At 71.7% G+C, this 115343-nt stretch carries 97 protein-coding genes, 2 tRNA genes and 1 riboswitch (1 of these 100 running past the window's edge); of the genes, 42 read left to right on the plus strand and 57 right to left on the minus strand.

The window, feature by feature from the left end; translation table 11 throughout:
- The first annotated feature begins 349 nt into the window (after positions 1-349).
- Positions 350-1135: a glucosamine-6-phosphate deaminase gene (gene nagB / locus BLT97_RS27585; RefSeq protein ID WP_093614895.1), complete on the plus strand. Its 786-nt coding sequence runs from the start codon at positions 350-352 to the stop codon at positions 1133-1135.
- Between the two features lie 157 nt (positions 1136-1292).
- On the opposite strand, the gene BLT97_RS27590 is transcribed toward nagB, so the two are convergent.
- The 4 genes from BLT97_RS27590 to BLT97_RS27605 form a co-directional block, all read right to left on the minus strand.
- Positions 1293-2768, minus strand: a complete 1476-nt coding sequence (locus tag BLT97_RS27590) for a glycoside hydrolase family 3 protein (protein WP_093614897.1) — start codon at positions 2766-2768, stop codon at positions 1293-1295.
- A gap of 9 nt (positions 2769-2777) precedes the next feature.
- Positions 2778-3674 (minus strand): carbohydrate ABC transporter permease, encoded by an 897-nt coding sequence (locus BLT97_RS27595; protein ID WP_093614899.1) that lies wholly within the window; start codon positions 3672-3674, stop codon positions 2778-2780.
- Positions 3671-4699 (minus strand): carbohydrate ABC transporter permease, encoded by a 1029-nt coding sequence (locus BLT97_RS27600; protein WP_093614901.1) that lies wholly within the window; start codon positions 4697-4699, stop codon positions 3671-3673. The genes BLT97_RS27595 and BLT97_RS27600 overlap by 4 nt, the downstream gene beginning before the upstream one ends.
- Positions 4700-4854: 155 nt before the next feature.
- Positions 4855-6153, minus strand: coding sequence for a sugar ABC transporter substrate-binding protein (locus BLT97_RS27605; RefSeq protein ID WP_093614903.1), 1299 nt, complete (start codon positions 6151-6153; stop codon positions 4855-4857).
- A 313-nt stretch (positions 6154-6466) separates the two neighbouring features.
- Here BLT97_RS27605 and BLT97_RS27610 point away from each other — a divergent pair, with 313 nt between their 5' ends.
- The 7 genes from BLT97_RS27610 to BLT97_RS27640 all read left to right on the plus strand — a co-directional run bounded on the left by BLT97_RS27610 (position 6467) and on the right by BLT97_RS27640 (position 13779).
- Positions 6467-7249: a GntR family transcriptional regulator gene (locus tag BLT97_RS27610; protein ID WP_093614905.1), complete on the plus strand. Its 783-nt coding sequence runs from the start codon at positions 6467-6469 to the stop codon at positions 7247-7249.
- Positions 7250-7396: 147 nt separating this feature from the next.
- Positions 7397-7705 carry a hypothetical protein gene (locus BLT97_RS27615; protein WP_093614907.1) on the plus strand — a complete coding sequence of 103 codons (309 nt, stop codon included), beginning with the start codon at positions 7397-7399 and terminating at the stop codon, positions 7703-7705.
- Between the two features lie 227 nt (positions 7706-7932).
- Entirely contained in the window at positions 7933-10032 is a 2100-nt protein-coding gene (locus BLT97_RS27620) for a carbon starvation CstA family protein (RefSeq protein WP_093615225.1), read from the plus strand.
- On the plus strand, positions 10029-10226 hold the full coding sequence (locus BLT97_RS27625; RefSeq protein ID WP_093614909.1) for a YbdD/YjiX family protein: 198 nt from the start codon (positions 10029-10031) through the stop codon (positions 10224-10226). The genes BLT97_RS27620 and BLT97_RS27625 overlap by 4 nt, the downstream gene beginning before the upstream one ends.
- 191 nt (positions 10227-10417) lie before the next feature.
- Entirely contained in the window at positions 10418-12670 is a 2253-nt protein-coding gene (locus BLT97_RS27630; protein WP_425442770.1) for a carbon starvation CstA family protein, read from the plus strand.
- Positions 12670-12849, plus strand: coding sequence for a YbdD/YjiX family protein (locus BLT97_RS27635; RefSeq protein WP_093614913.1), 180 nt, complete (start codon positions 12670-12672; stop codon positions 12847-12849). The genes BLT97_RS27630 and BLT97_RS27635 overlap by 1 nt, the downstream gene beginning before the upstream one ends.
- A 177-nt stretch (positions 12850-13026) precedes the next feature.
- Positions 13027-13779: a class I SAM-dependent DNA methyltransferase gene (locus BLT97_RS27640; protein WP_093614915.1), complete on the plus strand. Its 753-nt coding sequence runs from the start codon at positions 13027-13029 to the stop codon at positions 13777-13779.
- Between the two features lie 22 nt (positions 13780-13801).
- Here BLT97_RS27640 and BLT97_RS27645 read toward each other — a convergent pair whose 3' ends face one another.
- The 4 genes from BLT97_RS27645 to BLT97_RS27660 all read right to left on the minus strand — a co-directional run bounded on the left by BLT97_RS27645 (position 13802) and on the right by BLT97_RS27660 (position 18373).
- The gene (locus BLT97_RS27645; protein ID WP_176953909.1) at positions 13802-14818 is read right to left on the minus strand and encodes a ribonucleotide-diphosphate reductase subunit beta; all 1017 of its coding nucleotides are present in this window, start codon (positions 14816-14818) and stop codon (positions 13802-13804) included.
- The gene (locus tag BLT97_RS27650) at positions 14818-17211 is read right to left on the minus strand and encodes a ribonucleoside-diphosphate reductase subunit alpha (protein ID WP_093614917.1); all 2394 of its coding nucleotides are present in this window, start codon (positions 17209-17211) and stop codon (positions 14818-14820) included. Before BLT97_RS27650 ends, BLT97_RS27645 begins: the two co-directional genes overlap by 1 nt.
- Positions 17212-17344: 133 nt before the next feature.
- Positions 17345-17507, minus strand: a riboswitch (cobalamin riboswitch).
- A 69-nt stretch (positions 17508-17576) separates the two neighbouring features.
- Positions 17577-18080, minus strand: coding sequence for a GNAT family N-acetyltransferase (locus tag BLT97_RS27655; protein WP_093614919.1), 504 nt, complete (start codon positions 18078-18080; stop codon positions 17577-17579).
- Between the two features lie 86 nt (positions 18081-18166).
- Positions 18167-18373 (minus strand): hypothetical protein, encoded by a 207-nt coding sequence (locus BLT97_RS27660; protein ID WP_093614921.1) that lies wholly within the window; start codon positions 18371-18373, stop codon positions 18167-18169.
- Between the two features lie 93 nt (positions 18374-18466).
- On the opposite strand from BLT97_RS27660, the gene BLT97_RS27665 reads away from it, so the two are divergent.
- On the plus strand, positions 18467-19432 hold the full coding sequence (locus tag BLT97_RS27665) for a helix-turn-helix domain-containing protein (RefSeq protein WP_093614923.1): 966 nt from the start codon (positions 18467-18469) through the stop codon (positions 19430-19432).
- A gap of 86 nt (positions 19433-19518) precedes the next feature.
- Here the strand turns inward: BLT97_RS27665 and def are convergent, their stop codons facing one another.
- The 8 genes from def to BLT97_RS27705 form a co-directional block, all read right to left on the minus strand.
- Positions 19519-20160, minus strand: coding sequence for a peptide deformylase (gene def, locus BLT97_RS27670; protein WP_093614925.1), 642 nt, complete (start codon positions 20158-20160; stop codon positions 19519-19521).
- A 97-nt stretch (positions 20161-20257) separates the two neighbouring features.
- Positions 20258-21238, minus strand: a complete 981-nt coding sequence (locus BLT97_RS27675) for a tetratricopeptide repeat protein (RefSeq protein ID WP_093614927.1) — start codon at positions 21236-21238, stop codon at positions 20258-20260.
- Positions 21239-21667: 429 nt separating this feature from the next.
- A complete protein-coding gene (locus tag BLT97_RS27680; protein WP_107407044.1) occupies positions 21668-22918 on the minus strand; it encodes an HD-GYP domain-containing protein in 1251 nt (416 codons plus the stop codon).
- Positions 22915-24285 carry an HD-GYP domain-containing protein gene (locus tag BLT97_RS27685; RefSeq protein WP_093614929.1) on the minus strand — a complete coding sequence of 457 codons (1371 nt, stop codon included), beginning with the start codon at positions 24283-24285 and terminating at the stop codon, positions 22915-22917. The genes BLT97_RS27680 and BLT97_RS27685 overlap by 4 nt, the downstream gene beginning before the upstream one ends.
- A gap of 340 nt (positions 24286-24625) precedes the next feature.
- Entirely contained in the window at positions 24626-24937 is a 312-nt protein-coding gene (gene rsrA, locus BLT97_RS27690) for a mycothiol system anti-sigma-R factor (RefSeq protein ID WP_093614931.1), read from the minus strand.
- Positions 24934-25605, minus strand: coding sequence for a sigma-70 family RNA polymerase sigma factor (locus BLT97_RS27695; RefSeq protein WP_176953910.1), 672 nt, complete (start codon positions 25603-25605; stop codon positions 24934-24936). Before BLT97_RS27695 ends, rsrA begins: the two co-directional genes overlap by 4 nt.
- A gap of 225 nt (positions 25606-25830) precedes the next feature.
- Positions 25831-26475: an alpha/beta hydrolase family protein gene (locus BLT97_RS27700; protein ID WP_093614935.1), complete on the minus strand. Its 645-nt coding sequence runs from the start codon at positions 26473-26475 to the stop codon at positions 25831-25833.
- Between the two features lie 65 nt (positions 26476-26540).
- Positions 26541-27281 (minus strand): M50 family metallopeptidase, encoded by a 741-nt coding sequence (locus tag BLT97_RS27705; RefSeq protein WP_093614937.1) that lies wholly within the window; start codon positions 27279-27281, stop codon positions 26541-26543.
- A 49-nt stretch (positions 27282-27330) separates the two neighbouring features.
- Here BLT97_RS27705 and BLT97_RS27710 point away from each other — a divergent pair, with 49 nt between their 5' ends.
- The 4 genes from BLT97_RS27710 (at position 27331) to BLT97_RS27725 (ending at position 31065) form a co-directional block, all read left to right on the plus strand.
- Complete coding sequence (locus tag BLT97_RS27710; RefSeq protein ID WP_093614939.1) at positions 27331-28146, plus strand: SOS response-associated peptidase; 816 nt, start codon at positions 27331-27333, stop codon at positions 28144-28146.
- 89 nt (positions 28147-28235) lie between these two features.
- Positions 28236-29552 (plus strand): 3-phosphoshikimate 1-carboxyvinyltransferase, encoded by a 1317-nt coding sequence (gene aroA, locus BLT97_RS27715; protein WP_093614941.1) that lies wholly within the window; start codon positions 28236-28238, stop codon positions 29550-29552.
- Between the two features lie 12 nt (positions 29553-29564).
- Complete coding sequence (rsgA, locus tag BLT97_RS27720; protein ID WP_093614943.1) at positions 29565-30575, plus strand: ribosome small subunit-dependent GTPase A; 1011 nt, start codon at positions 29565-29567, stop codon at positions 30573-30575.
- Between the two features lie 166 nt (positions 30576-30741).
- Positions 30742-31065 (plus strand): DMT family transporter, encoded by a 324-nt coding sequence (locus BLT97_RS27725; RefSeq protein ID WP_093615231.1) that lies wholly within the window; start codon positions 30742-30744, stop codon positions 31063-31065.
- An 80-nt stretch (positions 31066-31145) separates the two neighbouring features.
- Here the strand turns inward: BLT97_RS27725 and BLT97_RS27730 are convergent, their stop codons facing one another.
- Entirely contained in the window at positions 31146-31739 is a 594-nt protein-coding gene (locus BLT97_RS27730) for a TetR/AcrR family transcriptional regulator (RefSeq protein ID WP_093614945.1), read from the minus strand.
- A 128-nt stretch (positions 31740-31867) separates the two neighbouring features.
- Between BLT97_RS27730 and hisN the strand changes: the two genes are divergently transcribed.
- From hisN to BLT97_RS27760, 6 genes are all read left to right on the plus strand, one after another.
- The gene (gene hisN, locus BLT97_RS27735; RefSeq protein WP_093614947.1) at positions 31868-32668 is read left to right on the plus strand and encodes a histidinol-phosphatase; all 801 of its coding nucleotides are present in this window, start codon (positions 31868-31870) and stop codon (positions 32666-32668) included.
- 186 nt (positions 32669-32854) lie between these two features.
- Positions 32855-33259: a CBS domain-containing protein gene (locus BLT97_RS27740; RefSeq protein ID WP_093614949.1), complete on the plus strand. Its 405-nt coding sequence runs from the start codon at positions 32855-32857 to the stop codon at positions 33257-33259.
- A gap of 118 nt (positions 33260-33377) precedes the next feature.
- Positions 33378-33794 (plus strand): Fur family transcriptional regulator, encoded by a 417-nt coding sequence (locus BLT97_RS27745; protein WP_093614951.1) that lies wholly within the window; start codon positions 33378-33380, stop codon positions 33792-33794.
- 1109 nt (positions 33795-34903) lie between these two features.
- A complete protein-coding gene (locus tag BLT97_RS27750) occupies positions 34904-35614 on the plus strand; it encodes an ABC transporter ATP-binding protein (protein ID WP_245769586.1) in 711 nt (236 codons plus the stop codon).
- Positions 35611-36480 (plus strand): ABC transporter permease, encoded by an 870-nt coding sequence (locus BLT97_RS27755; protein WP_093614953.1) that lies wholly within the window; start codon positions 35611-35613, stop codon positions 36478-36480. The genes BLT97_RS27750 and BLT97_RS27755 overlap by 4 nt, the downstream gene beginning before the upstream one ends.
- 52 nt (positions 36481-36532) lie before the next feature.
- On the plus strand, positions 36533-37666 hold the full coding sequence (locus tag BLT97_RS27760) for an ABC transporter substrate-binding protein (protein WP_093614955.1): 1134 nt from the start codon (positions 36533-36535) through the stop codon (positions 37664-37666).
- Positions 37667-37751: 85 nt separating this feature from the next.
- Here the strand turns inward: BLT97_RS27760 and BLT97_RS27765 are convergent.
- The 4 genes from BLT97_RS27765 to BLT97_RS27780 all read right to left on the minus strand — a co-directional run bounded on the left by BLT97_RS27765 (position 37752) and on the right by BLT97_RS27780 (position 43364).
- A tRNA-Met gene (locus BLT97_RS27765) sits at positions 37752-37825 on the minus strand.
- 187 nt (positions 37826-38012) lie between these two features.
- Positions 38013-40016, minus strand: a complete 2004-nt coding sequence (locus BLT97_RS27770) for a tetratricopeptide repeat protein (protein ID WP_093614957.1) — start codon at positions 40014-40016, stop codon at positions 38013-38015.
- Positions 40017-40290: 274 nt separating this feature from the next.
- A tRNA-Met gene (locus tag BLT97_RS27775) sits at positions 40291-40364 on the minus strand.
- An 81-nt stretch (positions 40365-40445) separates the two neighbouring features.
- A complete protein-coding gene (locus BLT97_RS27780) occupies positions 40446-43364 on the minus strand; it encodes a UPF0182 family membrane protein (protein ID WP_093614959.1) in 2919 nt (972 codons plus the stop codon).
- 201 nt (positions 43365-43565) lie between these two features.
- Here BLT97_RS27780 and BLT97_RS27785 point away from each other — a divergent pair, with 201 nt between their 5' ends.
- On the plus strand, positions 43566-44120 hold the full coding sequence (locus BLT97_RS27785) for a PPA1309 family protein (RefSeq protein WP_093614961.1): 555 nt from the start codon (positions 43566-43568) through the stop codon (positions 44118-44120).
- Between the two features lie 90 nt (positions 44121-44210).
- Here the strand turns inward: BLT97_RS27785 and BLT97_RS27790 are convergent, their stop codons facing one another.
- The 4 genes from BLT97_RS27790 to BLT97_RS27805 form a co-directional block, all read right to left on the minus strand.
- Complete coding sequence (locus BLT97_RS27790; protein WP_093614963.1) at positions 44211-45299, minus strand: YlbL family protein; 1089 nt, start codon at positions 45297-45299, stop codon at positions 44211-44213.
- Between the two features lie 133 nt (positions 45300-45432).
- Positions 45433-45624: a hypothetical protein gene (locus BLT97_RS27795; protein WP_093614965.1), complete on the minus strand. Its 192-nt coding sequence runs from the start codon at positions 45622-45624 to the stop codon at positions 45433-45435.
- Positions 45625-45758: 134 nt separating this feature from the next.
- Positions 45759-46220 (minus strand): molybdenum cofactor biosynthesis protein MoaE, encoded by a 462-nt coding sequence (locus BLT97_RS27800; RefSeq protein ID WP_093614967.1) that lies wholly within the window; start codon positions 46218-46220, stop codon positions 45759-45761.
- A 171-nt stretch (positions 46221-46391) separates the two neighbouring features.
- Positions 46392-47498 (minus strand): SDR family oxidoreductase, encoded by a 1107-nt coding sequence (locus BLT97_RS27805; RefSeq protein ID WP_093614969.1) that lies wholly within the window; start codon positions 47496-47498, stop codon positions 46392-46394.
- 193 nt (positions 47499-47691) lie between these two features.
- Here BLT97_RS27805 and BLT97_RS27810 point away from each other — a divergent pair, with 193 nt between their 5' ends.
- Together BLT97_RS27810 and BLT97_RS27815 are read left to right on the plus strand one after the other, a co-directional pair.
- Positions 47692-49173, plus strand: a complete 1482-nt coding sequence (locus tag BLT97_RS27810; RefSeq protein WP_093614971.1) for a zinc-dependent metalloprotease — start codon at positions 47692-47694, stop codon at positions 49171-49173.
- On the plus strand, positions 49170-49691 hold the full coding sequence (locus tag BLT97_RS27815) for an NUDIX hydrolase (protein ID WP_093614973.1): 522 nt from the start codon (positions 49170-49172) through the stop codon (positions 49689-49691). The genes BLT97_RS27810 and BLT97_RS27815 overlap by 4 nt, the downstream gene beginning before the upstream one ends.
- A gap of 69 nt (positions 49692-49760) precedes the next feature.
- Here the strand turns inward: BLT97_RS27815 and BLT97_RS27820 are convergent, their stop codons facing one another.
- From BLT97_RS27820 to BLT97_RS27835, 4 genes are all read right to left on the minus strand, one after another.
- On the minus strand, positions 49761-50516 hold the full coding sequence (locus BLT97_RS27820; RefSeq protein WP_093614975.1) for an AIM24 family protein: 756 nt from the start codon (positions 50514-50516) through the stop codon (positions 49761-49763).
- A 17-nt stretch (positions 50517-50533) separates the two neighbouring features.
- A complete protein-coding gene (locus BLT97_RS27825; protein ID WP_093614977.1) occupies positions 50534-51214 on the minus strand; it encodes an AIM24 family protein in 681 nt (226 codons plus the stop codon).
- Positions 51215-51228: 14 nt separating this feature from the next.
- Complete coding sequence (locus BLT97_RS27830; protein ID WP_093614979.1) at positions 51229-52863, minus strand: TerD family protein; 1635 nt, start codon at positions 52861-52863, stop codon at positions 51229-51231.
- Positions 52864-52998: 135 nt separating this feature from the next.
- On the minus strand, positions 52999-53637 hold the full coding sequence (locus tag BLT97_RS27835) for a M48 metallopeptidase family protein (RefSeq protein ID WP_093614981.1): 639 nt from the start codon (positions 53635-53637) through the stop codon (positions 52999-53001).
- A 164-nt stretch (positions 53638-53801) separates the two neighbouring features.
- Between BLT97_RS27835 and BLT97_RS27840 the strand changes: the two genes are divergently transcribed.
- Positions 53802-54983 carry a ThiF family adenylyltransferase gene (locus tag BLT97_RS27840; RefSeq protein WP_093614983.1) on the plus strand — a complete coding sequence of 394 codons (1182 nt, stop codon included), beginning with the start codon at positions 53802-53804 and terminating at the stop codon, positions 54981-54983.
- Between the two features lie 86 nt (positions 54984-55069).
- Positions 55070-56464: an ABC1 kinase family protein gene (locus BLT97_RS27845; RefSeq protein ID WP_093614985.1), complete on the plus strand. Its 1395-nt coding sequence runs from the start codon at positions 55070-55072 to the stop codon at positions 56462-56464.
- A 136-nt stretch (positions 56465-56600) separates the two neighbouring features.
- Here BLT97_RS27845 and BLT97_RS27850 read toward each other — a convergent pair whose 3' ends face one another.
- The 5 genes from BLT97_RS27850 to BLT97_RS27870 form a co-directional block, all read right to left on the minus strand.
- Positions 56601-56801, minus strand: coding sequence for a hypothetical protein (locus BLT97_RS27850; protein ID WP_093614987.1), 201 nt, complete (start codon positions 56799-56801; stop codon positions 56601-56603).
- 144 nt (positions 56802-56945) lie between these two features.
- On the minus strand, positions 56946-57284 hold the full coding sequence (locus BLT97_RS27855) for a hypothetical protein (protein WP_093614989.1): 339 nt from the start codon (positions 57282-57284) through the stop codon (positions 56946-56948).
- Positions 57281-57646 carry a WhiB family transcriptional regulator gene (locus BLT97_RS27860; protein WP_093614991.1) on the minus strand — a complete coding sequence of 122 codons (366 nt, stop codon included), beginning with the start codon at positions 57644-57646 and terminating at the stop codon, positions 57281-57283. Before BLT97_RS27860 ends, BLT97_RS27855 begins: the two co-directional genes overlap by 4 nt.
- 173 nt (positions 57647-57819) lie before the next feature.
- The gene (locus BLT97_RS27865; RefSeq protein WP_093615235.1) at positions 57820-58152 is read right to left on the minus strand and encodes a hypothetical protein; all 333 of its coding nucleotides are present in this window, start codon (positions 58150-58152) and stop codon (positions 57820-57822) included.
- A 218-nt stretch (positions 58153-58370) separates the two neighbouring features.
- Positions 58371-60566 (minus strand): ATP-dependent DNA helicase UvrD2, encoded by a 2196-nt coding sequence (locus tag BLT97_RS27870; RefSeq protein WP_176953911.1) that lies wholly within the window; start codon positions 60564-60566, stop codon positions 58371-58373.
- A gap of 166 nt (positions 60567-60732) precedes the next feature.
- Between BLT97_RS27870 and BLT97_RS27875 the strand changes: the two genes are divergently transcribed.
- Positions 60733-60975, plus strand: coding sequence for a mycoredoxin (locus BLT97_RS27875; protein ID WP_093614993.1), 243 nt, complete (start codon positions 60733-60735; stop codon positions 60973-60975).
- A 68-nt stretch (positions 60976-61043) separates the two neighbouring features.
- On the opposite strand, the gene BLT97_RS27880 is transcribed toward BLT97_RS27875, so the two are convergent.
- Positions 61044-61349 carry a mycoredoxin gene (locus BLT97_RS27880; protein WP_093614995.1) on the minus strand — a complete coding sequence of 102 codons (306 nt, stop codon included), beginning with the start codon at positions 61347-61349 and terminating at the stop codon, positions 61044-61046.
- Positions 61350-61446: 97 nt separating this feature from the next.
- Here BLT97_RS27880 and BLT97_RS27885 point away from each other — a divergent pair, with 97 nt between their 5' ends.
- Complete coding sequence (locus tag BLT97_RS27885; protein WP_093614997.1) at positions 61447-62010, plus strand: hypothetical protein; 564 nt, start codon at positions 61447-61449, stop codon at positions 62008-62010.
- A 44-nt stretch (positions 62011-62054) separates the two neighbouring features.
- On the opposite strand, the gene BLT97_RS27890 is transcribed toward BLT97_RS27885, so the two are convergent.
- From BLT97_RS27890 to BLT97_RS27920, 7 genes are all read right to left on the minus strand, one after another.
- The gene (locus tag BLT97_RS27890; RefSeq protein WP_093614999.1) at positions 62055-62498 is read right to left on the minus strand and encodes an OsmC family protein; all 444 of its coding nucleotides are present in this window, start codon (positions 62496-62498) and stop codon (positions 62055-62057) included.
- A 74-nt stretch (positions 62499-62572) separates the two neighbouring features.
- Entirely contained in the window at positions 62573-63526 is a 954-nt protein-coding gene (nudC, locus tag BLT97_RS27895) for an NAD(+) diphosphatase (protein ID WP_093615001.1), read from the minus strand.
- Between the two features lie 135 nt (positions 63527-63661).
- Complete coding sequence (locus BLT97_RS27900; protein WP_093615003.1) at positions 63662-65068, minus strand: dipeptidase; 1407 nt, start codon at positions 65066-65068, stop codon at positions 63662-63664.
- 10 nt (positions 65069-65078) lie between these two features.
- Positions 65079-68738 carry a UvrD-helicase domain-containing protein gene (locus tag BLT97_RS27905; RefSeq protein WP_093615005.1) on the minus strand — a complete coding sequence of 1220 codons (3660 nt, stop codon included), beginning with the start codon at positions 68736-68738 and terminating at the stop codon, positions 65079-65081.
- A 95-nt stretch (positions 68739-68833) separates the two neighbouring features.
- Entirely contained in the window at positions 68834-69616 is a 783-nt protein-coding gene (locus tag BLT97_RS27910) for a hypothetical protein (protein ID WP_093615007.1), read from the minus strand.
- Positions 69617-69711: 95 nt separating this feature from the next.
- Entirely contained in the window at positions 69712-73137 is a 3426-nt protein-coding gene (locus BLT97_RS27915) for an ATP-dependent helicase (RefSeq protein ID WP_093615009.1), read from the minus strand.
- 254 nt (positions 73138-73391) lie between these two features.
- Positions 73392-73760, minus strand: coding sequence for an MGMT family protein (locus tag BLT97_RS27920; protein ID WP_093615239.1), 369 nt, complete (start codon positions 73758-73760; stop codon positions 73392-73394).
- 275 nt (positions 73761-74035) lie between these two features.
- Here BLT97_RS27920 and BLT97_RS27925 point away from each other — a divergent pair, with 275 nt between their 5' ends.
- Complete coding sequence (locus BLT97_RS27925) at positions 74036-76771, plus strand: lysylphosphatidylglycerol synthase transmembrane domain-containing protein (protein ID WP_093615011.1); 2736 nt, start codon at positions 74036-74038, stop codon at positions 76769-76771.
- A 764-nt stretch (positions 76772-77535) separates the two neighbouring features.
- On the opposite strand, the gene BLT97_RS27930 is transcribed toward BLT97_RS27925, so the two are convergent.
- Positions 77536-78270, minus strand: a complete 735-nt coding sequence (locus tag BLT97_RS27930; protein WP_093615013.1) for a YwiC-like family protein — start codon at positions 78268-78270, stop codon at positions 77536-77538.
- Positions 78271-78494: 224 nt separating this feature from the next.
- Here BLT97_RS27930 and BLT97_RS27935 point away from each other — a divergent pair, with 224 nt between their 5' ends.
- The 9 genes from BLT97_RS27935 to BLT97_RS27975 all read left to right on the plus strand — a co-directional run bounded on the left by BLT97_RS27935 (position 78495) and on the right by BLT97_RS27975 (position 93507).
- Positions 78495-82160 (plus strand): nitrate reductase subunit alpha, encoded by a 3666-nt coding sequence (locus tag BLT97_RS27935; protein ID WP_093615015.1) that lies wholly within the window; start codon positions 78495-78497, stop codon positions 82158-82160.
- Positions 82161-82163: 3 nt separating this feature from the next.
- Positions 82164-83690: a nitrate reductase subunit beta gene (narH, locus tag BLT97_RS27940; RefSeq protein WP_093615017.1), complete on the plus strand. Its 1527-nt coding sequence runs from the start codon at positions 82164-82166 to the stop codon at positions 83688-83690.
- On the plus strand, positions 83687-84337 hold the full coding sequence (narJ, locus tag BLT97_RS27945) for a nitrate reductase molybdenum cofactor assembly chaperone (protein ID WP_093615019.1): 651 nt from the start codon (positions 83687-83689) through the stop codon (positions 84335-84337). The genes narH and narJ overlap by 4 nt, the downstream gene beginning before the upstream one ends.
- Entirely contained in the window at positions 84337-85065 is a 729-nt protein-coding gene (narI, locus tag BLT97_RS27950) for a respiratory nitrate reductase subunit gamma (RefSeq protein ID WP_093615021.1), read from the plus strand. The genes narJ and narI overlap by 1 nt, the downstream gene beginning before the upstream one ends.
- On the plus strand, positions 85062-86249 hold the full coding sequence (locus BLT97_RS27955) for a TIGR04053 family radical SAM/SPASM domain-containing protein (protein WP_245769578.1): 1188 nt from the start codon (positions 85062-85064) through the stop codon (positions 86247-86249). Before narI ends, BLT97_RS27955 begins: the two co-directional genes overlap by 4 nt.
- Positions 86250-87036: 787 nt before the next feature.
- Positions 87037-88413, plus strand: coding sequence for a protoporphyrinogen oxidase (gene hemG, locus BLT97_RS27960; RefSeq protein ID WP_093615023.1), 1377 nt, complete (start codon positions 87037-87039; stop codon positions 88411-88413).
- A gap of 105 nt (positions 88414-88518) precedes the next feature.
- Positions 88519-90060, plus strand: coding sequence for an alpha/beta hydrolase (locus tag BLT97_RS27965; RefSeq protein WP_093615025.1), 1542 nt, complete (start codon positions 88519-88521; stop codon positions 90058-90060).
- Between the two features lie 211 nt (positions 90061-90271).
- Positions 90272-91876: an alpha/beta hydrolase gene (locus tag BLT97_RS27970; RefSeq protein ID WP_093615027.1), complete on the plus strand. Its 1605-nt coding sequence runs from the start codon at positions 90272-90274 to the stop codon at positions 91874-91876.
- A complete protein-coding gene (locus tag BLT97_RS27975; protein ID WP_093615029.1) occupies positions 91876-93507 on the plus strand; it encodes an alpha/beta hydrolase in 1632 nt (543 codons plus the stop codon). Before BLT97_RS27970 ends, BLT97_RS27975 begins: the two co-directional genes overlap by 1 nt.
- Positions 93508-93635: 128 nt before the next feature.
- On the opposite strand, the gene BLT97_RS27980 is transcribed toward BLT97_RS27975, so the two are convergent.
- From BLT97_RS27980 to BLT97_RS28015, 8 genes are all read right to left on the minus strand, one after another.
- Positions 93636-94286, minus strand: coding sequence for a DUF1707 SHOCT-like domain-containing protein (locus BLT97_RS27980; protein WP_093615031.1), 651 nt, complete (start codon positions 94284-94286; stop codon positions 93636-93638).
- A 153-nt stretch (positions 94287-94439) separates the two neighbouring features.
- Positions 94440-95618 carry an adenylyltransferase/sulfurtransferase MoeZ gene (moeZ, locus tag BLT97_RS27985; protein WP_093615033.1) on the minus strand — a complete coding sequence of 393 codons (1179 nt, stop codon included), beginning with the start codon at positions 95616-95618 and terminating at the stop codon, positions 94440-94442.
- Positions 95619-95679: 61 nt separating this feature from the next.
- On the minus strand, positions 95680-96456 hold the full coding sequence (locus tag BLT97_RS27990; RefSeq protein WP_093615035.1) for a spherulation-specific family 4 protein: 777 nt from the start codon (positions 96454-96456) through the stop codon (positions 95680-95682).
- Positions 96444-97397: an NAD-dependent epimerase/dehydratase family protein gene (locus tag BLT97_RS27995; protein ID WP_093615037.1), complete on the minus strand. Its 954-nt coding sequence runs from the start codon at positions 97395-97397 to the stop codon at positions 96444-96446. The genes BLT97_RS27990 and BLT97_RS27995 overlap by 13 nt, the downstream gene beginning before the upstream one ends.
- Positions 97398-97989: 592 nt before the next feature.
- Positions 97990-99402: a hypothetical protein gene (locus tag BLT97_RS28000; RefSeq protein ID WP_245769579.1), complete on the minus strand. Its 1413-nt coding sequence runs from the start codon at positions 99400-99402 to the stop codon at positions 97990-97992.
- A complete protein-coding gene (locus tag BLT97_RS28005; protein WP_093615039.1) occupies positions 99399-101174 on the minus strand; it encodes a DUF3492 domain-containing protein in 1776 nt (591 codons plus the stop codon). Before BLT97_RS28005 ends, BLT97_RS28000 begins: the two co-directional genes overlap by 4 nt.
- A gap of 234 nt (positions 101175-101408) precedes the next feature.
- A complete protein-coding gene (locus tag BLT97_RS28010; protein ID WP_425442771.1) occupies positions 101409-103049 on the minus strand; it encodes a DUF3152 domain-containing protein in 1641 nt (546 codons plus the stop codon).
- A gap of 8 nt (positions 103050-103057) precedes the next feature.
- The gene (locus tag BLT97_RS28015; protein WP_093615043.1) at positions 103058-104029 is read right to left on the minus strand and encodes an alpha/beta fold hydrolase; all 972 of its coding nucleotides are present in this window, start codon (positions 104027-104029) and stop codon (positions 103058-103060) included.
- Positions 104030-104206: 177 nt separating this feature from the next.
- Here BLT97_RS28015 and BLT97_RS28020 point away from each other — a divergent pair, with 177 nt between their 5' ends.
- The 4 genes from BLT97_RS28020 (at position 104207) to BLT97_RS28035 (ending at position 106135) form a co-directional block, all read left to right on the plus strand.
- Positions 104207-104425: a hypothetical protein gene (locus BLT97_RS28020; protein ID WP_093615045.1), complete on the plus strand. Its 219-nt coding sequence runs from the start codon at positions 104207-104209 to the stop codon at positions 104423-104425.
- A 147-nt stretch (positions 104426-104572) separates the two neighbouring features.
- Entirely contained in the window at positions 104573-105217 is a 645-nt protein-coding gene (locus BLT97_RS28025; RefSeq protein ID WP_093615047.1) for a TetR/AcrR family transcriptional regulator, read from the plus strand.
- A gap of 198 nt (positions 105218-105415) precedes the next feature.
- Positions 105416-105643: a DUF3107 domain-containing protein gene (locus BLT97_RS28030; RefSeq protein ID WP_218137328.1), complete on the plus strand. Its 228-nt coding sequence runs from the start codon at positions 105416-105418 to the stop codon at positions 105641-105643.
- 204 nt (positions 105644-105847) lie between these two features.
- Positions 105848-106135: a hypothetical protein gene (locus BLT97_RS28035; protein WP_093615051.1), complete on the plus strand. Its 288-nt coding sequence runs from the start codon at positions 105848-105850 to the stop codon at positions 106133-106135.
- Between the two features lie 61 nt (positions 106136-106196).
- Here the strand turns inward: BLT97_RS28035 and BLT97_RS28040 are convergent, their stop codons facing one another.
- A complete protein-coding gene (locus tag BLT97_RS28040; RefSeq protein WP_093615053.1) occupies positions 106197-106946 on the minus strand; it encodes a ferritin-like fold-containing protein in 750 nt (249 codons plus the stop codon).
- Positions 106947-107527: 581 nt separating this feature from the next.
- On the opposite strand from BLT97_RS28040, the gene BLT97_RS28045 reads away from it, so the two are divergent.
- Positions 107528-109240, plus strand: coding sequence for a DEAD/DEAH box helicase (locus BLT97_RS28045; protein WP_245769580.1), 1713 nt, complete (start codon positions 107528-107530; stop codon positions 109238-109240).
- Positions 109241-109369: 129 nt separating this feature from the next.
- Here the strand turns inward: BLT97_RS28045 and efeU are convergent, their stop codons facing one another.
- The 3 genes from efeU to efeO are packed head-to-tail and all read right to left on the minus strand — an operon-like array spanning position 109370 to position 112687.
- Complete coding sequence (gene efeU / locus BLT97_RS28050; RefSeq protein WP_093615055.1) at positions 109370-110239, minus strand: iron uptake transporter permease EfeU; 870 nt, start codon at positions 110237-110239, stop codon at positions 109370-109372.
- A 3-nt stretch (positions 110240-110242) separates the two neighbouring features.
- On the minus strand, positions 110243-111523 hold the full coding sequence (efeB, locus tag BLT97_RS28055; protein ID WP_093615057.1) for an iron uptake transporter deferrochelatase/peroxidase subunit: 1281 nt from the start codon (positions 111521-111523) through the stop codon (positions 110243-110245).
- Positions 111524-111532: 9 nt separating this feature from the next.
- A complete protein-coding gene (gene efeO, locus BLT97_RS28060; RefSeq protein ID WP_093615059.1) occupies positions 111533-112687 on the minus strand; it encodes an iron uptake system protein EfeO in 1155 nt (384 codons plus the stop codon).
- 247 nt (positions 112688-112934) lie between these two features.
- Between efeO and BLT97_RS28065 the strand changes: the two genes are divergently transcribed.
- On the plus strand, positions 112935-113780 hold the full coding sequence (locus tag BLT97_RS28065; RefSeq protein ID WP_093615061.1) for an alpha/beta fold hydrolase: 846 nt from the start codon (positions 112935-112937) through the stop codon (positions 113778-113780).
- A 105-nt stretch (positions 113781-113885) separates the two neighbouring features.
- On the opposite strand, the gene BLT97_RS28070 is transcribed toward BLT97_RS28065, so the two are convergent.
- Positions 113886-114554, minus strand: coding sequence for a PepSY domain-containing protein (locus BLT97_RS28070; RefSeq protein ID WP_093615063.1), 669 nt, complete (start codon positions 114552-114554; stop codon positions 113886-113888).
- 126 nt (positions 114555-114680) lie between these two features.
- On the minus strand, positions 114681-115343 hold the 3' portion of the coding sequence (locus tag BLT97_RS28075) for an NYN domain-containing protein (protein WP_093615065.1). 234 nt of this gene lie beyond the right edge of the window; only the last 663 of its 897 coding nucleotides appear in the window; its start codon lies off the right edge, out of view — the gene reads right to left on this strand; it ends in the stop codon at positions 114681-114683.

A 115343-nucleotide genomic window follows, 5' to 3' on the forward strand; every position in this document is an offset into this window, starting at 1 on the left:
GGGGCGACGGACGGGCGGGCCGGGGGCGGCGGATGCGGCTGGGTGGTGGCTGGGTGCGGCCTGGTGGCTGGGTGTGGCTGGGGCGGCCGAATGCAGCCAGGCGGCCCGGGTGGGCGGGTGCCGGGTGCGCCTGGGTGGGTGGGTGGACCGGGCGTGTGGAGGGGGGCCTGCCGGGGCGTTGGCTGGGGCGGGAGGGGTGGGTGGGGAGGGTGGGGGCCCCGGGGTGCAAGGGGGAGCCACTGGCGGAGCAGTTCCGGGCGCGGGGAAGGGCCCGCTCTGTTAGATTGGTCTATACCACGAGCTCTCGTGGTCCGCATTTCGCCCACCTATCCAGATCGGCAGGCCCAGCGTGGAAGTTGTCATCGTCAAGGACGCCAAGGCAGGCGGCGAGCTCATCGCGGGGGCCATCGTGGACCTGCTGGCCCGCAAGCCCGACGCGCTGCTCGGCGTGGCCACCGGCTCCACCCCGCTGCCCATCTACGACGCGCTCGTCGCCCAGGTGAACGCGGGCGCGGTGGACGCCTCGAAGGCCCGGATCTGCCAGCTCGACGAGTACGTCGGCCTGCCCGCCGGTCACCCCGAGTCGTACCGTGCGACCGTGCTGCGCCAGGTCGTCGAGCCGCTCGGGCTGCCCGAGTCGCAGTTCATGGGCCCCGACGGCAGCGCCGAGGACGTCCAGGCCGCGTGCGACGCGTATGACGAGGCGCTGGCCGCGGCCGGCGGTGTGGATCTGCAGATCCTCGGCATCGGCACCGACGGGCACATCGGGTTCAACGAGCCGTGCTCGTCGCTCGCTTCGCGTACCCGGATCAAGACGCTGATCGAGCAGACCCGGATCGACAATGCGCGGTTCTTCGACAACGACATCGACCAGGTCCCGCACCACGTGATCACCCAGGGCATCGGCACCATCCTCGACGCGCGGCACCTGGTGCTGCTCGCGACGGGTGAGGGCAAGGCCGAGGCCGTGGCGCAGACGGTCGAGGGGCCGGTCTCCTCCCTGGTGCCGGCCTCCGCGCTGCAGCTGCACCGGCATGCGACGGTCGTGGTGGACGAGGCCGCGGCGTCCAAGCTGAAGCTGGCGGACTACTTCCGGCACGCCTTCGACAACAAGCCTGCTTGGCAGGGGATTTAGGGGTCGGGCCGAGCCCGGGGGCTGCGCCCCCTGGACCCCGGTTTCGGGGCTCGCCCCTGACCTCGCGCCGCTCACAGCACGACGAAGCGGGCGCTCTCCCCCCGTGAGAGCGCCCGCTTCGTCGTGTTGCGGATCAGGGCCGAGCAGCCGGACCGGGTCACTCCCCGGTGAGGACCTCCGCCGCGGCCACTCCGCAGACCCGCGCCGCGCCGTACGTCGCCACGTGCAGGGCGCCGCGAGGGGCCGACTGCGGGACGCCCATTTCGACGACGACCGTGTCCGGGCGGGCGGCGATCAGGGCGTCCAGGGTCGAGGCCATCCACGCGTGGCGGTGGGCGTCGCGGACCACGGCCACGATGCGGCGCGATCCCGCGGCGGCGAGCACGGCGTCGGGCGTGACGTCCTGCCCGTACGAGCCGGTCTCCGTGCCCGGGAGGCGACGGGTCAGTTCAGCTGCCACGCCCCACGGTGTCTCGTCGCCGACGGCGATGTTGGCCATGGGCGTGAAGGCCGCCACGTACGCGGGAGAGGTGAGGGCCTCACGCGTGCCCGTCACCTTCAGGGCGCGGCGGGCCGCGACCAGGCCGATGTCCGACTGGGGCGCGCGTTCGGCCCGTACGGAAGCAGCCGTCCACTCCCCCAGCGCGCGGACGCGGGCGGCGGCGTCCGCGAGGCGTTCCTCGGGGAGTTCGCCGCTGCGGACCGCCGCGACGAGGGCGTCGCGCAGCGCCACCACCGTGTCGTCGTCCGCGAGTCCGCCGCCCACGCAGATCGCGTCGGCGCCGGCGGCGATCGCGAGCACGCTGCCGCGCTCGATGCCGTACGTCGCGGAGATGGCCTGCATCTCCATGCCGTCCGTGACGATCAGGCCGTCGAAGCCGAGCTCCTCGCGGAGCAGCCCGGTCAGGATGCGGTGCGAGAGGGTCGCGGGCCGGTCGGCGTCCAGGGCGGGCAGCAGGATGTGCGCGCTCATGACGGCCTTGGTGCCGGCCGCGATGGCGGCGCGGAACGGCGCCAACTCCCGTTCCCGCAGCACCTCGACGGACACGTCGATGCTGGGCAGCGCGTGGTGCGAGTCCACGCTGGTGTCGCCGTGGCCCGGGAAGTGCTTGGTGCAGGCCGCGACGCCCGAGGACTGAAGACCGCGGACGTACGCCGCGGTGTGCCGGGCCACGAGCGCCGGGTCGGCGCCGAAGGAGCGGACGCCGATGACCGGGTTGTCGGCGTTGGAGTTGACGTCGGCGGACGGCGCCCAGTTGAGGTTGACGCCGCAGGCCGCGAGGCGGCGGCCGAGTTCGGCGGCGACCTCGTGGGTCAGCTCGGCGTCGTCCACGGCGCCGAGCGCGTGGTTGCCGGGGAAGGAGGAGCCGCTGCGCACCTCCAAGCGGGTGACGTCGCCGCCCTCCTCGTCGATGGCGACGAGGACGTCCTCGCATTCGGCCCGCAACTGGGCGGTGAGGGCGGCGAGTTGCTCAGGGGTGTGGATGTTGCGGCCGAACAGGCCGACCGAGTGGAGTCCTTCGCCGATCCGGCGCAGGAGCCAGTCGGGTGCGCTGGTCCCGACGAAGCCGGGCTGGAGTACGGCGAGCGCGTCACGGGTCAAGGTGTCCACGCCGCGGGCGAGTGTCGTCATGTGTGGGTGTTATCCCTTCACGGCGCCTGAGGTGAGCCCCGTGGCCATCTTCTTCTGAATGATCATGAAGAAGACCACCACCGGCAGTGCGATCAAGGTGGAACCGGCCATGAGCGCCCCGTAGTCCGTGCCGCGTTCGGTGGTGAACGTCATCAGCCAGACATTGAGCGTGTACTTGTCGTTGTCGTTCATCAAGATGTACGCGAACAAGTACTCGTTCCACGCGTTGACCAGCGCGAAGATCGAGGCGGCGGCCAGGCCGGGGGCGAGCAGCGGGAAGACCACCCGCATGAAGGCGCCGAAGCGCGTGCAGCCGTCGACCATGGCGGACTCTTCCAGCTCCACCGGAATGTTGACCACGAAGCCGCGGATCATGACGACCGCGAAGGGCAGGGTGGTCACGAGGTAGAGGGCGATGAGGCCCCAGTACTCGTTGAGTCCGCCCATGGCGTTGAGCTGGGCGTAGATCGGGATGAGCATCGCCGTCGGCGGCAGCATCTGCACGAGGATCAGGACCACGAGCAGCGGCTTGCGGCCGAAGAACCGGAAGCGTCCGATGGCGAGGGCCGCGAGGGTCGCGATCACCATGCCGCCGATCACCGCGGTGAGCGAGACGATCAGCGTGGACTGGACGGCGGTGTCGAAGTTGGGCTGGTTCAGGGCCCGCTTGAAGTTGTCGAAGGTGATCGACGACGGCCACAGCGTCTGGTCGTAGGAGCGGATCTCCTGGTTGGGGCGCAGGGCGCTGACGATCAGCCAGTACACCGGGAACGCCATGACCACGGCGATCAGCAGGCCGAGGATGTTGTAGTGCAGGCGGGACTTCTTGCGGTCCGGCCGCAGCACCTGCGGCTCGGCGGCCGGGCCGGCCTTGGTCACCGGGGTCGTCGGAGTCGAGGCGCTCATTCGACCTCTCCCGTCTTGATCAGCTGACGCACGTAGTACACGGCCACGCCGGAGAGCAGCAGCACGGTGATGAGGGCGATGGCCGAGCCCTGGCTGAACGAGGTGGACTCGAAGGCCTTGGAGTAGGAGTAGAGGCCGAGGGTCTCGTACTCGGGTTCGGGCTTGTTGCCGCGCAGCAGCCAGATCTGCCCGAAGACGTTGAAGTCCCAGATGACCGAGAGGGTGCCCACCATGATGAACACCGGCTTGATCACCGGCCAGGTGACGAAGCGGTAGACGCCGAAGGCGTTGGCGCCGTCGAGCTGGGCGGCTTCCTCGAGTTCGGCGGGGACCTGGGTCAGGGCCGCGTAGAGCGTGATGGCCACGAAGGGGATCGCGCCCCAGACCACCAGGGCGATGATGACGGCGAAGCCCTGCCAGGGGTTGAGGAACCAGTTGTGGCCGAGGAAGTCCTCACCGGCGAACTTGGCGATCAGGGTGTTGATCAGGCCGTAGTCGGAGTCGGCCAGCCAGCGGAAGATGGACGCGGCCACCATGAGCGGCATCGACCAGGCGGCGATCAGGGCCACGGTGAGGACGAGCCGCACCCAGGTGGTGAGCCGCTGCATCAGGAGCGCGACCATGAGGCCGATGGCCATGGTGAGGACGACGCAGACCGCCATGAACAGCACAGTGCGGCCGGTGACGTACCAGAACTCGGAGTCGCCCAGGATGTTGGTGAACTGCTCGAAGCCGACCCACGGCGGGTCGTCCCCGGTCCACAGCTCGCGCCGCCCGAGGTCCTGGAAGGACAGGATGACCGTCTTGACCAGGGGGTACGCGTAGACAGCGGCGATGGCGACGATCGCCGGCAGGATCAGGAGGTAAGGGAGCAGGGCTCCCTTCTTGAAGGTGCGCCTGGGGCTGCCCTGCGCGGGACCACGGCGAGTGCCGTCCGGGGAGGACGGGCCGCGGTCGGTGACTGTCGTGGCCGTCTGTACGGGGATCTCGGCCCCCGCGGCCTTGGTGGTGTCGGCGGCACTCACGTGGCTGACCTTCCGTTTGTCTCTCTGCACCCGGGAGGACCTCCCGGAGGAACCGGGGCGGAACCTGGGAGGACCTCCGTGCGGGTGCACCGAAAGGGGCGGTCGGCGAGGCCCGCGAGAGCCTCGCCGCCGCCTGGGAGCCTTCCGGCTCGGGACTACTTGTTGATCAGCTCGTTGATCTTGTCGTCGGCCTTCTTCGTGGCCTCGTCGACCGAGGAGCCCTTGAGGATCTCGAGGAGCATGTTCTCCAGGACCTCCTCCTTCTCGATCGAGGTCCAGCCCGGGGCGATCGGGGTGAACCAGGCGTCCGGCACTGCGTTGGCGACCGGGGCCGTCTCGGGCTTGGCCTTCAGCGGCTCGAGCTGCTTGGTGTTGTTCGGCAGGATGTTCTTGCCGGCCAGCACCTCCATGGACTTCTCGCTGGTGAAGAGGGAGATCCACTCCTCACCGAGGTCCGCCACCTTGGACTTGCCGGTCACGGCGAGGTCCGAGCCGCCGATGAACGAGGGCAGCGCCTTGCCGTTCGGGCCGGGCATGCCCGCGACCTGGATCTTGCCTTCCAGCTTCGGGTTGCCGTTGTTCTTGCCGTCGATGACCGAGCCGGCCTCCCAGCCGTTGCCGTACAGGAGGGCGGCCTTCTCGTTGGCCATGACGTTGGCGTGGTCCTGCTCGTCCTTCGTCTGGTCGGCCTTGTTGTACTTCTTGACCAGGTCGATGAAGTGCTGGATGCCCTGCTTGGCCTCGGGGCTGGAGAGCGTGCCCTTCCACTCCTTGGAGCCCTCGTCGTACTCGGCGATCTTGCCGCCGTACGCGGCGACGTAGGACATCGCGGCGTACCAGTAACGGCCCGGCAGGTAGAGGGACGAGAAGCGCTTGTCCTTCTTGGTGTACTCCGCCTGGACCTTGTCGAGGGCCTTGAGCAGGTCGGCCTCGGTCTCCGGGAGCTTGTCGCTGCCGGTGCCCTTCTTGAACATGTCGGTGTTGTAGATCGCGACGCGCGCACCGGCGTAGTAGGGCACGCAGTACTGCTTGCCCTCGAACGAGCAGGTGTCCTTGAGACCCTGGATCCAGGTGTCGCTGTTGTCGTACTTCTTCGGGTCGATCTCGGCGAGCGCCCCGTTGAGGATGTACTGCATGGTCTCGGTGTTGCCGAGCTCCACCACGTCGGGGAACTTGTCGCCGCCGAGCGCGGTGTCCAGCTTCTTGGCCTTGTCGGCCCACTGCTGGTACTGAACGTTGACCTTGACCTTCGGGTACTTCTTCTTGAACTGGGCGTTGACGTCGTCGACCAGCTCCGGCCAGGTGCTCTGCGCGTCCACCATCAGCCAGACGGTCAACGTCTCGTTGCGGTCCTTCGGGTCCTTGGCCGCATTCTTGCCGTCGTCCGAACCACAGGCTGCGACACCGGACATCATCGCTGCGACGCCGACCGCCGCAATCAGCTTGCGCTTCACGCCACCCTCCTCAGGGATCTGCCCACCCCCCTGCCCTCTGCGGTGACATACGCCAAGTACTCCCGTGGGGCTGGGACCTGGTCTTTAATGGTGTAGACCAGTACGGGGAGCTTGGCCTAGACCTTTAGGGGTGTCAAGGGTGTATAAGAGGGGTCCCACATCCCGTTACCGGACCGACACCTGAGCGACAGCGACAGGCCGGGACAGGGCCGTGTCACGATGTGAGCCGCGACAGACGGAGGAGCCGGTGACGGCAGCAGCACAGGAGCCGCGCGAGAGCACCGCACTCGGCGGCCGGGAGACGGGCGGGCGTATGGGCACGGAGGCGGGGAGCACCGCGGGGAGCGGCACCGCGGCGGCCGAACCGACGGGTACGGGGCGTGCGGCCCGCGTCCCCAAGTACTACCGCCTGAAGCGGCACTTGCTGGACATGACGGAGACCCTGCCGCCCGGCACGCCCGTCCCGCCGGAGCGCACGCTCGCGGCCGAGTTCGACACCTCGCGCACCACCGTGCGCCAGGCGCTCCAGGAGCTGGTGGTCGAGGGCCGGCTCGAGCGGATCCAGGGCAAGGGCACCTTCGTCGCCAAGCCCAAGGTCTCGCAGTCGCTCCAACTCACCTCGTACACCGAGGACATGCGGGCCCAGGGCCTCGAACCCACCTCGCAGCTCCTCGACATCGGCTACATCACCGCCGACGACCGGCTGGCCGAGCTGCTCGACATCACCACCGGCGGCCGCGTCCTGCGCATCCAGCGCCTGCGCCTGGCGAACGCGGAGCCGATGGCCATCGAGACCACACACCTGTCGGCCAAGCGCTTCCCTGCGCTGCGCCGCTCACTGGTCAAGTACACCTCTCTGTACACGGCGCTCGCCGAGGTCTACGACGTGCACCTGGCCGAGGCCGAGGAGACCATCGAGACCTCCCTCGCCACCCCGACCGAGGCGGCCATGCTCGGCACGGACGTGGGCCTGCCGATGCTGATGCTCTCGCGCCACTCGCTGGACGCCGAGGGCAAGCCGGTGGAGTGGGTGCGCTCGGTGTACCGCGGCGACCGGTACAAGTTCGTGGCCCGCCTCAAGCGTCCGAACGACTGAGCCCTCCACCGCGACGCTCAACTCACCTACACAGCACGGGAGTTGGTCCGGACCAATCCCTTGCCGCGGCCGCCTGGATCCCCTTACGGTCCTGAACGATCACATCGACCGAAGATCGAAGAACGTTCGACCGTAGGGGGATCACTCATGCGCATCGGCAAGAAGCTGGCCACGGCAGGCCTGACCGGAGCACTGCTACTCGGCGGTGTCGCGCTGGCCGCGCCCGCCCAGGCCGCGGGCTGCACCACCGGCACCTCCGGCCACCTGGGCTGGGCCAAGTGCCCGGCGGGCGTGTCCAACAAGACCTTCCGCGCCCAGGTCGTCTGCACCAATGGCACGACGAAGAACACGGTGTACGGGCCCTGGCGGCGCGCCAACGCCGACTGGAACATGACCTCGACCGTCGACTGCGGTCCGACCCGCGGCGCGATCTCCGCCGTGATCGACTGGGCCTGAGGGCACTCGGGGCCCGCCCCGACTCCCTTGCACGCCCGGGCACTTGAGCCCGCACCGGTACCGCCCGCGGTGTAGCGCAGATCACATCCTTGCTCTACGGTCCTCCCGTCGCCGCATGAACGGGAGGACCACCCGTGTCAACCGCAGTCACCGGCCAGAGTCGCAACAAGACCCGCTCCATCGTCGTCTGGACCATCGTCGCGCTGGTCGGCGCGGCCGGATGGACCATGCTCGCCCTGTCGCGGGGCGAGGAAGTGTCGGCGGCCTGGATGGTGGCCGCCGCCGCGGGCTCGTATGCGATCGGCTACCGCTTCTACTCGAAGTTCATCGCGTACAAGGTCCTGAAGGCCGACAAGACGCGGGCCACACCCGCCGAACGGCTCGACAACGGGATCGACTTCCAGCCCACCGACCGCCGCGTGCTCTTCGGGCACCACTTTGCCGCGATCTCCGGCGCGGGCCCGCTGGTCGGCCCGGTGCTCGCCGCGCAGATGGGCTACCTGCCCGGGACCATCTGGATCATCGCCGGTGTCATCTTCGCCGGCGCCGTGCAGGACATGGTGGTGCTGTTCTTCTCCACCCGCCGCAACGGCCGTTCGCTCGGCCAGATGGCGCGTGAGGAGATCGGCCCGCTGGGCGGTGCGGCCGCGCTGCTCGCGGTGTTCGCCATCATGATCATCCTGCTCGCGGTGCTCGCGCTGGTCGTGGTCAACGCCCTGGCCGAGTCGCCGTGGGGCACCTTCTCCATCGGGATGACCATCCCCATCGCCCTGTTCATGGGCTTCTATCTGCGGGTGATCAGGCCCGGCAGGATCGCCGAGGTCTCGCTGATCGGTGTGGCGCTGCTGCTGCTCGCGCTGGTCGCGGGCCGCTGGGTGGCCAAGTCCTCCTGGGCCGAGGCCTTCACGCTCAGCAAGGAGTCCCTGGTCATCTGGCTGGTGGTGTACGCGTTCATCGCATCGGTGCTGCCGGTGTGGATGCTGCTCGCGCCGCGCGACTACCTCTCCACCTTCATGAAGCTGGGCACGATCGCGCTGCTGTTCATCGGCGTGGTGGTCGCCGCGCCCATGCTGAAGATGGACGCGGTCACGGACTTCGCGACGCAGGGCACGGGGCCGGTGTTCGCCGGGTCGCTGTTCCCCTTCGTCTTCATCACGATCGCGTGCGGAGCGCTCTCCGGCTTCCACTCGCTCATCTCCTCGGGCACCACGCCCAAGATGGTCGAGAAGGAGACGCAGGTCCGCATGATCGGCTACGGCTCCATGCTCCTGGAGTCGTCGGTGGCGATCATGGCGATGATCGCGGCCTGTGTGCTCGACCCGGGCCTGTACTTCGGCATGAACTCGGCGCCGGTGGTGCTCGGCGAGACGGTCCAGGACTGGGTGGGCACCATCCAGAGCTGGGGCTTCACCATCACCGAGGACCAGATGGTGGCGTACGCCAAGTCCGTCGAGGAGGCCTCGCTCTGGGGCCGTACGGGAGGCGCGCCCACCTTCGCGATCGGGGTCGCGGAGATCTTCTCGACCGTGACCAGCGACGGACTGAAGGCCTTCTGGTATCACTTCGCGATCATGTTCGAGGCGCTGTTCATCCTCACCGCCCTCGACGCCGGCACCCGCGTCGGCCGGTTCATGCTCCAGGACACCCTCGGCAACGTGTACAAGCCGCTCAAGCGCGTCAGCTGGTGGCCGGGCCTGATCGTGTCCAGCGCGATCGTGACCGGTCTGTGGGGCTACTTCCTGTGGGTGGGCGTGCGCGACCCGCTGGGCGGGATCAACCAGCTCTTCCCGCTGTTCGGCATCTCCAACCAGCTGCTCGGCGCCGTCGCCCTCACCGTCTGCACCACGCTGCTCATCAAGTCCGGGCGCCTCAAGTGGGCCTGGGTGACCGGAGTTCCGCTGGTCTGGGTGGCGACGGTGACGCTCACGGCGAGCTGGCAGAAGGTGTTCAGCGACGACCCGCGTGTGGGCTTCTTCGCGCAGGGCGACAAGGCGCAGGCCGCCATCGACAGCGGCACACTGGAGGGCAAGGCCCTCACGGACGCCGAGACCATCGTCACCAACACCACGGTGGACGGGGTGCTTTCGGCGCTCTTCGCGATCCTGGTGGTCGTGGTGATCGCGGATGCGGCCCGGGTGTGCATCAAGTCGGTCCGCAACCCGGCCTCGGTCGTCTCGCACGAGGAGCCGTACACGGAGTCCAAGTACATCGCTCCGGCCCAGCTCTTCGCGACCAAGGAGGAGAAGGCCGAGCTCCAGGCGGCCGGGCTCGGGTCGGGCGGCGGCCGGATCGACGGGGCGGGTGACCGCTCGGAGGTGGGTTCATGACGGCGGTGCGGACCGCGGCTTCCCGGATCTGGTGGTACGTACGGGAGTTGACGGGCGAGACGGCGTACGAGCGGTATGTCGCTCACGTACGCAAAGACCACCCGGACGCTCCCGTGCAGTCCCGCCGGGAGTTCGAGCGGGAGCGGACCGACCGGCAGGCGGCGGATCCCCGGCAGGGGTTCCGCTGCTGCTGAGGCAGGGGTCCGCTGCTGCTGAGGCCGGATGGGCCGCGCGGCCGCTCCTGCACATGGGACCGCGCGACCGTTCACATACGTGAGCAAAGCCCCTGTCCACAGACCGATATGCGGACAGGGGCTTCCGTATCCCGGTCCGGCACCCCTAGATTTCGGCCGAGTTACACGGTGATCTAGGGGACGGAGCCACCATGCCGGAGCCGGCGACGACGGACACAGCAAGACCGGAACGGAAGATGACCCCCAAATCGATCGTCATCTGGACGCTCGTCGCCCTCGTCGGCGCCACCGGCTGGGGTGTGCTCGCGCTCTCGCGCGGCGAGGAGATCTCGGCCGCGTGGCTGCTCGCCGCGGCGCTCGGCTCGTATGCGATCGCGTACCGCTTCTACTCGAAGTTCATCGCGAACCGCGTCCTCAAGGTCGACAAGAAGCGGGCCACCCCCGCCGAGCGCCTCGACAACGGTGTCGACTTCCACCCCACCGACCGCCGCGTGCTCTTCGGGCACCACTTCGCGGCCGTCGCGGGTGCGGGTCCGCTGGTCGGTCCGGTGCTCGCCGCGCAGATGGGCTATCTGCCGGGCACCATCTGGATCGTGGCCGGCGTGATCTTCGCCGGTGCCGTCCAGGACATGGTGGTGCTGTTCTTCTCCACCCGCCGTGACGGGCGCTCGCTCGGCCAGATGGCGCGGGACGAGATCGGCCCCTTCGGCGGTGCCGCCGCGCTGATCGCGGTTTTCGTCATCATGATCATCCTGCTCGCGGTGCTCGCGCTGGTGATCGTGAACGCCCTGGCGCACTCGCCGTGGGGTGTCTTCTCCATCGCGATGACCATCCCGATCGCCCTGTTCATGGGCGTCTACCTGCGCATCCTGCGGCCGGGACGGGTCACCGAGGTGTCCGTCATCGGTGTCGCGCTGCTGCTCTTCGCGATCGTCTCGGGCCGCTGGGTGGCCGAGTCCTCCTGGGCCGAGGCGTTCACGCTCGCGCCCTCGTCGCTGGTCATCTGGATGGTGGTGTACGGCTTCCTGGCCTCGGTGCTGCCGGTTTGGATGCTGCTCGCCCCGCGCGATTACCTGTCCACCTTCATGAAGGTCGGCACGATCGTGCTGCTCGCGCTCGGCGTGGTCGTCGCGCTGCCGACGCTGAAGATGGACTCGGTCACGGACTTCGCCACGAACGGCCAGGGCCCGGTCTTCTCCGGCTCGATGTTCCCGTTCGTCTTCATCACCATCGCGTGCGGCGCCCTGTCCGGCTTCCACGCCCTGGTCTCCTCCGGTACGACGCCGAAGATGGTGCAGAAGGAGACGCAGGTCAGGCTGATCGGCTACGGCTCGATGCTCACCGAGTCCTTCGTCGCGATCATGGCCGTGATCTGCGCGTGCATCCTGGAGCCCGGCCTCTACTTCGCGATCAACTCGCCCGCGGGCGCGCTCGGTCCGACGCTGGAGTCGGCCTCCGAGTTCGTGAAGGGCATCGGCTTCGCCATCACGCCGGAGCAGCTCGCCAAGGCCGCGGAAGAGGTCGGCGAGCAGACGGTCGTCGCCAAGACCGGCGGTGCGCCGACCTTCGCGTTCGGCATGTCGGAGATCTTCTCCGCGGTCGTGGGCGGCGCCGGGATGAAGGCCTTCTGGTACCACTTCGCGATCATGTTCGAGGCGCTGTTCATCCTCACCACCGTCGACGCCGGTACGCGCGTGGGCCGGTTCATGCTCCAGGACACCCTGGGCAACGTGTGGAAGCCGCTGCGGGACGTGTCCTGGAAGCCGGGTGTCTGGCTGGCGAGTGCCGTGGTCGTCGGCGGCTGGGGCTACTTCCTGTGGGTGGGTGTGCACGACCCGCTGGGCGGCATCAACCAGCTGTTCCCGCTCTTCGGCATCGCCAACCAGCTGCTCGCGGCCGTGGCGCTCGCCGTCTGCACGACGCTCCTGATCAAGTCCGGCCGCCTCAAGTGGGCCTGGGTGACCGGCATTCCGCTCCTGTGGGACGCCGCCGTGACCCTGACCGCCAGCTGGCAGAAGGTGTTCTCGGACGACCCGAAGGTGGGCTTCTTCGCCCAGCGCGACGTCTACCAGAAGGCCCTGGACTCAGGCGCCGAGTCCTTCGGCACGGCCAAGAACCGCGACGCCATGGAGACCATCGTCACCAACTCCACGGTGGACGGCGTCCTGTGCGCCATCTTCGCGATCCTCATCCTCGTCGTGCTCGCCGATGCCACGCGCGTCTGCGTCAAGGCGATCCGCAACCCCGGTTCCGCGGAGATCAAGGAGGCCCCGTACGTGGAGTCGAAGATCGTCGCACCGGCCGGTCTGTGGCCCACGGCCGAGGAGAAGGCCGAGCTGGCCGCGGCGGCAGCGGTCGCGGGCGGCGGCTCGTCCGGCGACGGCTCCTCCGGCGACGGTGACGGCACGTCCGGCGGTACGCCGGTGGCGGCCGGGAAGTCCTGATGGCACTCCTGCGGCAGGTGCGCCACTGGTGGCGTGAGCTCTCGGGCGAGGCGGTGTACGACCGGTACGCCGCCCACGCCCGGGCCCACGGCCAAGTGCCCAAGTCCCGGCGGGAGTTCGAGCGGGAGCGGATGGACGCCCGCGAGGCGGATCCCCGGGAGGGGTTCCGCTGCTGCTGAGCGGTACGGAGCAGCTGGTGCTCAGAAGTACGTGACGTGGGCGGCCCCGGTGCGAGAGGTCTTCGCACCGGGGCCACTGTCGTGTGCGGGAGGTCCTTCGCACCCGGGCCACCGTCGTGCGCGGCGGCCCGTAAATCCGTCGACAGCCGCCCCTCTCGCGCGGCAAGGTGGTCCGCCGTGACGAGCAGTGAGCTGTGGACCGCGGAGACCGCCGAGCGCTACGACGCCGAGGAGAGCGAGTCCGGGACCGGGATGGGCTCGGCCGCCGTGCTCGGCCCGACCCTCGACTTCCTCGCCGAACTCGCCGGAGACGGCCGGGCGTTGGAGTTCGCCATCGGCACCGGACGCGTGGGCGTCCCGCTGCGCGCACGCGGCGTGCCGGTGGCGGGCATCGAGCTGTCCGAGGCCATGGCCGCAGTGCTGCGCCGCAAGGCCGACGCGGACACGCTCCCGGTGACCATCGGCGACATGGCCACCACCCGCGTCCCCGGCGACTTCTCGCTGGTCTACCTCGTCTACAACACGATCTCGAACCTGCTCACGCAGGCGGAGCAGGTCGAGTGCTTCCGCAACGCGGCGCGCCACCTCTCCCCCGGCGGCCGCTTCGTCATCGAACTCGGCCTGCCGCCGCTGCGGCGGCTGCCGCCCGGCCAGACCGCGGTGCCCTTCGACGTCTCCGAGCGCCACCTCGGCTTCGACACCTTCGACCTGGTCGAGCAGATCCTCGTCTCGCACCACTTCACGCGGGACGGCGAGGACGGCCGCTACCGCCGCGAGAACTCACGGCACCGCTACGCCTGGCCGGCCGAGCTCGACCTGATGGCCGAGCTGGCCGGCCTGGAGCTCGAACAGCGGGTCGCCGACTGGGACGGCACCCCGTTCGGCCAGGACTCCGAGAAGCACATCTCGGTGTGGCGCAAGCCGGAGTGAGCCCGGCCCGGGGCCGCCTCGCTCAGAACTCGTCGTCGAACGACACCGAACCCTCGACCGCCACCTGGTAGGCCGAGGGCCGGCGCTCGAAGAAGTTCGTCAGCTCCTGGACGCCCTGGAGCTCCATGAACGAGAAGGGGTTCTCGGAGCCGTACACCGGGGCGAAGCCCAGGCGCTGGAGCCGCTGGTCGGCCACGCACTCCAGGTACTGGCGCATCGACTCGGTGTTCATGCCGGGCAGCCCGTCGCCGCACAGGTCGCGGCCGAACTGCAACTCGGCCTCGACGGCCTCCCTGAGCATGGCGGTGACCTGCTCCTGGAGCTTGTCGTCGAAGAGCTCGGGCTCCTCCTTGCGGACCGTGTCCACGACCTCGAAGGCGAAGCTCATGTGCATGCTCTCGTCCCGGAACACCCAGTTGGTGCCGGTCGCGAGCCCGTGCAGCAGCCCGCGTGAGCGGAACCAGTACACGTACGCGAAGGCCCCGTAGAAGAAGAGCCCTTCGATGCACGCGGCGAAGCAGATCAGGTTGAGCAGGAAGCGGCGGCGGTCGGCCTGCGTCTCCAGGCGGTCGATCTCCTCCACCGAGTCCATCCACTTGAAGCAGAACTGGGCCTTCTCGCGGATGGACGGGATGTTCTCGACGGCCGCGAAGGCGGCGGCGCGGTCCTCGGGGTCGGGCAGGTAGGTGTCCAGGAGGGTCAGATAGAACTGGACGTGCACGGCCTCCTCGAAGAGCTGGCGCGACAGATACAGGCGCGCCTCGGGGGAGTTGATGTGCTTGTAGAGCGTCAGGACCAGGTTGTTCGCCACGATCGAGTCGCCCGTCGCGAAGAACGCGACCAGGCGGCCGATCAGGTGCTGCTCGGCCGGCGTGAGCTTCGCGAGGTCGGCCACGTCGGAGTGGAGGTCGACCTCCTCGACGGTCCAGGTGTTCTTGATGGCGTCCCGGTAGCGCTCGTAGAAGTCGGGGTAGCGCATCGGGCGGAGCGTCAGCTCGAAGCCGGGGTCGAGCAGGTTCTTCTCGGTGGACGCGGTCATTACTGGCAGGCCTCGCAGGACTCGGGGTTTTCCAGGGAGCAGGCGATCGCTTCGGGGTCGGCCTGCTGGGCGGGTACGGGCGCGGCGGCTTCGGTGCGCACGCCGGACGCCGCGCGGGCGATGCGCGTCGCGGGGCGCGAGCGCAGGTAGTACGTGGTCTTCAGGCCCTGCTTCCAGGCGTACGCGTACATCGAGCTCAACTTGCCGATGGTGGGCGTCTCCAGGAACAGGTTCAGGGACTGCGACTGGTCGAGGAACGGGGTGCGGGCGGCCGCCATGTCGATCAGGCCGCGCTGCGGGATCTCCCAGGCGGTGCGGTAGAGGGCGCGGACCTCCTCGGGGATCCAACTCAGGCCCTGCACCGAGCCGTTGGACTCGCGCAGCGCCTCGCGGGTCTGTGCGTCCCAGACGCCGAGCTTCTTCAGGTCGTCGATGAGATAGGCGTTGACCTGGAGGAACTCACCGCTGAGCGTCTCGCGCTTGAAGAGGTTGGAGACCTGCGGCTCGATGCACTCGTACACGCCCGCGATCGAGGCGATGGTGGCGGTGGGCGCGATGGCGAGGAGCAGCGAGTTACGCATGCCGACCTCGGCGATCCGCTGCCGCAGCGCCGCCCACCGCTCAGGCCAGTGGAGCGTGACGTCGTAGTGGTCGGGGTGCAGGACGCCGCGGGCCGCACGGGTCTTGTCCCAGGCGGGCAGCGGTCCGTCCTTCTCGGCGAGGTCGCAGGAGGCCTCGTACGCCGCGAGCATGATGCGTTCGGCGATACGGGTGGACAGCTCGCGCGCCTCGGCCGAGTCGAAGGGCAGGCGCAGCTTGAAGAAGACGTCCTGGAGGCCCATCGCGCCCAGGCCCACCGGCCGCCAGCGGGCGTTGGAGCGGCCGGCCTGCTCGGTCGGGTAGAAGTTGATGTCGACCACGCGGTCCAGGAAAGTGACCGCGGTGCGGACGGCGGCGTCGAGCCGCTCCCAGTCGATGCCCGAACCGGTCACGAACGAGCCGAGGTTGACCGAGCCCAGGTTGCAGACGGCCGTCTCCCCGTCGTCCGTCACCTCCAGGATCTCGGTGCACAGGTTCGAGGAGTGGACGGTGTTGCCGGGTTCGGCGGTCTGGTTGGCGGTGCGGTTGGCGGCGTCCTTGAAGGTCATCCAGCCGTTGCCGGTCTGCGCGAGGGTGCGCATCATGCGCCCGTAGAGGTCGCGGGCCGGAATGGTCTTGAGCGCCTTGCCGTCCGCTTCCGCCTGCCGGTACGCGGCGTCGAACTCCGCGCCCCACAGGTCGACGAGCTCGGGCACGTCGGCCGGCGAGAACAGCGACCAGTCGGTGCCGGCCTCGACGCGGCGCATGAACTCGTCGGGGATCCAGTGCGCGAGGTTGAGGTTGTGGGTGCGCCGGGCGTCCTCGCCGGTGTTGTCGCGCAGCTCCAGGAACTCCTCGATGTCCGCGTGCCAGGTCTCCAGGTAGACGGCGGCGGCGCCCTTGCGCCGGCCGCCCTGGTTCACCGCGGCGACGGAGGCGTCGAGGGTCTTGAGGAACGGGACGATGCCGTTGGAGTGCCCGTTCGTGCCGCGGATCAGCGAACCGCGGGCGCGGATACGGGAGTACGCGAGGCCGATGCCGCCGGCGTGCTTGGAGAGCCGGGCGACCTGGTGGTAGCGGTCGTAGATCGAGTCGAGCTCGTCGAGGGGCGAGTCGAGGAGGTAGCAGGAGGACATCTGCGGGTGGCGCGTACCGGAGTTGAAGAGCGTCGGCGAGGACGGCAGATAGTCCAGGCGGCTCATCAGACCGTACAGGGCGGCCACTTCGGCCACCGAGCCCGCGGACTCGTCGGCGGCGAGACCGGAGGCGACGCGCAGCAGGAAGTGCTGCGGGGTCTCGATGACCTTGCGGGTGATCGGGTGGCGCAGGAGGTAGCGGGAGTAGACCGTGCGCAGGCCGAAGTAGCCGAAGCGGTCGTCGGCGCCCGCGTCCACGAGCGCGTCGAGCTGCTCGTGGTGCACCCACACGAACTCGGCGGTGCGGTCGGCGATCAGGCCCTCGCGGTGCCCGGTCGAGACGGACTGGGTGAAGGTCCGCACGCCCTGCGAGGCGGCCTCGTCGGCGATGGTGCGCGTGAGCAGGCGGGCGGCGAGCCGGGAGTACGCGGGGTCCTCGGCGATCAGTCCGGCGGCGGCCTCCGTGGCCAGCTCCCGCAGTTCGGCCTCGTCGGCGCGGGCGCTGCGGCCGCGCAGCGCGGCGGCGGCCACCCGGCCGGGGTCGGCGTCGGGCAGGTCGGCGGTCAGCTCCGTGAGGGTCCGCAGGAGGGCGGTGCCGGGCTGGTCCGCCGCTTCCGCGGCGCTCGCCTCTCCGGCCTGCGCGACTGCCGTCTGCGGATCCGCTGGCGCGATGGTCACGGGGTGCACTCCCTCGCTCGGCTCCGGGCCGTGCGGGAGGGGTGCGTGTACGGGAGCGCGCGGCGGGGCGTGACGCTCCACGTCCACCGGCCCATTCCGCGAGGCCCGGACGTCTTCGGCACCCGGGCCGGTCGGCGCGGGCGCACCGTCGGCAGGTCATCGGACTCGACGCGGCCCGGGAGAGGGCCATGTCATACCGTTGCGGGACAGTTCCGGATTCGCACCGGATTCCCCTGCGGCGACAGCGAGGTTGAGCATACATGTTGTGGGTGGCCGCCGACGCCAGGCCCACATGTTGTGTCCCGCGTCGGCGTGGCGCACGCCGGTGAGGCTCAGAATGTCGGCATGGTGCACGCCGGTGGGGCTCAGAACGTCAGCGTGTACGCCCACAGCATCAGGTCGTCGCGGTCCGCGAGCGGGTTCCAGTCCCGCTCCGGGGTCCGTACGAAACCCAGGCGCTCGTAGATGCGGTGGGCGCTGTGCATCATGTGCTGGGTGGAGAGGGCGACGCCCGTGCAGCCGGCTTCGCGGGCCCGGTCGACGCAGGCCCGCACCAGGGCCTCCCCCGCGCCGCGGCCGCGGCCCGCGTGGGCCACGGCGAGGGCGCGGAACTCGGCCTCGCCGGGCCGGGCGATCTGCGCCTGCGGCGTGCCGTACAGCGCGAACGTGACGCCGCCGAGCAGCTGGTCGCCGTCCACCGCCACCAGGACCTCGGAGGTGGCGGCGCGGCCTTCGACATCGCGCAGGACCGGGATGTACGGGTCCTCCTCGCCGTAGTCGAGCAGGCCGTCGGCCAGGTAGACCTGGACGGTGAGCTCGCCGAGCGGGGCGTACTCCTCGGGCAGTGCGGCTCTGATGCGGAAGTCCATGCCCGCATTCTGCCGCCGGGCTCCCCGCACGGATCAAACGGTTTACCTGGCTCAGGCGACGTAGGCGGTTGCCCGGCTCAGGCGGCTTACGCGGCCCGGGAGTGCGCCGAGCGGTCCGGGGCGCGGCGGCCGGCGAGCAGGTGGACCCGGGCGGATCCGGCCGGGCGCCGTGCGGCGCGCGCCAACTGGCGGTCGATACGGCGCTCTTGGCGGTGGCCGGCGAGCGCGGGCGCCGCGAGCAGGGCGAGGACGAGGAGGACGGTGAACCAGTCGAGGACGGTCTGTGTGTTCATGCCTCCACGGTCGCGCCTGCGGCCCGCCGGGAGCAGTGGCAGGACTGTCATGAACCCTCGATTTCCTGCCAGTTGCGCGGCAGACTGGAGAGCATGCTGAAGAACGTGGCCGCAGTGCTGCTCGACGGTGTGCACCCCTTCGAACTCGGCGTCGTCTGCGAGGTGTTCGGCCTCGACCGCAGCGACGAGGGGCTGCCGGTCTACGACTTCGCGGTGGCCTCCGCCGAGGGGTCCGAACTCTCCACGCACGCGGGCTTCTCGCTGCGTACGGAGCACGGGCTCGACCGGCTCGAGGAGGCCGACCTGATCGCCGTACCGGCCGGGCAGTCCTATGTGGACCGCAGCTACCCGCCGGAGCTGCTCGACGCGCTGCGCCGGGCGGTCGACCGCGGGGCACGGGTGCTCTCCGTCTGCTCCGGGGTGTTCGTCCTCGGGGCTGCGGGCCTGCTCGACGGGCGGGAGTGCGCGGTGCACTGGAAGCACGCCCGGGAGCTGGCGGTGCGGCATCCGCGGGCGAAGGTGCAGCCGGATGTGCTGTACGTGGACGACGGCCCGGTGATCACCTCGGCGGGCACGGCGGCCGGCATCGACGCATGCCTGCACATCGTGCGCCGGGAGCACGGCACGGAGGTGGCCAACGCGATAGCCCGGCGCATGGTTGTACCGCCCCATCGGGACGGTGGCCAGGCGCAGTTCGTGGAGCGTCCGCTGCCGCGCACGGCCTGCGACACGGTGGGCGGCGTGCTCGCGTGGATGGAGCGGCACCTCGACGAGGAGATCACCGTCGAGCGGCTGGCGGAGCGGGCGCTGATGTCGCCGCGGACGTTCGCGCGGCGCTTCAAGGAGGAGACCGGCACGACCCCGTACCGCTGGCTGCTCCGCCAACGGCTTTTGCTCGCCCAGGAGTTGCTGGAGGCGGGCGACGAGACGGTGGACGCGATCGCGGGCCGCGCGGGCTTCGGCAACGCGGCGGCGCTGCGGCACCAGTTCCTGCGGGCGCTGGGGACGACGCCGAACGCGTACCGGCGGACCTTCCAGGGGCCGGCGCGCGCGGCCTGAGCCCCGGGGTGTCCGGGTGACGGGCCCGGACAGGCGTGAGGCACCCGGACCTCGCGGCCGCGGGTGCCTCGACTCCCTTCGGGGACCTACTCGTTGGGGACGACCGGGTAGCGCGGCGTGCCCTCTTCCATCTGGCGCAGCGCGTCCTTGCGGTCGCGCTTGGAGAGCTTGTCGATGTACAGGAAGCCGTACAGGTGGTCCGTCTCGTGCTGGAGGCAGCGCGCGAAGTAGCCGGTGCCGCGGACCTTGATCGGGTTGCCCTTCTCGTCCTGGCCGGTGACCTCGGCGTAGTCGGGACGCGGCACGGAGATGTACGCGGTCGGCACGGACAGGCAGCCCTCGTTGGAGTCGTCGAGGACGCGGCTGGCGGCGGGGAGCTCGACGAGCTTCGGGTTGCACACCACGCCGACGTGGCGGACGCCCTGGTCGTCGGGGCAGTCGTAGACGAAGACCTTCTTGTCCACGCCGATCTGGTTCGCGGCCAGGCCCACACCCTCGGCGGTGCGCTGGCTGGCGAACATGTCGTCGACGAGCTTGGCGAGCTCGTCGTCGAACTCGGTGACGTCCTTGCACTCCCTGTGCAGGACGGGGTTGCCGACGACCGTGATCGGGCGGGACTCGCCGCGCTCGCGGTAGGCGGTCTCGCGCTCCTCGCAGTCCTCCGAGTCGATGACGTATCCCTCGTCGTCGACGGGGAGGACTCCAGCCGTCTGCTGCTGTTCGGTCATGGGGTCGTACGCCTTCCTCGACTCTCCACCTGGTGACCCGACAAGCCTACGGGCACCGCGGGCCGCCCGATGCGCCGGTGGCTTTTTGCACCGCGGCTCAGCAGACCTCTTCGAGGTCGCGCCAGTCGCGGGAGTCCGGGCTGTCCGCGACCCAGCCGTCCAGGAGGCCCCGGACGAGTCCGGGCGGGGCCGCGATCCCGCACTCGCGCTCGGGCACCCACAGGGCGCCGGCGGTGCGGTGGCCGAGGGGCCCGGGGTGGCCGGGCTCGCTGTGGTCGTGCGGGTCCAGGTGCTCGCCGTCGCCCTCGTCGGAGGGCATACGGGACTCCGAGCACATCCGGCACAGGAGCCGGACGGAGGAGGACCAGTCCTCGGCGGCGAAGCCGGCGTCCGAGGCCAGCTTCTCCAGGGCGTCGCGGTCGGCCTCGGTGGCGGCTTCGAGCAGCACGACCCAGGTGGGTACGGGGGAGGGCGCCCAGAGCTCGATCTCGTCGAACACGGGGTAGGACTGGCCGGCCGCGGTGGTGCGCTCGCCGTGCGGTACGCCGTCGTGCAGGACGACCTCGCCCCAGCGGCGGCCCGAGCTGGGCAGCGGGATGGAGAGCACCTCGATACGGGCCGGGTCGAGGCGGCGGCCCCACACGACCTCGGCCTCGCCCTCGGGCGAGAGCCGCACGGCCGCGCTGCCGAGCTCCATGCCGGCCGGCTCACCGGCGGCGACCGCGCCGCCCGGGACCTTCAGGCCGTACGCCTGCCAGGCGCGGCGGGCCAGGGGCCAGTCCTGAAGTGCGGTGGCGGCGATGCCGACGTTCCACCAGTCGGGCGCGCCCGTCTCGCGGTCGAGCAGGGCCACGGCGCGCAGGCCGGCGGCCCGTGCCTGCTCCCAGTCGTGCCGGAACTTGTGCAGCAGCGCCAGGTTGAACCAGGACTCGGAGAGCCAGGGCTCGAGGTCGGCGGCGCGTGTGAGCAGCGCGCCGGCGTCCTCGTACCGGCCGTCGCCGATGAGCGTGAACGCACGGTCGGTGGCCTGCCGCCATGAGGCGGAGGGCCGGTGCCGTCCCTTGCCGAAGATCCTCACGATTCCCGCCTGCGGTCGGTTCCTTTGGCCGCTGTTGCTGTGCCGTCTTGCGTACATTCGCATCCAACCATGCCGGGTTGGGGCCCCGCTCATTACCCATGGGTTACCCGGGCTTCGGTGCTCGCACCCTCTATGACGCGGCAGTCCTCCCGCAGGGTGCTCCACCGCTCCGCGGCGGTGGGCCGGTGTGCGGGGCTGACGCCCCACCGCCCGCCCTCCGCAGGGGCTCCGCCCCTGCACCGCGGGCGCTGCTCCGCCGCTCCGCGGCGGGGAGGGGTTGCGGAGCTGACGCCCCACACCCCCACGCGGGGGCTCCGCCCCCTGCACCCCCGAGGCGCTCCGCCGCTCCGCGGCGGAAGGGGTTTGTACCAGGACCCATCCCGTACCCCGGGCATCCCCCGGCACACATCCCCGCCCGCACACACCCCCTCACACCCCCCGCCCCACCACCCGGGACAAGGACTCCACCACCTCGGGGTGGTAGTCGTGGGCTGTGCCGAGGCGGAGGCGTTCCAGGGCGGTGAGCATGCCGCTCGGGCCCGCGGAGCGGGAGAGTTCGTCGTAGGCGTTGGCCGTGCGGACGATGCGGGCCGTCAGGGGCTGGTCGCGGTACGGGTCCGCCTGGCGTTCGACGACCACCGCCACGTCCGAAGGCACCCCGGTCTGGCGGACCACGGCCCCGCCAAGGAGCGCGATCCGCCGCTGGTCGGCCGGGGGCAGCAGCGCCGTCGCCCCGGCCGGTATCGGGTCCACCAGGGACAGCTGTCCGATGTCGTGCATCAGGGCCGCGTATTCGAGGACGGTCAGATCCGCCTCCGAGAGCCCGAGGTCGCGGCCGACCGCGCAGCTCAGGGCGGCCACCCGGCGGGCGTGCCCCGAGGGGGTGTACCCGGCGATCTCCGTGGCCCGCGCGAGCGAGGTGATCGTCTGGCGGTAGGTCGTGCGGACGGCCGCGTACCGGCGGAAGGCCAGCTGGGTGAGGAGCAGCGGCGCGCTGAACACCGGCAGCGCCCACAGCCCCGCGACCGCCACGGCGAGCGACATCACCGCGCCCGTCGCACCGACCGCCGAGCCGATGCCGACCAGCGCGCGCAGCTCGTCGCGCAGCAGCGGACCGTACGGCCAGTGCGTGCGGGCGCGGGTCAGGACCGCGGAGAGCACCGCGTCGCACAGGGCCGTGAAGACGAGGACCGCGACCAGCCACAGCGCGTACCAGGGCCCGAGGCCCACGAGCTCCTGCAACTCCCCCGAGTTGTACAGGGGTTGGAAGCAGACGGCGGCGAAGGAGACGGTGAGGATGCGCCGGATCAGATGGTCGAGCGAGGGGCCGCGGCCGAGCGCCACGTGCGGTACGGCGCCCGCGAGCGTGGCCGCCGCGACCACCGCGATGATCTGGAGCACGCCGTGGTGCGTGGGCGCGCCCCCGCTCTCGCCGAGCAGCGCGTACGCGAGGGCTCCGGCGGCCCCGAGCGGCGCGGGCTCGCGAGCCACGGCACCCGGGGCCCCGCGCCCGCCCCAGCGGGCGAGCTCGCCGACGGCGATGAGGATGCCGAAGGCCAGCGCGATCCCGCGCTCCTCCAGGCCGTACCAGAGCGTGTGCCCTAGGGCGTACAGCGTGAGGCCCCCTGCCGCTCCCGCCGCCGCCACGATCACGGGCGAGGCCGCCGCGCGCCGCGTCACGGAGCCTTGCCCGTGGCCGTCGGGCGGGACAACTGCTCTTCCTGGAGCGGGAGTCGAGGGGGTGCGGGCTCGTCCGCGGTGACGGTCGGGTGCCAGCCGTGCCGGTCGAGGGCGCGGACCAGCGCCCGGACCATCTGGGGGTCGAACTGCTTACCGGCGCACCGTTTCAGCTCGGCGAGCGCCTGCTCCACGGGCCGCGCCCGCCGGTACGAGCGCGTGGAGGTCATCGCGTCGAAGGCGTCCGCGACCGCCACGACCCGGGCGAACTCGGGGATCTGCCGGCCCACGAGCCCGTACGGGTAGCCGCTGCCGTCCAGCCGTTCGTGGTGGTGCAGGATCGCGGTGCGCGCCTCGCCGAGGAAGCCGATGCCGCGCACCATCTCGTGCCCGTACTCGGGGTGCAGCTCGATGATCCGCCGCTCCTCCGGTGTGAGCGGGCCGTCCTTGCGCAACAGCCGTGTGGGGACGCCGAGTTTGCCCACATCGTGCAGGATGCCGGCGAAGCGGAGCACTTCCACGCGGTCGTCCGGCATGCCGAGTTCACGGGCGATGAGCACCGAGGCCTTGCCGACCCGTTCGCTGTGTCCGCGGGTGTACTCGTCCTTGATGTCCACGGCCTGCACGAGCGCGCGGATGGTGGCCTGGTGGGCGGTGCGCTCGCGGTGGTACTGCTCGAAGACCCAGTACGAGATGTACATGGGCAGCAGGACGAGGAGGGCGGCGAAGGGGCCGTACGGGCTGACCCAGAGCACCGCCATCATCAGACCCGCGAGCCCGTGCACGAGCGTGGGCGCGAGGGAGCCCGCGAAGCCGCCGCCCGCGCCGCGCGCGAAGGTGGCGAGGCGCCGGCCCGGCCCGCCGACGGCCGCCAGGATCACCCCGTCGAGCACCGCCATGACCAGGCAGAACGCGGCGGCGGCCGCGGCGGCGGGCAGCAGCGCGTACGGGAAGTCGGGGGCGCCGCCCGCGCCGAGCGAGGCGCGCCCGCCGAGCGCGTGGTGGGTCTGTCCGGCAGTCCAGCAGGCGAGCGCGAGCTGGCCGCCGCGCCAGATCCGCCGGGGCGCCACGGGCCGCTGGTCGACCCGGCCGAGCAGCGCGCCCGGCACGGCGGCGAGGGCGGCGGCCTGGGCCGGGAGCAGGAAGATCGCGGCGAGCAGCACGGGGAAGAACGCGCCCATCGAGCGCGGCGCCCGCTCACCGAGGAACGGGCAGCGCGTGAGCCACTCGCACATCGCGTAGAGCGCGGCGAGCAGCGCGACGGCGCCCCAGCGGATGCCGGGCGTGTGGACGACGGGGAGCACGCAGGCCGCTCCCCCGAGCGCGGTCACGGCGATCAGGAGACGCGCCGGGACAGGAACCGGCCGCATGACGTCTCCTCCCCGTGACACGGCCGCGTCGTGCACCCCGTAGCCGTTCAAGTCGCGTACGGGTCACGGCCGTTCACACCCGTACAGCACCCGGAGAATAAGGCGGCGGGTGTGCACGACGGGGCGGGAACGAAGGATTCAACCGGTCACAGGGGCGCGGATTAGCGCCAACGGGTGACAGAAGGCCGCGGCTTCCCGGGAAGGGCAGCCGCGGCCGGTCAACTGTGTGGTATTGGACGCGAGTTCGCACCGCGAGCAGGTCGCGTCCGGTGAGGGATGCACCCCGGCCGGCCGGCGAGAGGACCAGGCCTCGGCCGACCGTCGAGAGATCCAGGCAGATCTAGGCCTCGGCCGGCCGGTCCGCCGACACCGGCAGATCGTGCTCGGGCACGGCCTGGCCCGAGCGGATCAGGTCGATCCGGCCCATGACCTTGGCCCGCAGGTCGGCGGGCACGTCATCGCTCCCGCAGCACCGCTTGACCAGCTTCTTCACGGCCTGCTCGAGCCCGTACTTCTCCAGGCACGGGGAGCACTCCTCGAAGTGCACCTCGAACTTGGTGCAGTCGCTGTCGGGCATCTCGTGGTCCAGGAACTCATAGAGATGGTCCAGGACTTCGGAGCATTCCGTCTCGTGCGGCTCTCCGCAGCTCATGAGCCCGAGCCTTTCGTTCCGTTCGTCGCGTCCGACGCACCCGCGGGGACGAGGCCGCGCTCGCGCGCGTAGTCCTCGAGCATGCCCCGCAGCTGCCGCCGTCCCCGGTGCAGGCGGGACATCACCGTACCGATGGGTGTTCCCATGATGTCCGCGATCTCCTTGTAGGCAAAGCCCTCTACATCCGCGAGATACACCGCGATGCGGAACTCCTCGGGGATCGCCTGGAGCGCTTCCTTCACGTCGGAGTCCGGCAGGTGGTCGAGCGCCTGCGACTCGGCGGAGCGCAGGCCCGTGGACATGTGGGACTCGGCGCGCGCGAGCTGCCAGTCCTCGATCTCCTCGGCGGCGCTGCGCTGGGGTTCGCGCTGCTTCTTGCGGTACGAGTTGATGAACGTGTTCGTGAGGATGCGGTACAGCCACGCCTTGAGGTTGGTGCCCTCGCGGAACTGGTGGAAGGACGCGTACGCCTTGGCATACGTCTCCTGCACCAGGTCCTCGGCATCCGCGGGATTGCGGGTCATCCGCAGCGCGGCGGAGTACATCTGGTCGAGGAACTCCAGCGCGTCTCGCTCGAAGCGGGCGTTCCGCTGGGCCGTCGACTCCGCCGCCTGTGCCTCGGCGGGTTCCTCCGTGTGGCCCTCGTCGGTCCCAGTGACCGGACCCACCTCCTCAAGCGTCGTCGCAGAACCGAACGCGGCCCTGCTCGAATCGGAGGATAGACGACCAACCGGTCCGCCCGCCGCCCGGATAGGGGCGGTCTTGGCCGCGGCCAGCATCTCCCGCTCCATGTCGGATGCGCTGATGCGGCTGGGGCAGGCGACAGAACCCATTACGGCGAACACCTTCCACTTCGTCTTGTACCGACGTTCGCCACAACCGTCATCAAAGGCTCAACATTCCCGCAGCCGCTTGATCCACTCGACGATCCCCTGCGTGATCCGGGCCACTGCCTCGTCCTGGGTGATCCCGGCCCGCTTGGGGACGGCGAACCCGTGGTCCCCGTACGGGATCTCGGTGAGGTCGTACGGGCCTTCGGGGAACTCGGCGGGCCTGCCGAACGGGTCGTTGCCGCCCTGGACGACGAGTGTGGGGACGCCCGCGCCGAGCAGCTCCTCGGCGCGGGACTTCTCGGGCTTGCCCGGCGGGTGCAGCGGGAAGCTGAGCGCGAGCACGGCGGCGGCGCCGAGCTCCTGAGCCGTACGGCAGGCGACCCGCGCACCGGCACTGCGCCCACCGGAGACGACCGGCAGCTTCCTCTTCTCGAGGACCGGCCAGATCCCCCGCCACCCGACGTCGAGGGTCTTCGGCGCGGGCGCCACCTTCTTCCCGGCCACGCGCCAGGGCTGCTCGACGAGAGCGACGGTCACGTGGTGCCGCGGCAGCTCGGCGGCGATCGCCTGCAGGTCACGGGCCTCGATCCCGCCCCCGGCGCCGTGGCTGACGGCGAGGAGGAGGTCGGCCTTCTTGGCGGGGTGCCAGGTGATGCGCGCCTGGCCGGCGTCGGTGTCGACGGTCTCGGTCTTCGTCTGGGTCACCGGGCCATCTTCGTACGGGCGCCCCCCGAACAGTGGCACCGGCTGGACGCCGCTGCTCCGTCACGTCACCAGCCGAGCAGCCACCGCCCCCCGCCCAGCAGCGACGCGATCGACACCGCGTGGAAGAGGAAGAACCACAGCGCGGCCGGGACGTGTGTGAGGCGGGACAGTTGGTCCGCGTCCGAGTCGGGGGCTCCGCCGCGCCGCCGCTTGGCCTGGAGTTCGAAGGCCGGGCGGACCCCGCCGAGGAGCAGGAACCAGACCACGACGTACGCGAAGGCGGCCTGCACGTCCGGGTTCGCGAGCCAGGAGATCAGCAGGAACGCGCCACCCGTGATGATCATGGTGACGGCCCCGTACGCGTTGCGGATCATCACCAGCATCACGAGCAGCAGCGCCGTCGCCAGCCAGAGCAGGGCGGTGATGTGGTGGGCGGCGAGCAGCCAGGCGCCGCCGAGGCCGAGCAGCGGCGGCGCGGTGTAGCCGGCGGCCGCGGTGAGGATCATGCCGATGCCGTGCGGCTTGCCGCGGCTGACGGTCAGGCCGCTGGTGTCGCTGTGCAGCCGGATCCCTTCGAGCTTGCGGCCGCTGAGCAGGGCCACGAGCCCGTGGCCGCCCTCGTGCGCGATGGTGATCGCGTTGCGGGATATCACCCACAGCCGGTGCGGCAGGATCACCGCGAGCGCCACCACACCCGTGACCACGACGAGCCACTGCTCGGGGGCGGGCTGGGTGCCGAAGACGCGGTCCCACAGGTCGGTCAGGGACGAGGCGGCGACGGACGCCGGGGCGCTGAGGCTCTGCATATCCGGAGTGGGCTCCTCTGGGCTGGACAGATCTGGCAGTGTGGCACGTATGTGCGGACGGTATGCATCGAGTCGTAAGCCCGAGGACCTGGCGACGATCTTCGAGGTCGAGCAGTGGGACCCGGCGGAGGCGCTGGAGCCCGACTACAACGTGGCCCCCACCAAAGAGGTCTACGTCGTACTCGACCGTGCCGTGAAAGACGCCGAATCCCCGCGTCCGGTTCGCCAGCTGCGGAAGCTCAAGTGGGGACTCGTCCCGTCCTGGGCGAAATCCCCCGAGGGCGCGGCCCGCATGATCAACGCGCGCGCGGAGACCGTCCACGAGAAGCCCTCGTACCGCAAGGCCTTCACCTCGCGCCGCTGCATCATCCCGGCCGACGGCTATTACGAGTGGGTGACCGCCGCGGCCGAGCGCGAGCTGGAGGTCGAGGGCAAGAAGAAGCGGCCGCGCAAGCAGCCGTACTTCGTGACGCCCGCGGACGGTTCGGTGTTCGCGATGGCGGGTCTGTACGAGTTCTGGCGCGACCGCACGCTCGCCGACGACCACCCGCTCGCCTGGTGGGTGACGTGCTCAGTCATCACCACGGAGGCCGAGACCGGCCCGCTGGGCGTCGCCCCGGCCGAGGGCCCGCAGTCCCTCGCGGACATCCACCCGCGCATGCCGCTGATGCTGACCCCGGACCGCTGGGACGCCTGGCTCGACCCGTCCCGTACGGACACGGACGACCTCCAGTCGCTGCTCGCCCCGCCGCCGGAGGGCCTGATGCGGGCGTACCCGGTCTCGACCGCGGTCAGCAACGTACGGAACAACGGGCCGGAGCTGCTGACGGAGCTGGAGGGGCCGGAGGAGGGCACGCTCTTCTGAGCCCCCTCGTGACCCTGCTCCGGTGGTGACCCCGCTCCGGAGCCCGCACGGAACGACCCACCCCACGCGGCCCCACTAAAGTGGGCCGCATGACCGAAACCCCCGCGCACAGCACCCTCTGGCCCGCTCCTCACGCGAGCGGAGGCATCGACGCCACGGTCCATGTGCCCGGATCCAAGTCGGTCACCAACCGTGCCCTCGTGCTCGCGGCCCTCGCCGCCGAGCCCGGCTGGATCCGGCGCCCGCTGCGCAGCCGCGACACCCTTCTGATGGCCGCCGCGCTGCGCGCCCTCGGCGTCGGGATCGAGGAGGGCGTGGGCCCGGACGGCTCGGGCGAGGCCTGGCGCGTGATCCCGGCGGGTCTCGCGGGTCCGGCCACGGTCGACGTGGGCAACGCCGGCACGGTCATGCGCTTCCTGCCCCCGGTCGCCACCCTCGCCGACGGCGACATCCGCTTCGACGGCGACCCGCGGTCGTACGAGCGCCCGCTGCACGGCGTGATCGACGCCCTGCGCGCCCTCGGCGCCCGCATCGACGACGACGGCCGGGGCGCGCTGCCCCTGACCGTGCACGGCGGCGGTGCGCTCGACGGCGGCACGGTCGAGATCGACGCCTCGTCCTCCTCGCAGTTCGTCTCCGCGCTGCTGCTGTCCGGCGCCCGGTTCAACCAGGGCGTCGAGGTGCGGCACACCGGTGAGCGGCTGCCGTCGATGCCGCACATCCGGATGACCGTCGACATGCTGCGCGCCGTGGGCGTGCAGGTCGACGAGCCCGAGACCGGCGGCGAGCCCAATGTCTGGCGGGTCACGCCGGGCGCGCTGCTCGGCCGCGACCTGGTGGTCGAGCCCGATCTGTCCAACGCCCAGCCGTTCCTCGCCGCGGCCCTGGTCACGGGCGGCCGCGTGGTGATCCCGGACTGGCCGGCGCACACCACGCAGCCCGGCGACGCGCTGCGCGAGATCTTCACGGAGATGGGCGGCAGCTGCGAACTGACCGATCAGGGCCTGGTGTTCACCGGCTCGGGCCGGATCCACGGCATCGACATCGACCTGGGCGAGGTCGGCGAGCTCACCCCCGGCATCGCCGCCGTCGCCGCACTGGCCGACTCCCCCTCCACCCTCCGCGGCGTCGCCCACCTGCGGCTGCACGAGACGGACCGCCTGGCCGCGCTCACCAAGGAGATCAACGAGCTGGGCGGCGATGTCACCGAGACCGCCGACGGTCTGCACATCCGCCCGCGCCGGCTGCACGGCGGCATCTTCCACACGTACGACGACCACCGCATGGCCACGGCCGGCGCGGTGATCGGCCTCGCCGTGGAGGGCGTGGAGATCGAGAACGTGGCGACCACCGCCAAGACCCTGCCCGACTTCCCGGCTCTGTGGACAGGGATGCTCGGGGCGTAAGGGACCACCGCGATGCGCCGCTACGGCAAGCACACCGACGAGGACGACATCCGCCAGCGTCCGGGCCGCAAGGGCACCCGGCCGCGGACGAACATCCGGCCCAAGCACGAGGACGCCGCCGAGGGCATGGTCCTCACCGTGGACCGCGGCCGGCTCACCTGTCTGGTCGAGGACCGCACGATCGTCGCGATGAAGGCCCGCGAGCTGGGCCGCAAGGCGGCCGTGGTCGGCGACCGCGTCGCGCTTGTCGGCGACCTGTCCGGCAAGAAGGACACCCTTGCGCGCATCGTCCGGATCGAGGAGCGCTCCTCGGTCCTGCGGCGCACGGCCGACGACGACGATCCGTACGAGCGCGTGGTCGTGGCCAACGCCGACCAGCTCGCCATCGTCACCGCCCTCGCCGACCCCGAGCCGCGCCCGCGCCTGATCGACCGCTGCCTGGTGGCCGCGTTCGACGCGGGGCTCGAACCGCTCCTCGTCCTCACCAAGTCGGACCTCGCCCCGCCGGACAAGATCCTGGAGTCGTACGGGGCCCTCGACTTCCCGCATGTCGTCACCAGCCGCGAGGAGCTGGAGAACGGCGGTGCGGCCGATCGCGTACGGGAGTTCCTGGCCGGGCGTACGACCGCGTTCGTCGGCCACTCCGGCGTGGGCAAGACCACCCTGGTCAACGCCCTCGTCCCCGAGGACCGCAAGCGCACCACCGGCCATGTCAACGCGGTCACGGGCCGCGGCCGGCACACCACCACCTCCGCCCTCGCGCTGCCGCTCGCGGGCGCCGAGGGCTGGGTCATCGACACTCCGGGCGTACGGTCCTTCGGTCTGCACCACGTCGACCCGTCCCGGGTCATCCACGCATTCCCCGACCTGGAGCCCGGCACCGAGGGCTGCCCGCGCGCGTGCAGCCACGACGAGCCGGACTGCGCCCTGGACGCCTGGGTCGAGGAGGGCCACGCGGACCCGGCCCGGCTCTACTCGCTGCGCCGGCTGCTCGCCACGCGCGAGCGCCGCGAGGGCGACTGACGGCCGCGGCGGCCCCGCACCGCACGGCCCCGGGGTCCGTGACACAGCGCTTCGCCTCAACTTTGTTTGCGCGCCCTGCGTCCCGGTAAGTGCATAATCGCACCGAGCCGGAGCAGTGCTGAGCAAGGCCGACGAAGCGGTCACGGAGTTACTGGAGGCGTACACCATGGCGTGGCTGCTGGTCATCGTCGCCGGACTGCTGGAAACCGGTTTCGCGGTGTGTCTCAAGCTCTCGCACGGCTTCACCCGCCTGTGGCCCACGATCTCCTTCGCGATCTTCGCGCTGAGCAGCTTCGGTCTGCTGACCCTCGCGCTCAAGCGCCTGGACGTGGGTCCGGCGTACGCGGTGTGGACGGGCATCGGCGCGGCGGGCACCGCCATCTACGGGATGATCTTCCTCGGCGACGTGGTCTCCACGCTGAAGCTGGTCTCGATCTCGTTCGTGATCATCGGCGTGATCGGACTCCAGCTGTCGGGCAGCGCGCACTGAGCCGTCGGCGCCGCGTCCATTGAGCTGCCGGCGCCGCATCCACTGAGCGGCCCTGGCACCGGTGACCGACCCGCGCGCGGTCACGGGCGCGCCGTCGCCTCCAGCGTCTCGCGCACCAGCTGCCCCACTCCGCCCTCGCCCGCCGGGGCGATCACACACGAGAGCGCGAGCCGCAGGGCGAGTTCGCACTCCCGGTGGGCCCGCAGCGTCTCGCCCTTGACGGCGCCCGGTACCAGCCGGGTGGCGGCCGCCCGGTCCCGTACGAGCGCCACCAGGTCGGCGGGCGAGGGCAGCGGACCGTCGGCGCGGCGCTGCGCGGGGACGGCCGCGGTCGAGGGGACCGCCGTCAGCGGGGGCGCGGGCAGGCGCGGGCTCCAGCAGCCGGTGAGCACGGCCCGTATCAGCGCGTTCGTACGGGCGGACGTCACCGTCCACTCCGCGAGCGAGGGCAGTCCGCCCTCGGCGAGCGCGCGGTCCGCACCGGCCAGATAGGCGTCGGTCTCGCGCCGGACCAGGGCGCGGGCCAGACCGTCCTTGGAGCCGAACTCGTTGTAGAGGGTCTGCCGCGAGACCCCGGCGACGGCGGCCACATCGACCATACGGACCGTCGGCCAGGGCTTGCGCTGGAGCGCGGTGTAGGCCGCGTCGAGCAAGGACTCCCGTGCTGCGGGCATGGCTGCCTCCCCTGCCGGGCCGATACCCGGAGAGTTGACTCGCCGGAGGGGGCTGTCAAGGGGTCCGGAGGCAACGGGGTCCAAGGGGCCGTGTGGTCCCCGGCGTACGCGATCGATACTGTTCGCCCATGCCCGACTACCACGATGATCTGCGTCTCGCCCACGTCCTCGCCGACGCCGCCGACCGCGCCACCATGGACCGGTTCAAGGCGCTCGACCTCAAGGTCGAGACGAAGCCGGACATGACGCCGGTCAGCGAGGCGGACAAGGCTGCCGAGGAGCTGATCCGCGGGCAGTTGCAGCGGGCGCGGCCGCGCGACGCGATCCTCGGTGAGGAGTACGGAGTCGAGGGCACGGGCCCGCGCCGCTGGGTGATCGACCCGATCGACGGCACGAAGAACTACGTGCGCGGCGTGCCCGTGTGGGCCACGCTGATCTCTTTGATGGAGGCGGGCGAGGGCGGCTACCAGCCGGTCGTCGGCGTGGTCTCGGCGCCCGCGCTCGGCCGCCGCTGGTGGGCCGCGAAGGGCGCGGGCGCGTACACCGGCCGCAGCCTCTCCTCGGCCACCCGGCTCCAGGTCTCGAAGGTGGGCCGGATCGAGGACGCCTCCTTCGCCTACTCCTCGCTGAGCGGCTGGGAGGAGCGGGGGCAGCTCGACGGCTTCCTCGACCTCACGCGCTCGGTGTGGCGCACGCGCGGATACGGCGACTTCTGGCCGTACATGATGGTCGCGGAGGGCTCCGTGGACATCTGCGCCGAGCCCGAACTGTCACTGTGGGACATGGCGGCGAACGCGATCGTGGTGACGGAGGCGGGCGGCACCTTCACGGGTCTCGACGGGCGGCCCGGACCGCACAGCGGCAACGCGGCGGCGTCCAACGGGCTGCTCCACGACGAGCTGCTCGGCTTCCTGAACCAGCAGTACTGATCCCCCGCGTGCCTCGGCACGGGCTGCGCTGATCCCCCGCGTGCTCCTCGCGCGCCCTCAACTGGCCGCGCGCTCCCCCTTGTTGACCATCTCTTGACCTGCCACGCTGAGCCTACCCCCACATTGTGAACTTGTGAATCCTTTCTCTAAGAGCCGGGATTCACCACTAGGAGGTGGCTTCAGCCCATGCTCGTCCGTGACGCCATGAGCACGATGGTCCTCACCATCGGACCCGACCACACCCTCCGCCAGGCCGCCCGCCTGATGTCCGCCCGCCACGTCGGCGCGGCGGTCGTCCTCGACGTGGACGCCGACGGCATCGGCATCCTGACCGAACGCGACATCCTCAACTCGCTCGGCGCGGGCCAGAACCCCGACTACGAGACCGCCGGCACCCACACCACCACCGATGTCGTCTACGCCGCACCGGCCTGGACCCTCCAGGACGCCGCCGAGGCCATGGCGCACGGCGGCTTCCGCCATCTGATCGTGCTCGACGACCGCGAGCCCGTGGGCATCGTCTCGGTCCGTGACATCATCCGCTGCTGGGCGCCGAGCAGGCGCCACCCGACATCGCTCGCCGCCGGCTGACCCCTGTCGGCCGACGCCGCCGACCGACCGCCCACCTTGGACCGGGTCCAAGGTGGGCAACGTTCCAAAGTCACACCCAATCGGGACCAAGGACCCTTGAGCTGTTAGGGTTCTGGCCATGAGTGACCTTCTGGAACGACTGCGCGGACGCGGCTGGCGGATGACCGCGCAGCGACGCGTCGTGGCCGAGGTCCTCGACGGGGACCACATGCATCTGACGGCCGACGAGGTGCACGCGCGCGCCGCCGCCCGGCTGCCGGAGATCTCCCGGGCCACCGTCTACAACACGCTCGGCGAACTGGTCTCGCTCGGCGAGGTGCTCGAGGTCGCGACGGACCGCCGCGCGAAGCGGTACGACCCCAACGCCCACCGCCCCCACCAGCACCTGGTGTGCGCGCAGTGCGGCGCGATCCGCGACGTCCACCCCACGGGCAACCCCCTGTCGGACCTCCCCGACTCGGAGCGCTTCGGCTTCACGATCTCGAACGTCGAGGTCACGTACCGCGGCATCTGCCCGGACTGCGCCGCCGCCTGACCCTCACGATCCACGCCCAGGCCCCCGCATCCGTTACGCGGGGCCTTCGCATGTCCTGACGGACCGCGCTCAGGAACCACTGGGGAGCCCTCGCCAGGGCGCGCGCCGGGAGCATCCGGGAGAGCGCCCGCATCGGGGATACGGGGGCTTCGCATCCCGGCGGGGGCGCATGCCGGGGGTACCGGGGGCGGAGCCCGCGCGATCCGGCCACCCACCCCGCCACGGGGCCGCGCATCACGGCCGAAGCCCTGGCCAGCCGCCCCGCGCGCCCGGCCGCGGGGCCTCGGGCCGCGGGCGAAACCCCGGCCAGCCGCCCGACCACGGGGCCGCGGATCGCGGCCGGAGCCCTGGCCGGCCGCCCCGCGCGCCCGGCCGCGGGGCCTCGGGCCGCGGGCGAAACCCCGGCCAGCCGCCCGACCGCGGGGCTTCGGGTCGCGGGCGAAACCCCGGCCAGCTGCCCGGCCGCGGGGGCCGTGGATCGCGGCCGGCGCGGGCCTGGCTGACGACTTCCAGGGGGGGCAGAGGTAGAGCCCCCGGGATCCGACCGCACGCGCCCAGCCGCGGGCCGTGAATCCCGGCCGGAGCACCCCCGACCGCCCGACGGCAGGGGCCATGGCTCGCGGTCGCCGCTCAAGCTCCGGCCGGCCGCCGCCACGCGCCCGGCCACGGGGGCTCCGCCCCCGATACCCCCGCCACCTGATCCACGCGGGTACGCCGCACTCCCACCACCCGCCCCACCCCTCGGCCACCCGCACACCGCGAACACCCCTCGAGCGCATGCCCCGTACAACCACCAACCCCCCACCCCCTTCCCGAATCTGACGGGCCGTCATATCGTCGTCCGCGGCCGAAACCCATCGCTCCACCGCAAGGAGCTTGCGCAAGGAGATCCCGTGGGAGACCCGCACCCGACCCCACCGCACGCCCCCAGCCCGCCGAAGCCGCACGCCACCGACCCGCAGGACCTGCCCGCCCCCAGCCGGACCGACCCCCACACCCCCAGCCGCCCGGACCCGCACACCTCCACCCCACCGGTCCCCCACACCCCCACCCCACCCAAACTCCACGCCACCGGCCTCACCCGGACCTTCGGGCGTGGGACGAAGCAGGTGGAGGCGCTCGGGCCGGTCGATCTGGCCATCGCGCCGGGGGAGTTCACCTGCATCGTCGGGCCGTCCGGGTGTGGGAAGTCCACGTTGCTGCGGATTGCCGCCGGGCTGCTCAGGCCCAGCGCGGGGACCCTGGAGATACGGACGTCGAGCCCGCGCCCGGCCGCGATGATCTTCCAGGACTACGGCATCTACGACTGGAAGACCGTGCTGGCCAACGTCCGCTTCGGCCTGGACATCCAGCGCGTCCCGCGCAAGGAGGCCGACGCCCGCGCCCGCGACTGGCTGCTGCGGATGGGCCTCGCGGACTTCGCCGACGCCTACCCGGCCGCCCTGTCCGGCGGCATGCGCCAGCGCGTCGCCATCGCGCGGGCCCTCGCCGTGGAGCCCGAGATCCTGCTGATGGACGAGCCCTTCGCCGCGCTCGACGCCCAGTTGCGCACGATCCTCCAGGACGAGCTCCTGGAGCTCACCCAGTCCACCCGCACCACCACCCTCTTCATCACGCACAGTCTGGAGGAGGCGATCGTGCTCGGCGACCGCGTGCTCGTGATGTCCGCGCGGCCAGGGCGCGTGATCGCCGAGCGGCGCCCGCCGTTCGAGCGGCCGCGCTCCGGCGCCGTCCGCGACACCCCTGAATTCACCGCCCTGAAGAGCGAGTTGTGGGAGCTCCTGCGCGGCGAGGTGCGGACGGAGACGGTGCCCGCATGAGCCTCACCAAGACTCCGCAGCAGGGCACCGAGGGCCTCCTCGTCCGCAAGCCCGGCCCGCAGGAACTCCAGCCCGTACGCACCCACCGCCGCCGGCGCGCCCTGGAGATCTCCCTGGCCATCGCCGTCCCGGTGGTGCTCGTCCTGCTGTGGCAACTGGCCGCCGTCCAGGGCTGGATCGACGACCGCATCTATCCGGCCCCGCAGACGATCATCGAGGACGGCTGGGAGCGCGCGGCCGACGGCGATCTGTGGCCGGACGTCTGGGCCACCCTCAAGCGCGTGCTCGCGGGCTACGCGATCGGCACCGTCGCGGGCTACGTCCTCGGCCTCCTCATGGGCTCGCTCTCCCTCGTACGCGCGGCACTCGAGCCCCTGCTCGACGCGCTCTACGTCGTCCCGAAGCTGGCCCTGCTCCCGATCTTCCTCAACATGTTCGGGCTCGGTGAGGGCCCGCAGATCGCCCTGGTCGCCGCGACCGTGTTCTTCTTCGTCTGGATCTCCACGATGGCCGCCGTGCTCGCCGTGCCGGCCGGGCACCGCGACGCGGGCCAGGTGTTCGGCGCCTCGCCCTGGCAGATGTTCCGGCATGTGCTCCTGCCCGCCTCGCTGCCCGCCGTCCTCGTCGGCGCGCGGATCGCGGCCGGTGTCGCGGTCCTGGTGATCGTCGCCTCGGAGTCCATCGCCGCGAGCGACGGCCTCGGCAAGCTGATCTTCGAGTCGCGCGCGCTCTTCCAGAACGACGTGATGTTCGTCGGCATCGTCTGCGTCGCCGTGCTCGGCGTCGTCTTCTCCGAACTGGTCCGGATCGCCGGGCGGTTCCTCACCCCCTGGGCGCCGCGCGACCGCGGCCGCGGCCAGTCCTGATCGTCGAGTACACACGCGAACTCCGCGTACACACGCGCGTACGGAGGCACTGATGCTCACCCGCAAAACGCTCCCTGTCCTGCTGCTCGCCGGAACCCTGCTCGCCTCGGCGGGCTGCGCCAAGGAGGACGACGCACCCGCGGCCTCCTCGAAGCCGCGGGAGATCAAGGCGGTGGAGGGCTGCGGCGCCGGCAGCTGGACCGACCCCGCCGACCTCTCCCCCGACCGCAAACCGGCCCGCTGCGACAAGGGCGCGCCCGCGCCGCAGCCCCTGAAGAAGACACGCAAGCTGACCGTGGCGACCGGCACCTTGAGCGCCGAGTACGTGGCGCCCCTTCACATGGCGGTCCAGAAGGGCGAGTTCAAGAAGGAGGGCCTGGACGTCGAGCTGAAGGTGCTGCCGACGCCGGACGCCCTGCCGCTGCTCGCCAAGGGCGACATCGACGCCCAGTGGGCCGCCCCCGAGGCGGCCGTGATGAACGGCATCAACGGCGGCTTCGACATCAAGTGGGTGGCCTCCAACTACGGCCCCGACCCGAAGTCCAAGAGCGGCCTGTGGGTCCGCCTGAAGAAGGGCGAGACGGCCGAGAAGGTGCCGATGGCCGGCCGCAAGCTGGGCACGATGATCGGCAAGGGCTCCGTCATCGCGTATCCGATGAGCAAGGCCCTCACGCAGCACGGCGGCGGGCTCGACAAGGTGGAGTTCCTCCAGCTCGGCTCGGCGGACGTGCTGACCGCGTTGCAGAACGGCGGGGTGGACTCGGCCTGGCTGCTCGACCCGGTGTGGCGGAAGATCGACGGGGACGGCAAGTTCGCCTTCCTGGGCGGGCAGCCCGTGGGCGAGCCGCTGGGCGGACTGCTCTTCGGCCCGAACCTGCTCGCGAAGGACCGGGACGCGGGCGTGGCCTTCCTGCGCGCGTACACCCGGACGGTGAACACCTATTTCGCCGGTGACTACAAGTCCGATCCGGCCTTCGTGAGCGAGCTGGCGCAGGTCATGAAGATCGACGAGTCCATCCTGAAGGAGACCCCGTCGCTGCGGATGGACTGGGAGATCCGCAAGGGCACGACGGACCGGCTCCAGGACGCGTACGAGGAGGCCGGGGTGGCCGAGGGCGACCGGGTGCCGGAGGACAAGGCCGTGGACCGGTCCTTCTACGCGGAGGCGGTGGGGCACAAGCTCTGAGCACGGCCGGCACGCACGACGGAGCACGGTCGGCACACACGACTGAGGCCCGGATCTCTGGGAGATCCGGGCCTCGGTCCTTCAGTAGCGGGGACAGGATTTGAACCTGCGACCTCTGGGTTATGAGCCCAGCGAGCTACCGAGCTGCTCCACCCCGCGTCGGTGAACACCACCATACGGGAGGCCGACGACCAGCGCAAATCGGTTGCCGGGGGCCGGGCGGGGCCTTGATTTCCGCCCGCGCCGCGGCAGGCGCGGCCGTCTGTCCGGCGTGCGGGCCGGTGGCCGCTTCTCGCGCAGTTCCCCGCGCCCCTGAGGTGCCCGGCTTCGCCGGCACCCAGGGGCGTCACGCCGACAGTTCCTGCCGCAGCGCCTCGCTGAGCCGCGCCGCCCGCTCGCTCACCTCCGCAGGGCCGTACGACACCGCCTTGTCGCACCACGTCTGCGCCTCGGGAAGATCGCCACGACGCGCGTAGAGCAGGGCGAGCCGCAGGGCCGCCCGGCCGTGGCCGGCGTCGGCCGCGCGCTGCCACCACACGAGCGCCTCCGGCTCGCTGCCCTCGCGGGCCAGGAGCAGCCCGAGGTTGAAGGCGCCGCCGAGGCTGCCCGCCTCGGCCGCCGCGCGGTACCAGCGCGCCGCCTCGACCACGTCGTCCCGGGCCGCGGCGAAGGTGCCCATCCGCACCTGCGCCCGCCGGTGCCCGAGCTCGGCCGCCCGCTCGTACCACTCCTCGCACTCGGTCTTGCCGCCCGCGGCCTCGCCGAGCACCACGTCCTCGCGCCGCGTGCCCTGGTCGAGCACGGTGGCGAGCCGGTACGCGGCCTCCGCGCTGCCGCCGCCCGCCGCGCACCGCAGATGCTTCTCGGCACCCTGCCGGTCGCCCTCGCGCAGGAGCGCGATGCCGACCTGGAGCGCGGCCTCGGTGTGCCCGGCTGCCGCGGCCCGCTCGTACCACTCGAAGGCCAGCGGCTCCTCGTCGCGACCCGCATGGAGGATGCCGAGGTTGAACGCGGCGTCCACGCTGCCCGCCTCGGCCGCCTTGGAGAACCACGGCTCGGCCCCCGAGGTGTCGCCGGCCTGCATGAGCAGCACGGCGAGCGCGTTGGCCGCCTCGCGGTGTCCGGCGTAGGCGGCGCGGCGGTACCACTGCTCGGCCTGCCGCATGCGCTTCTGCTCCGCGCAGAGCAGCCCGAGGTTGTACGCGCCGTTCACATCGCCCGCGTCCATGGCCGCCCGGTACCAGCGCTCGGCGGTCTGGGTCTCGCCGCGCTCGGCGTGCAGGGCGCCGAGCGCGTTGGCCGCGTTGCCGTCGCCGTCCTGGGCGGCTTTCAGCCACCACACGGCGGCGCTGTCCTCGTCGCCCGCGTCGCGCAGCAGGAAGCCGAGCGCGCAGGCCGCGCGGGCCTCGCCGTCCTTGGCGGACGTGAGGTACCAGCGGCCCGCCTCCTTGAGGTCGCCGCGGCGCTCCAGGATCGCGCCGAGCTGCAGCGCGGCCCGGCGGTGCCCGCGCGCGGCGGCCTGCCGGTAGAACTGCTCGGCCTCGGCGAGCAGGCTGCCGCCGAGGATGCGGCTGCCGGTGTCCGGTTCGGCCGCCTCCTTGCCGTACGGCTGCGAACTGCCGGTGTCGTACGGGGTGTTGGTGCCCGTGTCGTACCGGGTGCCGGTTCCGGTGTCGTACGCGGCTCGGCTGCCCGTGTCGCACGAGGGACGGCCCTCCGCGTCGTGCGCGGATCCCGCGGCCTGCCCGAGGGGGCGCGCGAGCGGGGCCGTGCCGGTCAGGGCGCCGCGGGCCTCGGCGGCGCGGCGCTCCAGGGCGCGCGCGAGCCGGTAGGCGGCCTCGCGGTGGCCGCGCTCGGCGGCGGCGCGCATCCAGCGCTCGGCGCCGACGTCGCTGCGGTGCTCCAGGAGGTCGGCGAGTGCGTAGGCGCCGAGGGTGTGGCCCTGCTCGGCGGACTGGCGCAGCCAGTACTCGGCGGCCGGCTCGTCGCCGCGCTCGCGGTGGTGGCGGCCGAGGGCGTGCGCGGCCGCGGCGGAGCCCGCGACGGCGGCGATCCGCCACCAGCCGGCGGCCTCGTCCGCGTATCCGCGCTGGTGGAGGAGGACACCGAGGTTGTTGGCTGCGGCGCGGTCGCCGTCGGCCGTGGCCTTGCGCAGGTAGGGCTCGGCGCCGTCGAGGTCGCCGCGGCGCAGCAGCAGGGAGCCGAGCACGCTCATCGAGGCGATGTCGCCGCACTCGGCCGCATGGCGATGGCGCGCTTCATCGACGGCCGTGGCCGGATCCTCCCGGTCGGCCGACTGCGGAAGTCGCCCTGTCTCCAACAGAGTTGCCCTGTCCCCCATAGTTTCCATCGTCGCACCACCTGCAACCCGGGTACACCTGGTATACCCCGACCCGTGAGGTCACTTCAGCGTTTTGTCGACATGCCCACAGGGAGACAAGTCAAACACAGATCTGCCAACTCCCCCCGCTCGGCGCAGTAGTCACATCCGCGGCTCTCAACTGCCCCTGCGTTCAAGGGACATGAGTACGAGCCGTACGAGCGCTACGGACGGGGCGCGTGACATGCCCCGGACATGACTGAGGCCCGGATTCCTTTACGGAATCCGGGCCTCAGTCGTTCAGTAGCGGGGACAGGATTTGAACCTGCGACCTCTGGGTTATGAGCCCAGCGAGCTACCGAGCTGCTCCACCCCGCGTCGTTGTGCCGAAACCGTACCACGACGCGAGGTGGTGCTCCGACCGGCTCAGTCCTGCTCCGGTCCGCTCACTGCTGCTGCTCAGTCCTCCTTGCGGGCCTTGCCCTCGGCCTCGACGGCCCGCTGCACGGCCTCCTCGGCCTTCTTCATGGCCTCGTCGTAGCCCGACAGGTCGCCCGCCTTCAGCGCCTTGTCGGCCTCGTCGAAGGCCTTCTGCGCCTCGTCGAGCGCCTCCTTGACCGTCGGGTCACTGGAGGGCGGCGGCGTGGGCTTGTCCGGGTCCTCCTTGGGCGGATCGGCCGGGTCCTGGCCCTGCGCCCCGAAGACCGCGTCGAAGCTCTCCGCCAAGGTGTCCTTGAAGACCGGGTCGCGGGCGCCGGTGTACGAGACGCCGACCTTCTTCAGGAGCGGATAGTTCGCATTGCCGCCCTTGACGTAGACGGGCTCCACGTAGAGGAAGCCGTCGTCCATCGGGATCGTCAGGAGATTTCCGTAGACGATGTCCGAGTCGGTGCCTCTGAGGTCACGGACGAACGTCGCGACCTCGTTGTTGCCGTTGAGCTCCGACTGGACCTGCTGCGGTCCCGGCACTTCCGACTTCACGTTCAGGACTCTTATGGTCCCGTACTCGCTGCTGTTGGCATCGGCGTCCACCGCCATGAACGCCTGGAGGTTCGGCCGGCCGTTGGGCGTGAACGTGGTCGTCAGCGAGAACTTCTGCTGCAACTGGTCCTGCGTCTTGCCCTTCTCCGGCATCTTCAGGCTCTGGTAGTACGGCGGGACCGCGTTCTTCTCCTTGTTGGTCGGGTCGTCCGGCACCTGCCAGACGTCCGAACCGGAGTAGAACTGCCGCGCGTCCTCGACGTGGTACCGGGTGAGCAGCTCGCGCTGGACCTTGAACAGGTCCTGCGGGTAGCGCATGTGCTCCTTGAGCTCGGGCGAGATGGCGCTCTTCTTCTCGACCGTGCCCGGGAACGCGTTCATCCACGTCTTGAGGACCGGGTCCTTCTCGTCCCACTGGTAGAGCTTCACCGTGCCGTCGTACGCGTCGACGGTGGCCTTCACCGAGTTGCGGATGTAGTTGACCTGGTTCTGCTGGGCCACCACCGCGCGCTGGTTGTTGGCCGCCGTGAGCGAGTCGGCCGTGGTGTCGCCGAGCGTGGTGCGCGAGGCGTACGGATAGCCGTTCGTCGTCGTGTAGGCGTCGACGATCCACTGGATCCGGCCGTCGACCACCGCCGGGTAGGCGTCGCCGTCGATGGTCAGCCAGGGGGCTACGGCCTCGACGCGCTCCTTCGGGGTGCGGTTGTAGAGGATCTTCGAACCCTCGCCGATCGCGCCCGAGTAGAGGATCTGCGGCTCGCTGAACGCGACCGCGTAGGCGGCCCTGTTGATCGGGTTCGAGAGGTTGACCCCGCTCTTGCCTTGGTAGCTGGTGGTCTGCTCGCCGTCCTTCTCGTAGTCGAGCTCCTTCTGCGGACCGCCGACGATCGAGTACTGCTCGGTCTTCTCGCCGTAGTAGATCCGCTGCTGGTAGCCCTTGGGCAGCTGACCGGTGGTCGGCAGGCCCTTCTCCGTGAACTCCGGGGAGCCGGCCGGGTCGGCGTTCGGGTCGGTGCCCGTGCCCTTGGCCGTGATGGCGCCGTAGCCGTGGGTGTAGGTGAAGTGGTCGTTGATCCAGTTCCGCTTCGGGATGCCGTCGAGGTCGAGCTCGCGCAGACCGATGACGGTGTCCTGCTCCTTGCCCGAGGCGTCCTTGTAGCGGTCGACGTCGAGCGTGGTCGGGAACTGGTAGTACTTGCGCAGCCGCTGGAGGGTGTCGAAGGTCGGGCCCACCACGTTGGGGTCGATCAGGCGGTAACTGGCCTGGGCGTCCGCCTGCTTGCGCTGCTCGGACTTGGCGGCGTCGTCGGTGCCGATCTTGCCCTTGCCGTCGTAGTCCTGGATCTTGACGCCGTCGATGTCGTACGCCTTGCGCGTGGCCTCGATGTTCTTCTCGATGTACTCCTGCTCCTTGGCCTGCTCGTTCGGCTCGACCTGGAACTTCTGGACGATGGCCGGGTAGAGGCCGCCGATCAGGATCGCCGAGAGCACCATCAGGCCGAAGCCGATGACCGGGAGCTGCCAGGTGCGGCGCCACAGCGTCGCGAAGAACAGCACGGCGCAGATGGCCGCGATGCAGAACAGGATGGTCTTCGCCGGCAGGTACGCATTCGCGTCGACGTAGCGCAGACCCGTCCAGTTGCCCGTGGCCTTGAAGTCACTGGACTTGACCGCGAGTCCGTACCGGTCGAGCCAGTACGCGACGGCCTTGAGCGCCACGAACAGGCCGAGCAGCACGGAGAGATGACCGGTCGCGGCCGAGGTGGCGCGGGCGCCGCCGGTGACGCGCAGGCCCCCGTACAGGTAGTGCGTGAGCGCGGCGGCGATCAGCGAGAGCACGGCGGCCGCGAAGCCGAAGCCGAGCAGGAAGCGGTACCAGGGCAGGTCGAAGGCGTAGAACGCCACGTCCAGGCCGAACTGGGGGTCCTTCTGGTTGAACGGGACCCCGTTGACCCACATGAGCCACGTGCGCCACTGGCCCGCCGCGGACGCGCCGGCGATCAGGCCCACCAGGGCGGTGATCGCGAGCAGGATCCACTTCTTGTACGGGGCGATGCCCATGCGGTAGCGGTCGAGGCTCTGCTGCTCGAGCGACATCGCGCTGAGCGGCGGGCGCAGGCGGTGCGCCAGCCAGATGTTGACGCCGACTGCCGCGGCCATGAGCAGGCCGAAGACGGCGAACAGGCCGATCTTGGTCCACAGGGTCGTGGTGAACACCGAGGAGTAGTTGACCGACCGGTACCACAGCCAGTCCGTCCAGAACCCGGCGAACATCACGAACAGCATGGCGAGCACGGCGAGCACGCCGAGCGTCATCAGCAGGGTGCGGACACGCCGGGACGGACGGCCCACTCTGATCCGTGGCCCCGACGGGGGGCCTGAGCCGCGGTCCGGCATCTGGAAAGCCAAGGTGCGCACCTCGAAGTTCGGCGGTCGGTGGTCGGCTCCGCGATCGTAGAGCCCACTCGTGCAACTTACTGAAGCTTTACTCAGTTCCCGTACCGGGGTTGGCGTTTCCGATCCGTGATCTGGACCGGGCGGCCCCCTCGGCGGAAGCGGATTCCTGTTCCGGGGTCTGAACCAGGCAGGATATGGCGCATGTCGAATGTTTCCCCCTCCGGCCCCCCGATGGCCGCGAGCCCGCTGACCCGCGCCGTGCTCGAGATCGACGAGTACGTCGGCGGTCTCGGCTGGGACCAGCCCGCCCGTCTGTTCGCCCTGGTGGACACCGCCAAGCTGCGCGCGCAGGAACCGGGCCTGGCCGGCCGGCTCGGCCTGACCGGCGACGAGGCGGCGGACGCGTTCACCCCCATCGAGCAGGACGAACTGCCCGCGGGCGCACCGCTCGACGAGTTCCTCGGCACGATCGCGTGGCCCGACGCGGTGGCGGGCTGTGCGCTGTCGGTGGAGCGTCTGATGCTGCCGCCGTCGGCGGAGGCCTCCGTTCCGGAGGGCCTGAACGAGGCCCAGCTCGCGAAGTGGGTGGCCAAGCACCCGGACCGCCAGGACGTGCGCATGACGGTGGCGGTGCTGCGGGACGGCTCGCGCGAGTCGGCGCTGCGGCTGCGCGAGAAGGACTCGCCGACGGACGTGCTGACCGGCTCGGACCTGGTGCCGGGGCTTGCGGAGGCGCTGGCGGCGACGTTCGCCTGAGCTGTTTCTGCTCGGACCTGAGCCGTTTCCACTCGGATACGAGGAGGGGGCGCCGCATCGGATGCGGCGCCCCCTCCTCGTTCGCTCAGGTCACTTGGCGGAGCAGGACGGCAGGTCCGAGGTCTTGCCCGCGCGGATCTTGTCCAGGGAGTCCATCGCGTCGTCGATGGTCTTCACCTTGACGAGGGTGAGGCCGTCGGGGATGTCCTTGGCGGCGGAGGCGCAGTTGTCCTCGGGCGTGAGGAAGTACTCCGCGCCCTTGTTGCGGGCGCCGACCGTCTTCATCTCGATGCCGCCGATCGGGCCGACCTTGCCGTCGTCGTCGATGGTGCCGGTGCCCGCGACGAACTTGCCGCCGGTGAGGTCCTCGGGGGTCAGCTTGTCGACGATGCCGAGCGCGAACATGAGGCCGGCGCTGGGGCCGCCGACGTCGGCGAGCTTGATGTCGATGGTGAACGGGAACGTGTGGTCGGTCCCGGCCTGGATGCCGACGATCGCCCGGTCGTCCTCGGGGGCCTTCTCCGTGGTCACGGTGACCTTCTCGGTGGCCGTGGGCTCCTCGCCGGCCTTCTCGGCGGCGGCCGCGTCCTGGGCGGGCACGATCGTGAACACCACGTCCTCGCCCGGCTTGTGCTTCGTGACCAGCTTGGCCACGTCCTCGGGCTGCTCCACCGCCGTACCGTCGACGTCCTTGATCACATCGCCGGCGTGCAGCTTGTCCTCGGCGGGGCTGTCCTTGAGGACGCTGCCGACGATGACGCGGGACTTCACCGGGATGTCCAGCTCCTTGAGCGCGGCGACCTTGGCGCTCTCCTGGGACTGGCTGAACTCCTCGGCGTTCTCCTGCGTCGACTGCTCCTCCGTCTTGCCGTCGGGGTAGAGGGTGTCGTGCGGCACCACGACGTTGTCGTGCGCGAGCCAGCCGTAGACGGCCTCGAAGAGGTTCATCTTGTAGTCGGCGCTGGTGACGCGGACCGTCGTCATGTTGAGGTTGCCGGTCGTCGGGTACGTCTTGTGGCCCGAGATCTGAAGGACCGGCTCGCCGTCGTGCTCGCCCAGGGTGTTCACCGTGGGGCCCGGGGTCATCTCCGAGTACGGGACCTTGATCAGCACACCCGCGCACAGCAGCGCGATCAGCAGCAGAGTGGAGGCGAGCATGGTCGCGGTGCGGCGAGGCATGGAACGACAGTACGGGACGCGTCTGTGAGTGCACCCCTGGGGCCGGTCCGTCCGTGGCCCTGCTCGGTGCCGCGGCGGGCGTGCCGTGATCAGGTGGCGTCCGCGCCGCGGTGGGGCGGCGTCCCTGCCGGGATCAGGCGGCGTCCGTGCCGGTGTCCCGGTCGGCTCCGCTGCTCTCCATGGCGGCGCGGAACTTCGCGTATCCCGCGAGCTCGGTGACATCGCCCATACGTCCGGACTTGCGGGCGCGCGTGGCCCAACTTCCCCACAGGGCCGCGCCGATCGCGGCGAAAAGCGGAATGAGCAGCCATGCGAGCGATGCCATACCGACCTCCCGACCCCAACTGCCCGATCACTACTGAGTGATCAGCAGATTAGCCATCCGTACGGACAACGCTCGGGGCGGGGTCCGGGTTACGCAACCGGAGGGGCGGATGCGTCCTCCTGTTGCTCACGGGGTCAGCAGGCGCCGACCCACTCCTCGGTCCCGTCCGAGAACTTCTGGTGCTTCCAGATCGGGACCTCGTGCTTCAGGGTGTCGATCAGCTGCCGGCACGCCTCGAAGGCCTCGCCGCGGTGCGGACAGGACACGGCGACGACCACCGCGATGTCACCCACCTCGAGGTCCCCCACGCGGTGGACGGCCGCGAGCGCCCGGACCGGATAGTCGGCACAGACCTTCTCGGCGACGCGGCGCAGCTCGGCCTCGGCGGTGGGGTGGCAGGAGTAGCCGAGCGAGTCGACGTCCGCGCCCCCGTCGTGGTTGCGCACGGTACCCACGAAGAGCGTGGTCCCGCCGGCCGCGCTGTCGCCGACGGCCGCGAAGACCTCGTCGACGGAGAGCGGGGTCTCGCGGATCGCGAGCAGCCGGATCGGATCCTGCGCCGCCTGCTCGCCTGGGTGGTCATACCGTGCAGCCATGCGGTCCATCGTGCCGTATGGGTGCGGTGTCGCGGTATAGCGGTTTCGACCGGGGGTGGGGCGGTGGAATCGGAGGGTCCTACAGGGGCCGGGTGATGGTCCCCTCCCGCCCGGGGGCCGAAGCCCTTTCCAGGCTATCGGCGACCACTGACACCGAAGCAGGCGCGCGGGTCAGACCCCGCGCCGCTTGCGTGCCCTGCGTACCACCGCCGCCGCGCCCAGCAATGCCACCGTCGCGCCCGCCGCTCCCGCGGCCGTGGCGTCCTTGCGGCCCAGGCGGCGGCCCGCGACCGTGTGGCGGCCCTGGACCTCTTCCAGGAGTTCCGCGAGGACTTCCTCGTTGGTCCACTGCGGGCGCCAGCCCGCGTCGTGGAGGCGGCTGACGCTGACCACCCAGGGGTGCATCGTGTACGCGAGGTCGCCGGCCGGGGACGGGGTGAGGCCGATGCGGTGGAGACGGGCCGCGGCGCCCAGCGCGACCGTCGAGGGCAGCTCCATGCGGCGGATTCCGCTGAGCTCCTCGACCTCCTCCTGCTCCAGCCAGCCGTCGCAGCCCACGGCCACTTCGCCGTCGACCTTTTCGAGTACGGCGTATTCGAGCGCGCTGCACAGGTCGTCGACGTGGCAGAACTGCCAGGTGGGGCGGGAGCCCGCGACGACCAGGAGGCGGGGCGACTCGAAGTAGCGGGTGAGGGCCGTGTCGGTGCCGCCCACCAGGACGGCCGGGCGCAGGACCGTGACGTTCAGGCCGGGGTGCGCGCGAGGGGCGCGGCGGGCCAGGCGCTCGATTTCGAGGAGGTCGCCGACGCCCGTGGCCTCCGCAGTGGCCTTGAGTTCGGAGTCCTCCGAGAGCGGGAGTTCGTTTTCCGGGAGTGCGCCATAGACCATCGCCGAGGTGCACAGGACGACACGGTGGACGCCTGCCGCGGCGGCCGCCGTGAGGACCGTCTGCGTGCCGCGCACGTTGTACGCCGTGCGCGCGGCCGCGTCCGTCTCCAGGTCGAGGTCGAGCGCCAGATGCACCACGGCGTCCGCGCCGCGCAGCTTCTCGGCGATCGCCGGGTCCCGTACGTCCAGGATGTGCCACTGCGCGGCCGCGCACTCACCGCGCCGCTCGTCGATGGCGATGACCTGCTTGATCTCTTCGGATGCGGCCAGGCGCTCGACGAGCTTCGCGCCCACGCCGGTGGCCGCGCCGGTCACGGCGACCACAGGGCCCCGCACTGGCAGGGTTGAGTCGTTTCGCGCTGCGCGAACCTTCGGATCCGGGGAACTCACCAGGCGTCTCCAGCGGTTGTCTTCAGTACGTACGTGAATGACGCGTACGTACCAGGTGGCGTCCATCCTGCCGCAGCCCTTGCGGTGACGGAGCACCGAGGCCCGAAGCGGGCCGGGTGTCTAGGCTGGGTGGTGTTGTCGGGCAGTCGCCGCCGGCTTGAGATGCCGGCGGCCCTACGAGCCGAGGATTCCCGTGAGTGACACCCCATTCGGATTCGGCCTTCCGCCGGAGGAGCCGGAAGACGGCGACGAGGGCAAGAAGAAGGATCAGCAGGGCGGTGGCCAGGGCGGACCGGCTAATCCGTTCGGTTTCGGGTTCCCCGGAATGGGCGGCCCGGGCGGTCCCGGCGGTGCCGGGGGCGACAACCCCTTCGCCGCCATGTTCGGGTCGATGAACCCCAATGACCTGGGCGCCGCCTTCCAGCAGCTCGACCAGATGCTCTCGTACGAGGGCGGCCCGGTGAACTGGGACATGGCCAAGCAGATCGCCCGCCAGACCGTCTCGCAGGGCACCTCGGACGGTACGAAGGATGCGAGCGTGGGTACGGCGGAGCGCGCCGCGGTCGAGGAGGCCGTGCGCCTGGCCGACCTCTGGCTGGACGGCGTGACCTCGCTGCCCTCGGGCGCGAACACGGCCGTGGCCTGGTCGCGCGCCGAGTGGGTCGAGGCCACCATCCCGGTCTGGCAGGAGCTGGTGGACCCGGTCGCCGAGCGCGTCGGTAACGCGATGGGTGACGTGCTGCCCGAGGAGATGCAGGCCATGGCCGGCCCGCTCATCGGGATGATGAAGTCCATGGGCGGCGCCATGTTCGGCCAGCAGATCGGCCAGGCCGTGGGCGTGCTCGCGGGCGAGGTCGTCGGTTCGACGGATATCGGTCTGCCGCTGGGCCCGGCCGGCAAGGCCGCGCTGCTCCCGGTGAACATCCAGGCCTTCGGCAAGGACCTGGGCATCGACCAGAACGAGGTGCGGCTCTACCTCGCCCTGCGCGAGGCCGCCCACCAGCGCCTCTTCGCCCACGTGCCGTGGCTGCGCTCGCACCTGTTCGGTGCGGTCGAGGGCTATGCGCGGGGCATCAAGGTGGACACCACCAAGCTGGAGGACGTGGTCGGCCAGTTCGACCCGTCGAACCCGGAGGAGCTGCAGAATGCGCTCCAGCAGGGCATGTTCCAGCCCGAGGACACCCCCGAGCAGAAGGCCGCGCTCGCCCGTCTCGAGACGGCGCTCGCGCTGGTCGAGGGCTGGGTGGACGCGGTGGTGCACGAGGCCGCGAAGGACCGTCTGACCTCGTCGAACGCGCTGCGTGAGACGCTGCGCCGGCGCCGCGCGAGCGGTGGTCCCGCCGAGCAGACCTTCGCGACCCTGATCGGTCTCGAGCTGCGCCCGCGCCGCCTGCGCGACGCCGCGCGTCTGTGGGCCTCGCTCACCGACGCCCGCGGTCTCGACGGCCGCGACGGCCTGTGGGCGCACCCCGACATGCTGCCCACCGCCAAGGACCTGGACGACCCGGACGGCTTCGTGCACCGCGGCGACCAGGGCCCGGAGGGCTCCGGCGACGACGAGCCGAAGCTGGACTTCGACGCGATCGACAAGATGCTGGGCGAGGCGGCAGGCTCGGGTCCGGACCTTCGCAAGAAGGACGACGCTTCCAAGGACGAGGACGACGACAGCAAGTGAGCCTGCACGAGAACGCCACCCTCGTACTGAAGAAGTACGAGGACCAGCCCGAGCTGCGTCAGCAGTATCTGGATCACCTGGCCGCGCATGACGACGGCATGTGGAAGGCCTGCGAGGCCGGGCATCTGACGGCCTCCGCGCTCGTCGTCGACCCGTCGCGCGGCAAGGTGCTGCTCACGCTGCACAAGAAGCTCAACATGTGGCTGCAGATGGGCGGCCACTGCGAGCCGGGCGACGCGACCATGGAGGCGGCCGCGCTGCGCGAGGCCACCGAGGAGTCCGGCATCGAGGGGCTCACGCTGCTCGGCGGCGGCCCGGTGCGCCTGGACCGGCACCCGATCCCGGCGCCCTGCAACTGGCACCTGGACATCCAGTACGTGGCGCTCGCGCCGGCCGGCGCGCCGGAGGCGATCAGCGACGAGTCCCTCGACCTGCGCTGGTTCGCGTACGACGAGGTGGCGAATGTGGCCGACGAGTCGGTCGTACGGCTGACGGAGCGGGCGCGCGCCCGGCTCTGAGTCACGGAACATGCGTAAGGGGCGGGCGCCATCGGCACCCGCCCCTTACATCTGCCTGCAACTGCCCTGCTACGACCAGGCGTTGCCCTGGTTCTGACCGCGGGCGCCCTGCTGGCCGGCGCCGTACTGGGCGGCGATGCCCGAGCCGATCACGGCGTTCTGCGGCGGCATGACCTCGCTGGGCTGGACCAGGACGACGCCCTGGCCGAGGAAGCTGAGCTCCCAGCCCTCGCCGGTGTTGCCGCGGCGGCGGCGCACGCTGGAGTTGGTCGTCTGGGCCTGCATCTGCACGCGCAGCGAGGTGGACCAGGCGACGATCGCGTCGGCGTCGACGCTCACGTACTTCTCCGGCGTGACCTGCATCATCAGCGGCTGGCCCGAGGTCATGAGGGCGACCTTGCCGGTGCCGGTGATGTTCAGCTGGTACTTGCCGGATCCGGAGATCCCGTACTGGCTGTCCACCGCGATGACTTCGTGGTTGAGCTGGGTGTCCAGGGCGAGCACGTACTGGCTGTCCACCGTGAGGCCCTCGCGCTCGACGTCCACGAGGTGGATGTACTGCGCGAGGTTCGCGAGGTAGACGGTGCCCTGCCCGGAGCAGCGCATCAGGTCGAGGCCCTCGCCGGTGCGGTTGCGGGCGCGGCGCTGTCCCGCGGACTGGTACTCGCCGTCGAACTCGACCAGGCCCTGGTAGGCGACCATCGCGCCCTTGCGGGCGAGCAGGTCGTCATGGCCTTGCAGGTTGACCCGCAGGAGCTGCGGGTTCTGCAGGGCGTAGCGCTCCTGGGTCTGGTTCTCGGTCTGGCTGAAAAGCGCACTCTGCATGGTTGGTTCGCTCCCCCTCAGCCCCGGACCCGCAGGCGGTCGGAGCTGTCCTCGCTCGGCTGTACGACGACGATGCCCTGGCCGGAGAAGGCCATCTGGTAGGCCTCTCCGCTGCCCCGTCCGACGAGGGAGGAGGCCTTGAAGCTGCGCTTGCCCTTCACCTTCAGGTTCGGGGACCAGGCGAGCAGGGCGTCCGGGTCGACGTACGTCTCGTCCTCGCCCCGGCCGCAGTCCACGACCAGCGGCGTGCCGCGCGAGGTGATGGCCACCCAGCCGGTGCCGGCGATCTCCACGTTCCACAGGCCCTGGCCCGCGAACTTGGCCATGCCCTTGACCTTCTCGACGCCCCACTGGAGGTGCGCGTCGAACGCGAGGACGTTGGTGCCGTTGACCGAGATCGAGTCGTTGTTGAGGTTGATGACGACCACGTCGGCGCCGTAGTCGGCCAGGTAGAGCAGGCCGTCGCCGGAGCACTTCATGATCGGGGCGCCTTCGCCGGTCACCCACTGCGAGGCGATCTGGCGGACGGCCGGCGGGTTGGGCTCGTACTGGATGAATCCCTCGTACGACACCATCGAGCCGGTGCGCGCGTAAAGGTCCTGGCCACTGGCCATGGCGACCTTGAGCATCGTGCGGCCGTGGTTCTCCATACGGGCCTGCATCGGGGTCGGGGCGTAGCCCGCGAGCTGCTGCATCATTTCTTCGGGCTCCCTCAGACCTCGTAGGGCTGGACGACGATGAAGTTGCCGGGTGCGCCCCGGAATTGGAGATTGACGGTCTCCCCGCTGTGACCCGGGAAAGAATTCCGGCGCAGGCGGACCTGGCTGGAAATGATCACCTGGGCCGCGGAGGACCACGCGACGATCGCATTGCTGTCGGCGTACGTGGTGGGCGTGACCGGAAGGACCACGGGAATGCCGTGGGTCTTCACGACGACCGTGCCGGTGCCCTGGAACTGCATGGTGAACAGCGCGCCACCGGGAATTCCGTGGCCCTCGATCCGCCGCACCTCGTGCTGGAGCGACTCGTCGAAGGCGAGCACGTTCTCCGCGGAGACGCAGATGCCGTCGCCCTGGAGCTCGATGGAGTGCAGATGCGCACCGTTCTCGGCGAGGAAGACCTGGCCGCGGCCGGTGCAGCGCATCAGCTGCATCTCCTGGCCGGTGGCGTTGCCGATGATCCGGCCGGCGAAACCGGCGCTCTTGTACGAGAAGTCGACCTTGCCCTGGTACATCACCATGCTGCCCTGGCGGGCCAGGACCGGGGTGCCGCCCATGTTGAGGTCGACCCGCATCATCTGCTGGTTCTGCGGGGTCCAGCGGGCGCCGGTGGCGGTCTCCTTGTACGGCTGGAGCGCGGCCTGGAGGCCGGGTCCCGCGGCGGGCTGCGGCTGGGGCATCCCGTATCCCGCGGGCGCACCGGGCTGTTGGGGCATGCCGGGCGGCTGGCCGAAGCCCTGCGGGGCGCCGGGCTGGCCCGGGACCTGCCCGAACTGCGGCTGCTGCGGAGGCTGCTGGCCGAAACCGGGCTGCGGTGCGTGCTGGCCGGGGGCCGGGGCCGGCGGCGGGACGGTGCCCGCGGGCGGGGTCATCGGGGCGACGACGGTGGGGGCCGTGTGCACGCTGGGCTGCTGCGGCTGAGGCGGGGTCTGCTGCGGGGCCGGGGCGGCCGGGGCACCGAAGTTCGGGGCGGGCGCGGGGGCCGGGGCGGGCGCGGGGGCCGGGCCGCCTGCCGGAGCACCGAAGGCCGGGGGCGCGGCAGGGGTCGCGGGGGCGCCGAAGGACGGCGCGGCCTGCGGCTGCTGGGCCTGGGGCTGCTCCTCGGCGACCTCGCCGCCGAAGTTCTTGAGCAGCGCCTCGAGTCCGCCGTCGAAGCCCTGGCCGATGGCCGCGAAGCGCCAGACGTCCTTCAGGTAGAAGTCGCCCAGCATGACGGCGCGCTCGGTGGTGAACTCCGAACCGTCGAAGGAGTACCGGCACACCTCCTCGCCGCCCGCCACGATCCGGATGTAGCCCGGACCGATCTGCGACATCTGTCCGTTTCCGTCGATGGTCGCGGTGAAGGACAGCCGCTGGATCTGCGGCGGAATGCGGTCGAGCGTGACCCGGAACGACTCGGTGTCGCCGGCCTGCGCGCCGAGCAGCTGCAACGACTCCTCGGGCGACTTGGGCTGGTTGAAGAAGATGAAATACCGGTCGTCGGAGAGCTGTTCATTGGCGTCGAGCCCGAAGCAGCTGATGTCGAACGTCAGCCCCGGAGCGGAGATCTGCACGCCTACGTACAGATCGGTCCCCGCGGTGAGGTCACTGATCTTGGCCTTGTGGCCGCGTTGGAATTCCCTGGCCATACGTAACGACCGTCCCCCATCCCGATGGTGTGTGCGTCGCGCGTCAGGCTAACCGCAAATCCTGGGAGTGGGCCAAGCCGGGACAGAGTCGGTACACAGCGGTTTCCCTGTGACGGGCGGGGGCGGAGGCGATGGCTATTCGGTGCGCGCCGCCGGAAGGTGCGGCAGCCGTTCGGCCGCGACCACTCCTTCGAGGTAGCCGCGGGCCCTTTCCGTACGGGGATACGACTCCAACAGCCGCCAGAAACGGGGCCCGTGGCCGGGGACGAGGAGATGGGCCAGCTCGTGCAGGAGCACGTAGTCGACCACGTATTCCGGCATGCCCTGCAAGCGGTGCGAGAGGCGGATGCTGCCCTCGGCGGGGGTGCACGAGCCCCAGCGGGTGTTCTGGTTCGTGACCCACCGCACAGAGGTGGGGCGGGCCCGGCCCTCGAAATACTGGCCGGACAGGAGCTCGGCGCGCTCGGCCAGCTCCGCGTCGCCGAGGAGGCGCTTGCTCTCCTGCGCGGCGAGCTTGTCGAGCATGACGCCGACCCAGCGCTGCTCCTCGGCCTCGGACATCCGCGCGGGGATGAGCACGATGGTGCGGTCGCCCTCGCGGTACGCGGAGACGGTGCGGCGTCTGCGGGTGCTGCGGCGGACCTCGACGCGGCCCTGGTCCGTACTCCTGAGGTCCGCGCCCGCCTGGTCCGCGCTCGCCGCCGAGCCGCGTGGCGGCTGGTGCTTCGTGCTGCGCTGTGGACTTCCGGCGCGGTGCAGTGGGTCGGCGGGCACGCCCCGACGTTACCGGCTGGGGGTGGCGGAAGTCCCGTGTCCGGGACGGTTCGGAGTGGGGTGAGCTGTGGACGGAGCACGGACGGGTCTCGCTTGTACGACTTATCAACCTGCCTGTGGACAACTTTCTGCACGGCGGGCGGGGTGTGGTCCACGGTGGGCGCATGCACCCGCGATTCCCGACCTCGCTCCGCCGCGCCTGGCGTGATCTCACGACCATGCAGCTCGGCGTGACGCCCGCCCATGCCCAGACCCTCGGCCCTGTCTCTGCCGGCACAGCCGCCCTGCTCCGCAAGCTCGACGGGACGCGCGGGCTTGCGTTGTTACGGAAGGAGGCGCGGGAGTCCGGGCTCGGCGAAGGGCAGGTGGACGAGCTCCTCACGCGGCTCACCGAGGCCGGGCTGCTCGACGACGCGACCGCCGGCGCGGGCGATCCGGAGGTCGCGCGGCTGCGGAGCCGGCCCGGGGCCCTCGCCCGGATGGCACCCGAGCTGGCGGCGCTCGGCCTCGTCCGGGGCGGCCGGGGCGAGCCCGGCGCGGGACTGCGCGGGCTGGCCGCGCGCGGGCGGATGCGGGTGCAGGTGCGCGGGGCCGGACGGGTCGGTGCGCAGGTGGCCGCGCTGCTCTCGGCGGCCGGGGTCGGGCAGGTCGACGTGGCCGACACCGGACTGGTGGAGCCGGCCGACAGCTCGCCCGGCGGGCTGCCGCCCACCGCCGCAGGGGAGCGCAGAGCGGTGGCCGCGCGACGGCTCGTGCGCCAGTGCGCCACCGGCTGCTCCCCTCGTACGGAGGACGCGTACGCCCTCGTCGTGCTCACCCCGCGCGACGGGCTCGACGCCTACGCACCCGATCCCGCCGAGGCCGAACCGCTCGTGGCGCGCGGCATCCCCCATCTCTATGCCGGGGTCCTGGAGGCCACCGGAAGCACCGGGCCGCTCGTCCTGCCCGGGCGTTCCCCCTGTGCCGGCTGCATGGAGCGCCACCGGATCGCGCGGGACCCCGCCTGGCCGCTGCTGCTCACGCAGTGGCGCTCGGGAGGCACCGCGCGCGCCGCACCGGCGCCGTCCGGCGAGCTCACGCTCTCGGCCGCCGTGGCCGGTCTCACCGCAGCTCATGCGCTGGCCTTCCTGGACGGCGAGGCACCGGAGAGCGCCGGGTGGCGCTGGCTGCTCACGCTGCCCCGGCTCGCCTGGCGGCCCGAGGCGCTGGGCCCGCATTCCGCCTGTCCCTGCGGGGCACATCTGGACCGTACGGACCCGCACACCGCGGCCGAGGGACGCAAGGGCGATACCCCCTCGGAAGATCAGGCGGCGCAAGGGACAATGGCGGAGCAACCCTTCGCGTGACAGGACGCGGCGGGTCCCAACCGCCCTACAAGGCGCGGCAGTCCGGTCCCCGGACTGGAAGTCCGGTACCCGGAGCAGGAGGGCGCATGTCCGATCTTCCTCGCAAGGCGGTCACCCGTACCGCCAAACTCGCCGCGCTGCCACTCGGCTTCGCCGGACGCTCCGCCTGGGGGCTCGGCAAGCGGATCGGCGGCAAGTCGGCGGAGCTCGTCGGCAAGGAGCTGCAGCAGCGCACGGCCGAGCAGCTGTTCAAGGTGCTCGGTGAACTCAAGGGCGGGGCCATGAAGTTCGGGCAGGCGTTGTCCGTCTTCGAGTCGGCGCTGCCCGAGGAGATAGCGGGTCCGTACCGTGCGGCGCTGACCAAGCTCCAGGAGGCCGCTCCCCCGATGCCGACGCGCACCGTGCACCAGGTGCTCGCCGAGCGGCTCGGGGAGGACTGGCGGGAGTTCTTCGAGGAGTTCGAGGACAAGCCATCGGCCGCCGCGTCCATCGGCCAGGTGCACCGGGCCGTCTGGCACGACGGCCGGCCGGTGGCCGTGAAGGTCCAGTACCCGGGCGCGGGCGAGGCGCTGCTGTCGGATCTCAACCAGCTGAGCCGTTTCGCGCGGCTGCTCGGTCCGCTCATCCCGGGCCTGGACATCAAGCCGCTGATCGCGGAGCTGCGCGACCGGGTCTCCGAGGAGCTGGACTACGGTCTGGAGGCCGCCGCCCAGCGGACCACGGCCGAGGAGTTCGCCGGCGACCCCGATGTCCTGGTGCCGCAGGTGGTGCACCAGGCCGAGCAGATCCTGGTGACCGAGTGGATGGAGGGCATCCCGCTCTCCGAGGTGATCGCGGAGGGCACCGAGGAGCAGCGCGACCGGGCCGGCCAGCTCCTGACCCGCTTCCTCTTCTCCGGTCCGGCCCGCACCGGCCTGCTGCACGCCGACCCGCACCCGGGCAATTTCCGCCTGGTGCCGGACGAGGCGAACGACGGCTCGGACAGCGATACGTGGCGCCTGGGCGTGCTGGACTTCGGCACCGTCGACCGGCTGCCCGGCGGGCTGCCGGAGACCATCGGGCTCGCGCTGCGGATGGCGCTGGAGGGCGAGGCCGACGAGGTCTACGGGATGCTCTGCGAGGAGGGCTTCGTCAAGGAGTCCATCGACCTCGAACCGGACGCGGTGCTCGACTATCTGCTGCCGATCATCGAGCCGGCGCTGGCCGACGAGTTCACGTTCACGCGCGGCTGGATGCGCAGTCAGGCCGCGCGGATCGGTGATCCCCGCTCTCCCGCCTACCAGTTGGGCAAGCAGCTCAATCTGCCGCCCGCGTATCTGCTGATCCACCGGGTCACGCTGAGCACCATCGGGGTGCTGTGCCAGCTGGGGGCGACGGTGCGGATGCGGGACGAACTGGAGGAGTGGCTGCCGGGGTTCGTACCGGAGGAGGAGTACACGCCGGAGGACGAGGGACCGCAGGAGGCGGCTGCGGAGGCCTGAGCGGACGTCGCCGAGGCCCGAGCGGACGTCGCCGAGGCCCGAGCCGACGGACCGAAGGAACCGCGCCTCGGCGGGGGCGCACCCCGTCGGGACGCGCCCCGGCCTACCGCCCTGCGCGACCGGGGGCGGGCGCAGCTCACCACCAGGAGGAGTCGAGGCGGCCTTCGATGGCGCGCAGATGCTCGCGGGAGCAGCTGTCGCAGAAGTAGCGGCGGCGGCCGTCCTCCATGGAGAAGGTCCAGGTGGGCCGGGGCCCGTCGGCCGTGGCGCCGCAGCGGGCGCACACGAGTCGCTCGTCGTCGGGTGTGCGGCCGGTGGCCTCCGCGTGCTGGTCCACACGCCGACGATACGCCCGTCGCCGTAACCGCTCCGGGCACAACGCACCGCGGGGGCCGCCCGGTTCGGGCGGCCCCCGCGGTTCACGGAAGGGTCGTGCTCACTGCCGCGGCCTGCTCGGCCGCGGCGGCGCCGGCGATGGCGGTCAGTGCATGACCGCCATCGCGAGGGCGCGGCGGGCGCGGAGCGAGGCACGCTCCGCGCGGCGCTGCATCCGGCGCGCGGCCACGAGGCGCACGGCCTCGCGCTCGGCGTCGGCCTCGCGCAGTCGCTCGTGCATGTGTGCACGGGCCAGGGCTTCAGGTTGGAGTTGCATTTCGCGGGTCCTGTTCTGGCGTGACTCGATCACGCCGGTGTGGGAGAAGTCGGTGGTGGCTGCGGAGCCGGACATCGGCTCGGTGGTGGACGGCTTCATGGGGGCCTGCTTCATGGGGTCGTGCGTCAGAGGGCGGTCGATGGTTCCGAGGATTCCGGCGGTGCTCATGCGACGACCGGGTTCTTGCGCGGGCGGCCACGGGGCCGCTTGCGGGCGACGACCACACCCTGGACGAACAGCTCGCCACCCCAGACGCCCCAGGGCTCGCGCCGCTCCTTGGCGCCGGCGAGGCAGGCCTCGACCAGCGGGCAGGTACGGCAGAGGGACTTGGCGTACTCGACGTCCGCCGGCGACTCGGCGAAGAAGACCTCCGGGTCGTACGAACGGCAGGGGACGGGCACGCCGAGGTTCTCGATGGCGTCGTCGAGCGCGGTGAGCGCGGTGAGGGGAGTCAAGGTGTTCTCCTGAAGGCCGGGCGGGGGGTACGTCTCTGAAGTGGGCACTGACGGTGCGTGCGTTTCGATGGGCACGGTGTCTGTTGTCCTCGTCTGGTTGTTCCGGCCTGTTGGCCGGGTGGCGGCTGCTACCAGTTACTGCTGTCCGGTGGCCCCTTCGGCTTCGTCCGTCCTGTCGGGGACAAACGAAAGGGCCGCGGATCCCGGTTGGGGTTCCGCGGCCCTGAAGGCGCCGGCCTGATCGCTGATCAGGCTGGATCACTCCAGGGTTCGAGCCCGCGGAAGGCCCACATGTGCTGCGTCGTCGTCTGCTTCCGGAATCCGGCACCGGCCGCCGCAAAGGCATAGGCCTGCGCCTGTGCCACTACTGCTGCTTCCAGTGCCTTGGTCGGTCGCTCATTGCCGCCATTGCTGCCGAGGAGACGCTCACCGGAAAGCAGCGAGACGGAATCCACGGAGGCAATCGGGGCAATGGAGGCAGGGGCGGCCAGCAGACCGGCGCGAACGCCGGACACACCGGTGCCCTGGACCGAGATACCGAGCGGGCAGGTGGCGACGACCGAGCGGTCAACGTCGGTCATTTTGGTGCGGTTGATGATGCTGATCACTGGACTCGCCTCCTCTCGGCGTCTCGGGACCGATTGTGTGGTGACACACAGCCGGTCGCTGATGTTCAAGGTCTTCAAGTACAACACGGAATCAGGAGCTCCAGGAAGAGCCCGCAGCGCCCGTCTCCGTGCTTGAAGAACCTATGGGTCTTCGTCGGGCGCGCGCAAACTATTTTTTCGACGAGTTTCCGTCAGCTGCTCTCGTCTTCCTCCACAACTTCCGTCACAGGCGTCTCACCTGCGCAAAGAGCGAGGACGTCGGCGCCGAAGCGCTCAAGTTTTCTTCTGCCGACGCCGGGGATGCGCGCGAGCGCGTGCGCGTCCTCCGGAACGTTCTCCGCGATCGCTATGAGCGTCTTGTCCGTGAACACGCAGTATGCGGGCTGGCCGATCCCGCGGGCGGCCTCGGCCCGCCACTCGCGCAGCCGCTCGTAGAGCCCTTCGTCCATGTCGGACGGGCAGTCCTCGCAGCGCATCAGCTTCAGCTCGCCCGCGTCGGTGAGCGTGCGGCCGCAGACGCGGCAGTGCACCGGGCCGCGGGGCTTGCGGGCGGGACCGCGGACACCGCCGCGCTCCACCGAGGAGCCGCCGGAGGACCCGATCCTGCGCACTCCGCCGCCCGAGCCGGGCCGCAGCCCGTCGAGGAAGCTGCTGGGCCGCCGGTTCGCGCGGCCGCCCGGCGAGCGCGAGAGCGCCCACGACAGGGACAGGTGGCGGCGGGCGCGCGTGACGCCGACATAGAGCAGCCGGCGCTCCTCCTCGATCTGCTCGTCGGTGGTCGCGTACGCGATGGGGAGCATGCCCTCGGTCAGGCCGACCAGGAACACCGCGTCCCACTCCAGGCCCTTGGCCGCGTGCAGCGAGGCGAGGGTGACGCCCTGGACGGTGGGGGCGTGCTGGGCGGCGGCCCGCTCGTCGAGCTCGGCGACCAGGTCGGAGAGGGTGGCCTCGGGCTTGGCGGCGGCGAAGTCCTCGGCGAGGCGGACGAGCGCGGCGAGGGATTCCCAGCGGTCGCGGACGGCGCCGGAGCCCGCCGGCGCCTGGGTGGTCCAGCCCTTCGTGGACAGCACCGCGCGCACCTGCGAGGGCAGGTCCACGGCGTCGTCGAGCAGCGCGTCATTGCCCCCGAAGCGGGCCGCTCCGCGCAGGGCGGCGCCCGCCTCGCGCACTTCCTGGCGCTCGAAGAAGCGCTCGGCGCCGCGCAGCTGGTAGGGGATGGCGGCGTCCGCGAGCGCCTGTTCGTAGAGCTCGGACTGCCCGTTCGTACGGAACAGGACGGCGATCTCGCTCGCCGGGACGCCCTCGTCGAGCAGGCCGCGGATCCTGCGGGCGGTGCGCTCGGCCTCGGTGGGCTCGTCGCCGTACTCGGTGTAGACCGGCTCGGGTCCGGGCTCGCGCTGCGAGACCAGTTCGAGGCGGTGCTCGGCGGCGCGGCCCTTCGCGGCGGCGAGCAGCCCGTTGGCGAGATGGACCACCTGGGGGGTCGAGCGGTAGTCGCGGATGAGCTTGACGACGGTGGCGTGCGGATGGCGCGTACGGAAGTTGAGCAGGTGGTCGGGGGTCGCGCCGGTGAACGAGTAGATCGTCTGGCTCGCGTCGCCCACCACGCACAGGCTGTCGCGCTCGCCCAGCCACAGGTCGAGCAGGCGCTGCTGGAGCGGGCTGACGTCCTGGTACTCGTCCACGACGAAGTGCTGGTACTGGGAGCGGACCTGCTCGGCGATGTCGTAGCGGTCCTGGAGGATCGCGACCGTGAGCAGCAGCACGTCCTCGAAGTCGATGACGCCGCGCTCCTGCTTGAGCTGCTCGTAGTGCGTGTAGATGCGGGAGATCTCGGCCGGGTCGCGCGGGGCGTCGCGGCCCGCCTTCACCACGGCCGCCGGGTAGTCCTCGGAGACGGTCTGGGTGACCTTGCACCACTCGATCTCGCCGGTCACGTCCCGCAGTTCGCCCCGGTCGAGGCGGATACGGCAGCGGGCTGCGGCCTCGGCGACCAGCTGGGCCTTGCGCTCGACGAGCCGGGGCATGGCGCCGCCGACGGCTTTCGGCCAGAAGTACTGGAGCTGGCGCAGAGCCGCGGAGTGGAAGGTGCGGGCCTGGACTCCGGTCGCGCCGAGCTGCCTGAGCCGCCCGCGCATCTCGCCCGCCGCGCGGTTGGTGAACGTGACGGCGAGGACGCTGGCCGGCTGGAGGATCCCGGCCCTGACCCCGTACGCGATCCGGTGCGTGATGGCGCGCGTCTTGCCCGTGCCGGCGCCCGCGAGGACGCACACCGGCCCGTGCAGGGCGGTGGCGACCGCGCGCTGCTCGGGGTCGAGCCCGTCGAGCACGGCGTCGGCGGTTCCTGGGACGTCCGGGAACAGCGGGGAAGGCGATGCAGCTGTCACCCCGCCATGCTGCCAGGTCGTACGGGCTGCCCGTGCCGGTTGTCCACAGGGGTCACGTATTGGTCGCACAAATGCGCGAACCTTTGCGGGAATGGCCGCCGCCTGACGTACGTTCTCCACAGGTGCGAGCACACACGCACTGGGACTGCTAAGGAGCGCGAGAGACATGCCGGGCACTGTGACGATGTACAGCACCACGTGGTGCGGCTACTGCCAGCGGCTGAAGAAGCAGCTGGAGCGCGAGGGCATCGCGTACAAGGAGATCAACATCGAGCAGGACCCGGAGTCCGCGGCGTTCGTCGAGAAGGCGAACGGGGGCAACCAGACGGTGCCGACCGTGCTCTTCGAGGACGGCTCTACGCTGACGAACCCGTCGCTGGCCCAGGTCAAGCAGAAGATCGGCGCCTGAGCGGCCGCTTTTTGACGAACGGTCCTGAGGGGCCCCGCTGTTCGCGCAGCGGGGCCCCTCCGCGTTCGTCAGGTCAGCGCGTCGGGCGCGTGCAGCCGGACGGCTTCCAGGAGGGCCTTGCGCGAGGGGTTCACCAGGGGGTGGCCCGCCACGTTCACCGTCGGGACGGTCTCGTTGCCGTCGGCCACGGAGCGGACGTATGCGGCGGCTTCGGGGTCCTGCCAGATGTTGACCTCGGTGTACCGGAGCTTGGTGAGCCGCAGGCCGAGGCGGAGCTTCATGCAGAACGGGCAGCCGGGGCGCCAGTAGACGGTGACGCCTGCGCCTGAGTCTGCGCCCGAGTCGGTCGGCGTCGCGCCGTGGTCGGTCGGCATGGGGTCCCCCTTCGGTGGCGTGCGGCGAGCGTAGCCCCCGGACCGGGGCCCGGAATCCCGGTGGCGGCGGGTGGGGCCCGCGGGACACGATGCGTCCATGGGCAAGGAGATACGGCGCCGGCTGCGGGTGGCCGCCGAGGAGCATCAGTACGCGGTCGTCGAGCGCTCGGCTCTCGTCGGGGCCGATGAGTTGCAGGGGTTCGTCGTCGGGACGGACCGGGAGTGGACCCTGCTCGCGGTCGCGGACACGATGGCGCTCGACGGGTTCGCGGCGCTCAGGACCCGCGACATCAGCGCGGTCCGGCGGCGCTCCGCCGCACGCGATCTCATGGGGCGCTGGCTGCGGCGGCACGGGCCCTGGCCACCGCCCGGGCCCGTCGGCGGCGCGTTCCCGCTCGGTGCGGCGCGCACGGTCGTCGAGGCCGCGGCCCAGCGGTACGGCCTGGTGTCCCTGTTCGGCGAGGACATGGACCCCGACGTGGTCACCATCGGGGTGCCCAGGTCGTACGGGAAGCGGAAGCTTGGCCTGCTCGAAGTGGACAGCCGAGCGCGCTGGGAGCGCGAGGTCACCAAGGTGCCCTACGAGGAGATCACGCGAGTCGACTTCGGCGACCGCTACAACAGCGTGCTCGCCGGACTGGCCGGGCCCTGCCCCTCCTGACCGGGCAGGCGCTCCGGGCCCGCGGTGCGGTCACGTGGGGCAGCTCAGCCCTCGAAGCCCACCGACCCGTCCGGCAGGATCGCCTCCACGCGTGCCCCGTGTTCCACCGTGCGGCTGACCGTGCAGAACTGTTCGTGGGTGAGGCGGACGCCGCGGGCGAAGACCTCGGCGGCCTTGCCGTTGTTGGCGTCCGCCGGGATGTCGAGCTCGTACGTGACGCGGATCCTGCCGATGCGGCCCTCGTCCTCGGGGGTCGAGACCGACTCGATCGTGATCGCCAGGTCGTCGTGGTCGACCGCGCGGGCCGTGCGGTCGAGGACCATGCCGCTGCACCCGCCCATCGCCGCGAGCAGCAGCTCGACCGGCGTGAAGGACGGCTGGGCGGACTCGTCGTCGGCCGCGGCCATGCGGACCTCGGCGCCCCGTTCGTTGCGCGCGATCCAGTCGCGGTAGCCGTTGCGGGTGGTTTCGACGCGGTAGTCGGCCATCTCTCGACCAGCCCTTTCGTACGGTTCGCCCCACATGGCAGGCATCTCGCCCCGTATGGGGGCCTTATGGCAGGTTACGACCCCATGACCGGCAGCGGCTTGGGGAGCGGCTTGCCGTACCAGAGCTCGATGAGGCGCGCGGCGATCGAGATGCCGTACGGCGGGATGACCTCGCCCGACTCGAAGGCGGCACGCAGCTCGTCGCGCGAGAACCAGCGGGCCTCCTCGATCTCGTCCCCGTCCACGTTGATCTCGGAGGAGGTGGCGCGGGCCATGAAGCCGAGCATCAAGGAGGAGGGGAAGGGCCAGGGCTGGGAGGCCACGTACTCGACCTCGCCGACCGTCACACCCGCCTCCTCGAAGACCTCGCGGCGCACCGACTGCTCGATGGACTCCCCCGGCTCGACGAAGCCCGCGAGCGTGGAGAAGCGGCCCTCGGGCCAGTGCACCTGGCGGCCGAGGAGCAGCCGGTCCTCCTCGTCCGTGACGGCCATGATCACGGCCGGGTCCGTGCGCGGGTAGTGCTCGGCCCCGCAGGCCGGGCAGCGGCGGATGTGGCCGGCCGCGGCGATCTGGGTGCGCTCGGCGCAGCGCGAGCAGAAGCGGTGCATGCGCTGCCAGTTCTCCAGGGCGACCGCGTGCACCATCAGGCCGGCGTCGCGCGGGGACAGGAGCAGGCCCGCCTCGCGCAGCCCGGCCGGGCGCGCGGACTGGTCCATGCGGCCGGGCAGGCTGTCCTTCTGGAGGGCGAAGTACCGTACGCCGTCCTCGTCCGTGCCGAGGAAGTAGCGGTGGGTCTCGGTGACCGGGGCCTCGAACGACGGGGTCATGACGAGCTCGGTGCCGCCGTCCGCCGTGTCGTCGATCAGGGCCTGGCCGCCGGAGACGACGAACACGCGCGTGGTGGGGTGGCTCCAGGCCGCGGCGAGCCAGGCCTCGTCGAGACGGTGGTGGGCCTCGCGGTCGATCCCGCTCGGGGCGGTGAGCGGGATCGGCCGGTCAGCGGTGCGGTCGGTCCAGGTGGTCACAGGAACTTCCAACTCCCCCGGTGGTTCGGGCACTTCGGCCCTTGGGCGGCATGCGGCGGCAGGTACGGCGGGTGGTGTGCGGTGGTGCGGCGTCGGGCGCGGCGCGCCGACGGCGCCGGCGGCGGTCGTACGGCGTCAGGTGCGCAGCGCCTGGGCGAGGTCCGTCCAGAGGTACGCGGCCGTCTCGACGCCCTTCATGAGCAGGTCGAGCTCGACCTTCTCGTTGGGGGCGTGCCAGCCGTCCGACGGTACGGAGATGCCCAGGAACAGGACCGGGGATTCCAGGACGTCCTGGAGGTCCGCGGCCGGACCCGAGCCGCCTTCGCGCGTGAAGCGGACCGGCTGCTCGAAGGCGCGGCCCATGGAGCGGGCGACGGCCTGGAGGGCCGGGTGGTCCAGCGGGGTCAGGCAGGGTCGGGTGGCGCCGTTGAACGTGAGGGTGTGGCGGATGCCGGCGGGCACCTGCGCCTCCACCCACTGCGTGATGGCGGCCTCGACGCGCGCCGGGTTCTGGCCGGCGACGATACGGAAGGAAAGCTTCAGGAAGGCGTCGGACGGGATGATCGTCTTGCCGCCGGTGCCCTGGTAGCCGCCGCCGATGCCGTTGACCTCCGCGGTCGGGCGGGCCCAGATGCGCTCCAGGGTGGAGTAGCCCTGCTCGCCGTGTGCCGCGTACGACTTGGCGGTGCGCAGCCACTCCTGCTCGTCGAAGGGCAGCTCGGCGAAGAGCGCGCGCTCGGCGTCGGTGAGCTCGACGATGCCGTCGTAGAAGCCGGGGACCGCCACGCGGCCCTGCTCGTCGTGCAGGGCGGCGACGATACGGCCCGCGACGGTGGCCGGGTTGGGCACCGCGCCGCCGAACGAGCCGGAGTGGATGTCCTGGTCCGGGCCGCACAGCGAGAGCTCGCACTCGACCAGACCGCGCATGCCGGTGCACACGGTGGGCGTGGTCTCGGACCACATGCCCGTGTCGGAGACGATCACCGCGTCCGCGGCCAGGCGCGTGCGGTGCTGCTCGACGAGGGTGCGGAAGTGCGGGGAGCCCGACTCCTCCTCGCCCTCGATCAGGAGCTTGAGGTGCACGGCGGGGCTGGTGCGGCCGGTGGTCGCGAGGTGCGCCTGGGCGCCGAGGGTGTGGAAGAACACCTGGCCCTTGTCGTCGGCGGCGCCGCGCGCGAAGAGCTGCTTGCCCTTGATCACCGGCTCGAAGGGCTCGGTGTGCCAGCCGTCCTCGCGGGCGGCGGGCTGCACGTCGTGGTGCCCGTAGACGAGGACGGTGGGGGCGTCCGGGTCCTCACTCGGCCACTCCGCGAACACCGCCGGGGCACCGGGCGTCTCCCAGATCTCGGTGACCGGGAAGCCGGTGTCCTTGAGCTTGGCGGCGAGCCAGTCGGCGCTGCGCCGTACGTCCCCGGCGTGCTCGGGCTGGGCCGAGACGGAGGGGATGCGCAACCAGTCCTGGAGTTCGTCGAGGAAGGTGCCGCGGTGCTGCTCGATGTACTGGCGGACGGCGCTGACGGCGTTGTCGGCGGGGTGGCTCATGGCATCGAGCCTAACCGGGGCGGCGAGCGTTGTTCGGGTGCGGGTCGGCGGGGGTGCGGGCACGGCCCTGCGCGTTCTCCTGTGCGGTCTCCTGTGCCGCATCCCGCGCCGCCTCCTGCGGCGCCCCGGAATTCAGCAGGCGGGCCAGTTCCTCGCGGCTCGGCAGCCGGTCGGGGACCGTCACCTTCCCGGTCCGTACGAAGACGAACGCGGCCTTGACCGTCTCAGGCGGGACGCCCTGCTGCTCGGCCCAGGCGAGGCGGTAGATCGCGAGCTGGAGCGGGTCGGCGGAGCGGCCGTGGCCGGTCTTCCAGTCGACGATCTCGTACGTGACGCCCTCGGCGGTCTCGGTGCGGTACACCGCGTCGATCCGGCCGCGGATCACCCGTCCCGCGACGGCCAGTTGGAAGGGCGCCTCGATCGCGTACGGGGTGCGGTGGGCGTACGGCGTGTGCTCGAAGGCCTCCTTGAGAGCCGCGAGGTCGTGCTCGTCGGCGATCTCGGCGTCGCCGCCCGGCAGGTCGTCCGGGTCCAGGAAGGGGAGTTCGAGGGCCTCGAAGCGGGACTCCACCCAGGCGTGGAAACGGGTGCCGCGGCGGGCCGCGGGCGCCGGCGGGCGCGGCATCGGGCGGGCCAGCTCCTGGGCGAGCCCGTCGGGGTCGGTGGAGAGACGCAGCACCTGCGAGGCGCTCAGCGAGGCGGGCAGCTCGACGTCGCGCACGGTGCGGCGCGCACGCTGCAACTCGGTGGCGAGCGCTTCCAGGTCGCGGTCCCAGGAGGCGATGGTGCGCAGGTCCTCGGGGGTGCGGGGGGTGCGGGCCCTGGGGACGGGGCGGGGGTGGGGGGCATCCGCTCGTGCCCCGCGGACAGGCGCGGTGTCGGGGCGCTGGCGCGGGAGGTTGTCCCAGTCGTCGTCGGTGAGGTGGTCGTCGGCCGGGGGTGCTTCGGATTCCGGGTCGCCGAAGTCCGGCTCGTCGCCTTCAGGACCGGGCTGGTCGAAGTCCGGTTCGTCGAGATCCTCCGGCTCCGGCGGCCACTCCGGGTCGTACGCGTCCTCGTGCGCCTCGTCGCTGGGCACCTGGCCGCCGCCCCGTGCGTACGCCGACGGGTGGGCCTCGTCGTGCCCGCGCCCCTCGCCCGGAGCACCGTCGAAGCCGGAGCCGGACTCCGCCGCCCGCAGCGCGTCCAGGTGCGCGAGCACGATGGCAGCCGCCGCGCGCCGGCGGGCCAGCGCCGCGTCGTCGAGCGGCAGCGGCCAGGCGTGCTCGGCCGAGGCCTCGGCGAGGGACGGGTTCTCCGCGTCCTCCGCCGGCTCCTCCGCCCAGACCTCGATCTCGCCGTGCCCGGCGGCGCAGTGCTCGTACAGGGCGGTCAGGAAGTCGGAGGGGCCGCGCCGGCGCTTCTGCGTGGGCCCCCACCAGTGGCCGGAGCCGAGCAGCAGGGAGCGGGGGCGGGTGAACGTCACGTATCCCAGGCGCAGTTCCTCCGTGCGCTGGTGGTCCTTCATGTCCTCCTGGAAGGCCTTGAGCCCGCGGCTGTCCCAGGCGCCGACCTCGGGCAGGGTGGCCGCGTCGCCGCGCAGGGCGTGCGGCAGCACCTTGGCCTGCGCGGTCCACTTCTCGCGGCCCTGGGCGGACGGGAAGGTGCCGGTGACCAGGCCCGGGACGGCGACCACGTCCCACTCGAGGCCCTTGGACTTGTGGGCGGTGAGGACCTTGACCGTGTTCTCGCCGCCGGGCAGCGCATTGTCCAGGCCCTTCTCGTACTGCGCGGCCGTGCGCAGGAAGCCGAGGAAGGCCAGGAGCGAGGCGGAGGGGTCGTTGGCCGCGAACGAGGCCGCTATGTCCAGGAAGTTGGAGAGCGTCTCGCGGCGGCGGGCGGCGAGCGCGTGCGGGGACGCGGACAGTTCGACGTCGAGGCCGGTGACGGCGAGGACGCGGTGCAGCACGTCCATCAGCGGGTCGGCGAGCGAGCGGCGCAGCTCGCGCAGCTCGGTGGCCAGGCGCGCGAAGCGGACGCGGGCGTCCGGCGAGAACGGCAGCTCTATGTCGGCCGGTTCGGCGGATTCCAGGAAGGTGTCGAGCGCGTCGGCGAGCGAGATCACCTCGGCCGGGTCGGTGCCCTCGACGGCGGCGGCCAGCCGTGCGTCGGCGTCCTCGGGCGAGTCCTCGCCGCGGTGGACGAGGAGCCGCGCCCGCCGGCCGAGCAGCGCCAGGTCGCGCGGCCCGATGCGCCAGCGGGGGCCGGTGAGCAGGCGGACCAGCGAGGCGTTGGCCCCCGGGTCCTGGAGCACCTCGCAGACGGCGACCAGGTCGGCGACCTCGGGCAGGTGAAGCAGGCCGGACAGGCCCACGACCTCGACCGGGATGTCGCGCGCGACGAGGGCGCCCTGGATCTCGGCGAAGTCCCCCGCCGTACGGCACAGGACCGCGATGTCCTTCGGCTCCGTGCCCGTCCGTACGAGATGGGCGATGGACTCGGCGAGCCAGTCGATCTCCTGGGCGTGGGTCTCGGTGAGCGCGATCCGTACGACGCCGTCGCGCTCGGCGCCGGGCGCGGGGCGCAGCGCCTCGACGCCTTCGTGCAGCGCGCGCAGCGGCTCGGCGAGGGTGTTGGCGAGGTCGAGGAGGCGGCCGCCGCTGCGGCGGTTCTCGCTGAGCGAGAAGCGGGTGGCGGGGCGGCCGTCGGCGTGCGCGAAGTGCTCGGGGAAGTCGTCGAGGTTGGCCACCGAGGCGCCGCGCCAGCCGTAGATCGCCTGGCAGGGGTCGCCCACCGCGGTCACCGGGTGGCCGGTGCCGGCGCCGAACAGGCCGGAGAGCAGGATCCGTTGGGCCACGGAGGTGTCCTGGTACTCGTCGAGCAGCACGACGCGGAACTCGTCGCGCAGGATCGCGCCCACCTCGGGGCGGGTGTCGGCGAGGGTCGCGGACAGGGCGATCTGGTCGCCGAAGTCGATGACGTCCTTGGCGCGCTTGGCCTCGCGGTAGCGGCCGACGAGCTCGGCGAGTTCGAGACGGGCCGCGGCGGCTTCGGGGACCTTGCGCAGGTCGGCGTTGCCGAGCCTGGTGCTCTCCAGGGTGCGCAGCAGGTCGCGGTCGTACGCGCGCAGAGCCCCCGGCACGACGAGGTGCTCGGCGAGCTCCGCATCGAGCGCGAGCAGATCGCTGACGAGGTCGGCGAAGGAGCGGGTCAGATTCGGGTACGGGCCCGGGGCCTCGCGCAGCACCTTCGCGGCGAGCTGGAAGCGGGTGGCGTCGGCGAGGAGGCGGACGGTGGGCTCGATGCCGATGCGCAGGCCGTGGTCGGTGAGGAGGCGTCCGGCGAAGGCGTGGTACGTGGAGATCACCGGCTCCCCCGGGGGGTTCTCCAGGTTCTCCGGGGCCTCGGGGTCGGTGATGCCCGCCTTGACGAGGGCGGCGCGGACGCGCTCGGCGAGCTCGCCGGCCGCCTTGTTCGTGAACGTCAGGCCGAGGACCTGCTCGGGGGCCACCTGTCCCGTGCCGACCAGCCACACCACGCGGGCCGCCATCACCGTGGTCTTCCCCGACCCGGCTCCGGCCACGATCACCTGCGGGGCGGGCGGTGCGGTGATGCAGGCCGTCTGCTCCGGGGTGAACGGGATGCCGAGCAGCTCCTTGAGCTGGTCGGGGTGGCTGAGTCGTGCGGGCACGCATCGAGGCTACTGGGGCGGTCCGACAACCGGGGTCCGGCCGGGTCCGCGGGGAGCGGTCTCCGGGGTCCGGCCGGACCCGGCCGGGGCTCGGTCTACTGAGCCGGCTGCTGCGCCGCCGCCTTCGCCTCGACCACCTGCGCGGCCGGCGGGGCCTTGATCTCGAGCGGACGGTCGTACGAGGAGAAGGTGGCCGTGCTGGTGAGCGCGCCCTCGGTCACGATGCGCAGGACGTACGGCTTGCCCTCGGCCGCGACGTGCATCGTCACCTTGTTGTCCTGGGCCGTCATCTCCAGGGTCGCCGTTCTGCGGCCGTCGACCTCCGCGTCCGCGCCCCGCGTGGCGCCCTTCATGGCGGCCGGGTTGACCAGGGTGTCCCGCTTGCACGTCGAGTCCGACTGGGCGCCCTTGACCCAGCGGCCCGCCGCCTCCTTCGCGGCCGTCTCGCTGCCGAGGGCCATCTTCATGAACGCCGGGCCGCCCTTCGAGTACGAGGCACCGCCGACCGTGACGGACTCCACGCGGCCGATCTCCGGCAGGTCCAGCGTGGTGGTGCAGCGGCCGTCGCCGGCGAACGCGATCTCCATCCTGGTGCGCTGGCCGCGCTGCTTGCCGTCGGTGACCGTCCGGAAGGACTTCGCCGTCTTCATCGCCGCCGCGGCCTCCTGCGCGATGGCGTCCGCGCTCTTGCCCTCGAAGGCGGACTTCCCGCCGCCCGCGCCCGAGCCCGAGTCCGGCCCCGAGCAGCCGGCCAGGGCGAACACGGCGCAGACCCCGGCCGCGGCCACCGACTTCCCGTAACGCTTCCCGTGCGCGGTCCCGTAGCTCTTCGTGTGCGCGTTCCCGTAACGCTTCATCTGTGCGATCTCTCCCGTCATCCCGTCACCCCGTCGTCCGTAGAGCAACCCAAGTCACGGGACCCTAGTGGGACGAGGCGGGCGAAACAGGGACAAACGCGCGGGCGGGAACGCCGTCACTCGACGATGTGACGGCCCTCCGGCCGTGCACTGCACGAGGCCTGGAACGAGCAGTGCGTGCAGTGCTGTCCGGAGGACGGGGCGAAGCGTTCGTCGAGGACCTTGCCCGCGGCGTTCGCGAGCAGGTCGCCCACCCATTCGCCCTCGTTGAGCGGGCCCTGCGCCTGGACGCGGGGCAGCGCCTCGCCGCCGTCGCGCTTGGGGGCGGGCTGGCGCAGATGGACGAGTTCGGCGCCGCCGGGCAGCGGGCGCTCACCGTCGAAGACCTCGTCGAGCGCGCCCTCGCGGACCGCCAGCTGGTAGACGGCGAGCTGCGGATGGCGTTCCACCTCGGCCGCGGTCGGCGCGTTCTTGCCGGTCTTGAAGTCGACCACGTAGGCGCGGCCCTGGGCATCGGTCTCGACGCGGTCCATGGAGCCGCGGATGCGGACCTCGACATCCCCCGTCTCCAGGGTCAGGTCGAAGCCGTGCTCGGTGGCGACCGGGGTGCGGGTCGCGTTGGTGTCCACGTGCCAGCGCAGGAAGCGTTCGAGCGCGACGCGGGCGTTCTGCTTCTCCTGCTGCGACTTCCAGGGCGCGTCGAAGCTGAGGGCGTCCCATACCGAGTCCAGGCGCGCCATGAGCACGTCGAGGTCGGCGGGGGCGCGCCCGGAGGCGACCTCGTCGGCGAGGACGTGCACCACGTTGCCGAAGCCCTGCGCGGCCGTGGCCGGGGTGTCGGCCTTCACCTCGCGGCCCAGGAACCATTGCAGGGAACAGGTGTTGGCGAGCTGGTCGAGTGCGCTGCCGGAGAGCGCGACGGGCCGGTCGCGGTCACGCAGCGGCACCTTGCTGTGGGTGGGCTCGTACATGCCCCACCAGCGGTACGGGTGCGCCGAGGGCACGAGCGGGCGGCCGTCCTCGTCGCTGAGCGCGGCCAGGCGGGCGAGCCGTACGGCCGCGGCCTCGCGCAGCTCCTCGGAGGCGCGCGGGTCCACGGTGGTCGCGCGCAGCTCCGCGACCAGGGAGGCGACGGAGAGGGGGCGGCGGGGGCGGGACGTTATGTCCTTGGGCTCGACGCCGAGTTCGGTGAGGAAGCGCGAGGGCTGGTCGCCGTCCTCGGCGGGCGCCTTGACCGCGGTGACGACGAGGCGTTCGCGGGCGCGGGTCGTGGCCACGTAGAAGAGCCGTCGTTCCTCGGCGAGCAGCGCGCCCGGGGTGAGCGGGTCGGCGAGTCCGTCCCGCCCGATCCGGTCGGCTTCGAGCAGCGAACCGCGCCGCCGCAGATCGGGCCAGAGCCCCTCCTGTACGCCGGCGACCACGACGAGCCGCCACTGGAGGCCCTTCGAGCGGTGCGCGGTCATCAGGCGTACGGCGTCGGGGCGCACGGTCCGCTTGGTGAGGGTGTCCGCGGCGATGTCCTCGGCCTCGACCTCTTCCAGGAAGTTGAGCGCGCCGCGCCCGCCGGTGCGCTCCTCGGCGCGGGCGGCGGTCGCGAACAGGGCGCAGACCGCGTCCAGGTCACGGTCCGCGTTCCGCCCGGCCGCGCCGCCGCGGTACGAGGCGCGCTCCAGGCGCTGCGGCCAGGGCGTGCCGCTCCACAGCTCCCACAGCGCGTCCTCGGCGGTGCCGCCGCCCGCGAGGAGTTCGCGGGTCTTGCGCAGGAGCGCGCCGAGGCGCTGGGCTCCCTTCGCGTACGCGGGGTCGTGCGCGGCGAGCCGCTCGGGCTCGGCGAGCGCGCGGGCGAGCAGTTCGTCGGAGGGCCGCGGGGTGCGGTTGCCGCCGGCCCGCTCCTCGTCGCGCAGCGCGCGGCCGAGCCGGCGCAGGTCGGCGGGATCCATGCCGGCGAGCGGGGAGGTGAGGAGGGTGAGGGCGGTGTCGGTGGGGAGCCAGGCAGGGCTCACGTCCACGTCCTCGGTGTCCGCCGGGCCCTCGGCAGCCTCGCCGTCCTCTTCGCGTGCGGCCTCTTCGTCTCGTACGGGAGCTCCTTCGCGTACCGGAGCCTCATCTCGTACGGGCGTCTCCTCGCGTACGAGATCCACCGGCTGCACCGCCGCCTCCGCCACCGCCCTGAGGGCGAGCAGCAGCGTCGCGACCGCCGGTTCGTGGCGCAGGGCCAGGTCGTCGCCGTCGATTTCCAGCGGGACGCCGGCCGCCGTCAGCGTGCGCCGGACGCCCGGGATCGTGCGGGCACCCGCGCGGACCAGGACCGCCATCTCCGACCACGGGATGCCGTCCTCCAGATGGGCGCGGCGCAGCAGGTCGGCGATGTTGTCGAGTTCGGTGCCCGGGGTCGGGTACGTGAAGACCTCGACGGTGCCGCCCTCGCGCACGGCCACCAGCTCGCGGTGGCGGCGGACCTGCTCGACGGGCAGCCGGGGCAGCGGCATCCGGCGGGTGAGCAGCCGGGTGGCGTCCAGGAGCGCCGAGCCCGAGCGGCGCGAGGTCGTGAGCACCTCGACGGGCGCCGGGCGGCCGTCCTTGCGCGGGAAGGCCTCCGGGAAGTCGAGGATGCCGTTGATGTCGGAGCCGCGGAAGGCGTAGATCGACTGGTCCGGGTCGCCGAAGGCGACCAGCGAGCGGCCGTCCCCGGCGAGCGCCTGGAGCAGCCGGACCTGGGAGGGGTCGGTGTCCTGGTACTCGTCGACGAACACCGCGTCGTACCGGACCGCGAGCTGCGCCGCGACCTCCGGGCGGCGGGCCAGGAGCACGGCGCGGTGGACGAGTTCGGCGTAGTCGAGGACGCCCTGGGCGTCGAGCACGTCGAGGTACTCGGCGAGGAAGCCGGCCGCGGCGTCCCAGTCGGGGCGGCCGGTGCGGCGGGCGAAGTCGCCGAGCGCGTCCGGGCCGAGGCCCAGTTCACGGCTGCGGGCGAGCACCGCGCGCACCTCGTCGGCGAAGCCGCGGGTGGTCAGGCAGGCGCGCAGCTCCTCGGGCCAGCGGACGCGGGCCCGGCCCTCGGCGGCCAGCTCCAGCTCCCCTTCGAGCAGTTCGCGGACCATCACATCCTGCTCGGGTCCGGACAGCAGCCGCAGCGGGTTCACGAAGAGGTCCACGTCCTGGTGGGCGCGGACGAGCGCGTAGCAGAACGAGTGGAAGGTCGAGGCCTGGGGCGCGCGGACTCCGCCGATCCGCAGCGCCATCCGGTCGCGCAGTTCGACGGCGGCCTTGCGGCTGAAGGTGAGGACCAGGATGCGCTCGGGATCCGTGCCGGACTCGACGCGGCGCGTGACCGCCTCGACGAGCGTGGTGGTCTTGCCGGTGCCGGGCCCGGCGAGCACGAGAAGCGGCCCGCCTTCATGGTCAACCACAGCGCGCTGAGCTGCGTCCAGACGAGGGGGGTCCACCCGCGGCGGCTGGGTACGCACCAGTCGGTACGCACCGTGGGTCCCCGGACGCGCAACAGCGTCCGGAGTACGCCGGTCGGAAGTGGAGGAGCTCACGTGGATCGCCGGTCCTGGTGGGTGTACGGGGAGCTGAGTGGTGGGCGGGCCGGCCGCGGCCGGACGGCTGTGGTGGGGCTGCCGGGTGCGGTGGCGGCACGGTGACTGCCGCGCCCGACGCTACGCCAGTGTGCGCAGGACTCGGTCCGCTTCCCCCGGTTCGGCCTCGTGGCCTGGGCGAACGCCGTATCCTGTGCGCGCTTCCCCCGGACGGGCCCGCCACCGCCCCTGCGGCCGTGGGATGGCGGAAGCTGTCATGTGTGAGCCGGCCCCTCCGCGGGCGCGCCGTCCCAGCGCGCCCTTCGCATGTCGAGCCGCTGCGTCCCGTCCGCGGCCGTGCGCAGCGGTGTGGCCTCCACGCGGTAGTGCTCGAGCGCCCGCCGCTCGTGGCCCGGCAGCAGCACGCCGTCCGCGCGCACCACACGCCACCACGGGACCGCCGCACCGTAGAGCGCCATCGCGCGGCCCACCTGCCGGGGACCGCCCTCGTCCAGCCACTCCGCGACATCGCCGTACGTCATGACGCGGCCCGGCGGGATCTGCTCGGCGACTTCGAGCACCCGCTCCACGTACTCCGGGTACTCGGGGAGATCAGGGATCCCAGGGGTGCTCTGCTCGCTCATCCGCTCCATGGTGCCGTACGCCACCGACAGTCGGGCCGGGCCGTGAGGGCCGGTACGAGACGGCGACTGCGGGGCAAACTCTCACAACACCGGCACACCGTGTCTCTTGTTTGCACCCTGATGCCCCCTGACGTGGGTGGCTCGTGCCACCATCTTCCGGGCGGTGACTGGTGATACGAGATCAAAAAGCGACGGAATCCGAAGGCACGCAGGGGGCGGAGTCCGCGAAGGGCGACGGCACCTCTGCCGGTTCGTCGCGCCCGGAACCGTATGAGATGCGGCCCGAAGGCCACGACGGGCACGCCCTCGGCGAGCAGCCTGCGCTCGACGAACAGTCCTCGCTCGATGGGCCGTCCTCGCTCGACGGTCAGCCCCCGCTCCACGAGAACCACAAGGACCCGCACGGGCACGAGCAGGAGCTGACCGCGGGCCGGGTCGACCGGGTCGAGGGCGACGAGCCGCTGCTGCCCGCACGCGTGCACCGGCCCTCGGACCTGATGCGGCTGCTCGTCGGCGTCCTGTCGATCGCGCTGCTTCTCGCCATCGCGGCGTTCGCGCACAACACCACCTCCGGGCTCGAGCACGACATCGCGACGCGGACCGGCGGCGCGCCCGATCTGCTGATCAAGTTCGCGGGGCTGGCCTCCAGCATCGCGGTGCTGCTCGTCCCGGTGGCGTTCGCGATCGAGCGGCTGATCAAGCGGGACGGGCTGCGGATCGCCGACGGGGTGCTCGCGGCGGTGCTCGCGCACGGGGTCACGCTGGCCACCAGCCTGTGGGTGGCCAAGGCCGCACCCCAGTCCGTGCAGGACGCGCTGACCAGGCTCAACGAAGCGGACCAGATGACGGAGCCGGTGCACGGCTATCTGGCTCCAGTGATCGCGTACATGACGGCCGTGGGCCTGTCGCGGCGGCCGCGCTGGCGGGTGCTGCTGTGGGCGGTGCTGCTCCTCGACGCGGTCTCGATGCTGGTCGCCGGGTACACCACGCCGTTCTCGATCGCCCTGACGATTCTGATCGGCTGGTCCGTCGCGTACGGGACGTTGTACGCGGTCGGCTCGCCGAACGTGCGGCCCACCGCGCAGAACCTGCTCAGCGGGCTGCGCCACGTCGGCTTCAAGCCGGTGAGCGCGGCGCGCGCCGAGGAGCTGTCGGACGCGCCCGCGCCGGACGGCGGCGACCGCGGCCGGCGCTACTTCGTGACGCTCGAGGACGGGCCGCCGCTCGACATCACGGTGGTCGACCGCGAGCAGCAGGCGCACGGCTTCTTCTACCGGGTCTGGCGGCGGGTCACGCTGCGCCCGCTGACCACGCGCCGTTCGCTGCTCTCGCTGCGCCAGGCCCTCGAACAGGAGGCGCTGCTCGCATACGCGGCGATCGCGGCGGGTGCCAACGCGCCCAAGCTGATCGCCACCTCCGAGCTCGGCCCGGACGCCGTGATGCTCGTGTACGAGCACACCGGCGGGCGCTCGCTCGACTCGCTCGACGACGAGGCGATCACCGACGGCCTGATGCGGGACACCTGGCGGCAGGTGCAGGCCCTCCAGTCGCGCCGGATCGCGCACCGCAGGCTCGCGGGCGACGCGATTCTGGTGGATCGTTCCGGCAAGGTGATCATCACCGATCTGCGCGGTGGCGAGATCGCGGCCGGTGACCTTCTGCTCCGCATGGACATCGCGCAGCTGCTGACCACGTTCGGTCTGCGGGTCGGGGCGGAGCGTGCCGTGGCCGCGGCGGTGGCGGTGCTCGGCGGGGACAAGGTCGCGGACTGCCTGCCGCTGCTCCAGCCGATCGCGCTCTCGCGCTCCACGCGCGCGATGCTGCGCAGGCTCGGGCGGGAGCGGGCGGAGCGGGAGCGGGAGGCGGTGCTCGAGGCTTCGCGGCTTGCGAAGGAGGCGCGGGCGGCCGACTCGGGCGAGGACGCCCTGATCCGCAAGAGCAGCAAGGCCGAGCGGCAGGCGGAGAAGCGGGCCATAGACGAGGCGCTGGACGAGGCCCGCGAGGAGGACCTGCTCACCCAGATCCGCCACCAGGTGCTGAGCATCCGGCCGCAGGCGCCGGTGGAGCCCGCGCAGTTGGAGCGGATCAAACCGCGGACGCTGATCAGCTGGATCGCGGGTGCGTTCGCCGCCTACTTCCTGCTCGGGCAGCTCACGCAGTTCGAGTTCGCGCAGCTGGAGAACGCGGAGTGGGGCTGGGTGGCGGCGGCGGTCGCGCTGTCGGCGCTCAGTTACGTGGCCGCGGCGATGAGCCTGCTCGGCTTCGTGCCGGAGCGCGTGCCGTTCGTGCGGACCGTGGCGGCGCAGGTGGCCGGGTCCTTCGTGAAGGTGGTGGCGCCGGCCGCGGTCGGCGGTGTGGCGCTCAACACGCGCTTCCTTCAGCGGGCCGGGGTGCGGTCGGGGCTCGCGGTGGCGAGTGTCGGTGCCTCGCAGCTGTTCGGGCTCGGGTCGCACATCCTGCTGCTCCTCACCTTCGGCTATCTCACCGGCACGGAGAACAAGGCGGACTTCACGCCGTCCCGTGCGGTGATCGCCGGGCTGCTCACGGTCGCGGTGCTCGTGCTCGTGGTGACCGCGGTGCCGTTCCTGCGCAAGTTCGTCTCCACGCGGGTGCGGTCTCTGTTCGCGGGGGTCGTGCCGCGCATGCTGGACGTGCTGCAACGGCCGCAGAAGCTGCTCACGGGCATCGGCGGCATGCTGCTTCTGACCGCCTCCTTCGTGATGTGCCTGTACGCCTGCCTGGTGGCCTTCGGCGCGGACGCGTCCTCGCTGAGTCTGGCGGGGGTCGCGGTGGCGTTCCTCGCGGGCAACGCGATCGGGTCGGCGGCACCGACGCCCGGTGGTGTCGGGGCGGTGGAGCTGGCGCTCTCCACGCTCCTTGTGCCGGCCGCGGGTGTGCCGATCGAGATCGCCACACCGGCCGTGCTCCTCTACCGCCTCCTGACGCTGTGGCTCCCGGTCCTGCCGGGCTGGCTGGCGTTCAACCACCTCACGCGCAAGGGGGCGCTGTGAGGGGGGTACGGGGGTAGTCCCCTGTACGCCGTCACCGCACCGTGCTCCGGGGGCGGGGCAGCCCCACCGCACCCTGCTCCGCCGCTCCGCGGCGGTAAGTGGTGGGGGGGCGGGGCTGACGCCCCCCACCCTGGCCTGCGGGGGCTCCGCCCCCGATACCCCCGACGGCTCGGGTGCCCGGGACGACGAGAGCGGGGCCCACGCCACCGCACCCCACGCCACCGCACCCCGCTCCGCCGCTCCGCGGCGGTGGAAGAGGGCGGGGCTGACGCCCCCCACCCTGACCTGCGGGGGCTCCGCCCCCGATACCCCCGACGGCTCGGGTGCCCGGGACGACGAGAGCGGGGCCCACGCCACCGCACCCCGCTCCGCGGCTCCGCGGCGGTGGATGGGGGTGGGGCTGACGCCCCGGTCCCGGTCTGCGGGGGCTTCGCCCCCGATACCCCCGCAGCTCGCGTGTCTGGGACACCTTCCCGGCGCCCCAACGCCGGGGCGGACCCGAGCACCCGCGCCCTGCTCCGCCGCTCCGCGGCGGTGGGAGGACGGGGGGCTGACGCCCCCACCCCGGCCTGCGGGGGCTCCGCCCCGGTACCCCCGCGGCTCGGGTATCTGGGACGCCTTCCCGGCACGGTGGCTCGGGTCTGGCCGGGATCCTGGGCCACCGTGCCCTGACAGCTCCGGCACTCGGACGGGGTTGCGGGCCCTTGGTCGCAGCCGCTCACGCGCCCGCACGGGACAGCGACCCGACCCCCGGCACCCAACCCTCAGAACGACAACAGCACCGTAGCCAGCAGTGCCAGTGAGCCCATGAGTTCCAGCGCGCCCACCACCGGGACCTTCACTCCTCGGCCCGGCAGGGCGGCGGCGCGGGTGAGGTAGGCCGTGAAGGGGAGGGCGAGCCAGGGGGTCAGGGCTGTGGCTGCTGCGGCGGCAGCCGCGTGGTAGGTGACCGAACCCCAGTAGTACGCGCGTGAGTTGCGCTCGCGGATCATCGTCTTCACGTACGGGACCGTGCCCGCGAAGTAGAGGAGGCAGGCGAGGGCCGGGCGCCACGCGCCCCAACTGCCCTCCCCCAGGCGGTAGGTGACCAGGAGCATGCCGCAGGCCGGGATCACCGCGAGCAGGCCGTTGAGCAGGGCGCGTTCCTTGTTGCGGCGGGCGTACCAGGTGTTGGCCAGGAGGAAGGGGGCCGCCGCCGCGCATGCGGGCAGCAGCCAGGGGTGGAGACAGGCGAGCGGCAGGCCGAGCGCGGCGAAGAGCGTGCCGAAGACCACGGCCGGGCGGACGTGGCGGGCCGGAGCCTTCGGGTTGCGGGAGATGCGGCGCAGGCGGAGCCACTGCTGGACGTGGTACGTCGCCATGTAGCCGAGCAGCCAGGCCGCGAACAGCGGCAGGTGCCCCCAGCGCGGCGTGCCGAGGAAGGTGCCGGCCGCGAACGGCACCGCGAGCATCGCCCACGCGCCGTGCTGATCCGGCAGCCAGCGGGTGCGGCGGGCCATGGGGTGCTCCTGCTCCGGTTTTCCGACGCCATGTCGGCGTATCGGGCGGCCAGTTGACGTCTCCACTCTCGCATCGCGGGTCCTGGGGAAGTGAGGGAGGAGGTCCCTGCCGTACGGGACTTCTGTCACCGGGACACGCCCCAGCGCGGGCATAGCCTCAGGATGTGCCGATTCCGCAGGTGAATTCCGCACGCGAATTCCACAGGGTCCGGAGGGACGAGGCGTTGCAGCAGCAGGACAGCACGACGAGCGCTGCCGAAGCTTTGATCAAGGCCGGGGGATTCTTCCGGCGCTCCAAAGCGTCCGAGGTTTCCGAGGACCTGCGCACCATCACGCATACCGGCGGCCGCGCGGCCGAGGTCTTCTACCGTGACCGCTGGAGCCACGACAAGGTCGTATATTCCACGCACGGCGTGAACTGCACCGGTTCGTGCAGGTGGAAGGTGTACGTCAAGGACGGCATCATCACCTGGGAGACGCAGGCGACGGACTATCCGTCGACCGGACCCGACCGGCCCGAGTACGAGCCGCGCGGCTGCCCCCGCGGCGCTTCCTTCTCCTGGTACTCGTATTCGCCGACCCGCGTCCGCTATCCCCATGTCCGCGGCACGCTCCTCGAGATGTACCGCGAGGCGAAGAAGCGCCTCAAGGACCCCGTGCTCGCCTGGGCCGATATCCAGAAGGACGAGACACGCCGCCGAAAGTACCAGAGGGCGCGCGGCAAGGGCGGGCTGGTCAGGGCCACTTGGGACGAGGCCGTCGAGATGATCGCGGCCGCGCATGTGCACACCATCAAGGAGTACGGCCCGGACCGCGTCGCCGGTTTCTCGCCGATTCCCGCGATGTCGATGGCCTCGCACGCGGCGGGTGCACGTTTCCATTCGCTGATCGGCGCGCCGATGCTCAGCTTCTACGACTGGTACGCGGATCTGCCGGTCGCTTCCCCGCAGGTTTTCGGCGACCAGACGGATGTGCCGGAATCGGGTGACTGGTGGGACGCGGCCTATTTGATGATGTGGGGCTCCAATGTCCCGGTCACCAGGACGCCGGACGCCCACTGGATGGCCGAGGCGCGTTATCGCGGGCAGAAGGTCGTCACCGTATCCCCGGATTTCGCGGACAACACCAAGTTCGCGGATGAGTGGATGCATCCGCATCCGGGGACGGACGGCGCGCTCGCGCTTGCCATGGGGCATGTGATTCTGAAGGAGTTCTTCGTCGAGCAGCAGACGGAGTTCTTCGAGGATTACGTGCGCACCTACACCGATCTTCCCTTCCTCGTCAGCCTCAGTGAGGGCGAGCAGGGGCTCGTGCCCGGGAAGTTCCTCACGGCCAAGGATCTTGGACGCGACGACACAGAGAACGCCGAATGGAAGACCGTTCTCGTCGACGACGTGACCGGTGAACTCACCGTCCCCAACGGCACCTTGGGCCACCGCTGGGGCAAGAACGAGACGCCCGAGTGGAATCTCGACCTCGGCGACACCGTGCCGCGGCTCACGCTGATCGGCGAGGGCGAGCACGCCGAGATCACCCTCCCCCGCTTCGACGAGGACGGGGCGACCGTACGCCGCGGCGTGCCCGTGCGGCGCGTCGGCGACCGGCTCGTCACCACCGTCTTCGATCTGCTGCTCGCCCAGTACGGCGTCGGGCGCCCCGGTCTTCCCGGCGAGTGGCCGCAGTCGTACGAGGACGCGCGGACCCCCGGCACCCCGGCCTGGCAGGAGACCCTCACCTCCGTGCCCGCCGCTCAAGCCACCCGTGTGGCAAGGGAGTTCGCGCAGACCGCCGTGGACTCCGGGGGCCGCTGCATGATCCTCATGGGCGCGGGCACCAACCACTGGTTCCACTCCGAGACGATCTACCGCGCCTTCCTGGCGCTGCTCACGCTGACCGGCTGCCAGGGCCGCAACGGCGGCGGCTGGGGCCACTACGTGGGCCAGGAGAAGTGCCGCCCGGTCACCGGCTGGGCCACGCTGGCGAGCGCGAGCGACTGGGGCCGGCCGCCCCGGCACATGATCGGCGCGGGCTGGTTCTACCTCCACACCGACCAGTGGCGCTACGACTCGCTGCCCGCCGACGCGCTCGCCTCACCGCTCGGCACGGGCCGCTTCGCGGGCATGACGGGCGCCGACTGCCTGGCCGCCTCCGCGCGTATGGGCTGGATGCCCTCGTATCCGACCTTCGACCGCAATCCCCTGGAGCTGGGTGCGCAGGACGATCCGGTCGCGGACACCGTACGCATGCTCAAGGACGGCGAGCTCGGGTTCGCCGGCGAGGACCCGGACGCGCCCGGCAACTGGCCGCGCGTGCTCAACGTATGGCGGGCGAATCTCCTCGGGTCGAGCTCGAAGGGCAACGAGTACTTCCTCAAGCACCTGCTCGGCACCCACTCCAACCTGCCCGAGGACGGGCCGCGTTGCGAGCCCAAGGACGTCACCTGGCGCGAGGAGGACGTGGAGGGCAAGCTCGATCTGCTGCTCGCCATGGACTTCCGGATGACCTCGACGACGCTGCTCGCGGATGTCGTGCTGCCGGCCGCCACCTGGTACGAGAAGCACGATCTGTCGTCCACCGACATGCACCCGTTCCTGCACGCGTTCACGCCGGCCGTGGACCCGCCGTGGCAGGCGCGCTCGGACTACGACGCGTTCAAGGCGATAGCCACGCGCTTCGGCGAACTGGCCAAGGAGCACCTGGGCGTGCGCCGCGACCTCGTCGCCACCGCGCTCCAGCACGACACCCCCGGCGGCGAGATGGCGCAGCCCGGCGGTGTGGCGCTCGACTGGTCCAAGGGCGAGTGCGAGCCCGTTCCTGGAAAGACCATGTACAACCTGGCCGTCGTCGAGCGGGACTACGGGGCCGTCGGCGAGAAGTTCGCCGCGCTCGGGCCCCTGATCGACAAGCTGGGCGTGACGACGAAGGCGATCACCTTCGACGTGGCCGAGGAAGTCGCGTATCTGCAGAGCAAGAACGGGACCGTACGCGGCGGGGTCGCCGACGGGCGGCCGCGGCTGGAGACCGCGCAGCAGGCCTGCGAGGCGATCCTGTCGCTCTCCGGGACCTCCAACGGGCGCCTGGCGACCCAGGGTTTCCACACCCTGGAGAAGTCCACCGGCCAGGAGATGGCGCACCTCGCCGCCGAGGCCGAGGGCAAGCGGATCACCTTCGCCGACACGCAGGCACGCCCCACCCCGGTGATCACCTCTCCCGAGTGGTCCGGCAGCGAGTCGGGCGGCCGCCGCTACACCGCGTTCACGGTCAATACGGAGCACCTCAAGCCCTGGCACACCCTCACCGGGCGCCAGCACTTCTTCATCGACCACGACTGGATCCACGAGGTCGGCGAGGCACTGCCCACGTACAAGCCGCCGCTGGACATGAACAGGCTGTACGGGGAGCCGAAGCTCGGGCACGTCGATGCGGCCGAGAAGTCGGTCGCTGTCCGGTACCTGACCCCGCACAACAAGTGGGCGATCCACAGCCAGTACCAGGACAACCTGTACATGATGACCCTCGGCCGCGGCGGCCAGACGGTGTGGATGTCCCCGCAGGACGCCGAGTCCATCGGGGTCCAGGACAACGACTGGATCGAGGCCGTGAACCGCAACGGCGTGGTCACGGCCCGCGCGATCGTCTCGCACAAGATGCCGCCCGGCACGGTCTACATGAACCACGCGCAGGAGCGCACGGTCGGCGTGCCCAAGACGGAGAAGACCGGCAAGCGCGGCGGCATCCACAACTCGCTGACCCGGATCATGCTCAAGCCCACCCATCTCGTGGGCGGCTACGCCCAGTTGACCTGGGCCTTCAACTACCTCGGCCCGACCGGCAACCAGCGCGACGAGGTCACCGTCATCCGCCGCCGCAACCAGGACGTGGAGTTCTAAGCAATGCGCGTAATGGCACAGGTAGCCATGGTCATGAACCTCGACAAGTGCATCGGCTGCCACACCTGTTCGGTCACCTGCAAGCAGGCGTGGACCAACCGCAAGGGCACCGAGTACGTCTGGTTCAACAACGTCGAGACGCTGCCCGGCCAGGGCTACCCCCGGCGCTGGGAGGACCAGGAGAAGTGGAAGGGCGGCTGGGAGCGCACCCGGTCGGGCCGTCTGCGTCTCAAGGCGGGCGGGCGCGCCAAGCGCCTCGGGCAGATCTTCGCCAACCCCGAACTGCCGCAGATCGAGGACTACTACCAGCCCTGGACGTACGAGTACAAGAACCTCACCGAGGCGCCGGCCGGCGAGGACATGCCGGTCGCGCGGCCGGTCAGCCAGGTCACGGGTGAGCCCATCGACAAGATCGAGTGGGGCCCCAACTGGGAGGACAACCTGGGCGGTGCGCCCGAGCACGCCGTCAAGGACCCCATCGTGGAGAAGATCCGCGACGAGGTCGGCGAGCGGATCAGGATGGAGTTCGAGCAGAGCTTCATGTTCTATCTGCCGCGGGTGTGCGAGCACTGCCTCAACCCGGCCTGTGTGTCGGCCTGTCCGTCCGGCGCGATGTACAAGCGCGTCGAGGACGGCATCGTGCTCGTCGACCAGGACCAGTGCCGCGGCTGGCGGATGTGCGTCTCCTCCTGTCCGTACAAGAAGGTCTACTTCAACCACTCCACCGGCAAGGCCGAGAAGTGCACCTTCTGCTTCCCGCGGGTGGAGGTCGGTCTGCCGACCGTGTGCTCGGAGACCTGTGTCGGGCGGATGCGCTACCTCGGCGTGATGCTGTACGACGCCGACAAGGTGACCGAGGCCGCGGCAGTCGAGGACGAACACGACCTGTACCCCGCCCAGTTGGGCGCCTTCCTCGACCCGCACGACCCGGCGGTGCAGGCGGCCGCGCGGGCGGCCGGCATCACGGACGAGTGGCTGGACGCCGCCCGCCGCTCCCCCGTCCACGACCTCATCGCCACGTACCAGGTCGCGCTGCCGCTGCACCCGGAGTACCGCACCATGCCGATGGTCTGGTACGTGCCGCCGCTCTCGCCGGTCGTGGACGCGGTGGCCGCCACCGGCAGCGACGGCGAGGACGCGGGCAACCTCTTCGGTGCGATCGACGCGCTGCGCATCCCGGTGGAGTACCTCGCCGAGCTGCTCGCCGCCGGTGACACGTACGTCGTCGAGGCCGTGCTCCGGCGGATGGCCGCGATGCGCGCGTACATGCGGCGCGTGAACCTCGGGCAGGACCGCGACGAGTCGATCGCCGCCGCCGTCGGGCTGACCGGCCAGGAGATCGAGGACATGTTCCGGCTGCTCGCGGTCGCCAAGTACGAGGACCGGTATGTGATTCCGACGGCGGCGCGGGCCGACGCGGACGCCCTGGCGGACTCGCACCCTCTCGACGACGGCTGCCCGGTCTCGGCCGAGGCACTCGGCGGCAGCCGTCCCCTCCTGAACCTCTCCCCGACGCGGAGGAGCGCATGACCCCCGGTGGTCTCGTACGTCTTGTCGCAGGACGGCTGCTCCAGTACCCCGACGCGCGCCTGTACACGGACCTCCCGCGATGCGAGGAGGCCCTCGCCGGGGCGGCCCCCGAACCGGCCCGGCTCCTCGCCGAGTTCCTCGCGTACGTCCGGGTGACCCCCGAACTGGACCTGGCCGCGCACTACACCGACACCTTCGACACCCGTAACCGCCGCTGCCTCTACCTGACGTGGTGGACGGACGGCGACACCCGCAACCGCGGTCTGTCCCTGGTCCGCCTCAAGCGGATCTACCGGGACTTCGGCCTGGAGTTCGCGGGCGACGAGCTGCCCGACTTCCTTCCCGTGGCCCTGGAGTTCGCGGCCCTGCACCCCGAGGCGGGCACGCTGCTCCTCGAGGAGCACCGGGCCGGCCTGGAACTCCTGCGGCTCGCGGTGACCGCCGCGGGCACCCCGTACGCCCGCGTCCTCGAAGCGGTCTGCGCCACGCTGCCCGGGCCGTCCCCCGAGACGAAGGCCGAGGCGAAGGCGCTCGCGAAGCGCGGGCCGAAGCACGAGTCGGTGGGCCTCTCCGATCCCCTCGAACCCTTCGGCCCGGGTGTCGAACTCCCTTGGCCCACCATGCCCTTGGAAAGGACTCCGGCCTGATGGACCTCATCCTCTGGGGAGTCTTCCCCTATGTCGTCGTGGTGCTCCTGCTCGCGGGCCTGATCTGGCGGGCGCGCTACGACAAGTTCGGCTGGACCACGCACTCCACGCAGGTGCACGAGTCGCGCCTGCTCCGCATCGGCTCACCGCTGTTCCACTTCGGCATGGCCTTCGTGGTCGTCGGGCATGTGGTCGGGCTGCTGATCCCGAAGACCTGGACCGACGCGGTGGGGCTCAGCGACCACACGTACCACCTGCTGGCGGTCACGACGGGTTCGGTGGCGGGCCTCGCCGCCGCGGCGGGCATCGGCATCCTGGTCTACCGCCGCTTCACGGTCCCGGCGGTGAAGCAGGCGACGCTGCGCAGCGACCACCTCATGTACACGTTCCTGCTCGGCGCGATGGTGCTCGGGATCGTGGCCACGCTGCTCAACTCGACCGGCGCGACGGGCGATTACAACTACCGCGAGGGCGTCTCGCTCTGGTTCCGCTCGCTCTTCACCTTTCAGCCGGACTACGCCCTGATGGGCCAGGCGCCCCTCGCCTTCCAGCTGCACGTCCTCTTCGGCCTCGGCCTCTTCCTCCTGATCCCCTTCTCCCGCCTGGTGCACATGTTCAGCGCCCCGCTGAAGTACCTGTTCCGCCCGTACGTGGTCTACCGCCGCCGCGACCCGCAGCAGCTCGCGCACCGGCCGGCGCGGCGGGGCTGGGAAAAGGTGGGCTCGTGAACGTGCACACCGCGCGAACCGACCGCACCTTGCGAACCGACCGCGCCTCACGTGCGGTCCGCACCCCGCGGCACCCGGTGGAGGAACGGCCGTTCATCGTCATCTGGGAGGCCACCCGAGCCTGCCCGCTCGCGTGCCTGCACTGCCGCGCCGAGGCCCAACTCGCCCGCGATCCGGCCGAATTGGACGGCGCGGACGCTCGCCGCCTGATGGACCAGATTGCCTCCTTCGGCAAGCCGAGCCCGCTCTTCGTCATCACGGGCGGCGACCCCTTCCAGCGCGCGGATCTGACGGACCTCGTCGCGTACGGCACGGAGCTCGGCCTCCGCATCGCCGTCTCCCCCTCCGGCACCCCCACCCTGACCCGCGCGAACCTCCAGGCCGTGCAACAGGCGGGCGCGGTGGCCCTCTCCCTGTCCCTGGACGGATCGACGGCCGCACGCCACGACAGCTTCCGCGGCGTCCCCGGTGTCTACGACCTGACGCTCGACGGCTGGCGCACGGCCCGCGAACTCGGCCTGAAGGTCCAGATCAACACCACGGTCAGCCGGCACAGTCTGCACGATCTCGCGGACATCGCGGCGGTGGTCAAGCGCGAGGGCGCGATGATCTGGAGCGGGTTCATCCTGGTGCCGACCGGCCGCGGCGAACAGCTGGACGCGCTCTCCGCCGCGGAGGTCGAGGACGTCCTGCACTTCCTCTACGACTGCGGTGCGGTCATGGCCACGAAGACCACGGAGGGCCACCATTTCCGCCGGGTCGCCCTTCAGCGCGCGGCCATGGACCGGCACGGCGAACGCCCGGCCACGGGCCCGCTGCACGCCACGCTGACGGCCCGCGCCACGGAACTCGGCCTCTTCGAAGGAGCCCGCCGCTCCGTCCGCCGTCCCCCCATGGACGTCGGCTCGGGCCGCGGTTTCGTCTTCGTCTCGCATACGGGAGAGGTCCACCCGAGCGGCTTCCTGCCCCTGTCGGCGGGCAACGTCAAGAACCACCCCCTCCCGGACATCTACCGCGGCTCGGCCCTCTTCACCTCCCTCCGCGACCCGTCCCTGCTGGAGGGAAAGTGCGGCCGCTGCGAGTTCAACACGGTGTGCGGCGGTTCGCGCTCGCGTGCGTACGCGATGACGGGGAGGACGCTGGCGGCGGATCCTTGGTGCGCTTACGAGCCGGCGAGGTTGTGAGGGGGCTCGTGCCCTCTGGCACCTTTCGCGTGCGGGCTCCTTTCGCGTGCGGGCTCCTTTCGCGTGCGTGCACCTTTCGCCCGTGGGGCAACCCACCAGCCCGTCCGGCGTTTGAGGACGAGCGCCCTTAAGGCGCGACAGGGGGCAAGGGGCGAAGCCCCAAAGGGGGGTGCAGGGGGCGAAGCCCCCGCGTGGGTGCGCACCAAGGCGGGCCCGGGGCGCCAGCTCCAGCTCGGGTGCCCCCGAGGAGGCCCGAGGGCGCAGTCCCGTTCGGGTACCCGCCAGGGTGTCCGGGGCGCGGTCCCGTGCGGGGCGCCCGCCCTGGGGCCTGGGGGCGCTGTCCCGTCCAGGGCGCCCGCCCGGGGGCCCGGGGCGCGGTCCGTCCGAGGGTGCCCACCCGGGGGTCCGGGGGCGCAGCCCTCGGTTTCGGGAAGGGGCGGGTAGGGGAAATCCGCACCGCGCCTCAGCCGAACCCCACCCGCACCGCCCCAGAACACCGCACCCAGGGCGGGGGCTCCGCCCCCTGCACCCCCGGCACGGCAGCCCGAACCATCCACCACGCACGGCTCCCGAAATTCAGACACCGCACCCCGAGAACAACCACCCGCACCCAGGGCGGCGGCTCCGCCCCCTGCACCTCCGGCACGGCGCCCGAAACAACCACCCCGCACCCCGCCCCCGAATTAGCCATTCGGCCCCGCACCCCACCCAAAAGCACGAGCCGAAGCACCCCCACCCCGACCTACCGTCGAACAAGGACAGCACCCCGAACGCGGGAGACCCCACCATGCGCTCAGCAATCGTCGTCGGCGGCGGCATCAGCGGACTCGCAGCAGCCTGGCAGCTGCGAGGCAAAGCCGACGTCACCGTGATCGAGAGCGACCAGCGCATCGGCGGCAAGCTGCGCACCGGCACCATCGGCGGCGTCCCCGTCGACACCGGCGCCGAGTCCATCATGGCGCTGCGCCCCGAGGCCGTGGAGCTCGCGCAGGAGGTCGGCCTCGGCCCCGACCTGTGCGACCCGGCCACCGCCCCCACCACCGTCTGGACCGGCGGCCACCTGCGCCCCATGCCCGCCGGGCACGTCCTCGGCATCCCGACCGAGCCCCGCGCCCTCGCCGGCACCGGTCTCCTCTCCGACGAGGGCCTCGCGCGCCTGTGCCGCGAGGAGGAGCTCAAGGCGGGCCCGCTCCCCCGCGACACCGACATCTCCGTCGCCGACTATCTCGCCGCCCGCATCGGCCAGGAGGCCGTCGACCGGCTCGTCGAGCCGATGCTCGGCGGGGTCTACGCGGGCCGCGCCGACCGGCTCTCGCTGCGCTCCGCCATGCCCCGCCTCGCCGCGGTCGCCGAGCACGGCGGCTCGATCATCGGCGCCCTGCGCCGCGTACGGGCCGCGGGCGCCCCGAAGGCCGCGGCCGTGCAAGGCGTACGCGGCGGTACGGGCCGCCTCCCGGCCGCCGTCGCGCAGGCCTCCGGCGCCCGCGTCCTCACCGGCACCCGCGCCCGCGAACTCCAGCGCACCGCCTCCGGCCGCTGGCGCGTCTGCGCCCAGACCGCGGACGGCCCGCTGGTCATGGAGACCGACGCGGTGATCCTCGCGCTGCCCGCCCACGCCGCCGCCGAGCTGCTGCGCGGCCACTCGCCGGCCGCGTTCGAGGAGCTCTCCGCGATCCAGCACGCGAGCTCCGCGGTGGTCACGATGGCCTTCGACCGCTCCCGTACGCCCTCCCTGCCGGAAGGCAACGGCTTCCTCGTGCCGCCGGTCGACGGCCACACGATCAAGGCCGCATCCTTCCTCAGCAACAAGTGGAGCTGGCTGGCCGAGTCCGCGCCGGGCACGTTCGTGCTGCGCGTCTCCGTCGGCCGGGCGGGCGAGGAGCAGGAACTCGACGTCCCCGACCGCCACTTGATCCGCACCGCCGTCTCCGAGCTGCATCTCGCGGCCGGCCGCATGGGCGAGCCCGCCGCGGCCCGCGTCACCCGCTGGGACCGTGCCCTGCCGCAGTACGGCGTCGGGCACGCCGACCGGATCGCCCGGATCGGCGAGGCCGTGGAGAAGCTGCCGGGCCTCGAGGTGTGCGGCGCCGCGTACGAGGGCGTCGGCGTGGCGGCCTGCGTGGCCACCGGCCGCAAGGCGGCCCGCCGGGTCTTCGAGGGCTGAGACCGCCCTCTACAGCCGGGCACCCCGTCCCGTACCGCCCGGGCATGATCACACGGACGGCTCGCGCCAAAGGCGCCCCCAGGAACGCGCCCGCAGGATGGGGGCATGCCGAAGCCCCGCCCCGTGCGTCTCGCCCTGCCCCTGGCCCTCGCCCTCACCACCGCGCTCGCCACCGGGTGCAGCGGCTCCGACGACGGGGACGGTGACCTCAGCGCACAGAAGCTGACGTGGAAGGACTGCCCCGCACCCAGCGCAGCCCAGGGCGGCGGCGAGGCGCCGAGTCCGCTGCCGGCCGGGGCGAAGTGGCAGTGCGCCACGATGAAGGCGCCCCTGGACTGGGACGACCCCGAGGGCGAGACCATCGGGATCGAGCTGATCCGCGCCGAGGCGAGCGAGAAGAAGAACCGCATCGGCTCGCTCCTGTTCAACTTCGGCGGCCCCGGCGGCTCCGGCATCACCGCGCTGCCCGCCTTCGGCGAGGACTACGCGAAGCTGCGCACCCGCTACGACCTGGTCAGCTTCGACCCGCGCGGCGTGGGCCGCAGCAAGCCGGTGACCTGTGAGGACGACGTCCAGCTCGACGCGTACTACCAGCAGGACGCGACCCCCGACGACGCCGCCGAGGAGCAGACGCTCCTGGAGAACGTGAAGTCCTTCAACGAGGGCTGCGACGAGCGCTCCGGCGAGGTCCTGCCGCATGTCGCGACCACCGACGCCGCCCGCGACATGGACCTGATGCGCCAGGTGCTCGGCGACGACAAGCTGCACTACTTCGGCATCTCCTACGGCACCGAACTGGGCGGTGTGTACGCCCACTTGTTCCCGGACAAGGTGGGCCGCGCGGTGTTCGACGCCGTGGTCGACCCGACCCAGTCCCCCGAGCAGGGCTCCCTCGGGCAGGCCGGCGGCTTCCAGCTCGCCCTGGAGAACTACGCGAAGGACTGCACCTCGAAGGTGGAGGACTGCCCGGTCGGCGACACCCCCGAGGACGTACAGGAGCGGATCGCGAAGTTCCTCAAGGACTTGGACGGGAAGCCGCTGCCGGGGCTCGGACAGCGCAAGCTGACCCAGACCGCCGCGACCAGCGGGATCGCCCAGTCCCTGTACTCGAAGGACTTCTGGGAGTACCTGACGGAGGGTCTGGAGAACGCGTACGACGGCGACGGCCGGATCCTGATGGCGCTCTCGGACTCGATGAACGGCCGCAACCTCGACGGCACGTACAGCAACATCCAGTCGGCGAACGTGGCCATCAACTGCGCCGACGACAAAGCCCGTTACACGGTCGAGGACGTCAAGGCCAAGCTGCCGGAGTTCCGGAAGACCTCGCCGCTGTTCGGCGACTACCTCGCGTGGGGCATGCTCGGCTGCTCGGACTGGGCCGTCGAGGGCGCGGCCGACCACCCCGACGTCAGCGCGAAGGGCTCCGCGCCGATCCTGGTCATCGGCAACACCGGTGACCCGGCGACCCCGTACGAAGGGGCGCGCAAGATGGTCGAGTCGCTGGGCGAGGGCGTCGGGATCGAGCTCACGTACAAGGGCGAGGGGCACGGCGCGTACGACAGCAAGAACAAGTGCGTGCGCGACGCGGTGGACGGCTATCTGCTCGACGGCAAGGAGCCGAAGCCGCGCACGGTGTGCTCGTAGCGCCTGGGCTTCGGTACGCGCCTCGGCCCCGGTACGCGCGTCGGTCCGGTGCAGGCCTCGACTCCGGTACGCCGGTCCGCCCGCTGCTCCCGATGCGATACGGCGGACTGTTCCCGATTCGATACGGCGAATCTTCGCCGGACCGCAACCGTCCCCGGCATACGCCCGCCTTTAGGATGACGGCACTGCGCCAAGAGGGGGGACGTCGTACATGGCAAGCACGTCAGGGGACCGGGCGGCCGCACGCACCGGTATCGCGCGGCCCGCCGCACTCGCCGCGGCCGCCCTCCTCGCCGGATCCCTCCTCGCGGGGTGCAGCGGTGACGGCGCGGCCTCGGGCAAGGGCGGCGGCAGCCAGGCCGCGGGCTCCACCACCGCGCCCGCCAAGTCGCCCGGCGCGGCCGACGATTCGGGGCTGCCCGCCGCGCTCACCGGGCAGAAGCTGAACTGGGGCGACTGCGAGGGCGGCGGCTCGGGCGCCTCCGACAGCTCGTGGAAGTGCGCGACGCTCAAGGTCCCGCTCGATTACGAGGACCCGGACGGCAAGACGATCGGCGTGGCCCTGATCCGCAGCGAGGCCCGCGACGACAGCAAGCGGATCGGCTCGCTGCTCTTCAACTTCGGCGGCCCCGGCGGCTCCGGCGTGAACAGCCTGCCGGCCGCGGCCCCCGGCTACCCGGCGCTGCACGAGCGCTACGACCTGGTCGGGTTCGACCCGCGCGGCGTGGAGCGCAGCGGCGGTGTGGAGTGCCGCGAGGACGCGGACACCGAGAAGGCCTTCACCACGATCGACCTCACGCCCGACACGGCCGCCGAGGAGAAGGCGTACTTCGCGGACGCGGCGGCCTTCGGCGCGGGCTGCAAGGAGAAGTCCGGCGAGATCCTGCCGTATGTCACCACCTCCAACACCGCGCGCGACATGGACCTGATGCGCATCGTGCTCGGCGACGACAAGCTGCACTACCTGGGCTACTCCTACGGCACCGAACTGGGCGGCACCTACGCCCACCTGTTCCCCGAGAAGGTGGGCCGGCTCGTCCTGGACGCGGTGGTCGACCCGAGCGCGGACATGATCGGGCACGCCAAGAACCAGACGCGCGGCTTCCAGCGCGCCCTGGAGAACTACCTGAAGGCGGAGGGCAGGGACCCGAAGGAGGGCACCCAGGAGATCGCCGCGCTCCTGAAGTCCCTCGACAAGAAGCCGCTGCCGGCGGCGGGCGGACGCGATCTGAACGAGACGCTCGGCACCACCGGCATCACGCAGGCCCTGTACTCGGAGAGCATGTGGCCGCAGCTGACGGCGGCGCTCCAGGCCGCCGAGGACGGGGACGGCTCCCCGCTGCTCGCGCTCGCGGACGAGTACAACAACCGTGACGCGTCCGGCCGTTACGGCCGGGCGATGCACGCGCAGCGGTCGATCTCCTGCGCCGACTCGCAGGTCAGGCCGACGCCCGCGCAGGCGAAGAAGCTGCTCCCGGAGTTCATGGAGATCTCGCCGGTGTTCGGCGGCTATCTCGGCTGGGACGCGGCCGGCTGGTGCCACAAGTGGCCGGTGGCCGGCGAGCACAAGACCCCCGAGGTGAGCGCGCCGGGCGCGGCGCCGATCCTCGTCATCGGCACGACCGGCGACTCGGCCACGCCCTTCGAGGGCGCGCGCCGGATGGCCGACGAACTCGGCAAGGGCGTCGGGGTGCACCTCACCTTCAAGGGCGAGGGCCACGGCGCGTACGGCGGCGGCAATCCGTGCGTCGACTCGACCGTCGAGGACTATCTGCTCGACCACAAGGTTCCGGAAGACGGAAAGGTCTGCTCGTAATGCCCCGCACGTCCCGCTCCACCTCCGGCATATCCCGCCGCCCGGCTTCCGGCACATCCCGCCGCCCGTCCGTCGATCCGGGCGGGTGGACCGGCCGGTCCTCGCCGCTGGCGGCTGCTCTGCTCGCGGCGGCTCTGCTGGTGGCCGGCTGTACATCCTCCTCCGAACCCTCCGACGGCAAGAAGCCCGAGGGCTCCTCGGCGCAGGACGACGGCAAGGGCGTACCGGACCAGAGCACCATCGACTGGACCCGCTGCAAGGCACCCACCCCCGACCAGGGCTCGGGCAAGGCGCCGGGCAGCAAGTGGCAGTGCGGAACGCTTCAGGCGCCGCTCGACCACGACAAGCCCGACGGGGAGAAGATCGAGATCGCGCTGATCCGCAAGCCGGCCACCGAGCCGGACCGCCGCCTGGGCGCGCTGCTGTACAACTTCGGCGGTCCCGGCGGCTCGGGCGTCGCGACGCTCCCGCAGGCGGCGGGCGACTACGAGGACCTCAACGAGCGCTACGACCTGGTGAGTTTCGACCCGCGCGCGGTGGGCGAGACGGCCACGGTGCGCTGCGTGGACGACAAGGAGCTGGACCGCCTCTCGCAGGAGGACGACGGCCCGCCATCGAGCGCGGCGGAGGAGGCCGAGGACACCGCCGAGTCCCGCGCGCAGGTCGCGGCCTGCGAGAAGAAGGCCGGCAAGCTGCTGCCCCACGTGGGCACCTCGGACACGGCCCGCGACATGGACCTGATCCGCGAGGCCCTCGGCGAGAAGAAGCTGAACTACTTCGGCATCTCGTATGGGACCGAACTGGGCGGTGTGTACGCCCACTTGTTCCCCGAGAAGGTGGGCCGCACCGTGTTCGACGCGGTGGTCGACCCGACGGAGGGGCAGATCGAGGGCAGTCTCGCCCAGGCCAAGGGCTTCCAACTGGCCCTGGAGAACTACTTCAAGGACGTGGGCAAGGACCCGGAGGAGGGCTCCGCGCAGATCACGGCCGTCCTGGAGCAGGCCGAGGCCTCGCCCCTGCCCACCAACTCCCCGAGCCGCAAGCTCACCCGCGGTCTCGCGGAGACCGGCATCGCGGCCGCGCTCTACAGCGAGGAGACCTGGCCGTATCTCACCCAGGGCCTCCAGGAGGTGGAGAACGCGGGCTCGGGCTCGATCCTGCTGCTGCTCGCCGACGCCTACAGCGGCCGCGACCCGCAGACGGGCCGCTACTCCAACATGGCGCAGGCCAACGCCGCGATCCGCTGCGCGGACAGCAACGAGCGCTTCGACTACGCCGACGTCAAGCGCGAACGCCCGGCGTTCGAGAAGGCCTCGCCGGTCTTCGGCGCCTCGATGGTGTGGGGCCTGATGGGCTGCACCGACTGGCCGGTGGACGGCGAGCGCAAGACGCCCGAGGTGTCCGCGAAGGGCGCGGGCCCGATCCTCGTCATCGGCAACACGGGCGACCCGGCGACGCCGGTCGAGGGCGCGAAGAAGATGGCCGAGGCGCTGGGCGAAGGTGTGGGCGTCAACATCACGGTCGACGGCGAGGGCCACGGCACGTACGGCGTGAACGACTGCGCGACGAAGACGGTGGACGCGTATCTCCTGGACGGAGAGGTGCCGGCGGACGGCAAGACCTGCAAGTAGGTCCCCCTCAGGCGGGGTACGGGCCGTCTGCTCCTGCGGGAGCGGGCGGCCCGCGCGCGTGCAGGGCGCCAAGTCGGCCGTCCCGCCCGCGCGTTCAGGCCGTCAGGTCCACCCGTCCAGGCTCGCGTTCAGACCGTCGGCGGCCTGCGCAGCAGCCACTGGGTGAAGGTGCGGCGGGGCGGGCGGACAATCACGCGGGCGTGGGTGGCACGGCCGGCGAGTTCCACGCGCAGGGTGACCGGGGTGCCGGGCTGAGGACTGCTGCCTCGGCCGTGTTTGACTTTGGCGTGGACCAGGTGCAGGCCGCTCGTGTCCACCACGACACCGGGCCGGGTGATCAGCGTCAGGCGCTTGCCCGCCAGCTCCGCGTCGATCCGCAGGGTGTCGTGGGTGATCACGGCGTCGGTGAAGTCCAGCGTCACCGCGCACCACGCCACCGCGAGCTCCATGCGCTTCGGCACCACCCAGCGTCCGGTGCGGACGACCGCGCCGCTGTGCACGCCCTCGATCCGCTCCAGCTCCTTGACCTCCGCGACGGTGGCGCCGGAGGAGGCCGAGACGGCGGGCAAGTCGGCGGTGAGCGGGGCGAGTTCGCGCAGGGTGCGGGCGGAGAGCGCCGCTTCGACACGCTGGTCCAGCTCTTCGGCGGTGAGCATGCCGTCCCCGGCCGCGATCCGCAGGACGTCCACCACGCGGTCGCGGTCGGCGTGCGAGGCGCGCAGCTCGGGTGCGGGGGCGGCGTCGGCCGGCTTTCCGGTGGGGGCAGTCTCTCCCGACATACGGGCAACGCTATATCGCGACTGAGGTACGGAACAGGGCGGTCGCAAGCACCCGCAGACGCGAAGTGCCGCGCTCCGGTGAAGGAGCGCGGCACTTCGGCGCGAACAGAGCGGCGCTACGGCGCCGACGGGAGGGCCCAGTGGCGCGAGAACCTAGTAGACCGGCTTCTCCGGCTCGATCTGGTTGACCCAGCCGATCACGCCGCCGCCCACGTGGACCGCGTCCGCGAAACCGGCGGACTTGAGGACCGCGAGGACTTCCGCACTGCGGACACCCGTCTTGCAGTGCAGGACGATCTTCTTGTCCTGGGGCAGGGCCTCCAGGGCGGTGCCCATCAGGAACTCGTTCTTCGGGATCAGCTTCGCGCCCGGGATCGAGACGATCTCGTACTCGTTCTGCTCGCGGACGTCGATGATCTCGATGTTCTCGCCCTCGTCGATCCACTCCTTGAGCTGCTTCGGAGTGATCGTCGAGCCGAGGGCCGCCTCCTGGGCCTCGTCGGAGACGACGCCGCAGAAGGCCTCGTAGTCGATGAGCTCGGTGACCGTCGGGTTCTCGCCGCAGACCGCGCAGTTGGGGTCCTTGCGGACCTTGACCTGGCGGTACTGCATCTCCAGGGCGTCGTAGATCATCAGGCGGCCGACCAGCGGCTCACCGATGCCGGCGAGCAGCTTGATGGCCTCGTTGACCTGGATCGAGCCGATGGAGGCGCACAGCACACCGAGCACGCCGCCCTCGGCGCAGGAGGGGACCATGCCCGGCGGGGGCGGCTCCGGGTAGAGGCAGCGGTAGCAGGGGCCGTGCTCGGACCAGAACACGCTGGCCTGGCCGTCGAAGCGGTAGATCGAGCCCCACACGTACGGCTTGTTGAGCAGCACGCACGCGTCGTTGACCAGGTAGCGGGTCGCGAAGTTGTCCGTGCCGTCGACGATCAGGTCGTACTGGCTGAAGATGTCCATCACGTTCTCGGCCTCGAGCCGCTCTTCGTGAAGGATCACGTTCACATACGGGTTGATGCCCTTGACCGAGTCGCGGGCCGACTCGGCCTTGGAGCGGCCGATGTCCGCCTGGCTGTGGATGATCTGGCGCTGCAGGTTCGACTCGTCGACCTCGTCGAACTCCACGATGCCGAGCGTGCCGACACCGGCGGCGGCCAGGTACATGAGCGCCGGGGACCCGAGGCCGCCGGCGCCGACACACAGCACCTTGGCGTTCTTCAGCCGCTTCTGCCCGTCCATCCCGACATCCGGGATGATCAGGTGGCGGGAGTACCTGCGGACCTCGTCGACGGTGAGCTCTGCGGCAGGCTCGACCAAGGGTGGCAGCGACACGGGAACTCCGTAGATCGGTATGCGAACAGTGGTTCTTCCCGTAACGCTGCCACAGCCTTCTTCATTCCGAGACACCCCGTCCGATACGCGAGACGATTTCGTCCCAGTACCCGGGCAGCGCCTCGAAGGGGTCCACCGTGCGGTGCTTGTCCGTGCGGTCGGTGAACCAGATGGTGCCGGCGCCCTGCCAGCGCGCGATCCGCAGCGCCTCTTCGAGGTGGCCGAGCGGCATGCTGTGCACGAAGTGGCAGAACTTCTCGGGCGGATAGTCGGCCGTCCACTCCGCCACCTGCGACCAGCGGTAGTCGCTCCACGGGCCGCTGAACGTCACCAACTGGTCGGCGGATTCGGCGTATCCGGGATACGGGTGCGCGCCGTGACCGAAGACCAGGTGGCCGTCGGGGCGCAGCGCGCGCAGGGTGGCGGCGATCCGGCGGGTCTCGGGGAGCATGGCGCGCTCGGTGGGGGCGCGGTCCGCGTAGAAGCCGTCCACCTGGTACCAGTCGAGGTAGCGGTGCGCGTCCGAGACCAGCTCGCCGAAGGAGCGGGCTCCGTAGGCGAGATCGAGGTGACCGAGGACACGCGACCCCGCGTTGCGCAGCCGGCCCGAGGCTTCCAGGCAGTGCGGGTCGGGGCGGGCACCCGGACCGTTCGCGACATTCAGGACGGTCCAGTGCAAAGGGGCGCTGCGGTGCGGGCCCGTGGCGGCGGCCACGGAGGTCAGCGTGGCCCACTCCATGGGCGCGACCAGGGGGTGGGCGTACCCGGGCACGCCCAGGCCCATGGTCGTCTCGCCCGACAGGTGCTGCGTTCCGGTGGGGGTGATCAGATGCGGCATGCCGCCTCCATCCAGATGTCGGCGAGTGACTCTTCGAGGTTGATCCGGGGCCGCCAGCCGAGCCGGTCGCGCGCGGTGCGCACATCGGCCTGCTGCCAGCTGCCGCAGCCGTCCGGGTAGGGGTAGGCGGCGGGTGCTGCGTCGGATTCGGTACGGGGGTGGCCGATGGACGGCCGGCCGCCCGGGCCGCCGTCCAACTCGTGCAGGGCGCCGCCGTATCCGGCGACGCGGGCGAGCACGGCGGCGGCGTCGCGGAGCCGGACGGCCCGCCCCGAGCCGATGTTGACCACGCCCTGCGCGGCCGACAGGGAGGCGGCGTGCACGGCCCGCGCGACGTCGCGTACGTCCACGAAGTCCCGCTGCACACCGAGGCCGCCGAGCTTGAGCTCGCCGTCGCCGGCCTGCATCGCGCGGCGCATCGCCTCGGCGAGGCGGCCGAGCGGGGAGCCGGCCGGGGTGCCGGGGCCCGCGGGCGAGAAGACCCGCAGGACCACGGCGTCCAGGCCCGAGCCGAGCACGAGCTCGGTCGCGGCGAGCTTGCTCACTCCGTACGGGCCGCCGGGCCTGGGGATCGCGTCCTCCGACGTGGACGAGCCGGGCTGGCTTGGCCCGTACTCCGCGGCGCAGCCGAGCTGCACGAGCCGGGCCCCGCACCCGCTTCTGCGCAGCGCCTCGCAGACCGTGGCGACGGCCACGGTGTTGTGCCGGGTCAGCTCGCGGGCGCCGCCCCGGGTCGCGCCCGCGCAGTTGATCACCACGCCGGGGTGCACCGCGTCCAGGAACCGGGTGAGGGCGCCGGGGCTGCCGCTCGCGAGGTCGAACCGCACATCCGCGTCATCACCGCGGCCCAGCGCCGTGAGCTGGACGGCCGGATCGGCGAGCAGCCGGTCGGCGACGAACCGGCCCAGATATCCATTGGCGCCGAGCAGCAACACCCTCATCGGGCGGCTCCGGTGGCTGCGGTGCGGGGCAGAGAGGCCGCGGCCGGCCTCGTGCGGGTGGTCATCTTCCGTTCTCCTCAAGGATGTTCGTCGTCGGGTAAGAGCCTGGGCCGGAGAGCCGGCGCAGGTTCTCGGTCCGCCGCCCGCGGTGTCGGCCCCGCGGGTGGGGATGAGGCAGGGGTGGCGGCGGGCGTCACGCGCCGGCCGGCGAGAGCCGCGGACGTAGGGCGCCCGCGGGAGGCACCGGACCGCACCGCCTGCTGCGCGGGGCGCTGGGCCAGGTCCGGGGTGCGGGGCGGTGTCTGGTCCGCGGTGCGGGGCGGTGTCCGGTCCGCGGTACGCGGCGCGGGGACGGCGGGCAGTGGTGCCTGGGCCGAGGCGCGGGGCGGTGGCTGGACCGAGGCGCGCGGTGGCGTCTGGCCCGAGGTGCGGGGCGCAGGGACGGCGGGCAGTGGCCGAGGTGGTGGTGCCCCGACCTCGGTCGCGGCCTCGGTCGCGGCCCGGTGGGCCGCCTCGGCGTGGACGGCCTCCGCGCGGGCGGCCAGGGCGGCCCGCCACCGCGCTCCTTCCGCGAGCACGCGGACCGGCCCAGTCACCGGACGGCCTCCGCGTGCGCGGACGCCCGGGTCAGCCGGCGCATCGAGTGCGCGAGCAGGACCACGGCGGCCCCGCCGCACACCAGGACCGGCACCGCACCCGGCCCCCACGCGGCGACCACGGAGTCGACCGGTGCGGACAGGAACCCGAAGCCGGGGAGACGGCCGCCGAGCGCCGTGGCGAGGGCGAGGGTCTCGCCCGCGCAGGCCGCGCCAAGGAGCAGCGCACCCGCGTCCGGAAAGCCGTGCACCTCGAGCAACCGGGCGAGCAGCAGCAGCGCGCCCAGGGCGAGCGCCGGCCCGATCCCTCGCGTGCCTTCGCCGAGCACCGCGCCGGTCGCGAGCAGCAGCCCGGTCAGTACGGCGAGGAACACCGCGAACACCCCGCCCAGCAACGGGCGTACGGCGGCGGCGAAGTCGTCGAGCCCGCGGCTCGCGGCGAGCGTCCGGGCACTCTGCACCGCGAAGACCCGCGCGCACCAGGCCGCGGGCGCCACGGCGAGCGCGAGTCCGAGCACGGGGGCCGTGTGCAGGGCCCAGGGGCCGTCGGGCCCGCCGGACAGGATCGCGTCGAGCAGCCCCTCGCCGAGCAGCGCGTACGTGAGCAGGATTCCGGTCCACATCCGCGTGGCCGGCACCTGCCTGCCGTACACCCGCAGCGGTCCCTGCCGCAGCGCGACCTTCAGGGCGATCCCCACGGCGAGGGCCCCCAGCAGGCCGGCGACGAGCTTCGCCGTCCCCGAGGTGAGGTCGAGCCCGGCGACCGCCATGGCGCACACCGCACCGGGCAGCATCGCGAACGCGGCCCAGCCGACCGGGACTTGGGGCCCCGCGACCGGAGCCGGGGGCGCGAGGACGGGCGCGGTCTCCTCGTCCCGCGACGCCCGCGCGTACATCTCCTCGGCGAGCGAGAACACGTCGCGGTGCCGGAAGCGGGCCGCGGTGCGGTCGGTGACGCCGTGCGCCTCCAGGCCCGCGGCGATCTCCAGCGGGTCCACGGCCTCCTCGCACAGCTCGCGGTGGCGGTGCATCAGCGCCTTCACAGGGTCGACGGCGCCCCTGCGCGCGCCGGGTTTGCGCGTCTTTCCCTTGACGGCGGGGACGTCTCCGGCGCGCGAGGCCCCCGCCCCGGAGCGCGGCGCCGCACCGGCCGGTGCGGCAACTCCCGGTGAGCCGTCACCCGGTGACGCGGCACCCGACGTCCCGGCTCCCGGAGCCCCCGCGCCCGGCGTCCCGGCTCCGCGCAGGTCCGCGGCTGCGTCCGCGTCCGACGCCGCGGTGAGCGCCGCCTCGGCGAGCACCTCCTCGGACCGCGTGTCCCAACTCCCGGGGCTCTCCGGGGTGGTGGGCGCGTCGGGCACCACGGTCTCCTCGGCGCTCCCGGGCGGCGTCGTACGGATGTCGCTCATCGCTCGCCCTCCCCCGCGGCACCGACCCCGACGGGCTCGTCCTCGGCCCCGGCGTCCCCGTCCGCTGCGGCGGCCACGTCCACCGCGGCGCCCGTGGCTGTACGGGCTGCGCCGGCGGCGGCCCAGGCCGGGCCCGAACCCGCGGGCCGCTCGCCCGCGCCGGACCGCTCCTCCGCCCCCGGCGCGGTCCACCGCCCGGGCACGTACACCTCCGCCGGGTTGGCGAAGGGCTGCGGCTCGCCGGACTCGTCCAGGGCGTCCCGCCGCACGGGGTGGTGCGAGACGATCTCCAGGTAAATGCTGCGAAATGCCGCGATGTTCTGGTCCACCGTGAAGAGTTCGAGCGCCCGCGCCCTGGCCGCGGCGCCCAGGCGGTCGCGCCGCTCGGGGTCCCGTAACAGCGCGAGACACGCGTCGGCGAGCGCCCGCGGATTGCGCGGCGGCACCACGAGCCCCGTGCCGCCGATGACCTCGACCACCGCGCCCACGTCCGTGGACACCGTGGCGCGGCCGCAGAACATCGCCTCGACCAGGCTGATCGGGAAGCCCTCGACCACGCTGGACAGGACGACCACGCCGCCCGCCCCGTACGCGTCGGCCAGCTCCGGCACTTCAGGGCTGCCGATCTCCTCGAAGGAGACGGGGTTGTCCCCCACCGCGTGCACGCCCTCCGCCTCGTCGGGGAAGAGCTGGGCCGCGAGGGCCTTGCAGTGCGCGAGATACGTGGCCGCCTCGGCGCCCTCGGCCGGCGCGCCCACGATCCGCAGGCGCACCTTGGGCTCCTCCTTGCGGATTTCCGCGAAGGCGTGGAGCAGCGCGATCAGGTCCTTGGAGGGCTCGATGCGCCCGACCCAGACGAGGGTGTCGGGGTCGGCGGGCTCGGCCGATTCGCCGATCTCCGCGAACCGGGACGAGTCCATCCCCGGGTAGACGGTGCGCAGTTTGGCCTTGTCCGCTCCGCAGCGCTCCTGCCAGCGGCGGGCGTGCGTGTTGCCGGGGGTGATCAGCGCGGCCTGCCGGTAGACCTCCTCGGCGAGGCGGCCGTGGAAGCCCGCGAGCAGCGCACGCGCGGGCGCACTCAGGGCACCCGCGGCCCCCAGATAGTGCGCCCTCAACTGCACGCCGTACTCCGTGACGAGCAGCGGGACCCCGAAGAAGTGCTTCGCGAGGAGCCCGGGCAGCGCGGCCGCGCCCCCCGACGCGGCATGGCACAGGTCGACGGCGCCGAGGCCGCCTTCGACCTCCTCGTACCAGTCGAGCGAGAGCGGTCGCAGGGTGCGCTCGATGAGGCCGGTGACGGTCAGCAGATCGGCCACGCGCGCCTCGCGGGCGGCACGCGGCGCGCCGGGCGCGCGGCAGGCCTTCTCCAGCGCGTCGACGGCCGCCTCGGAGCGCAGCGCGACGGCGAGTCCGCCTTCTTCGCGCTCCAGGTCGGCGAGCCCGTACAGACCGCTGGCGAAACGGTCCGCCGCTTCTCCCCCTTCGGCACAGACCGCAGCCGCCAACTCCCCCCAGTGGGCGGCGAACCGGCGCCGCGCGCGCCGCCCGTACACCACGCCGTCGTCCTCGGCGGTCCACAGCGGAGCCGTACGCACCCGGTGCACCTGGGGCGGCAGCTGGATCCACCCCTGCTCTTCCTGGTGCGCGCTCCGGCTGAGCGCGAAGATGTCGAACTCGTGCCGGTCGAGCCCCCGCACCAGGCGGTCGCACCAGAGTCTGGCCTCACCCGTCACATACGGATAGCCACCCTCCGTGAGCAGTCCGATGCGCACGAGTACACCCCCGATCTTCCTTTGACTGGGGCTCCGTGGTCCCGGGCGCCCCCCGCGAAACGAACGTATGCGGATATGCCGGTGGCGCGATGGACGGTTGTCCATCGCGCCACCGGAAGGGGTGAACGGTCGTAACTTTCCTGGCCGGGTAGCGTTGGCTCGCGCTAGGCGCACAACCAGCTACGGAGCGTCAGGTGCCGCCCTGAGATGACGGCCGGGAAGACACAGGCGGGCTCAACGGCCGGGGTACACCCACTGGTTGGGCCGGCACTTGATGCCGTTCATCTCGAGGAACTTGGTCTGCTGCTGCATGACCGGGGCGAGCGCCCCGTCCACGCTGCACGACACATGGTTGAACCCGAGCCGGTGCCCGACCTCGTGGTTGATCAGCATCTGGCGGTACGCGAGGATCGCGTCCCCGTAGGTCTCGGCGCCCTGCGCCCACCGGTCGGCGTTGATCATCACGCGCTCGGTGGCGGCCGAGTCGCAGGAGACGTTGTCCTGGGTCGTGTCGAGCCCCGACTTCGCGCACCAGGTGGCGGTGGTGCCGCGGCTGGCGAGCGTGATGACGAAGTCGGCCTTGCCGCTGGAGATCCGCTCGAAGGTGCGCGCGCCCTTGTGCGCCCAACTCCGGTCGTCGTTCAGGGTCTTCTGCACGGCCTCGGCGAACAGCGCGCCGTCCAGGCCGAGTCCCTTCTCGACGTCGACCCGGTAGCGGAACTTCTGCCCGCTGCCCGGGGCCTTGTCGAAGCCGCCGACCGCCTCGAACTCCCCGCTCGCCTGCTTCGGCGGCAGCGGATCCTTCTTGGCCAGCTTCTGCTCGTACGTGAGCGTCTTCGGCGCCGCGGGCGCCTGGCGAGCGTCGGACCGGGAGGCCTCGGAGGCCCCGCCCCGCGCCTCGCCCCCCGTGTCGGCGGCCTGCGTCTGCGGGTCCTGGTCGCGGCCGTCGGCCACCTGGCCCGCGACGACCACGGCGAGCACGGTGGTCACGGCGGCGGCCGCGATCCCGGTGAACGTGCGGCCCTTGGTGTTCTTCCGCGGCGGATCCGGCTGTACGGGAGCGGCGGGCGGCGCTTCGTCCTCGGACAGCTCGTGCCGGAAGTCGGTGACGGCGGCGTACGGGTCAAGGGGTCGGCGGCGCGCGGCGGGGTCGAAGAGATCCTGCTCGTCGTCGAACGGATCGCCCGGATCGAGCCCTTCGAAGGCGGAGACGTACTCCTGCCGCGGCCCGGGAATCCGCGGCTGGGGCCCGGTGGAGCCGAGACGGGGCTGCGGCCCGGTCGAGGTGACGCGGGCCTGCGGCCCGGTCGAGGTCATCGGCTGCTGCGGCCCGTCCGCGGATATGCGGGGCTGGGGCCCGGTCGCGGATATGCGGGGCTGCGGCCCCGTCTCGTACCCGCGCGGCTGCGGCCCGGTCCCATGCACGCGGGGCTGCGCCCCCGTGTCGTACACACGCGGCTGCGGTCCCGTGGCGGACATCCGCTCGCCCGCGGGTATCGCCCCCCAGCCGCCACCGCCCTCACGGTGCTGCGGATGCGCGCGCCCGGCGCCCGGCGGGGGCACACGCGGGACGCCGTGCGCGGGGGTCCCGTCCGGACGTACGCGCGGCATGCCCTGCGGCGGGGTCGCGGCGGGCCCCGGACGCGGAGCCGCCGCGGGCCCGGGATACGGAGCCGCCGCCCCGGGACGCGCCTGCGGCATCCCGTGCGGCGGGGTCATGTCCGGCCGGGCCTGTGCGCCCGGCGGCGGTCCGTCCTGGCCGGCGCGCCGCCGGCGCCCGGTGCCCTCCGCGGGTCTGCCGGGGGCCCCGGATATACGGGGTATCGCGCCCGTGTCCCCGTCGGTCCTGCCGCCCTTGCGCGCGTGCCTGCCCACTCGCCGCCTCAGCTCTCCACCGTCAAGTCGCCCTGCGCGGCGAGAAGTTCACGTACGGCCGTGGCCACCACGTCCGGGTACTCCATCATCGCCACATGTCCCGCATCCGGCAAAGACAGCAGGCGGGAGCCGCGGAAGGCGCGCGCCGCCTTCTGCGCCATGCGGTACGAGACCAGCTGGTCCCGGCCGCCGTAGATCAGCAGCGTGGGCGCGAGCACCCGCTCGGCCTGCCGCCACAGCCCGTGCTGGCCGCCGAGCGTGTACGCATCGACGATGCCGCGCGCCGAACGGGCCATCGCGTCCCAGAAGTACGGCAGTTGCAGCCGCCGCTCCATCTCCTGCACGGCGTGCGCGAAGCCCTCAGGGGTGACCCGTCCCGGATCGCCGTAGCAGAGCTGCATCACTCCGCGCGTGCGCTGCTCCGGGGTCCAGTCCTTGGTCAGGCGCGCGAAGAGCTGCGCGACGCCCGGCAGCGCGACCAGCGCGGTCGGCACCGCGGTGCGCTGCACCCGGATCTCCGGCAGGGCGGGCGAGACGAGCGTGAGCGTCCGTACGAGATCGGGCCGCACGGCCGCGACGCGGGTGGCGACCGCGCCGCCCATCGAGTTCCCGAACAGGTGCACCGGGCCCCGGCCGCTCGCGTCGAGCAGCCGGATCACGGCGCGCGCGTGCCCGGTCACCGAATAATTGCTGTCGTCCGGCGGCGGCGAGTCGCCGAAGCCGGGCAGGTCCACCGCCTCGCAGTCCATGACGTCTTCGAGCAGCGGCATCAGCGCCGACCAGTTCTGCGAGGACCCGCCGAGCCCGTGCACGAACAGCGCCGCCGGCAGTCCGGCCCGCACCGGCGGTCTCGAGCGGACGGTGAGCGTGAGACCGGGCAGGGACACCTGGCGCAGCTTCTCGCCCTCGGCGATGCGCACCGGCAGCGTTTTCGGGGTCACCGCGGCGGCGACGGCACCCGGCAGCTCGGTCGAAGACATACGGCGATGTTACGAGACGATCACGCGTTGGATCACGTGTTCGCGGTCACACGATCGCGTAGCGCCCCGAATCGGACTCTCCTACGCTCGTGGAGGAAGGGCATACGCCCGCGCAGCATGGGCACACGCCCTGGCCCCTGCCTTCTTGAACGAGTAGGACGAGTAAGGGAGCCAGTCATGACGGTCGACCCCACCGAGCCGGACACCTTCGAGGAGCTCGCCGAGGACGAGCCGCTCGACCCGGAGGCGCCCGAGGCCGACGCCGCCGAGCAGCACACGGACCTGCGCCAGCGCCGGGACGAGGAAGCAAAGGACTTCGACCCCGCGTCCGCAAACGACGCGGATGTCGCAGAACAGTCCAGGGTGGTGGATCTCGACGAGGACGATTACCGCTGAGCGGCCCCGAACAGCACGGAACACCGCTCGCCGGACGTCCGGTCCGTGAAATTCTGCCTCCGCGCCGCGCACACCACGGTTACCGAAAAGTACGATGGCGAAGCGGCAGCACACCGCACACGGAACAGCCATGTATGGGGAGGCGGCGTGACAGCCACCGAGCAGACCGAGGCCGCGGCACGCCCGCGGGGCACCCGCCTGCCGCGCCGGGCCCGCCGCAATCAGCTTCTGGGCGCGGCCCAGGAAGTGTTTGTCGCGCAGGGTTACCACGCGGCGGCGATGGACGATATCGCCGAGCGCGCGGGCGTCAGCAAGCCGGTGCTCTACCAGCACTTCCCCGGCAAGCTCGACCTCTACCTCGCCCTTCTCGACCAGCACTGCGAGTCGCTGCTCACGGCGGTGCGCACAGCCCTGGAGTCCACCACGGACAACAAGCTGCGCGTGGCCGCGACGATGGACGCGTACTTCGCCTACGTGCAGGACCAGGGCGGTGCGTTCCGCCTGGTCTTCGAGTCGGACCTGACCAACGAGCCGGCGGTGCGCGAGCGGGTCGAGAAGGTGACGCTGGAGTGCGCCACCGCGATCAGTGAGGTGATCGCCGAGGACACCGGCCTGTCCAAGGACGAGTCGATGCTCCTGGCCGTCGGCCTCGGCGGTTTCGCCCAGGTCGTGGCGCGCTACTGGCTGCACAGCGAGTCCGAGGTCGACCGCGACAAGGCCGTGGAGCTGCTCAGCTCGCTGGCCTGGCGCGGAGTGGCGGGCTTCCCGCTGCACGGCGTGGACCCGCACTGAGCCCACGGCGTGGACGGGCACTGAGCGCACGGCGGCGCCCCGGGCCCCGCGTATCGGAGCCCCGGGCCCGCGTATTCCTTCCGGCTGTTCGCTGCGAGCGTGCACGGCGGCGCGCTGCCGAGTCCCCTCACCGGGCTAATGTGTGCTGCGTACTGGCGCGGACGCCCGCGCACCACTGACCGTCGGAGGGACATAGCCGTGGAGGTCAAGATCGGCGTGCAGCACGCGCCGCGCGAGATCGTTCTGGAGAGCGGCCAGACCGCCGCAGAGGTCGAGAAGGCGGTGTCCGAGGCGCTGAGCGGCAAGTCTCAGCTGCTCTCTCTGGTGGACGACCACGGCCGCAAGGTCCTGGTGCCGGCCGACCGGCTCGCGTATGTCGAGCTCGGCGAGCCGACCGCGCGCAAGGTGGGCTTCAGCGCGCTCTGAGCACGCGTTCAGGGTCCGCGGTCGCCGCGGACCCGAGCCGTGCCGCCGAAGGTGAACAGGGCGGGCCCCGGAGATGAATTCTCCGGGGCCCGCCCTGTTGCCGTAGGTGCTCCCAAGTGACCTGGCGGCAAAGGAGGATTGCGTTCCGCGCGCTTCGGGTAGGACCGGCTGTGACCGATTTGCACCCTGGCCGCGGGAGGACCCATGTTCCTGGAAGCGCTCGCCTCCGTAGTCCTCGGCCTTGCCCTCGCCGTCCTCGCGGCGCACCGTCTGGCGCACCGGCTGCCCTCGCGCGCGCTGGTGCTCGGCACGGGTGCGAGCGGTGCCCTGTTCGGCGCGTTCCTGACGCACTCGGTGCTCGGCCCGGGCAATGGTCCCGCCACGCTGGCCGGTGCGGTCGTGATGGCGGCGGCCTCGCTGTCGCTCCTGGTGCGGCCCGCGGGAAGGGTTAGGCGGCGGACGACGTACAGCCACAGCCCGTCCGGCGTCTGACGCACCGCCGCCGCCCGCTCCGTTCCTTGCCGGGTGACCCCGCCCGGACGCGCCCGACCCCTTACGCAGCCAGCCCCAGCGCCGCCATCCGCTTGGTGTGCGCCTCGGTGATCCGCGAGAACATCCGGCCGACCTCGGCCAGGTCGAACCCGTCCGCGACCCCGCCCACGAGCATCGTGGAGAGCGCGTCGCGGTCGGCCACCACCCGCTGCGACTGCGACAGGGCCTCGCCCATCAGCCGGCGGGCCCACAGCGCGAGGCGCCCGCCCACGCGGTGGTCGGCGTCGATCGCGGCGCGCACCTTCTCGACGGCGAAGGACGCGTGGCCCGTGTCGTCGAGGACGGCGAGCACGAGCGCGCGGGTGTCCGAGTCGAGCCGGGCGGCGACCTCGCGGTAGAAGTCCGAGGCGATCGAGTCGCCCACGTACGCCTTGACCAGGCCCTCCAGCCAGTCCGACGGGGCCGTCTGCTTGTGGAAGCCGTCGAGGGCGGCCACGAACGGGTCCATCGCCTCGGTCGGCTCCGCGCCGATCGCCGCGAGCCGGTCGCGCAGCTGCTCGAAGTGGTGGAACTCGGCGGAGGCCATCTTCGCCAGCTCCGCCTTGTCGGCCAGGGTCGGCGCCAGTTTCGCGTCCTCGGCCAGGCGCTCGAACGCGGCGAGCTCGCCGTAGGCGAGGGCGCCGAGGAGGTCGACGACCGCGGCGCGGTACTGCGGGTCGGCACTGGCCGTGGCCCAGTCCTGTGCGGCGATGCCGGTACGTGCGGCTTCGGTGCCGTCGGGTGCGTCCGTGGTGGTGTCAGGCGTCTCCATGGAGCGCACAATAGCCCGCCCGACCGCTCTGGGAAGGGCCTGGTCAACCGCTGTGACCAGCGTGACGTGAGGAATTTGACAGACACGCCCGCGGCTACTCGGGGTACAGTGGTAATGCGCCCGCTGAGCCGTGGCCGGTTCCGCCCTGCGTACGAGACCTTCGTATGCGGAGCGACCAGCCGCCTCGACGGGCCATCCCGAATGAGGATGCCCGGTCGGTGGCCCGATCGGCTCCGACCCGACAGCCCTCACGTGCGTACATGGATGTACGTCCCGGAGGGGCCCTCAGCGGCACGAGCGCTCGAGCGACGGCTGTGGTCCCGCGCCACCCGGCCTGCGCCAAGCGGCCGGAAGCTACCGGCTCGGCCACCGGCGGACTGAGTCGCTGCGTTACGAAGCACGAACTACGCAGCACCTCAGCTCCCGCCCGGTCAGACCCCCAGCGTTCGCCTTGTGCCGCGTCTCACAGAAGAGGCTGCACCCTGAACACGCCTACGACTTTCCGACAGCTCGGGATCCTTCCCGAGACCGCCGAGGCCCTCGAGGCCGTCGGCATCGTCAACCCGTTCCCCATCCAGGAGATGACGCTCCCCGTGGCGCTCTCCGGGACCGACGTGATCGGCCAGGCCAAGACCGGCACGGGCAAGACGCTGGGCTTCGGCCTGCCGCTCCTGGAGCGCGTCACCGTCCCCGCCGACGTCGAGGCCGGCCGCGCCAAGCCCGAGGACCTCACGGACGCGCCGCAGGCGCTCATCGTGGTCCCCACCCGCGAGCTGTGCACCCAGGTCACCAACGACCTGCTCACCGCGGGCAAGGTGCGCAATGTGCGCGTCACGGCCATATACGGCGGCCGTGCCTACGAGCCGCAGGTCGAGGCCCTGAAGAAGGGCGTCGACGTGGTCGTCGGCACCCCGGGCCGCCTTCTCGACCTCGCGGGCCAGAAGAAGCTGAACCTGTCGCAGGTGAAGTGCCTGGTCCTCGACGAGGCCGACGAGATGCTCGACCTGGGCTTCCTGCCCGACGTCGAGAAGATCATCAACATGCTTCCGGCCAAGCGTCAGACGATGCTGTTCTCGGCCACCATGCCGGGCGCGGTCATCGGTCTCGCCCGCCGCTACATGTCGCAGCCCACGCACATCCGCGCCACCGCGCCGGACGACGAGGGCCAGACCGTCGCGAACACCAAGCAGTTCGTGTACCGCGCCCACAGCATGGACAAGCCCGAGATGGTCTCGCGCATCCTGCAGGCCGAGGGCCGCGGACTCGCGATGATCTTCTGCCGTACGAAGCGCACCGCCGCGGACATCGCCGAGCAGCTGGAGAAGCGCGGCTTCGCCTCCGGCGCCGTCCACGGCGACCTGGGCCAGGGCGCCCGCGAGCAGGCGCTGCGCGCCTTCCGCAACGGCAAGGTGGACGTGCTCGTCTGCACCGACGTGGCCGCGCGCGGCATCGACGTCGAGGGCGTCACGCACGTCATCAACTACCAGTCCCCCGAGGACGAGAAGACCTACCTGCACCGCATCGGCCGCACCGGCCGCGCGGGCAAGAAGGGCACCGCGATCACGCTGGTGGACTGGGACGACATCCCGCGCTGGCAGCTGATCAACAAGGCTCTTGAGCTGGACTTCAACGACCCGGCCGAGACGTACTCCTCGTCCCCGCACCTCTTCTCCGACCTCGGCATCCCCGAGGGCACGAAGGGTGTCCTGCCGCGCGCCGAGCGCACGCGTGCGGGTCTGGACGCCGAGGAGCTCGAGGACCTGGGCGAGCCGGGCGGCCGCAACGGCCGTGGCCGCGGTCGCGGCGGCAAGTCCGCCGAGAAGACCGAGGAGCGCCCGGCCCGTACGCGCACGCCGCGTCAGCGTCGTCGTACGCGGGGCGGTGCCGCCGTGGACGGTTCGGCCGCTCCGGCAGAGGCCGCGGAGAAGGCCACGGACACCGCGCAGGCCGGCGAGGCCGCCGACGCCGTGGCGGAGTCCGCGGTCCGTACGCCGCGCCGCCGCCGTCGCACCCGCGCGGGTGCCTCCGCCGAGGCCGCGGTCGAGCAGACCGCCGCCGAGGTGACGGAGCCGAAGGCCACCGAGGCCAAGGCGGACGAGGGTGAGGCTCCGGCCAAGCCGCGCCGCCGCCGTACCCGTAAGACCGCCGAGTCCGCTCCGGCGGCCGAGGCTCCCGCCGCGAAGAGCGCCGAGGCGCCGGCCGCGAAGGCCGCAGCGGAGGCCGAGGGCGAGGCCAAGCCGCGCCGTCGCCGTACGCGCAAGACCGCCGCGTCCGCGGAGCAGGCCGAGGCCTGATCCCGCGACCCGCAGCGCATACGCCGGTGGCCCGCATCCCCGAGGGGGTGCGGGCCACCGGCGTTTCACGTCCTCGGGGAACCGGCGTTTCGCGTCCTCGGGGAACCGGCGTTTCGCGTCCTCAGGGACTCAGCCCTGCTCGCCCACGGCGGGCGTCTCCGCGCCCGTGGCGGCCGCCGGCTTCTCCTCCGTACGCGACGACGACCGCACCGGCATCAGGAAGAACACCAGCGTCGGGATCAAGTAGAGCGCCCAGACGACGACTTGGAGCACCGTCGGGTCGGGCTGGAAGTTGAAGATGCCCTTGAGCAGCGTGGCGTGCCAGGTGTCCGGCGGGTAGCTGTCGCTGATGTCGAAGGCCTTGTCCGCGAGGCCGCCGAGGAAGCGCGCCTCCTGGAGGTCGTGCACGCCGTACGCGAGCACACCGGCCGCCACGACGACCAGCATGCCGCCGGTCCACTGGAAGAACTTCGCGAGGTTGATGCGCAGTGCACCGCGGTAGAACAGCCAGCCCATCACGACCGCGGTGAGCAGCCCGAGCAGACAGCCGGCGAGGGGCCGCCAGCCGTCGTCGGCCGCGTCCACGGAACGCCACACGAACAGCGAGGTCTCGATGCCCTCGCGGCCCACGGCGAGGAAGGCGGTCGCGACCAGCGCACCGGTGCCCATGCTGAGCGCCGCGTCGAGCTTGCCGTGCAGCTCGGCCTTGAGGTGCCGCGCGGTCCGCCGCATCCAGAAGACCATCCAGGTCACCAGGCCCACGGCGACGATCGACAGCGAGCCGCCGATCAGCTCCTGGGCCTCGAACGTGAGCTCCTGCGTACCGAATTGGAGGGCGGCGCCGAAGGCGAGGGCCACCGCGACCGCGATCCCGACCCCGAACCAGACCGGCGCGAGCGCCTTGCGGTTGTCGGTCTTGACCAGGTACGCGACCAGGATGCAGACGACGAGCGAAGCCTCCAGGCCCTCGCGCAGACCGATCAGATAGTTGGCGAACATCGCTCACGCCTTCCCGGAGCCGGAGAACAGGGCACTGCCCCACCAGTCGTCGTCACCGCGCACGCCCGGCGGGATCGCGAAGACGGCCGAACCGACGTGCTGGATGTACTCGTTGAGCACATCGCGCCGGGCCAGCTGCAGCTGTACGGGGATGAACGCGTCGCGCACGTCGCGCTGGTACGCGAGGAAGAACAGGCCCGCGTCCAGGCGCCCGAGCCCGTCCGTGCCGTCGGTGAAGGAGTAGCCGCGGCGCAGCATCATCGCGCCGCCGTTGGTGTCGGGGTGTGCGAGGCGTACGTGGGCGACCTCGGGCATGGCCTTGAGGTTCGGCTCGTCGTGCTCGCGCTTCTTCCCGTACGGAGCGCCTTCGCCCTTCGTACGGCCGAAGATGTCCTCCTGCTCCTTGAGCGAAGTCCGGTCCCAGGTCTCGATGTTCATGCGGATCCGGCGCGCGACGAGATACGAGCCGCCCACCATCCAGTCGGGGCCGTCCTTCGCGCCCACCCACACGTGCTTGGTGAGGTTCGCGGTGTCGGTGCCCGCGATGTTCCGGGTGCCGTCCTTGAAGCCCATCATGTTGCGCGGGGTCTGCGCCTCGGGCGTCGTGGACGAGGTCTTGCCGAAGCCGAGCTGCGACCAGCGGATGGCCACCTTGCCGAAGCCGATGCGGGCGAGGTTGCGGATGGCGTGCACCGCGACCTGCGGGTCGTCGGCGCAGGCCTGCACGCACAGGTCGCCGCCGCCGCGGGCCGGATCCAGGTTGTCCCCGGGGAACTTGGGCAGGTCGACGAGGGCCTCGGGCCGCCGGTCCTTCAGGCCGAAGCGGCCGTCGAACAGGGAGGGCCCGAAGCCGACCGTCAGTGTGAGCCGCGAGGGCTTGAGGCCGAGCGCCTCGCCGGTGTCGTCCGGCGGCGCCTCGGCGAGCCCGCCGAACGCGCCCTCGCCGACCGGATGCCCCTGGGTCATCAGGGCCGCGGCCTCGGTCCAGTCCTTGAGAAGCTGGATCAGCGCCTCGCGGTCCTCGGTCTTCACGTCGAACGCGGCGAAGTGCAGCCGGTCCTGGACCGCGGTCGCGATCCCGGCCTGATGCTTGCCGTGGAAGGGCACGGCCGCGCCCGCCTCGGCCACGGGCGCGGTGCGCGCGCCGCCGTCGAGGGCGAGCGCGGCGCCGCCGGCCGCGGCGGCACCGAGCGCGAGGCCGGCGCCGCCCCAGCCGAGCACCGAACGGCGACTCGGCTGCGGGGAGTCCGCGCCCGGCTCGGGTGCGGTGGCTGCGTCACTCATCTGCGCCTCCTACTTCACGACCGCGGCGGCCAGCTTCGACAGCGGCTCGGCGAGGGCGTTCACCCCGTCCGAGAGCTCCTTGCGCTGCTCCTTGCCGACCTTGTCGTAGGAGGTGAACTCGTAGGAGTCCTTGTCCTCGCGGTACTGGTCGAGCAGCTTGTTCAGGGCCGCGAACTGCCGGTCGAGCTCCTTGGTGAGCTCCGGGTCGTTCTTCTCGGCCACCGGCTTGAGGAGTTCGTACGACTTCTCGGCGCCCTCGACGTTCGCCTTGAAGTCGACCAGGTCGGTGTGCGAGTAGCGCTCCTCCTCGCCCGTGACCTTGCCGGTGGCGACCTCGTCGAGGAGCTCCTTGGCGCCGTTGGCCATCGAAGTGGGCGTGATCTCGGCCTCGTTGACCTTGTCCTGCCAGGCCTCGAGGTCCTTGATCAGGAGGTCGGCGAGCTCCTTGTCGCGGTCGGTGATCTTCTTGTCCTGCCAGAGGGAGCGCTCCAGGCGGTGCCAGCCGGTCCAGTCCTTCTCCAGGTCCTGGCCCTCCTCGAGGCCGTCCTCGCGCAGGTCGACCTTGGGGTCGATGTCGCCGAAGGACTCGGCGACGGGCTCGGTGCGCTCCCAGCCGATACGGGAGGGGGCGTACGCCTTCTTCGCGGCCTCCAGGTCACCGGCCTTCACGGCCTCCGCGAACTCCTTCGCGAGCGGCAGGGTCTGGTCCGCCTGCTCCTGGGCGTACTTGCGGTACGCGGCCACGGCGGCGTCCAGCTTCGGGTCGCGCTTGGCTGCGGTGCCGCCGCCGGTGGCCTTGACCTGCTGGCGGATGCCGTCGCCCTTCATGCCCGGCTTGCAGGCGATCTGGTACGAGCCGGCCTTCACCTCGGCGGTGACCTTCTGCTTCGTACCGGGGCCGATGTTCTCGCGCTCGGTCACGATGCGGTCGTCCGGGTAGAGGATGTACACCTCGGTGACCTTGGAGCCCTTGTTCTCCACGGCGAGCTCCACGTGCCCGGCCGGGAACTCCTTCTTGTCGACCTCGCAGGTGTCGTCGGTGGCGACGACGGAGATGAGGTTCTCGTCCCCGGCCTTCGCGTCGGACTTCTCCGTGCAGCCGGTGGCTATGAAGGCGAGGGCGACCGCGGTGGCGGAAGCGAGGGTGGTACGAGCTGCACGCATCAGGGCTCCAGAGGGTCAGGCCAGGGTGAGGGTTCAGCCTGGAGGGACTGCCACGGCCAGGCCGGAGGCACGAACCGGCAAGGTGAGGCTGCCCTAACTTATACAAGCCTTATCTCGCCACGACCACGGACCGGTCAAGGGGAGGTCAAAGCACGGAGCGTGCCGGGACGGCCGAGCGCACGGACAGTCCGGCCCCGAGACGGCGGCCAGAGCACAGATCACCGCGGCGTGGCCTAGCCTCGACCCCATGAGCCGGCCGCCGACGTTCACCCCGCCTCCCTGCGCACACGCCGCCACCCTGAGCACCGCGCGCGGCGACTTCGCCGTGATCGAGGGACGCCCCGAAGGCGTACCGAAAGCCACGGTGCTGCTGCTCCCGGGATACACGGGCAGCAAGGAGGACTTCATCGCGCTGCACGAGCCGCTGGCCGCGGCCGGGTACCGGAGCGTCGCGGTGGACGGGCGCGGGCAGTACGAGTCGGCCGGCCCGGAGGGGGACGAAGTCCCGTACGGGCAGGGCGAGTTGGCGCAGGACGTGCTCGCGCAGGCCGCCGCACTCGGGGAACGGGTGCATCTCCTCGGCCACTCACTCGGCGGCCAGATCGCCCGCGCGGCCGTACTCGCCGACCCCGCGCCCTTCCTCTCCCTGACCCTCATGGCGTCCGGGCCCGCGCAGATCTCCCCCTCACAGCAGCAGCGCGTCAAGCTGCTGCTCGACGCACTGGCCGTGATGGGGATGGCGGAGGTGTGGGAGGCGATCCAGGCCCTGGACGCCCCGGAGGAGACGGACACCGACGAGGAGCTGCGGGCCCGCTGGCTGCGCCACAACCCGGCCCAACTGACCGCCACCGGACGCCAGTTGCTGACCGAACCGGACCGCGTGACCGAGCTCGCCGCACTGCCGCTGCCCAAGCACGTGCTGTCCGGCGAGCGGGACGACACCTGGCCGGTGCCGCTGCTCGACGCGATGGCCGTACGCCTCGACGCGCGGCGCACGGTGATCGCGGGGGCGGAGCACTCCCCCAACACCGATCAGCCGGCCCGTACGGCCGCGGCGCTCATCGCGTTCTGGGACGGCCTGAGCGGCGCATAGCTCCGGCCGGCGGACGGCCGCCGCCGGCTCCGGGCGCCGGTGGACGCCGCCGACAGCTCCGGTCGGTGGACGCCGCCGCGCCTCAGTCCTCGCGACCGCCGCGCCTCAGTCCTCGCGATCGGTCTCGCGCGCCACGACCTCGCCGCTCTTCGCGTCCACGTCGAACTCGTGCTGGACGCGGCCGTCGGTGATCTCGACATCCCACTTCGGGCGCTGCTCGGTGCCCTGGATCGAGATCTTCGACACGTAGCCGCCCCCGGCCTCCTTCAGTGCCTTGCCGGCCGCGTCGTCCAGCGCGACCGTGGCCGCGTCGAGCTTGGCGAGGGGGTACTTGAGCCGGTCACGCGCGGCGTCGGGCATCCGGTCCTCGTGCGTACGGACGACCTTGCCGCTGCCCGCGTCCACCGTCACGTTGTGCACCCGCGGCTCGTCGGTGATCAGGTCGACCTCCCAGTCACCGTCGTCGTACTCGGCCTCGGTGACCTTCGCGTCGGGGACTTCCTTCTGCGCGGCCTCGATCGCCGCGTCGTAGGCGACCTTCGGTCCGCCCTGCGCGGCGGATGCGTCTCCGGCGGTGCCGGGTTCGTTCGCCCGGTCCGATGCGTCGGCCGAAGGCGTCGCGTCGTCCGGCGTGGCGGCGCCGGCGCGCGGGGTGTCCGCGTCGGAACCGCCGTCGGAGGAGCAGGCGGCGACCGAGAGGACCAGCGCTCCGGACAGTGCGCCGGCCGCCCACAGCCGGCGGGTGCGGTTCAGGGGACGGCGGCTGCTGGACATGAAGGGGCTCCCTCGGGTCGTACGGGCGGATCGTCGGCGGCGGCTTCGCGCGCCGACCCCTTCACGATCACATAGCGACCTGAAGCCCGCCTGAAGGGCACAAACCGCCCGCGCACCCGGCGCCGGCTACACCTGCCCCTGCAAGTGGTCCCAGAAGCCGTCGCGCAGCGCCCGGCGCAGATCCGCCTGGCCGCGCAGCGAGTACTGGAGCAGCCGCTCCGCCTCGATCAGCAGGTCCTGGTCCACCGGGCCCGGCAGATACGGATGCCCGGGCAGCAGCTCCACCATCTGCTCGCGGCCGCGCGAACCCAGCCAGGTCGCGGCGATCTGCGCCCCGACGAAGCGGACGTCCTCGCGGGCCGGGCGCGGCGCGGACGGGTCGTGGGCGGTGGCGGTGCGGCGGGCCACGTACGGCTTGATGAAGTCGAGTTCGAGCGTGCGCTGGCTGTCGACCTCCCACAGCAGGGGCTCGGCCTGGTTGCGCCCGTCGGGCGCCTCGATGCCCCACAGGTGCACGCGGGCGCCGTACCCCTGCGCGGCCTCGACCGCGGAGACCAGGTCCTCGTCGCCGCCGATCAGGGCGGCGTCGCTGATGGCGCGGTGCCGGGCGAGCGATTCCAGATCGCTGCGGATCAGGGAGTCCACGCCCTTCTGCTGGTTGTTGGCGTTGAGGTTGCCGAGGCGGACCTTCACGTCCGGGAGCTCGGCGATGGACTGCTGCTCGGAGGTGTGGATCCGGCGGCGCGCACCGTCGTACCAGTAGACGCGAAGCAGCCGGCTGTCCGCGAA

The sequence above is a fragment of the Streptomyces indicus genome (assembly GCF_900100315.1).
Lineage (GTDB): Bacteria > Actinomycetota > Actinomycetes > Streptomycetales > Streptomycetaceae > Streptomyces > Streptomyces indicus.

Coding starts and splice junctions, on each gene's coding strand:
- BLT97_RS27710 (WP_093614939.1), top strand. CDS start 27,331: ATGTGCGGACGGTATGCATCGAGTCGTAAGCCCGAGGACCTGGCGACG.
- BLT97_RS27785 (WP_093614961.1), top strand. CDS start 43,566: ATGTCGAATGTTTCCCCCTCCGGCCCCCCGATGGCCGCGAGCCCGCTG.
- BLT97_RS27875 (WP_093614993.1), top strand. CDS start 60,733: ATGCCGGGCACTGTGACGATGTACAGCACCACGTGGTGCGGCTACTGC.
- efeU (WP_093615055.1), bottom strand. CDS start 110,239: ATGTTCGCCAACTATCTGATCGGTCTGCGCGAGGGCCTGGAGGCTTCG.
- BLT97_RS27790 (WP_093614963.1), bottom strand. CDS start 45,299: ATGCCTCGCCGCACCGCGACCATGCTCGCCTCCACTCTGCTGCTGATC.
- BLT97_RS27770 (WP_093614957.1), bottom strand. CDS start 40,016: ATGGAAACTATGGGGGACAGGGCAACTCTGTTGGAGACAGGGCGACTT.
- BLT97_RS27920 (WP_093615239.1), bottom strand. CDS start 73,760: ATGAGCGAGCAGAGCACCCCTGGGATCCCTGATCTCCCCGAGTACCCG.
- BLT97_RS27825 (WP_093614977.1), bottom strand. CDS start 51,214: ATGATGCAGCAGCTCGCGGGCTACGCCCCGACCCCGATGCAGGCCCGT.
- BLT97_RS27855 (WP_093614989.1), bottom strand. CDS start 57,284: ATGAGCACCGCCGGAATCCTCGGAACCATCGACCGCCCTCTGACGCAC.
- BLT97_RS27625 (WP_093614909.1), top strand. CDS start 10,029: ATGACGGCGGTGCGGACCGCGGCTTCCCGGATCTGGTGGTACGTACGG.
- BLT97_RS27645 (WP_176953909.1), bottom strand. CDS start 14,818: ATGACCGCGTCCACCGAGAAGAACCTGCTCGACCCCGGCTTCGAGCTG.
- BLT97_RS27890 (WP_093614999.1), bottom strand. CDS start 62,498: ATGGCCGACTACCGCGTCGAAACCACCCGCAACGGCTACCGCGACTGG.
- BLT97_RS27795 (WP_093614965.1), bottom strand. CDS start 45,624: ATGGCATCGCTCGCATGGCTGCTCATTCCGCTTTTCGCCGCGATCGGC.
- BLT97_RS28015 (WP_093615043.1), bottom strand. CDS start 104,029: ATGTCTTCGACCGAGCTGCCGGGTGCCGTCGCCGCCGCGGTGACCCCG.
- BLT97_RS27820 (WP_093614975.1), bottom strand. CDS start 50,516: ATGCAGAGTGCGCTTTTCAGCCAGACCGAGAACCAGACCCAGGAGCGC.
- efeB (WP_093615057.1), bottom strand. CDS start 111,523: ATGAGTGACGCAGCCACCGCACCCGAGCCGGGCGCGGACTCCCCGCAG.
- BLT97_RS27725 (WP_093615231.1), top strand. CDS start 30,742: ATGGCGTGGCTGCTGGTCATCGTCGCCGGACTGCTGGAAACCGGTTTC.
- BLT97_RS27840 (WP_093614983.1), top strand. CDS start 53,802: ATGCACCCGCGATTCCCGACCTCGCTCCGCCGCGCCTGGCGTGATCTC.
- rsgA (WP_093614943.1), top strand. CDS start 29,565: ATGCGCCGCTACGGCAAGCACACCGACGAGGACGACATCCGCCAGCGT.
- BLT97_RS28035 (WP_093615051.1), top strand. CDS start 105,848: ATGTTCCTGGAAGCGCTCGCCTCCGTAGTCCTCGGCCTTGCCCTCGCC.
- BLT97_RS27865 (WP_093615235.1), bottom strand. CDS start 58,152: ATGACCGACGTTGACCGCTCGGTCGTCGCCACCTGCCCGCTCGGTATC.
- BLT97_RS27900 (WP_093615003.1), bottom strand. CDS start 65,068: ATGAGCCACCCCGCCGACAACGCCGTCAGCGCCGTCCGCCAGTACATC.
- BLT97_RS27610 (WP_093614905.1), top strand. CDS start 6,467: ATGGGCACGGAGGCGGGGAGCACCGCGGGGAGCGGCACCGCGGCGGCC.
- narH (WP_093615017.1), top strand. CDS start 82,164: ATGCGCGTAATGGCACAGGTAGCCATGGTCATGAACCTCGACAAGTGC.
- BLT97_RS27595 (WP_093614899.1), bottom strand. CDS start 3,674: ATGAGCGCCTCGACTCCGACGACCCCGGTGACCAAGGCCGGCCCGGCC.
- BLT97_RS27780 (WP_093614959.1), bottom strand. CDS start 43,364: ATGCCGGACCGCGGCTCAGGCCCCCCGTCGGGGCCACGGATCAGAGTG.
- BLT97_RS27880 (WP_093614995.1), bottom strand. CDS start 61,349: ATGCCGACCGACCACGGCGCGACGCCGACCGACTCGGGCGCAGACTCA.
- BLT97_RS27740 (WP_093614949.1), top strand. CDS start 32,855: ATGCTCGTCCGTGACGCCATGAGCACGATGGTCCTCACCATCGGACCC.
- rsrA (WP_093614931.1), bottom strand. CDS start 24,937: ATGAGCTGCGGAGAGCCGCACGAGACGGAATGCTCCGAAGTCCTGGAC.
- hemG (WP_093615023.1), top strand. CDS start 87,037: ATGCGCTCAGCAATCGTCGTCGGCGGCGGCATCAGCGGACTCGCAGCA.
- BLT97_RS27745 (WP_093614951.1), top strand. CDS start 33,378: ATGAGTGACCTTCTGGAACGACTGCGCGGACGCGGCTGGCGGATGACC.
- narI (WP_093615021.1), top strand. CDS start 84,337: ATGGACCTCATCCTCTGGGGAGTCTTCCCCTATGTCGTCGTGGTGCTC.
- efeO (WP_093615059.1), bottom strand. CDS start 112,687: ATGCGTGCAGCTCGTACCACCCTCGCTTCCGCCACCGCGGTCGCCCTC.
- BLT97_RS27615 (WP_093614907.1), top strand. CDS start 7,397: ATGCGCATCGGCAAGAAGCTGGCCACGGCAGGCCTGACCGGAGCACTG.
- BLT97_RS27655 (WP_093614919.1), bottom strand. CDS start 18,080: ATGGACTTCCGCATCAGAGCCGCACTGCCCGAGGAGTACGCCCCGCTC.
- BLT97_RS27760 (WP_093614955.1), top strand. CDS start 36,533: ATGCTCACCCGCAAAACGCTCCCTGTCCTGCTGCTCGCCGGAACCCTG.
- BLT97_RS28040 (WP_093615053.1), bottom strand. CDS start 106,946: ATGGAGACGCCTGACACCACCACGGACGCACCCGACGGCACCGAAGCC.
- BLT97_RS27665 (WP_093614923.1), top strand. CDS start 18,467: ATGCTGAAGAACGTGGCCGCAGTGCTGCTCGACGGTGTGCACCCCTTC.
- BLT97_RS27990 (WP_093615035.1), bottom strand. CDS start 96,456: ATGCCGCATCTGATCACCCCCACCGGAACGCAGCACCTGTCGGGCGAG.
- BLT97_RS27705 (WP_093614937.1), bottom strand. CDS start 27,281: ATGCAGAGCCTCAGCGCCCCGGCGTCCGTCGCCGCCTCGTCCCTGACC.
- BLT97_RS27630 (WP_425442770.1), top strand. CDS start 10,418: ATGCCGGAGCCGGCGACGACGGACACAGCAAGACCGGAACGGAAGATG.
- BLT97_RS27685 (WP_093614929.1), bottom strand. CDS start 24,285: ATGCGGCCGGTTCCTGTCCCGGCGCGTCTCCTGATCGCCGTGACCGCG.
- BLT97_RS27660 (WP_093614921.1), bottom strand. CDS start 18,373: ATGAACACACAGACCGTCCTCGACTGGTTCACCGTCCTCCTCGTCCTC.
- BLT97_RS27975 (WP_093615029.1), top strand. CDS start 91,876: ATGCCCCGCACGTCCCGCTCCACCTCCGGCATATCCCGCCGCCCGGCT.
- BLT97_RS27620 (WP_093615225.1), top strand. CDS start 7,933: ATGCTCGCCCTGTCGCGGGGCGAGGAAGTGTCGGCGGCCTGGATGGTG.
- BLT97_RS28065 (WP_093615061.1), top strand. CDS start 112,935: ATGAGCCGGCCGCCGACGTTCACCCCGCCTCCCTGCGCACACGCCGCC.
- def (WP_093614925.1), bottom strand. CDS start 20,160: ATGACCGAACAGCAGCAGACGGCTGGAGTCCTCCCCGTCGACGACGAG.
- BLT97_RS27755 (WP_093614953.1), top strand. CDS start 35,611: ATGAGCCTCACCAAGACTCCGCAGCAGGGCACCGAGGGCCTCCTCGTC.
- BLT97_RS27635 (WP_093614913.1), top strand. CDS start 12,670: ATGGCACTCCTGCGGCAGGTGCGCCACTGGTGGCGTGAGCTCTCGGGC.
- BLT97_RS27800 (WP_093614967.1), bottom strand. CDS start 46,220: ATGGCTGCACGGTATGACCACCCAGGCGAGCAGGCGGCGCAGGATCCG.
- BLT97_RS27590 (WP_093614897.1), bottom strand. CDS start 2,768: ATGACGACACTCGCCCGCGGCGTGGACACCTTGACCCGTGACGCGCTC.
- BLT97_RS27910 (WP_093615007.1), bottom strand. CDS start 69,616: ATGACGGGAGAGATCGCACAGATGAAGCGTTACGGGAACGCGCACACG.
- BLT97_RS27885 (WP_093614997.1), top strand. CDS start 61,447: ATGGGCAAGGAGATACGGCGCCGGCTGCGGGTGGCCGCCGAGGAGCAT.
- BLT97_RS27730 (WP_093614945.1), bottom strand. CDS start 31,739: ATGCCCGCAGCACGGGAGTCCTTGCTCGACGCGGCCTACACCGCGCTC.
- BLT97_RS27965 (WP_093615025.1), top strand. CDS start 88,519: ATGCCGAAGCCCCGCCCCGTGCGTCTCGCCCTGCCCCTGGCCCTCGCC.
- BLT97_RS27980 (WP_093615031.1), bottom strand. CDS start 94,286: ATGTCGGGAGAGACTGCCCCCACCGGAAAGCCGGCCGACGCCGCCCCC.
- BLT97_RS28020 (WP_093615045.1), top strand. CDS start 104,207: ATGACGGTCGACCCCACCGAGCCGGACACCTTCGAGGAGCTCGCCGAG.
- BLT97_RS28070 (WP_093615063.1), bottom strand. CDS start 114,554: ATGTCCAGCAGCCGCCGTCCCCTGAACCGCACCCGCCGGCTGTGGGCG.
- BLT97_RS27930 (WP_093615013.1), bottom strand. CDS start 78,270: ATGGCCCGCCGCACCCGCTGGCTGCCGGATCAGCACGGCGCGTGGGCG.
- aroA (WP_093614941.1), top strand. CDS start 28,236: ATGACCGAAACCCCCGCGCACAGCACCCTCTGGCCCGCTCCTCACGCG.
- BLT97_RS27970 (WP_093615027.1), top strand. CDS start 90,272: ATGGCAAGCACGTCAGGGGACCGGGCGGCCGCACGCACCGGTATCGCG.
- BLT97_RS27995 (WP_093615037.1), bottom strand. CDS start 97,397: ATGAGGGTGTTGCTGCTCGGCGCCAATGGATATCTGGGCCGGTTCGTC.
- BLT97_RS27830 (WP_093614979.1), bottom strand. CDS start 52,863: ATGGCCAGGGAATTCCAACGCGGCCACAAGGCCAAGATCAGTGACCTC.
- BLT97_RS27845 (WP_093614985.1), top strand. CDS start 55,070: ATGTCCGATCTTCCTCGCAAGGCGGTCACCCGTACCGCCAAACTCGCC.
- BLT97_RS28045 (WP_245769580.1), top strand. CDS start 107,528: ATGACGCTCCCCGTGGCGCTCTCCGGGACCGACGTGATCGGCCAGGCC.
- BLT97_RS28000 (WP_245769579.1), bottom strand. CDS start 99,402: ATGAGCGACATCCGTACGACGCCGCCCGGGAGCGCCGAGGAGACCGTG.
- narJ (WP_093615019.1), top strand. CDS start 83,687: ATGACCCCCGGTGGTCTCGTACGTCTTGTCGCAGGACGGCTGCTCCAG.
- BLT97_RS27925 (WP_093615011.1), top strand. CDS start 74,036: ATGCGGCCCGAAGGCCACGACGGGCACGCCCTCGGCGAGCAGCCTGCG.
- hisN (WP_093614947.1), top strand. CDS start 31,868: ATGCCCGACTACCACGATGATCTGCGTCTCGCCCACGTCCTCGCCGAC.